Source organism: Pseudomonas sp. TH49, from assembly GCF_016650625.1.
In the GTDB taxonomy this organism is placed as follows: Bacteria; Pseudomonadota; Gammaproteobacteria; order Pseudomonadales; family Pseudomonadaceae; genus Aquipseudomonas; species Aquipseudomonas fluorescens_H.
In genome coordinates this window covers 847,221-962,563 of record NZ_JAEKFL010000002.1, presented here as the reverse complement: position 1 = coordinate 962,563, position 115,343 = coordinate 847,221, and the positions used below count along the sequence as shown (strand labels likewise).

General features: G+C 59.9%; 100 protein-coding genes and 1 pseudogene (1 of these 101 only partly in view). 50 read left to right on the top strand and 51 right to left on the bottom strand.

Annotated elements, in window-relative coordinates:
- From JFU48_RS21855 to JFU48_RS21800, 12 genes are all read right to left on the bottom strand, one after another.
- On the bottom strand, positions 1-2,473 hold the 5' portion of the coding sequence (locus JFU48_RS21855; RefSeq protein ID WP_201137628.1) for an autotransporter serine protease. It extends 614 nt beyond the left edge of the window; only the first 2,473 of its 3,087 coding nucleotides appear in the window; the start codon lies at positions 2,471-2,473; its stop codon lies off the left edge, out of view.
- A gap of 224 nt (positions 2,474-2,697) precedes the next feature.
- On the bottom strand, positions 2,698-5,649 hold the full coding sequence (gene eprS, locus JFU48_RS21850) for an autotransporter serine peptidase EprS (RefSeq protein WP_201137627.1): 2,952 nt from the start codon (positions 5,647-5,649) through the stop codon (positions 2,698-2,700).
- A 192-nt stretch (positions 5,650-5,841) separates the two neighbouring features.
- Positions 5,842-7,212, bottom strand: a complete 1,371-nt coding sequence (locus tag JFU48_RS21845; protein WP_103521425.1) for a TolC family outer membrane protein — start codon at positions 7,210-7,212, stop codon at positions 5,842-5,844.
- A 2-nt stretch (positions 7,213-7,214) separates the two neighbouring features.
- On the bottom strand, positions 7,215-8,564 hold the full coding sequence (locus JFU48_RS21840) for an HlyD family type I secretion periplasmic adaptor subunit (protein WP_003225006.1): 1,350 nt from the start codon (positions 8,562-8,564) through the stop codon (positions 7,215-7,217).
- Positions 8,561-10,336, bottom strand: a complete 1,776-nt coding sequence (locus JFU48_RS21835) for a type I secretion system permease/ATPase (protein WP_003225008.1) — start codon at positions 10,334-10,336, stop codon at positions 8,561-8,563. The genes JFU48_RS21840 and JFU48_RS21835 overlap by 4 nt, the downstream gene beginning before the upstream one ends.
- Positions 10,337-10,540: 204 nt before the next feature.
- Positions 10,541-10,969, bottom strand: coding sequence for an AprI/Inh family metalloprotease inhibitor (locus JFU48_RS21830; protein WP_201138507.1), 429 nt, complete (start codon positions 10,967-10,969; stop codon positions 10,541-10,543).
- A 93-nt stretch (positions 10,970-11,062) separates the two neighbouring features.
- Entirely contained in the window at positions 11,063-12,526 is a 1,464-nt protein-coding gene (locus JFU48_RS21825) for a serralysin family metalloprotease (protein ID WP_201137626.1), read from the bottom strand.
- A 414-nt stretch (positions 12,527-12,940) separates the two neighbouring features.
- Positions 12,941-13,399, bottom strand: a complete 459-nt coding sequence (locus tag JFU48_RS21820; protein ID WP_201137625.1) for a hypothetical protein — start codon at positions 13,397-13,399, stop codon at positions 12,941-12,943.
- Positions 13,400-13,580: 181 nt separating this feature from the next.
- Positions 13,581-14,666 carry a polyamine ABC transporter substrate-binding protein gene (locus tag JFU48_RS21815; RefSeq protein ID WP_201137624.1) on the bottom strand — a complete coding sequence of 362 codons (1,086 nt, stop codon included), beginning with the start codon at positions 14,664-14,666 and terminating at the stop codon, positions 13,581-13,583.
- A gap of 55 nt (positions 14,667-14,721) precedes the next feature.
- Positions 14,722-15,066, bottom strand: coding sequence for a cupin domain-containing protein (locus JFU48_RS21810; protein WP_201137623.1), 345 nt, complete (start codon positions 15,064-15,066; stop codon positions 14,722-14,724).
- 31 nt (positions 15,067-15,097) lie between these two features.
- A complete protein-coding gene (locus JFU48_RS21805; protein ID WP_201137622.1) occupies positions 15,098-16,504 on the bottom strand; it encodes an NAD(P)/FAD-dependent oxidoreductase in 1,407 nt (468 codons plus the stop codon).
- A 52-nt stretch (positions 16,505-16,556) separates the two neighbouring features.
- Positions 16,557-17,372, bottom strand: coding sequence for a helix-turn-helix domain-containing protein (locus JFU48_RS21800; RefSeq protein ID WP_003225022.1), 816 nt, complete (start codon positions 17,370-17,372; stop codon positions 16,557-16,559).
- A 263-nt stretch (positions 17,373-17,635) separates the two neighbouring features.
- Between JFU48_RS21800 and JFU48_RS21795 the strand changes: the two genes are divergently transcribed.
- Positions 17,636-17,908 (top strand): DUF1652 domain-containing protein, encoded by a 273-nt coding sequence (locus tag JFU48_RS21795; protein WP_045122460.1) that lies wholly within the window; start codon positions 17,636-17,638, stop codon positions 17,906-17,908.
- A gap of 59 nt (positions 17,909-17,967) precedes the next feature.
- Here the strand turns inward: JFU48_RS21795 and JFU48_RS21790 are convergent, their stop codons facing one another.
- Complete coding sequence (locus JFU48_RS21790) at positions 17,968-20,442, bottom strand: UvrD-helicase domain-containing protein (RefSeq protein WP_201137621.1); 2,475 nt, start codon at positions 20,440-20,442, stop codon at positions 17,968-17,970.
- A 279-nt stretch (positions 20,443-20,721) separates the two neighbouring features.
- Here JFU48_RS21790 and JFU48_RS21785 point away from each other — a divergent pair, with 279 nt between their 5' ends.
- A complete protein-coding gene (locus JFU48_RS21785; protein WP_003225024.1) occupies positions 20,722-21,417 on the top strand; it encodes a pirin family protein in 696 nt (231 codons plus the stop codon).
- Between the two features lie 186 nt (positions 21,418-21,603).
- Here JFU48_RS21785 and pgm read toward each other — a convergent pair whose 3' ends face one another.
- The 4 genes from pgm to JFU48_RS21765 all read right to left on the bottom strand — a co-directional run bounded on the left by pgm (position 21,604) and on the right by JFU48_RS21765 (position 27,826).
- On the bottom strand, positions 21,604-23,250 hold the full coding sequence (gene pgm, locus JFU48_RS21780) for a phosphoglucomutase (alpha-D-glucose-1,6-bisphosphate-dependent) (protein ID WP_201137620.1): 1,647 nt from the start codon (positions 23,248-23,250) through the stop codon (positions 21,604-21,606).
- Between the two features lie 96 nt (positions 23,251-23,346).
- Entirely contained in the window at positions 23,347-24,747 is a 1,401-nt protein-coding gene (locus JFU48_RS21775) for an aminotransferase-like domain-containing protein (protein ID WP_201137619.1), read from the bottom strand.
- 48 nt (positions 24,748-24,795) lie between these two features.
- Complete coding sequence (locus JFU48_RS21770) at positions 24,796-26,256, bottom strand: hypothetical protein (RefSeq protein ID WP_201137618.1); 1,461 nt, start codon at positions 26,254-26,256, stop codon at positions 24,796-24,798.
- A gap of 547 nt (positions 26,257-26,803) precedes the next feature.
- Positions 26,804-27,826, bottom strand: a complete 1,023-nt coding sequence (locus tag JFU48_RS21765; RefSeq protein ID WP_003225033.1) for a zinc-dependent alcohol dehydrogenase family protein — start codon at positions 27,824-27,826, stop codon at positions 26,804-26,806.
- A gap of 270 nt (positions 27,827-28,096) precedes the next feature.
- Here JFU48_RS21765 and JFU48_RS21760 point away from each other — a divergent pair, with 270 nt between their 5' ends.
- The gene (locus JFU48_RS21760) at positions 28,097-29,026 is read left to right on the top strand and encodes a LysR family transcriptional regulator (RefSeq protein WP_007963542.1); all 930 of its coding nucleotides are present in this window, start codon (positions 28,097-28,099) and stop codon (positions 29,024-29,026) included.
- Positions 29,027-29,078: 52 nt separating this feature from the next.
- Here JFU48_RS21760 and JFU48_RS21755 read toward each other — a convergent pair whose 3' ends face one another.
- Positions 29,079-30,257, bottom strand: coding sequence for a sugar transporter (locus JFU48_RS21755; protein ID WP_003225034.1), 1,179 nt, complete (start codon positions 30,255-30,257; stop codon positions 29,079-29,081).
- 273 nt (positions 30,258-30,530) lie between these two features.
- Between JFU48_RS21755 and JFU48_RS21750 the strand changes: the two genes are divergently transcribed.
- Positions 30,531-30,899 carry a hypothetical protein gene (locus JFU48_RS21750; RefSeq protein WP_201137617.1) on the top strand — a complete coding sequence of 123 codons (369 nt, stop codon included), beginning with the start codon at positions 30,531-30,533 and terminating at the stop codon, positions 30,897-30,899.
- Between the two features lie 32 nt (positions 30,900-30,931).
- On the opposite strand, the gene JFU48_RS21745 is transcribed toward JFU48_RS21750, so the two are convergent.
- Positions 30,932-31,216 (bottom strand): hypothetical protein, encoded by a 285-nt coding sequence (locus JFU48_RS21745; protein WP_003225039.1) that lies wholly within the window; start codon positions 31,214-31,216, stop codon positions 30,932-30,934.
- Between the two features lie 66 nt (positions 31,217-31,282).
- Positions 31,283-31,693, bottom strand: a complete 411-nt coding sequence (locus JFU48_RS21740) for a hypothetical protein (protein WP_157160366.1) — start codon at positions 31,691-31,693, stop codon at positions 31,283-31,285.
- Positions 31,694-31,792: 99 nt separating this feature from the next.
- Between JFU48_RS21740 and argP the strand changes: the two genes are divergently transcribed.
- Positions 31,793-32,719: an HTH-type transcriptional regulator ArgP gene (gene argP, locus JFU48_RS21735; protein ID WP_003225044.1), complete on the top strand. Its 927-nt coding sequence runs from the start codon at positions 31,793-31,795 to the stop codon at positions 32,717-32,719.
- Between the two features lie 77 nt (positions 32,720-32,796).
- Here the strand turns inward: argP and JFU48_RS21730 are convergent, their stop codons facing one another.
- On the bottom strand, positions 32,797-33,345 hold the full coding sequence (locus tag JFU48_RS21730) for a GNAT family N-acetyltransferase (RefSeq protein WP_103483497.1): 549 nt from the start codon (positions 33,343-33,345) through the stop codon (positions 32,797-32,799).
- The gene (locus tag JFU48_RS21725) at positions 33,342-33,899 is read right to left on the bottom strand and encodes an RNA polymerase sigma factor (protein ID WP_003225048.1); all 558 of its coding nucleotides are present in this window, start codon (positions 33,897-33,899) and stop codon (positions 33,342-33,344) included. Before JFU48_RS21725 ends, JFU48_RS21730 begins: the two co-directional genes overlap by 4 nt.
- 265 nt (positions 33,900-34,164) lie before the next feature.
- Between JFU48_RS21725 and sctW the strand changes: the two genes are divergently transcribed.
- The 13 genes from sctW (at position 34,165) to JFU48_RS21660 (ending at position 50,269) form a co-directional block, all read left to right on the top strand.
- A complete protein-coding gene (gene sctW, locus JFU48_RS21720) occupies positions 34,165-35,274 on the top strand; it encodes a type III secretion system gatekeeper subunit SctW (protein WP_003225051.1) in 1,110 nt (369 codons plus the stop codon).
- A complete protein-coding gene (gene sctV, locus JFU48_RS21715; RefSeq protein WP_003225053.1) occupies positions 35,271-37,364 on the top strand; it encodes a type III secretion system export apparatus subunit SctV in 2,094 nt (697 codons plus the stop codon). The genes sctW and sctV overlap by 4 nt, the downstream gene beginning before the upstream one ends.
- A gap of 12 nt (positions 37,365-37,376) precedes the next feature.
- Positions 37,377-38,309 carry an FHA domain-containing protein gene (locus JFU48_RS21710; protein WP_201137616.1) on the top strand — a complete coding sequence of 311 codons (933 nt, stop codon included), beginning with the start codon at positions 37,377-37,379 and terminating at the stop codon, positions 38,307-38,309.
- A complete protein-coding gene (locus JFU48_RS21705; protein WP_201137615.1) occupies positions 38,309-39,664 on the top strand; it encodes a FliI/YscN family ATPase in 1,356 nt (451 codons plus the stop codon). Before JFU48_RS21710 ends, JFU48_RS21705 begins: the two co-directional genes overlap by 1 nt.
- Positions 39,651-40,103, top strand: coding sequence for a type III secretion protein (locus JFU48_RS21700; RefSeq protein WP_201137614.1), 453 nt, complete (start codon positions 39,651-39,653; stop codon positions 40,101-40,103). Before JFU48_RS21705 ends, JFU48_RS21700 begins: the two co-directional genes overlap by 14 nt.
- A complete protein-coding gene (locus JFU48_RS21695) occupies positions 40,100-40,651 on the top strand; it encodes a type III secretion system HrpP C-terminal domain-containing protein (protein WP_201137613.1) in 552 nt (183 codons plus the stop codon). The genes JFU48_RS21700 and JFU48_RS21695 overlap by 4 nt, the downstream gene beginning before the upstream one ends.
- A 1-nt stretch (position 40,652) precedes the next feature.
- Positions 40,653-41,684 (top strand): type III secretion system cytoplasmic ring protein SctQ, encoded by a 1,032-nt coding sequence (gene sctQ / locus JFU48_RS21690; protein ID WP_201137612.1) that lies wholly within the window; start codon positions 40,653-40,655, stop codon positions 41,682-41,684.
- Complete coding sequence (gene sctR / locus JFU48_RS21685) at positions 41,681-42,334, top strand: type III secretion system export apparatus subunit SctR (RefSeq protein ID WP_003225064.1); 654 nt, start codon at positions 41,681-41,683, stop codon at positions 42,332-42,334. Before sctQ ends, sctR begins: the two co-directional genes overlap by 4 nt.
- 7 nt (positions 42,335-42,341) lie before the next feature.
- Positions 42,342-42,602, top strand: coding sequence for a type III secretion system export apparatus subunit SctS (gene sctS, locus JFU48_RS21680; RefSeq protein WP_003225065.1), 261 nt, complete (start codon positions 42,342-42,344; stop codon positions 42,600-42,602).
- Between the two features lies 1 nt (position 42,603).
- Positions 42,604-43,404, top strand: a complete 801-nt coding sequence (sctT, locus tag JFU48_RS21675; RefSeq protein ID WP_201137611.1) for a type III secretion system export apparatus subunit SctT — start codon at positions 42,604-42,606, stop codon at positions 43,402-43,404.
- Positions 43,401-44,492 carry a type III secretion system export apparatus subunit SctU gene (sctU, locus tag JFU48_RS21670; protein ID WP_201137610.1) on the top strand — a complete coding sequence of 364 codons (1,092 nt, stop codon included), beginning with the start codon at positions 43,401-43,403 and terminating at the stop codon, positions 44,490-44,492. The genes sctT and sctU overlap by 4 nt, the downstream gene beginning before the upstream one ends.
- A 125-nt stretch (positions 44,493-44,617) precedes the next feature.
- Positions 44,618-49,579: an AvrE-family type 3 secretion system effector gene (locus JFU48_RS21665; protein ID WP_201137609.1), complete on the top strand. Its 4,962-nt coding sequence runs from the start codon at positions 44,618-44,620 to the stop codon at positions 49,577-49,579.
- Between the two features lie 78 nt (positions 49,580-49,657).
- A complete protein-coding gene (locus JFU48_RS21660) occupies positions 49,658-50,269 on the top strand; it encodes an aspartyl/asparaginyl beta-hydroxylase domain-containing protein (RefSeq protein ID WP_201137608.1) in 612 nt (203 codons plus the stop codon).
- A 54-nt stretch (positions 50,270-50,323) separates the two neighbouring features.
- On the opposite strand, the gene JFU48_RS21655 is transcribed toward JFU48_RS21660, so the two are convergent.
- The 15 genes from JFU48_RS21655 to JFU48_RS21585 all read right to left on the bottom strand — a co-directional run bounded on the left by JFU48_RS21655 (position 50,324) and on the right by JFU48_RS21585 (position 60,577).
- Complete coding sequence (locus tag JFU48_RS21655) at positions 50,324-50,641, bottom strand: HrpW-specific chaperone (RefSeq protein ID WP_103520945.1); 318 nt, start codon at positions 50,639-50,641, stop codon at positions 50,324-50,326.
- A gap of 1 nt (position 50,642) precedes the next feature.
- A complete protein-coding gene (locus JFU48_RS21650; protein ID WP_201137607.1) occupies positions 50,643-51,983 on the bottom strand; it encodes a pectate lyase in 1,341 nt (446 codons plus the stop codon).
- 132 nt (positions 51,984-52,115) lie between these two features.
- On the bottom strand, positions 52,116-52,514 hold the full coding sequence (locus JFU48_RS21645; RefSeq protein ID WP_201137606.1) for a type III secretion system chaperone: 399 nt from the start codon (positions 52,512-52,514) through the stop codon (positions 52,116-52,118).
- Positions 52,515-52,612: 98 nt separating this feature from the next.
- Positions 52,613-52,963 carry a negative regulator of hrp expression HrpV gene (locus tag JFU48_RS21640; RefSeq protein ID WP_103483509.1) on the bottom strand — a complete coding sequence of 117 codons (351 nt, stop codon included), beginning with the start codon at positions 52,961-52,963 and terminating at the stop codon, positions 52,613-52,615.
- On the bottom strand, positions 52,956-53,150 hold the full coding sequence (locus JFU48_RS21635; RefSeq protein WP_146774697.1) for a hypothetical protein: 195 nt from the start codon (positions 53,148-53,150) through the stop codon (positions 52,956-52,958). The genes JFU48_RS21640 and JFU48_RS21635 overlap by 8 nt, the downstream gene beginning before the upstream one ends.
- Positions 53,151-53,250: 100 nt before the next feature.
- Positions 53,251-55,236, bottom strand: a complete 1,986-nt coding sequence (gene sctC / locus JFU48_RS21630) for a type III secretion system outer membrane ring subunit SctC (protein WP_242486694.1) — start codon at positions 55,234-55,236, stop codon at positions 53,251-53,253.
- A 13-nt stretch (positions 55,237-55,249) separates the two neighbouring features.
- Positions 55,250-55,660 carry a type III secretion system chaperone gene (locus JFU48_RS21625; RefSeq protein WP_003225083.1) on the bottom strand — a complete coding sequence of 137 codons (411 nt, stop codon included), beginning with the start codon at positions 55,658-55,660 and terminating at the stop codon, positions 55,250-55,252.
- Positions 55,647-55,868, bottom strand: coding sequence for an HPr kinase (locus JFU48_RS21620; RefSeq protein ID WP_003225084.1), 222 nt, complete (start codon positions 55,866-55,868; stop codon positions 55,647-55,649). The genes JFU48_RS21625 and JFU48_RS21620 overlap by 14 nt, the downstream gene beginning before the upstream one ends.
- Positions 55,869-55,931: 63 nt before the next feature.
- A complete protein-coding gene (sctL, locus tag JFU48_RS21615; protein ID WP_201137604.1) occupies positions 55,932-56,537 on the bottom strand; it encodes a type III secretion system stator protein SctL in 606 nt (201 codons plus the stop codon).
- Positions 56,506-57,135, bottom strand: a complete 630-nt coding sequence (locus JFU48_RS21610; RefSeq protein WP_201137603.1) for a hypothetical protein — start codon at positions 57,133-57,135, stop codon at positions 56,506-56,508. The genes sctL and JFU48_RS21610 overlap by 32 nt, the downstream gene beginning before the upstream one ends.
- Positions 57,132-57,926 carry a type III secretion system inner membrane ring lipoprotein SctJ gene (gene sctJ / locus JFU48_RS21605; RefSeq protein ID WP_103483513.1) on the bottom strand — a complete coding sequence of 265 codons (795 nt, stop codon included), beginning with the start codon at positions 57,924-57,926 and terminating at the stop codon, positions 57,132-57,134. The genes JFU48_RS21610 and sctJ overlap by 4 nt, the downstream gene beginning before the upstream one ends.
- Positions 57,927-57,935: 9 nt before the next feature.
- The gene (gene sctI, locus JFU48_RS21600; RefSeq protein ID WP_201137602.1) at positions 57,936-58,292 is read right to left on the bottom strand and encodes a type III secretion system inner rod subunit SctI; all 357 of its coding nucleotides are present in this window, start codon (positions 58,290-58,292) and stop codon (positions 57,936-57,938) included.
- A gap of 32 nt (positions 58,293-58,324) precedes the next feature.
- Positions 58,325-59,242, bottom strand: a complete 918-nt coding sequence (locus tag JFU48_RS21595; protein WP_003225093.1) for a DNA-binding protein — start codon at positions 59,240-59,242, stop codon at positions 58,325-58,327.
- A gap of 68 nt (positions 59,243-59,310) precedes the next feature.
- Positions 59,311-59,517 carry a hypothetical protein gene (locus tag JFU48_RS21590; RefSeq protein ID WP_003225095.1) on the bottom strand — a complete coding sequence of 69 codons (207 nt, stop codon included), beginning with the start codon at positions 59,515-59,517 and terminating at the stop codon, positions 59,311-59,313.
- A 118-nt stretch (positions 59,518-59,635) separates the two neighbouring features.
- On the bottom strand, positions 59,636-60,577 hold the full coding sequence (locus tag JFU48_RS21585; protein WP_003225097.1) for a sigma 54-interacting transcriptional regulator: 942 nt from the start codon (positions 60,575-60,577) through the stop codon (positions 59,636-59,638).
- Between the two features lie 583 nt (positions 60,578-61,160).
- Between JFU48_RS21585 and JFU48_RS21580 the strand changes: the two genes are divergently transcribed.
- The 8 genes from JFU48_RS21580 to JFU48_RS21545 all read left to right on the top strand — a co-directional run bounded on the left by JFU48_RS21580 (position 61,161) and on the right by JFU48_RS21545 (position 72,675).
- Entirely contained in the window at positions 61,161-61,508 is a 348-nt protein-coding gene (locus JFU48_RS21580) for a hypothetical protein (protein ID WP_003225099.1), read from the top strand.
- Between the two features lie 15 nt (positions 61,509-61,523).
- Complete coding sequence (locus tag JFU48_RS21575; RefSeq protein ID WP_103483515.1) at positions 61,524-61,976, top strand: DUF805 domain-containing protein; 453 nt, start codon at positions 61,524-61,526, stop codon at positions 61,974-61,976.
- Between the two features lie 272 nt (positions 61,977-62,248).
- Positions 62,249-63,502 (top strand): multidrug efflux RND transporter periplasmic adaptor subunit MexE, encoded by a 1,254-nt coding sequence (gene mexE / locus JFU48_RS21570; RefSeq protein ID WP_003225103.1) that lies wholly within the window; start codon positions 62,249-62,251, stop codon positions 63,500-63,502.
- A gap of 15 nt (positions 63,503-63,517) precedes the next feature.
- On the top strand, positions 63,518-66,706 hold the full coding sequence (locus JFU48_RS21565; RefSeq protein ID WP_003225105.1) for an efflux RND transporter permease subunit: 3,189 nt from the start codon (positions 63,518-63,520) through the stop codon (positions 66,704-66,706).
- On the top strand, positions 66,706-68,127 hold the full coding sequence (locus JFU48_RS21560; RefSeq protein WP_003225107.1) for an efflux transporter outer membrane subunit: 1,422 nt from the start codon (positions 66,706-66,708) through the stop codon (positions 68,125-68,127). Before JFU48_RS21565 ends, JFU48_RS21560 begins: the two co-directional genes overlap by 1 nt.
- Positions 68,128-68,309: 182 nt before the next feature.
- Complete coding sequence (locus JFU48_RS21555; protein ID WP_003225109.1) at positions 68,310-69,365, top strand: tetratricopeptide repeat protein; 1,056 nt, start codon at positions 68,310-68,312, stop codon at positions 69,363-69,365.
- 140 nt (positions 69,366-69,505) lie between these two features.
- A complete protein-coding gene (locus tag JFU48_RS21550) occupies positions 69,506-71,008 on the top strand; it encodes an ATPase domain-containing protein (protein ID WP_201137601.1) in 1,503 nt (500 codons plus the stop codon).
- Positions 71,005-72,675 carry an ATP-binding protein gene (locus JFU48_RS21545; RefSeq protein WP_201137600.1) on the top strand — a complete coding sequence of 557 codons (1,671 nt, stop codon included), beginning with the start codon at positions 71,005-71,007 and terminating at the stop codon, positions 72,673-72,675. Before JFU48_RS21550 ends, JFU48_RS21545 begins: the two co-directional genes overlap by 4 nt.
- 114 nt (positions 72,676-72,789) lie before the next feature.
- On the opposite strand, the gene JFU48_RS21540 is transcribed toward JFU48_RS21545, so the two are convergent.
- The 5 genes from JFU48_RS21540 to JFU48_RS21520 are packed head-to-tail and all read right to left on the bottom strand — an operon-like array spanning position 72,790 to position 79,340.
- The gene (locus JFU48_RS21540; protein ID WP_003225116.1) at positions 72,790-73,167 is read right to left on the bottom strand and encodes a response regulator; all 378 of its coding nucleotides are present in this window, start codon (positions 73,165-73,167) and stop codon (positions 72,790-72,792) included.
- Between the two features lie 44 nt (positions 73,168-73,211).
- Entirely contained in the window at positions 73,212-74,426 is a 1,215-nt protein-coding gene (locus JFU48_RS21535; protein ID WP_201137599.1) for a hybrid sensor histidine kinase/response regulator, read from the bottom strand.
- Positions 74,420-75,013, bottom strand: coding sequence for a chemotaxis protein CheB (locus tag JFU48_RS21530; RefSeq protein ID WP_201137598.1), 594 nt, complete (start codon positions 75,011-75,013; stop codon positions 74,420-74,422). The genes JFU48_RS21535 and JFU48_RS21530 overlap by 7 nt, the downstream gene beginning before the upstream one ends.
- Complete coding sequence (locus JFU48_RS21525; protein ID WP_201137597.1) at positions 75,010-75,843, bottom strand: CheR family methyltransferase; 834 nt, start codon at positions 75,841-75,843, stop codon at positions 75,010-75,012. Before JFU48_RS21525 ends, JFU48_RS21530 begins: the two co-directional genes overlap by 4 nt.
- Entirely contained in the window at positions 75,843-79,340 is a 3,498-nt protein-coding gene (locus tag JFU48_RS21520; protein ID WP_201137596.1) for a response regulator, read from the bottom strand. Before JFU48_RS21520 ends, JFU48_RS21525 begins: the two co-directional genes overlap by 1 nt.
- A gap of 261 nt (positions 79,341-79,601) precedes the next feature.
- Here JFU48_RS21520 and JFU48_RS21515 point away from each other — a divergent pair, with 261 nt between their 5' ends.
- Positions 79,602-79,967, top strand: a complete 366-nt coding sequence (locus JFU48_RS21515) for a response regulator (RefSeq protein ID WP_201137595.1) — start codon at positions 79,602-79,604, stop codon at positions 79,965-79,967.
- A gap of 18 nt (positions 79,968-79,985) precedes the next feature.
- On the opposite strand, the gene JFU48_RS21510 is transcribed toward JFU48_RS21515, so the two are convergent.
- Positions 79,986-82,241: a hypothetical protein gene (locus JFU48_RS21510; RefSeq protein WP_201137594.1), complete on the bottom strand. Its 2,256-nt coding sequence runs from the start codon at positions 82,239-82,241 to the stop codon at positions 79,986-79,988.
- 277 nt (positions 82,242-82,518) lie between these two features.
- Between JFU48_RS21510 and JFU48_RS21505 the strand changes: the two genes are divergently transcribed.
- The 11 genes from JFU48_RS21505 to JFU48_RS21455 all read left to right on the top strand — a co-directional run bounded on the left by JFU48_RS21505 (position 82,519) and on the right by JFU48_RS21455 (position 95,381).
- Entirely contained in the window at positions 82,519-83,811 is a 1,293-nt protein-coding gene (locus JFU48_RS21505) for a glycosyltransferase (RefSeq protein ID WP_201137593.1), read from the top strand.
- A gap of 147 nt (positions 83,812-83,958) precedes the next feature.
- Positions 83,959-84,828, top strand: a complete 870-nt coding sequence (locus JFU48_RS21500) for a phospholipase (protein ID WP_201137592.1) — start codon at positions 83,959-83,961, stop codon at positions 84,826-84,828.
- 66 nt (positions 84,829-84,894) lie between these two features.
- Positions 84,895-85,800, top strand: coding sequence for an AraC family transcriptional regulator (locus tag JFU48_RS21495; protein ID WP_003225137.1), 906 nt, complete (start codon positions 84,895-84,897; stop codon positions 85,798-85,800).
- A 341-nt stretch (positions 85,801-86,141) separates the two neighbouring features.
- The gene (locus tag JFU48_RS21490; protein ID WP_201137591.1) at positions 86,142-87,452 is read left to right on the top strand and encodes an ABC transporter substrate-binding protein; all 1,311 of its coding nucleotides are present in this window, start codon (positions 86,142-86,144) and stop codon (positions 87,450-87,452) included.
- A 156-nt stretch (positions 87,453-87,608) separates the two neighbouring features.
- A complete protein-coding gene (locus JFU48_RS21485; RefSeq protein ID WP_003225141.1) occupies positions 87,609-88,535 on the top strand; it encodes a carbohydrate ABC transporter permease in 927 nt (308 codons plus the stop codon).
- A gap of 8 nt (positions 88,536-88,543) precedes the next feature.
- Positions 88,544-89,374, top strand: coding sequence for a carbohydrate ABC transporter permease (locus JFU48_RS21480; RefSeq protein WP_003225143.1), 831 nt, complete (start codon positions 88,544-88,546; stop codon positions 89,372-89,374).
- A gap of 165 nt (positions 89,375-89,539) precedes the next feature.
- Positions 89,540-90,643, top strand: a complete 1,104-nt coding sequence (locus JFU48_RS21475; protein ID WP_201137590.1) for an ABC transporter ATP-binding protein — start codon at positions 89,540-89,542, stop codon at positions 90,641-90,643.
- 17 nt (positions 90,644-90,660) lie between these two features.
- Positions 90,661-92,133, top strand: coding sequence for a mannitol dehydrogenase family protein (locus JFU48_RS21470; RefSeq protein ID WP_201137589.1), 1,473 nt, complete (start codon positions 90,661-90,663; stop codon positions 92,131-92,133).
- 135 nt (positions 92,134-92,268) lie between these two features.
- The gene (gene xylB / locus JFU48_RS21465) at positions 92,269-93,765 is read left to right on the top strand and encodes a xylulokinase (RefSeq protein ID WP_201137588.1); all 1,497 of its coding nucleotides are present in this window, start codon (positions 92,269-92,271) and stop codon (positions 93,763-93,765) included.
- Between the two features lie 13 nt (positions 93,766-93,778).
- Positions 93,779-94,717, top strand: a complete 939-nt coding sequence (locus JFU48_RS21460; protein WP_201137587.1) for a carbohydrate kinase family protein — start codon at positions 93,779-93,781, stop codon at positions 94,715-94,717.
- A 43-nt stretch (positions 94,718-94,760) separates the two neighbouring features.
- Complete coding sequence (locus JFU48_RS21455; protein ID WP_003225153.1) at positions 94,761-95,381, top strand: transglycosylase SLT domain-containing protein; 621 nt, start codon at positions 94,761-94,763, stop codon at positions 95,379-95,381.
- Between the two features lie 143 nt (positions 95,382-95,524).
- Here JFU48_RS21455 and JFU48_RS21450 read toward each other — a convergent pair whose 3' ends face one another.
- Complete coding sequence (locus JFU48_RS21450) at positions 95,525-96,826, bottom strand: OprD family porin (protein WP_103483531.1); 1,302 nt, start codon at positions 96,824-96,826, stop codon at positions 95,525-95,527.
- Positions 96,827-97,200: 374 nt separating this feature from the next.
- Between JFU48_RS21450 and JFU48_RS21445 the strand changes: the two genes are divergently transcribed.
- From JFU48_RS21445 to JFU48_RS21425, 5 genes are read left to right on the top strand one after another with little or no spacing between them, the layout of a single operon-like run.
- On the top strand, positions 97,201-99,273 hold the full coding sequence (locus JFU48_RS21445; protein ID WP_201137586.1) for a type VI secretion system Vgr family protein: 2,073 nt from the start codon (positions 97,201-97,203) through the stop codon (positions 99,271-99,273).
- Positions 99,270-100,118, top strand: a complete 849-nt coding sequence (locus JFU48_RS21440; RefSeq protein ID WP_201137585.1) for a DUF4123 domain-containing protein — start codon at positions 99,270-99,272, stop codon at positions 100,116-100,118. Before JFU48_RS21445 ends, JFU48_RS21440 begins: the two co-directional genes overlap by 4 nt.
- Positions 100,115-100,972 carry a hypothetical protein gene (locus JFU48_RS21435; RefSeq protein WP_201137584.1) on the top strand — a complete coding sequence of 286 codons (858 nt, stop codon included), beginning with the start codon at positions 100,115-100,117 and terminating at the stop codon, positions 100,970-100,972. Before JFU48_RS21440 ends, JFU48_RS21435 begins: the two co-directional genes overlap by 4 nt.
- A complete protein-coding gene (locus JFU48_RS21430) occupies positions 100,965-101,822 on the top strand; it encodes a hypothetical protein (RefSeq protein WP_201137583.1) in 858 nt (285 codons plus the stop codon). The genes JFU48_RS21435 and JFU48_RS21430 overlap by 8 nt, the downstream gene beginning before the upstream one ends.
- 12 nt (positions 101,823-101,834) lie before the next feature.
- Positions 101,835-104,060, top strand: coding sequence for a lipase family protein (locus JFU48_RS21425; RefSeq protein WP_201137582.1), 2,226 nt, complete (start codon positions 101,835-101,837; stop codon positions 104,058-104,060).
- Between the two features lie 90 nt (positions 104,061-104,150).
- On the opposite strand, the gene JFU48_RS21420 is transcribed toward JFU48_RS21425, so the two are convergent.
- Positions 104,151-104,447, bottom strand: coding sequence for a hypothetical protein (locus JFU48_RS21420; RefSeq protein WP_201137581.1), 297 nt, complete (start codon positions 104,445-104,447; stop codon positions 104,151-104,153).
- A 491-nt stretch (positions 104,448-104,938) separates the two neighbouring features.
- Here JFU48_RS21420 and JFU48_RS21415 point away from each other — a divergent pair, with 491 nt between their 5' ends.
- The gene (locus JFU48_RS21415) at positions 104,939-105,208 is read left to right on the top strand and encodes a DUF2790 domain-containing protein (protein ID WP_003225167.1); all 270 of its coding nucleotides are present in this window, start codon (positions 104,939-104,941) and stop codon (positions 105,206-105,208) included.
- Between the two features lie 90 nt (positions 105,209-105,298).
- Positions 105,299-105,697, top strand: a complete 399-nt coding sequence (locus tag JFU48_RS21410) for a hypothetical protein (protein ID WP_003225169.1) — start codon at positions 105,299-105,301, stop codon at positions 105,695-105,697.
- Here the strand turns inward: JFU48_RS21410 and JFU48_RS21405 are convergent.
- On the bottom strand, positions 105,694-105,963 hold the full coding sequence (locus JFU48_RS21405) for a DUF1652 domain-containing protein (RefSeq protein ID WP_201137580.1): 270 nt from the start codon (positions 105,961-105,963) through the stop codon (positions 105,694-105,696). The two genes, JFU48_RS21410 and JFU48_RS21405, sit on opposite strands and share 4 nt — an antisense overlap.
- 371 nt (positions 105,964-106,334) lie before the next feature.
- Here JFU48_RS21405 and eco point away from each other — a divergent pair, with 371 nt between their 5' ends.
- The gene (gene eco / locus JFU48_RS21400) at positions 106,335-106,820 is read left to right on the top strand and encodes a serine protease inhibitor ecotin (RefSeq protein WP_103483540.1); all 486 of its coding nucleotides are present in this window, start codon (positions 106,335-106,337) and stop codon (positions 106,818-106,820) included.
- Between the two features lie 21 nt (positions 106,821-106,841).
- Complete coding sequence (locus JFU48_RS21395) at positions 106,842-107,147, top strand: NIPSNAP family protein (protein WP_201137579.1); 306 nt, start codon at positions 106,842-106,844, stop codon at positions 107,145-107,147.
- Between the two features lie 30 nt (positions 107,148-107,177).
- Here the strand turns inward: JFU48_RS21395 and ilvA are convergent.
- Positions 107,178-108,167: pseudogene (ilvA, locus tag JFU48_RS21390) on the bottom strand (threonine ammonia-lyase, biosynthetic); the annotation flags it as partial.
- 252 nt (positions 108,168-108,419) lie between these two features.
- Between ilvA and JFU48_RS21385 the strand changes: the two are divergent.
- Positions 108,420-108,755, top strand: a complete 336-nt coding sequence (locus JFU48_RS21385) for a DUF2834 domain-containing protein (RefSeq protein WP_003225178.1) — start codon at positions 108,420-108,422, stop codon at positions 108,753-108,755.
- Positions 108,756-108,875: 120 nt separating this feature from the next.
- Here the strand turns inward: JFU48_RS21385 and JFU48_RS21380 are convergent, their stop codons facing one another.
- Both JFU48_RS21380 and JFU48_RS21375 read right to left on the bottom strand, forming a co-directional pair.
- Positions 108,876-109,799, bottom strand: a complete 924-nt coding sequence (locus JFU48_RS21380) for a magnesium transporter CorA family protein (protein WP_103520895.1) — start codon at positions 109,797-109,799, stop codon at positions 108,876-108,878.
- Positions 109,800-109,806: 7 nt separating this feature from the next.
- The gene (locus tag JFU48_RS21375) at positions 109,807-111,381 is read right to left on the bottom strand and encodes a RimK family protein (protein WP_103483545.1); all 1,575 of its coding nucleotides are present in this window, start codon (positions 111,379-111,381) and stop codon (positions 109,807-109,809) included.
- 92 nt (positions 111,382-111,473) lie between these two features.
- Between JFU48_RS21375 and JFU48_RS21370 the strand changes: the two genes are divergently transcribed.
- Positions 111,474-112,592 carry a peptidase C39 family protein gene (locus JFU48_RS21370; protein ID WP_201137578.1) on the top strand — a complete coding sequence of 373 codons (1,119 nt, stop codon included), beginning with the start codon at positions 111,474-111,476 and terminating at the stop codon, positions 112,590-112,592.
- 130 nt (positions 112,593-112,722) lie between these two features.
- On the opposite strand, the gene JFU48_RS21365 is transcribed toward JFU48_RS21370, so the two are convergent.
- Positions 112,723-113,868, bottom strand: a complete 1,146-nt coding sequence (locus JFU48_RS21365) for a PQQ-dependent sugar dehydrogenase (protein WP_201137577.1) — start codon at positions 113,866-113,868, stop codon at positions 112,723-112,725.
- A 52-nt stretch (positions 113,869-113,920) separates the two neighbouring features.
- Complete coding sequence (locus JFU48_RS21360) at positions 113,921-114,262, bottom strand: hypothetical protein (RefSeq protein WP_201137576.1); 342 nt, start codon at positions 114,260-114,262, stop codon at positions 113,921-113,923.
- A gap of 190 nt (positions 114,263-114,452) precedes the next feature.
- On the opposite strand from JFU48_RS21360, the gene ku reads away from it, so the two are divergent.
- Positions 114,453-115,325 (top strand): non-homologous end joining protein Ku, encoded by an 873-nt coding sequence (gene ku / locus JFU48_RS21355; RefSeq protein WP_103483548.1) that lies wholly within the window; start codon positions 114,453-114,455, stop codon positions 115,323-115,325.
- The last annotated feature ends 18 nt before the right edge of the window (positions 115,326-115,343 follow it).

The window sequence follows — 115,343 nt, the reverse complement described above, 5'->3', positions numbered from 1 at the left end:
GGTGGTAGCTGTCGACCGAGGCCGACGAATGCGTGCCGCCGCCCATACCCAACGAGCTGTCGCTATAACCGGTAACGAAACCCAGACGCGTATCTTCAGCAATCAAGCCGTCGACGCCAGCCAGCAGCCCGCTGATGGAGCTGTTGGAGTCGGCATTTTCATGCCCACCGTCGCTCTTGCCCCACGAACCCAGGACCTTGACCCAGGCGTTGCTGCGGTCGTCGGTCGGCGCGTTGGCATTGAACAGATCACGCTCACGCAAACGCTCGCCCACGGCTTCACGCAGGTAGCGGCTGTCGTTAATCAGCATCGTGCCGATGGCTGGATGGATCTCGCCGGACAGTTGCTGGAACGCTTGTTGCGCCGACGCCGCGTTCGGCGACAACAGCAGGGTTTCGAACAGCGCATTGCCCGCGCCCAGACGCTCGGCAGCCGCGCCGACCGCACGCTGGTTCGGCGTCAGACCGACACTGGCGAACGACGCGCCATTGCGCCCCACCTCCAGTTGTACGCCGCTCGCCGAGTACGCCAGGGTGCCGCCGAGGAACGCGTAGTTCGGCAGCACTTGCCCGAACTGCCCTTGAATGCCACCGGCCGCTTGCAGGATGTTGAACTGAGTACCGAGCAGGCTCTGCACTTCAGTGGTGGTCAGCAAGGTCGGGCTGTTTTCCAGCGACAGACTGACCGTGGCGCCATCGATCACCGCTTTGCCGCCGGCAACGATCTTGTCGCTGCTGGTCGGCGAGACTTCCACCGCGTAGGTCGAACCCGGTTCAAAGGTCACGTCACCGGCGACGTTCAGCGTGCCGATCGAGTTGCCCGGCGCGACGGTACCGCCGCTTTTCGCGGTCAGTGCGCCGATGCGGCCGTTACCGCCGAGGATGCCGCTGTCGTTGACCGTGACCGCCGAAGCCAGCGAGCCGTTGATCGCCAGACGCCCCTGATTGACCAGGGTCGGGCCGCTGTAGGTGTTGTTGCCGGTCATCACCAGGGTGCCGATACCTTGCTTGGTCAGGCCCCCGTGACCGGAAATGTCGTTGCGCCAGGTGTCGAGGCCGCAGGTGATGTCGGTGCACAGGCGCTCGGTCGGTTTGCCCTTGTCGATGATCGCGCCAATGCCCGGCAAGTCCGCGACGAACTGCCCGGAACCGTAGGCCCCCTGGATGCGGAATTCCTCCGGAATGTCTTTCTCGGTGACAAACATCGCCGGGCCATCAATGCCCTTGCGCAGGTTGATCATGCCCCAGCCGTACAAGGCGTCGATGCCTGGTGCACCGAGGTCGGTGGCGGTGGTACGCAACACCGTGGCGACCTGATCGCCAGTCATGTACGGGAAGCGCTCCATCAGCACCGCCATCGAGCCGGCCACGTGTGGCGCGGCCATCGAGGTGCCGTTGTAGTTGGCGTAGCCAGTGGTCAGGTTGTCAGCGTTGGTGCCGCTGATGATCGAGCTGTAGATCTGCGTCCCCGGCGCCGAGACGCAGAAGCTCGCGGTGTAGCCGCAACGCGAAGAGAACGTGCTCATGATGTACGGATTGGCGCTGGCCAGGTCCGGGTTTTTCTGCAACGCGGCGACGGTGATCCAGTTCGGCGCGATGTCCGGCACGAAGTAACCGAGGCCGGCGATGGCGTCCGGGTTGTTCAGGTTGTAATCGTTACCGGCAGCGAAGATCGTCACGATACCGCTGCGGGCGGCGGCGATGGCGCCGTCGTAGGCACCGCCGGGCTTGGTGCCGAGCAGTGTGCGGATTTCGTTGAACTGCAATTGCGCGTCGTTGACGGTGAAGTGCGGATACGCCGGGTTGCGGCCGCCAAGGTCGAAACGGTCGGTGATGCCGATGCCCCAGCTGTTGTTGATGATCCGCGCGCCGCTGGCGATCAGCGCATCCCAACCGGCCTTGTACACCGCGCCGTCGTTGCCACGGACGATACCGTCTTCCGGGCCCGGGTCACCGTTGTCGGCACTGATGATCTGCGCACCGAACGCCACCCCGTGCATCGGCCCGCCGTCGCGGCTGCCGGCGGCAATACCGCCGACGTGGGTGCCGTGGGCGCCGAGCTTGCCGTTGGAACCGACCGAGGGCGAACCGTCATAGCGGAACGCGTCCCCGGCTTTGACCGGGATGTACGGGTCGGTGTATTCGCGGATCCCGCTGGTGACCAGGGTGATGACTTTGTTAGCCCCGGAAAACTCCGGGTGCGCGGCGTACACCGGCTGGTCGAAGATCCCCAGTTTCACGCCTTTGCCGGTGTAACCGGCGGCGTAGGCGTAATCCGCGCCGATGGCGCCCAGGCCCCAGTCAGCCTTGAACTCGGTACTGCGCCAACTGGCGGGATCGCCAGTGCGGCCGCTTTCCACATAAGGCGCCGCGTGTGCGCTGCCCCAAGTGGTCAGCGCACAAATCACGGCGCAATTGAGTGTTTTCATGGCGAAGCGACCGCCCGTTTGCGCGGGGGTTTTGTTGTTATTCATCCAGCGACCTTCCTTAGTGTTGTTGCGAAAAATCCGTGTACTTCAATCTCATGAATGCTGCTTTTTGTGGCGAGGGAGCTTGCTCCCGCTGGGGCGCGAAGCGGCCCCCTGCATTTTTCCAGTCGAACCCGGTCTGGCGAATTTGCGACTGCTGCGCAGCCGAGCGGGAGCAAGCTCCCTCGCCACAGGTATGTGCTCCTACGGGGCTACGCGTACACCGTCCGTCAGAACTGCCAATTCAGGCTCAACCCAACCCCATGGCTCTTCTCGCGATTGGCCAGTTGCCCGTTGTAATCAAGGTTCACTCGCACGTCCTTGCTCAAGGCCAGGCTGGCTTGCACACCGACCAGCGCCGCATCACGCACCAGTGGCGAACTCTCGACCGAGTACGGCGTGCTGCCGCTGGCAAAACGCAGATGTTGTTCAGAGTCGATGTCGCTGAGGCTGTGCTGCCAGCCGAGATGCCCGCTCAGGTCCAGCGCCTGCTGATTCGACAGGTTGAAGCGCTTGACCGCGCGCACACCGAGCGTACTGAGCACCGCATCACGCTGGTCGCCAGAGCTTTTCAGCGCCGCCGCGTCACCCTTTTCGGTGAAGCCGTCAGTGTCCAGATGCACGTACGCGAGATTGGCGAACGGCTCCAGTGCCAGCGGTTGCAGGTTGAGCCGGTAAGCCGCTTCACCGAAGACCTGAACAGTGGTCGCATCGACCTTGGCTTTTTGTTTGGCGCTGACGTCGCCGTATTGCAGATCGCGCTTCATATCGGCGCGATGCCAGCTGTAGGCCGCGCCGGTGCTCAGGCGCCAGGCGCCGATTTCATGACCGGCGTAAGCGCCGAGGTGATAGCTGTCGACCTTGGCCGACGAGTGCGTGTCCGAGCCCATGTTCAGCGAACTGTCGCTGTAACCGGTGACCAGACCGATGCGGGTCTGCTCGTCCAGCGCACCGTCAACACCGCCCAGCAAGCCACCGATCGAAGTGCTGTAGCGCGAGGTGTCATTAGCGGAGTTGGTTGTACCCCAGGCACCGAGTGCCTTGATCCAGCCATTGCTTTGTGAGGCGCTGGCATCGTGCAGACGTTCGCCCACCGCGTCGCGCAACTGGCGGCTGTCATTGATCAGCATCGAACCGATTGCCGGGTAGATCTCCCCACTCAGTTGCTGGAAAGCTTGCTGCGCCGAGGCGGCAGACGCTGAGAGCAGCAGGCTTTCGTACACCGAATTGCCAGCGCCCAAACCTTCGACGGCAGCCGCTACGGCGCGCTGATTCGGGGTTTGTCCGACACTGGCGAACGAGGTAGCGTTGCGCTGGATGTCGAGCTGAATCTCGTTGGCCGCGTAGTCGAGGTTGCCGCCGATGAACAGGTAGTCCGGCAGCACCGCGCCGAACCGGCCCTGAATGCCGCCAGCCGCTTGCAGAATGTCGTACGAGTGGCCGAGCAGGCTGCGAGTTTCAGTGGTGCTGAGCAGAGTCGGGCTGTTTTCCAGCGACAGGCTGACGGTCGCGCCGCTGATGCTCGCGACGCCGCCGGCGACGATGCGGTCGCTGCTGGTCGGTGACAGCTCCACCGCGTAGGTCGAGCCCGGGGCGAAGGTCACGTCACCGGCCACGTTCAAGGTGCCGATGGAGTTGCCCGGCGCCACACGGCCGCCGCTGTTGGCGAGCAACGCACCGATGCGCCCGGAGCCGCCCAGGGTGCCGCTGTCGTTGACCGTCACCGCCGACGCCAGCGAACCGTTGACGCTGAGCAAGCCGCCATTGACCGTGGTCGGGCCACGGAAGGTGTTGTCGCCGGTCAGCAGCAAACGTCCTGCTCCGGACTTGATCAAACTGCCCTGATAGACCCGGGTCGCCGCGGCGGCATCACGCGCCATACCGACCGCGTAGTCGGTCTGATCCTGCTGACTGGCGCCGGCCGCAATGCCGTTCTGCCAGCCCTTGTCCTGCAAGGTTTGCTGCCAGGCGCTGTGTTCGGCGAGGTCTTCGCGCTGACGCTGAATCAGTGCCTTGTCGGAGATGTCATTGCTCCAGACATCGCTTTGCCCGGCCGCCAGGTTGGCATCGAACGCGCCAAGCAACTGCCCAGGCCCGCGCATCGCCCGATTCAGGTTGGCCACGCCCCAGCCGACCCGCTCGGTGGGTGCATCGGTGACCGAGCCGTCGAGTTGCGTGGCGGTGGTCAGCAGCACTTCGAGCGCCTGCTGATTGTTCATGTACGGATAGCGTTCCATCACCAGCGCCAGTGCCCCGGTGGCGTGCGGCGCGGCCATCGAGGTGCCGGACTTGATCGCATAATCGCCACCCGGAATGGTGCTGTCGATCTTCGCCCCCGGTGTGGTGATGCACCAGTATTTGGCGATGCCGCACTGGTTGTACTTCTGTTGGTTGCTCTGATCCAGCCCCGAAACCGCCAGCCAGTGACCTTCGAGATCCGACTGAAAGTACGGCAACGCCGAGCGCACGCTGGCGTTCGGATAGCCGCTGTTGCCGGCGCTGAACACGTTGATCACGCCACGGCGCGAGACGTCCGCCGCTGCATCGAGCCAGGTGCCCTGATTCCAGTGTTGAGCATAAGCAGCATGCAGATCGGCCAGGGTGCGATAGCTGACATCCGGCGGCTGACTGCCCCAACTGTTGTTGATCGCGCGCACGCCGGCAGCGGCCAGCGCGTCATACGCCGCTTTGAAATAACGCGGATCGGGTTTCGGGCCGAACAGAAAGCTGTCGTTGTTGTTGGTGTTGCCGACGTAGATTTGTGCGTTGTACGCCACGCCGTGCATGCCGGTGCCGTCACGACTCGCGCCCATGGTGCCGACCACGTGAGTGCCGTGGGAATCGTTGTTGGGGTTGAGGGTGCCGTTGACGCTGAACAGCGAACCATCGACGTAACTGCCGGAGGCCAACACCGGGTGATAGCGGTCGCTGGCGAACTCGGGATGGGCGGCATCGAAGCCGGAGTCAAGAGCGCCGATCTTTACGCCTTTACCGGTGATGCCGGCGGCGTAGGCCTGATCCGCCTGCATCCGCGCCAGGCCCCAGTCGCGCTGGAATTCGGCGCTGCGCCAACTGGCGGGATCGCCGGGCTTGCCGGTTTCAAGGTACTGCGCGTTGGCTTGCGCAATGGAAACTGCGAGCAACAGAGTGCCGACCGCTGCCGGCTTGATGCGTACGTCCATGTTCACCACTCACTTTTCTTATGTTTTTGTTATGACCCGTTTCGCCGGGCGAGCATTTCCTGAACTATCGAGCGCATCTCCATTTGTGGCGAGGGAGCTTGCTCCCGCTGGCTGCGCAGCAGCGCAAAATCCGGTGAGCGCTGCGCACTCAAGCGGGAGCAAGCTCCCTCGCCACAAGTTCAGTGCCAAGCATTAACGCGGGTTGCTTTTCGGGCCTTGTCCGAAGGCCTCATCCACCCGCGCCAGATCCTGTTCGTTCAAGGTCCCCGCGTAGTAATGCAGCTTGGTCCAGGCCATCAAGTAGTCGTAGCGTGCCTGAGCCAGATCGCGGCGGGTGGTAAATAGTTGTTGTTCGGCATTCAACGCATCGAGATTGGTCCGCTCACCGCCGAGAATGCTTTGCTTGGTCGACACCACCAGCGCTTCAGCCGAGGCCAAGGCCTTCTGGTACGCGCGCAGCTTGTTGACACCCGACAGGCAAGCGCTGAACTGGCGGCGCAATTCGATCAACGTCTCGCGAGTCTTGCCGTCGAGTTCGTATTCCGCCTGCTCCATGGTGCGGCTGGCCTGACGGGTCGAAGCCGATACCCCGCCACCGGCATACAGCGGCACGTTGACTTCAAAACCGATGGTATTGGTGTCATAGCGCTGGTTATAGGTGTTGCCGCTGTCCGATTCAGTCTGGCGGATCGAAGCATAGGCACTGACTTTCGGCATGTGCCCGGCGCGGTTGCGCTCCACTTCGTACTTGGCCACTTCAACCGCCTGACGCTGCGACGCCAGGTTCGGGTTATTGCTGATCGCCAGTTCGTGCCAGGTGTCGTAGTTGGCCGGCATCAGGGCGAAGGTCTGGAAATTCTGATCCAGTGGCGCCAGCTCGCTGATGTCCACCGTCGGCACGCCGACCAGCGCACCCAGCTCACGCAGCGCCGCGTCCTGCTCGTTGCGCGCCTCGATCTCTTCGGCGGTCGCCAGTTCATAGCGCGACTCGGCTTCCAGAATGTCGGTGCGCGTGCCCTCACCCTGTTTGAACATGTGCTCGTTCTGCTGGAACTGCTGCTCGTAGGCTTTCTTCTTGGCCTGGGCGATGTCGATCTGATCCTGGGCGAACAAGGCTTTGGTGTAGTTATCCAGCACCCGCACCAACAGCTCCTGACTCTTGCCGCGAAACGCCTCGTCGGCGAACAGCGACTGGGCCACGCCTTTGCGATATGCCGCATAGGCTTCGTAGTCGAGCAACGGTTGCTGCAAGGTCAGGGTCGAGCCGTAGCTGTTGTAGTTGCGGTCTTCGGTGAGGCTGCCGCGATTGGTCAGTTGCGTGGCCTTGGAGGTGTTATGACCACGGTTGTAGTTGTAACCCAGTCTCGGCAATAGCCCGGCGCGGCCGATGATGCGGTTTTCCAGGCCCGCGTCGCGCTCCTTGATCGCGCCGAGGAACACCGGGTCGTTGCGCAATGCCTGCTCGTAGATCTCGAATGGCCCCATGGCCGCCAGCGCGCTGTTTCCTGCGAGCAGCGCGAACGCTGCTCCCAACATCGAAAGCTTATTCATACAGCCGAACATCCTTATTCTTCGGTCAACGCGGAGCCGGCCCGATCGAGCAGCGGTTTGAACAGGTAGTTGAGCAGTGAGCGTTCGCCAGTGCGCACGAACATTTCCGCCGGCATACCGGGCTTGATCACCAGGCCGTGAAGCTTCTCCATGGCCTGATCACTGACGCTGCTGCGCAAAACGTAGTACGGCACGCCGGTTTTCTCGTCGACCATCTGGTCGGCGGAAATCAGACTGACCTCACCCGGCACACGCGGGGTCTTGCTCTGGTTGAACGCGGTGAAGAGGATATCGACCGGCAGATGCGTGCCGACCTTGTCGATCAGGTTGATCGGCAAGTGCCCTTCGACTTCCAGGGTGGTGCCTTGCGGGACGATCTCCAGCAGGGTTTCGCCCTGACGCACCACGGCGCCTTCGGTGTGCACGCCGAGGTTGACCGCCACACCATCGGCGGTGGCAAGGATCTCGCTGTGTTGCAGATCGAAACCGGCAGAAGTCAGTTGTTCGGACAGGGTCACGCTTTTCAGCTGCGCGTCGGCCAGTTGCGTGCGCACTTCCTTCTGGTATTCCTCGCCATGCTGTTGCAACTTCAGGCGCGACTCGAGAATGCCCTGCTCGACCCGGCCGCTTTCACCGGTGTTTTCCGCCAGTTGCTGCTGCACTTGCGACAGCTGCCGCTGGTACTCCATCAAACGGTTGCGCGGGATGTAGCCGTTGTCCGCCAGCGGTTGCAGGTTGCTCAGTTGCTGTTGCAGCGAATCGGCCTGGGCATTGAGGTCGGTGCGCGCGCGTCGCATGCCCGCCAGTTGCGCGGTGGCGCCTTCGATGCTGGCGCGCAGCCCGGCCTGCTCGCGGTAGAACGCTTCGCGGCGGCTGCTGAACAGTTGACGCTGACCTTCCAGCACCAGTGCCAGACGCGGGTCCGGGTCGTTGCTCAGCTCGGCGGGAAAGGTGATCTCTTTGAGGTTGTCGCGTTCGGCCTGCCAGCGCGCGAGGCTGGCCCACGCCATGCGGTATTGCGCCTGCAGCGACTGCACGTCGGCGGCGACCTGGGTCTGATCGAGGCGGAACAACGGTTGCCCCTGCTTCACGATTTCGCCTTCACGTACCAGAATCCGGCTGACCACGCCGCTGCTCATCGACTGCACAGCCTTGCGCTTGCCCGACACCACCACGGTGCCCTGCACCGGAATGCCTTGGTCCAGCGGCGCCAGTGCGGCCCAGGTGAAGAAGCTGCCGGCGCCGACGATGGCCAGAATCCAGCCCATGCGCGCGAAGAATTTCGCATCGCGCTCCGGGCGCTCGGTGACGTACGCGTGTTCCATGGAGGCTTCGTTTTCAGTGTTCATGCTGGCGCTGCTCATACACCCGAATTCCTTGTCGTGGGCTGGTACTGCCGGCTCATGCTGAGCCCGCCCGGTGCCTGCGCAGATTTTTCCCGTTGTTGTTCCTGGGCGCCGGACAGCGCCTTGAGGACATCCTGACTGTTGCCGAACGCCTGCAAACGACCATCGTTGAGCACCAGCAACTTGTCGGCCTGGGCCAATACCGAAGAACGGTGCGTGACCAGCACCACGGTGGTGCCCTTGGCCTTGAGCTGGGCGATGGCGCTGGCCAGCGCGGCTTCGCCAACGGTATCGAGGTTGGAGTTCGGCTCATCGAGCACCACCAGACTCGGATCGCCATACATGGCCCGAGCCAGAGCGACGCGCTGCTTCTGGCCGCCGGACAGGCCACTGCCGTCCTCGCCCAGTTGCGTGTCGTAGCCTTGGGGCATACGCAGAATCATCTCGTGGACACCGGCCTGTTGCGCGGCGGCCACGACTTTTTCCGGGTTGGCTTCGCTGAAACGGGCGATGTTCTCGGCGATGCTGCCGCTGAACAGTTCGATGTCCTGTGGCAGGTAGCCGATGTATGGGCCGAGTTCATCGCGGTTCCAGCGATGGATGTCCGCACCGTCCAGACGCACAGTCCCGCCAAGGGTCGGCCACACGCCGACCAGCACCCGGGCCAGGGTCGACTTGCCGGAACCAGAGGCGCCGAGCACGCCCAGCACTTCGCCCGCGCCGATGCTGAAGTTGACCATCTGCAGGGTCGCCGCGCGCTGTCCCGGAGGGCCGGCACTGACTTGCTCAAAGGCAATCTGGCCTTTTGGCGCCGGCAACGCCATGGCGTCATCGCTCGGCGGGAACGCCTGCAGCAACGAATCCAGACGACGGTAGGCCAGCTTCGCCCCGCTCCACTGTTTCCACACGGCGATCAACTGATCGATCGGACTCAGCACCCGGCCCATCAGGATCGAACCGGCGATCATCATCCCGGCGGTCATGTCGCCCTTGATCACCAGCAACGCACCCAGGCCGAGCACCAGCGATTGCAGGCACAGACGCAGGGTTTTACTGATCGAGCTGATTACCGCGCCAGTGTCGCTGGCCTGATTCTGCAGGCCAAGGAAGCGCGAATGCACACCAAACCAGCGCTTGCGCAACGCGCCAAGCATGCCCATGGCCTGAATGGTTTCGGCGTTATGCAGGTGGCTGGTCGCCAGTTGGCTGGACTTCTGCGAGTAACCGGCAGCTTCGCCCAGCGGCTTCTTGGTCATGTATTCGTTGAGGCACGCCAGCGCGATCAGCAGCAGCGCCCCAGCGGTGGCGAGCACGCCCAGCCAGACGTTGAACAGGTAGATGACGAACAGATAGACCGGGAACCACGGAGCGTCAAAAAACGCAAACAGCGCCGGCCCGGTGACGAATTGGCGAATGTGGGTCAGGTCGCCCAGCGATTGCCCGGCATTTCCCTCACCCTTGAACAGGTTGCGCTCGAACGCCGCCTGATAGACCCGCAGGTTGAAGCGGCGCTCCAGTTGGCTGCCGATGCGGATCACGATGAAACTGCGCACTACCTCCAGCATGCCGATGAACGCAAAGAATCCAACGACCATCAAGGACAGCATCGCCAGGGTGGTTTCGTTCTGCGAAGACAGTACGCGGTCGTAGACCTGCAGCATATAAATCGAGGGCACCAGCATCAGCACGTTAATCAGTGCAGTAAAGCACCCGACGCTGATCAGAATGCCTTTATAGTCACCCAAAGCCTTGAATAAGGGAGCGGTGGCTGGGGCCTTCGCCATCTTCATTGAATATTCCTGAAATTATTCCCCGCCATTCTTTGACGAGGCGCTTCCATTAATTATCCGCGCACATGCCGGACTAGTTCTTGCAACTTTCACTGACACTTCAATAACAACTTCCGTCATTTAAACGGCCATTCGTTGTATTGAGCTGTTGCTTATAACTGCAACGCACAACCTTATATGCAACTGCTCAGTCGGTGGCGCTGTTCACGGCTGCGGCGTATGGCGCGTGAGCGTAATCACCAGCCCCGACTTCAAAGTGCTCAGATAAAGCCCATCACGTTGTCGGCTGAAGAACTGGATTCTTGAACCCTCCTTGCCGGTAATCGACAGGCCGTCCGGATCAGGAAACCAGCCGATCGGCGCTTGCTCAAGCCATGCCCCCAGGCATTCGGCGCCCTTGCCCAGCGTCTGGTTCGGTTCAAGATCGATCAGGCAGATATTCGACGGTTTGTCTTGCAATGCCTGCGCCTGCGGGGCGTCATCAGGCGCAGTCAATACAGCCTGCCATTGCCCGGCAAAAACCAATGGATCTTCGAGTCTGAGGCTGCTTGCCATGGTTGTTTCTCCAGAAATCATGATGAACGCCGCCGAAAGCCACGCCATTGCCTTGTAGGTAAAAGCTTTATAGATCATGAGAATATTCGCTCCGGCACGTAGCCTTGCCCAGCGGCCAGGACGATGCAAGTAAAGAAAGCGGCGCATCGAGCGCCGCTTTCCCGTTTCACATCACGCCACGATGTCGCTGGTCGCTGCCTGGCCAACGGTGCTGACCTGGAAGTCCGCCACGCCGTGCCCGGAGAAGTCCACCGACAACAGGCTGTTGCCGCCCGACGAAGTCAGGATCGCGTCGCCGGCTGCACCGGTGAAGCTGTTGACGAAGTGCAGGCCGGAACCGCCGGTGATAGCGCTCAGGTCGATTTTGTCCAGACCGCTGACGAAATCGAGGATCTGATCGATCGCACCCGGTTTGGAGTCGGAGCTGGCTGCGAACACAAAGGTGTCCGAACCGGCGCCGCCCCACAGTTTGTCCGCACCACCGGCGCCGTAGATGATGTCGTTGCCGGCACCGCCCTTCAGCTCGTTGGACGCACTGTTACCGATCAGCAGGTCGTTGCCCGAACCGCCGATGGCGTTTTCGATGGTCACGCCCTTGGCGATGGACACGTTACCCACCATGCCGCCAACGTCGGAGAACGAGGCTTCATTGAGGTTGATCTTCTGGTTCTGGGTGAAACCCGAGAAGTCGAAGGTGTCCTTGCCGCCCCCGTCCCACACCGAGAACACCAGCTTGTCGCTCGACGACGAGGCGCTGAGGAAATCGCGACCGGCGTTGGAGTTGAAGCCATAGGTGGTGTCACCGGCACGGGTGCTCATATTGGCGCCGTACAGCTTCTGGATCGCCGCAATGTCATCCATCAGCGGGCCGGAGGCATAGGCTTCCACACCGCCCTTGCTGAAGTTCTGGGCGGTGTTGCTTTCGCTCCAGTAACTCATGAGGCTGTAACCACGGGTGTCCTGACCGTAGGACGCATCCTTGTAGGTCGGGTTGCCTTCGCCGGCGTTATAGTCGCCAGGGTGAGACAGCCCCAATGTGTGACCGATTTCGTGCGTCAGGGTCTGACGCCCGTAATTGTTCACCCCCGGGGTTTTGTTGACGTCGTAGCCACTGCCGGTCAGGTACCAGGATTGACCGTCATAACCAGGCTCGGTGCCTGGCAGGAAAGCAAACGCCGCCGCACCTTCCTGGCCACCGCTGTAGTTACCGAAGGTCATGTGACCGTCGCCACCTTTGGCAGCCTCGGTAAACGTGACATTGGCGACGTCAGCCCAGGATTGCATGGCGAGCACGGCCTGAGCTTTTTGCAGGGCACTGAACTGACTGAAACCGGTGACGCCCAAGCCGCTGAAGTTGGCGGTTTTGGCGGTCAGAAAGGTGTAAGTCAGTTCGATCTTGCCGCTGTTGTCGAGATCGTGCCAGGAAGCACCGTCTCGCAACAGTTGAGTAGCGGCTTGATCCACCGAGAAGGAGGGTTTGCCATTGACCGTGAGGTTGCCGCCACGATCGTACTGATGGCTGAAGCTATTGATCTGGTTCCAGGCGGAGCTGGATGCAGCCAGAGACTGCGCTGCGCCGACAGGTACGAATGTATCTGCGGTGGTATCAATAGCGTTAGCTTTTACTTTCGACATAAACACACTTCCTTGTTTAGCAATGGAACAGTTTTTGTCAGATAGCGACAATCCCTGGCGAGATCGTCCTATCACTCGCCCAATGAAGGCGTAAGAAACCTGACACAATTTGAAATCTGTCGTCTAGCGTTTTTTTGAGATCAAATTGAACTGTTCGAGCAAGTGCCTGTAAACAATGAGTGCGGGATCGAAAGAATGTTCTACGGTGTTTGGTTTCGCCTAATTGTCTGACGATTTTCTATTTAAATATTAAATAACGGTAAGTTGTTTTTTGTTAGGTACGTCTCAATTTGGTGCAGCCCGGCGAGAGCGCTATTACATTGATATCAGATACCGTCTTCAACTGATTCGTATGAATCAAGGCGCTGGATTTCACCGGGCGTATATGAAACCGGTTCTGGATCAAACAGAACATCAGAACCGGCCGATGGCAAAGGTTACGTCAACGTCGAAACTATCGAAGCCGCGCTTCTCCGTGCGAAATTCCAGCTTGCCGTTAATGTGATTGTCGGGGTGGTGCTGCAGAATGACCCCTCCCGAGGCAGCCGGGAATTCGAGCTTTGACCCGCTATCGGTGAAAGTTATCAGATTGAGATAAACGATCCTGGGGTCTCCAAACTGGAACTCACCACTGGGCTGTGATTTGCTGCTCAAACAGAGCCCTACCAGCCAACTACTGCCATGCACCAGTGGATCAGGCATGGTGCCGTGAAACCGCAGCGTTTCGTTTAGCTCATCGCGCCAGATCCAGGTGGATAAAAAATCAAAGGTGACCTCGGTGTAACGGTTTTTCACCTTGCCCTTGATTACACCTGCTGCCTCACCTTTTTCGCCAATGTGAAACGCTTCAAGAAATTGCTGGTCGCTGGACATGACTGTCTCCTGGGTGCGCAAAGGATCGAAGACCCTTCTGCCAGCCATTGAACAGCAAAAGCACCGAGTTGAAACCTGTCAGATATGACAGGCATAAGCCACGAATTCTTATCGCCCTTTTGTATAAGTCCTGTCTGGAAGGGCATCGTGAGTATTGACGATGCCCCTCCCAGGAACCGCCTCAGCTACCCGTTCGAATCTTGTTCCACACCCGCGTACGAATCCGGTCGATGTTCAGCGGCATCGCCTCCAGCGCAAACAGCTTGCCCATCATCTCCGGGCTCGGATAGACCTTGGTGTCGCTCTTGATAGCGGGGTCGATCAGGCTGTCAGCCTGCTCGTTGCCGTTGGCGTAGTGCACGTAATTGCTGATGCCGGCCATCACGTCCGGTCGCAGCAGGTAGTTCATGAACGCGTAACCGGCCTTCTCGTCCGGCGCATCGGCCGGCATGGCCACCATGTCGAACCAGATCGCCGCGCCTTCCTTGGGAATCGCGTAACCGATGTCGATGCCGTTCTTCGCTTCCCTGGCGCGGTTTTCCGCTTGCAGGATATCGCCGGAGAAACCGACCGCCACGCAGATGTCACCGTTGGCCAGGTCACTGGTGTATTTCGAGGAATGGAAGTAGCTGACATACGGCCGCACTTTCATCAGCAGCGCTTCAGCTTTCTTGTAGTCCTCGGGGTTCTTGCTGTGGGGCGGCAGCCCCAGGTAATTGAGCGCTGCCGGCAGCAGTTCCGGGCCGTTATCGAGGATCGCCACACCGCACTTCTGCAGTTTTTCCATGTACTCGGGCTTGAAGATCAGGTCCCAGGAGTCCACTGGCGCGTTGTCACCCAGCACCGCTTTGACCTTGGCGATGTTGTAGCCGATGCCGGTGCTGCCCCACAGGTACGGAAAGCCGTGCTCGTTGTTCGGATCGTTGACCTGCAAAGCCTTGAGCAATACCGGATTGAGGTTCTTCCAGTTCGGCAACTGGCTCTTGTCGAGTTTCTTCAGCGCCCCGCCCTGGATCTGCCGGGCCATGAAGTGGTTGGACGGGAACACCACGTCATAACCGGATTTGCCGGTCATCAACTTGCCGTCGAGAGTCTCGTTGCTGTCGTAGACGTCATAGGTGACGCCGATGCCGGTGTCTTTCTGGAAGCTTTTCGTGGTGTCCGGTGCGATGTAATCGGACCAGTTGTAAACCTTGACCGTTTCGGCGGCATGGCTGATGGAGGCGGCCAGCAGCAGCGGCGCCAGAGCGAGGGTTTTCTGGATCATGAGGTGATTCCTGTAGTGGCTATTTTTGTTGGCAGGCAATCAAAGGATCAAGCAATCAGAAAATCAGCACGTAGGTCTTGCGCACGGTCTCCTGGATGTCCCAGACGCCGAGCGTGTTGGCCGGCAACATCAGTGCGTCGCCACCTTGTATGTGCAGGGTTGCGCCGCCGTCGTCCGGGGTGAACGTGCAGCGGCCAGAAATGAAATGGCAGAATTCCTGCGCGGTGATCTGCCGACGCCAGCGCCCCGGGGTGCATTCCCAGACGCCGGTTTCGACGCCGTCGTCGCGTTCGACGCTGGTGGTCGAGGCAATGGCGACCGGCTCACCGAGAGGCACGGCGACCGGGTTGGACTCGTCCAGTTGCAGAGTGGCGGTGTTCTTGAACTGCGTAATGCTCATGGGGGGACCTGTCTTTTGAAGAAAACGGCGGTTAGTGCATGAAACCTTCCATGAAACCCGCGACCTGGCTGGCAAGCTTGCGCCGCCACGGTGCAGTGGCCGGGTTGGCCAGGGTCTGGTCTTCGTGGACAAAACTTTTGATGATCGCGTTGTAGCCCAGCCAGCGGCACGGCTCCGGTTCCCAGGCGCGCAGCGCATGTATCCCGCCATCCGGCAGCACCCACGGCTGATGCACCAGTTCGGTGTCACGCTCGAGAATCAGATCGGCCAACGTTCGGCCGCCGAGGTTGCTGGCACCGACACCCTCCCCGCCATAACCGCCGGACAGCGCGATGCCATTGGCGCGATCGCAGAGCATGTGCGGCTTGAAATGCCGCGACATGCCGAGGTTGCCGCCCCAGGCGTGGGTGATCTGCACGTTTTTCAGCTGAGGGAACAGTTCGCCGAACAGATAGCGGCGCAGCTCTACTTCATCACGGGTCAGATCGAAGTTGTGGCGTAGCTTGCCGGCGAACTGGTAACCGCCGCGGGCGCCGAAGATCAGGCGGTTATCGGCACTGCGCTGGCCGTAGGTGACCTGGCGGCTGAACTCGCTGAAGGCCTGGCCACGGTTGAGGCCGATTTCATCCCAGGTCGCTGCCGACAACGGTTCGGTGGCGACAATCAGGCTTTGCACCGGCAACTGATAGCGGCCCAGCGGCGGCAACGTCACCGAATAACCTTCGACGGCTGGCACGATCCAGCGACTGCGCACACTGGCCTTGGCCGTGCGCAAACTGCCGGACTGCCAGTGCGTGACCGGGCTGTTTTCGTAGATTTTCACGCCCATGTTCTGCACGGTGCGCGCCAGACCGCGCACCAGTTTCGCCGGGTGGATGGTCGCCACATGCGGCGCATAAATCCCGCCGTAGGGTTTTGCCACACGAATCTGTTGCGCCAGTTGCTCGGGGCTGAGCCAGCGATAATCGTTGTCGGTCAGGCCTTGGGCATGCAGTTTGTCGAGGTATTCACGCAGGCTGGCTTCCTGCTCCGGATAGCGTGCGGCGCAGTACAGCACCCCGCCTTTGCGGTAATCGCAGTCGATGCCCTCACGTTCGAGCACAACTTCCACTTCATCGGGGATGCTGTGCAGCAGATCGAACGAAGCGCGGCGTTGTTGTGGCGAGAGCCCGGCAAGCAGTCGATCCTCGCCCAGCAGGTTGCCCATCAGCCAGCCGCCATTGCGCCCGGACGCCCCGAAACCGGCGGTTTGCGCCTCGACGATGGCGATATCCAGACCGGGAGCGAGTTTTTTCAGGTAGTACGCGGTCCACAGCCCGGTATAACCGGCGCCGATGATTGCCACGTCGACATCCAGATCCCGCTCCAGCGCTGGCCGCGCGGTTAGCGGCTCGTCGAGTTGATCCATCCACAAACTGATAGTGCGCCACGCCGGCATGCAAGACTCCGCCACTGAAAACCTTCGATGGCGCCGATCCTAGTGCGTGCCTTCAGCGAATGTCTTGCGCGCGTGCCCGCAAAGAAATTTGTTTGGCGTAAGCCTTGGGGGATTGGCCGGTGTGCTGGCGGAAACAGCTGTAGAACGCTGACAGCGAGTTGAAACCGGCCGCAAACGCCAGCTCGTCGATACGCAGCGGCGGCGTGGCCTGATCCAGTGACTTGAGCAAGTGCTGCAAGCGTGCCTGGTTGACGTAGCGATAGAAGCTCTGGCCCAACACCTGATTGAGCAGATAGGAAATCTGATTGCGGCTGTACCCGCACTCCTTCGCCACCCGTTGCAGGTCCAGTTCCGGATCGAGGTACGGTTGCTGGAGCTCGAAATATTGCTGCAGATCCTCGGCCATGAAACTGATCTGGCGCGGTGACAAGCCCAGACGACTCACCGCCGGGCGCTGACTGGGTGCGACGGCACCGTTGGTTTGCGCACGGACCAGTGAAGCGTATTCGTTGACCCGCCAGATCAACCCGTCCTTGACCGTAATCGCTTCGCTGGAACGGAATGACACCAGCCCGTCGCCGCCGCGCAGGGTCACTTCGTACTGAATGAACGCAGTGTTGCCATCCACGCGGATCCGGTCGCAATGCTCCAGCGCTTCGTCGGATTCTCGCGGCATGCTCACGCGCACGTACTCGCGCAGTTCGTCGAGGCCGAGGACCCGGTTCTGAAAGAAATCGTTGTACTGGACGTCCGGGTGATACAGCGCCATGACGCTGTCCAGATCGCGGTGTTTCCAGCTCAGGTGGTAGCGCATGACCGTGGCGGCCGTGGCCGGGGTCTGTTCGGGGCCGTCATCGTCGGCGTGCATAAAGGGCTCGATGCAAAAGAGTCGAGCTTGCCCAACTTCATGAAAACGATCAACGAGCAAACCGTAGTGGCCTTTTGGCGATCACTGACCAGAGCGTGACTTACATCAAAAAACGCGAAGCAATCGCAAAATGAACTGAAAAATCTCACAGAGATTTCACATCCGGATGCTACTTTTAATGTCACTGAACGGTTGAGCCAATGAAGGCTCTTCCCACCTAACATGAGCAAAAGGAAGCGCTCGATGAAGAAGGCGGGCAACACATGAATAAAGCTTCGAGCAAAGTCACCTTCCCCAACGCGTGCCAGCTGATGCGCTGGCACTTTCATCCCATGGGTTTCGAAGCAACGATGGATGCACCGGGCAGCATGATTGCCCGTCTGTTTGATCGTGCCAGCGGCGAAACCATGATCGCCATTGCCGGCATTCCTTGCGCCACGGTGATGAACGCGGCCGATGTCGAGCGCATTATCGAGGCCGTAGAGGATGAGCTGGAGGCATTTATTCCTCCGGAATCTTTCAGGAGTTACGCATAAGTTATTGTTTTAAATAAAAAAAAGCCCGCCGTAAATGCGGGCTTTTTTGTGCGCGGCGGTTACCGGGTTTTTGCTTGCGAGCGGTGATCGACAAAGTACGCCTTGCCCTGCGCAACCCGATCGGACGCCCTCGGCATGTTTACTGCCTGGTTGTCCTGCGGTTCGACGTACCAATAGCAATGGCTGACCGCCCGAGTGATGCCAACATAGGCCAGACGCAGGATCTCGTCCTTTTGCGCCGTGTCATAAGGCTCGCTGTCGCCAGCCTTGCCCAGCCCGGCCATGCGGTACACCTGATTCTTGTACGGCGAACTGGTCAGGTGCTGGCAATCACCTAGCAGGAACACGGCGTCGGCTTGCAGACCTTTGGCGCTGTGATAGGTCAGTTGCTTAAAGCGTCGAGCCTCGTACGGCAAGCTCGAATCCACATTAACTACAGACTGTATATGCTGTTCTATCAATGACTTATCACTGCTTTTTCGATAAAGCATCAAGATTGAATCGCCGCGACTGTAGTGTTCGGCCAGGCGCTGACCCAAAGCCTGATCATCGCGCTCCAGCACATTTACCGGCTGCAATGCCTTGGCTGCGCCACTGGCCTTGGCCTTCTTGCCCGGAATTGCCGGCGCGGCGCGGACGATGTGTTCGGCGGCATCGATGATGTGCTGATGGCTGCGGTAATTGTCACTGAGCATCACCCGCGTGGTGCTCGGCGACGGGAATTCCTTGTTGAACTCCATGAAGTAACTCGGCGAACTGCCCCGCCAGCCGTGGATCGACTGCCAGTCGTCACCCACGCACAGCAACGACGAACGCTGTGCGCCCCGCCCGACATGCATGGCCGGGCCACGACTGCGGATTTCCGCAAGGCTGGCGCGGATCCATGAGACGATTTGCGGCGATACGTCCTGAAACTCGTCGATCATCAAGTGCGACATGGGCCGCAGCAGCTCATCACTCAGCAGCTTGAGATTTTCCGGCGAGTGTTCGCTGAACAGCGCGAACATCCGGTTGTAGGTCATCACCGGCGGCTTCTGATCAAGCAAATGATCTTCCAGGGCACGCCAGAACAGGCTCAGCGCCTCGAAGAAAAACCGATCCGGATCATCCTTGGCAAAACTCATACGACCGACAGCGTCCGGCACATCCAGCCCGAGGTTTTCGATGAAACCGGCCGCCGCGACAAAACAGTCCAGCAGCGGCGCTGAGACCAGTTCACCTTTGACCTTGTAATCGAACCCGGGACCCGCGCTCGCATCGCCGGCCAACGTCGACAGAACTCGCTTTGACATTTCATAACTATCTAGCCAAATCAATGGCTTACGGCAGAAAGCTTGAAACAGGGTGCGCTTTACAGCCCACTCGGCGCGTACGCTGAGCTTGGCGTTGGGCCGGCAGATCTGCGGGTTTTCCCGGGGATCGAAGCCAAGCACCACCCAGGCATCGAGGCTGGGGATGTAGCCATGACAATGAAAGGTCGAACCGTTGATCTCGAACGTCTGCCGGTTGGGCTCAATGCCTTTGATCGGCCAGGCACCGGCGCGAAACCACAGGTCTTCGATGGCGTCGCACAGTTCTTCGTCGCGTTTGGATGCCAGTTCGGTCACTGCCATGCGCTTCTGCACGTCCGGGTGATCGCGCTCCAGTTCCTTGAGCTGCAAGGCAGCCTTGGCCAACGGCTGAATCAACGAGCGAAAACGCTCGTCTTCATTGAATAACCGGTGGTAGCAGGCGTTGAGCTGCTGGCGCTGGGCATCGTTGATCCGCAGATCGAACGGGTTGCTGTCGACGTCCTCGTCAGCCCCTTGTGGTCGATTGCTGAGGTTTTCAAAAGCCTGCAAGCGCTCGAAGCCCGGCAGGCTGCGAACCATCGGCAGAATGCGCGAGTGAAAGGTCCGCACCAGTTCCCGCGCCTGTTTCAGACTCAATTTCTGGCCCCAGAGCGCGAACATCTCGATCAGTTTATTGATGAAATCCTTGCGTGATTCGCGAGTGAAGGTCACCACGGTCATCGAGTCGAGTTCAAAGCCCAGATAATGCGTGAGCAACAGAATACGCAGCACCAGCGTCGTCGATTTACCCGCACCGGCCCCGGCAATCACCGAGGTTGAGGGCGTATCACTGAAAATCATCTTCCATTGCGCGGCGCTTGGCTGGGCGTGCTCGGGCAGCAGGCGTGCCACATCGGCCTTCATGCGTTTTTTCAGTTCGGCGCTGAGTGGCAGACGCCAATCATCGAACAGATGGTTGTCGACGCTCGGCGGACGATGCTCGGTGCTGCGGCTGTCACGAATCAGCAGGACCTGGCGACCTTCTTCCAGCCCTTCGAGTTTTCCTTCTTTGAAACCGTAATCCACACCCGCGGTGTGCCCGCTGCGAAACCCGTCAGCCTGACCGTGCAGCCAAGAGGCACGGTGCTGGGCGCGCAAACGCGTCAGGCCATGGCCGAAGAAACGCGCGGCCAGACGTTTGAACCAAGGCATCTCGGCCAACGGACGAAGTTCGGGAGGAAGATCGGGAGTGTGTTGCGCCACGCTGATAGGCTCCAGTGTGTGAGGCTGTTGGGGGCTATGGTGTCTTTATTTGCCCATGAGTTCTAGCGAAATGCTTACAGGTCATTGGTTTAGGCGATGAACTGAAAGTTGGGTGAGATCGTTTCGAGCCTGTTTCCCATCAATAGATTCGATGAGAATGCCGCACTTTTTACGCTTTTTCTCGATGATTGACTGAAGGATGATGCCCGTCATTAACCAACGGTCTCGCTTCGTGGCTCTGGCGTTGCGCCCCATGACGAACCTTTTGAGGAGACGATCATGCTTGAACTCAGACCTTTCAACACGCTGGGCGGCGCTCATCACGGCTGGTTGGATGCCCATCACCACTTTTCGTTCGCCGAATACTACGACCCGCAGCGCATGAACTGGGGCAATCTGCGGGTGTGGAACGATGATGTGATCGCCGCCGGCACCGGGTTCCCACAACACCCGCACCGCGACATGGAAATCATCACTTACGTTCGCGAAGGTGCGATTACCCACCAGGACAACCTTGGCAACAAGGGCCGTACCGAGGCTGGCGACGTACAGGTCATGAGCGCCGGTACGGGCATCGCTCACAGCGAGTACAACCTGGAAGACCAGGAAACGCGGATTTTCCAGATATGGATTCTTCCAACCGAAACCGGCGCGCCACCATCGTGGGGCGCCAAACCGTTCCCCAAAGGCCAGCGCGAAGGGTTCGTGACCCTGGCCAGCGGCAAGGACGGTGACGACCAGAGCCTGCGCATTCGCGCCGATGCGCGGCTGGTCGCGGCGAATATCAAGGCTGGGGAAACGGCTGAATATCGTCTGGATGCCGGACGCCGAGCCTACCTAGTGCCTGCCACCGGTTTGATTGAAGTCAATGGCTTGCGTGCGCAAGCTCGAGACGGAGTTGCTGTGGAACATGAGTCGGTGCTGACCGTGACCGCGCTCGAAGACAGCGAAATCGTGTTGGTGGATCTGGCTTGATGGCCTGAACTGCAGGCGAAAAAAAGGGGCGACCGTCATGGTCGCCCCTTTTTTGTAACCTTTGTAGCGAGGGGACTCATCCCCGATTGGCCGCGAAGCGGCCCTTCTTTACCGTTGGAGCGGACTGCTACGCAGTCCATCGGGGATGAATCCCCTCACCACAGAAAGAACTCACCTCCCTGAAGATCACTGGGTGCTGATTGCGCCATCCACCAGCGTTTGCGCTTCGGCCACCAGTTGCTTGAGGTGATCGTCGCCAATGAAGCTTTCGGCGTAGATCTTGTAGATGTCTTCAGTACCCGAAGGACGCGCGGCGAACCAGCCGTTTTCGGTCATCACCTTCAGGCCACCAATGGCCTGATCGTTGCCCGGCGCGTGGCTGAGGATGCTCTGAATCTTCTCGCCTGCCAGCTCGGTCGAAGTCACTTGCTCCGGCGACAGCTTGCTCAGCAGCGCTTTCTGCTCAGGGTTGGCCTTGGCATCGACGCGCACCGAGAACGGTTCGCCCAGTTCATCGGTCAGGGCGCGATAGGCCTGGCTTGGATCACGGCCGGTACGGGCGGTCATTTCAGCCGCCAACAACGCCGGAATCAAACCGTCCTTGTCGGTGCTCCAAACGCTGCCATCCTTGCGCAGGAACGAAGCGCCAGCACTCTCCTCGCCACCAAAACCCAACGAGCCGTCAAACAGGCCATCGGCGAACCATTTGAAACCGACCGGTACTTCGTACAGACGACGTCCCAGACGCTTGGCCACGCGATCGATCAGAGCGCTGCTGACCACGGTTTTACCCACAGCGGCATCGGCGCGCCATTGCGGACGGTTCTGGAACAGGTAGTCGATGGACACCGCCAGGTAGTTGTTCGGCGCCAGCAGACCACCCGAAGGGGTGACGATGCCATGACGGTCGTGATCCGGGTCGCAGGCGAAGGCCACGTCGTAACGTTCCTTTAGACCGATCAAACCTTGCATGGCATAGCTGGACGATGGATCCATGCGGATCTGCCCGTCCCAATCGACCGTCATGAAACGGAAAGTCGGATCGACCTGCTTGTTCACCACGTCCAGATCAAGACGGTAATGCTCGGCAATCGCCGACCAGTAGCGCACCCCTGCTCCGCCCAGCGGATCGACACCCAGACGCAGCTTGGCGTCACGAATGGCATCGAAGTCGATCACGTTGATCAGATCGGCAACGTAGGTGTTCAGATAATCGTGACGGTGAGTGGTGCTGGCCTTGAGCGCCTGCTCGTAGCTGACGCGTTTGACGCCGGCCAGTTTGTTGGCGAGCAGTTCGTTGGCCTTGGCTTCGATCCACTTGGTGATGTGGGTATCGGCCGGGCCACCGTTGGTAGGGTTGTATTTGTAGCCACCGCTTTGCGGCGGATTGTGCGACGGCGTAATCACGATGCCATCCGCCAGGCCCGAAGTGCGGCCACGGTTGTAGCAGAGAATGGCGTGCGAGATCGCCGGGGTTGGCGTGTATTCGTCACCTTCGGCGATCATCACGGTCACGCCGTTGGCCGCCAGCACTTCCAGCGCGCTGGCCCCGGCCGGGGTCGACAGAGCGTGAGTATCAATGCCCACAAACAACGGGCCATCGATGCCCTGGGCTTCGCGGTACAGGCAAATCGCCTGGCTGATTGCCAGAACGTGCCACTCATTGAAACTCAGGTCGAAGGAGCTGCCGCGGTGCCCGGAAGTACCAAACGCCACACGCTGGGTGGAAATCGAAGCGTCCGGTTGGCCGGTGTAATAAGCCGTTACCAGTCGCGGGATGTCGACCAACAATTCTGCCGGTGCCGGTTTGCCCGCAAAAGGACTGATAGTCATGCAAAACCTCTGAAATAGAGTGGTTCAGGAAATACAGCGCAGTTTACTGGCAGTTTGACCACAGCGCGACGGGATCTATCCGACAGATTTCAACGTTCATTCAAGAGGTGCCAACCGCAGTGCATCGCCCAGCAATGCAATCGCCCCTGCCAAACCGGTGTCACTATGATCCAGCAGGTTCAGGCGCAGATGACGACGGTGCAATCCCTGCAAACTGAACAGTTCGCCCGGCGCAATCAACACCTGTTGTCGGAGCAGGCGCTGAAATACATCGCGCATGTCCACCGGACGCAGTGCCCGCACCCAGACGGTCGCGCCGCCTTGCGGTTCGACGACCTGAAGTGCATCGCCCAAACGTTCGCGCAGCAAGTGAATCATCGGGGTCCGACACTCCCTGAGGAGTCTGCGAAGTACGTGCAGGTGCTGGTCGATCCGGCCGTTTCCAAACAGTCGGGCAATGGCCTTCTGACGGATCGGGGACAGTCGGAATGATCGCATCAGAAAATGCCGCAGCATTTCGTTTTTCCATTGGCGCGATAACACGAACCCGTAAGGGGCCTCGATGCCAATGATTTTCTCGAAGGAGGAGAAGATCAACAGCCGGTCAGGATCCAGCCGATCACGCAAGCGCTCGCCGTCCACTCCCTCGCCAAGCTCACCATAGCAATCATTTTCCAGCACCCAGGTGCCATGCTCGCGAAGCAGTCCGGCAATGATGTCGCGGTTATCCGCAGGAACCTGCGTGCCACGGGGCATGCTCAGGCCCGACGACAGGAGAATCAGCCGCACGCTTTCAGTCTTGAGCAGTGTTTCCAGAAGTTGCGGCTCCAGCCCGCCACAGGCCAGCAACGGCAGCTCGATCACACGCACCTCTGCCGCCTGCAGCAACCGCAGTATCAACCAGTCACACGGCGACTCGACCAGAACGGTTGCGTGTTTGAGTTGCAGAACGGCAACCAGGATTTCCAGTACCCCGCGCAGATCCGCACCGATGTAGACATCCTCGGCATGCCAGCATTGCCTCGGCGAGGTGGTGTAGCGGGCCGCCAGCGCAGCGCGCAACTCCGAGTCACCACAGGGCTGGCCGAGCAACAGTGGCTGCCGGGGGTACTGGCGCAGCAGTTCGCGCTCCATCAACAGCAGCGGGCTGTCCAGCGATTGGAGTGAAACCGGATCTTCGGCACTCAACAATCGCATCCCCGGGCGCCGCGCATTGACGTAGACCGTTTCGAGCAGATCATTGCCAAACGCTGGCTGCGTAACCTGCGCCACCGCCCGGGCGTAGTACCCGGACTTGGCGACTGAATAGATCCTGCCTTCCTTCTCCAGCAACGAATAAGCGTATTGAATGGTCGAGATCGATACGTTCAGACGATTGGCCAACTGGCGCAACGACGGCAGCCTGGCGTTGCCGTCGCCGGCCGACTCCGCTATCAGCCGCATCAGGTAGCGATAGACCGCCTGATAAGCAAAACCGGGCTCCCGCGCAGTCTTCATGAGCCCAATACCGTTGACACAGATGCGCAGAAGAATGGAGCGCTCACCTCAACGTTCCGCTGATCGCTCACCCACGCTGGCGTCGATAGCCGTTTGGTGCGCGGCGTCTGCTGCGTTCGGGGCGGCGCCACGCACCGGCAATGACTCCATGGCGTAGAGACGACTGATCAGCCTGACCGGCAAACCACTGACATCCGTCATCCATTGCAGCACTTGCTCCGGGCCGTGCAGCCCCTGCATGGCACGATGCAAATCGGGCATCGCCACCAACATGCCGGGATGACAACGGCGCAGGAACCGCTCGAGGCCGGCACCACGGTCAATGAACGGCGTGAACAACAGGCAGACCCATTGGGTTTCATTCAAGCCATAGGTCGCGTGAATGCAGTTCGCCGCGGCCTCGCGCAGTTCATCCAGCGCCGGCTGTTGCCCCAACCTGGCAATCATCTGCTCGCATACCGGTTCCGGCACCCGTTGCTGCTGCATGGTCGCCAGCATGTGCTGAACATGTTGGGAAAATCCGGTTTCATAGCTGCGGCCGTCGAGGAATTCCGCCTCCAGGCCGCGCAAATGGGCCTTGATCAACGGGTCGGCATATTCGCCCTCGCCCTGGTGGAACACCCACTCCTCTGCCTGAAACCCGAGAAACTCGCTGAGCAGCGGCCAGCGTTCTTCCAGGTTGCCCACCGCCATGTCGTGAATGTCGACAAACGTTGTGCGACGGCATGACTCGAACCCGTCTTCCGGACGCCAGCAGCGGCGCTCGGATTCGGCGTAAAAACCACGATATAAGTCCCCTCCCAATCCGTCGAGCAAGGCGAACAGCTCATCGAATGTTCCGGCATTGGGCGGCAGCGCACCGAGCCCCGCCTTTTGCACCGCCCGATCGAGGTTATCGATGAATTGCTTTTGTCGACGCGGCGACTCGCTGGCAACCCAGGCGTCGACACCATTGCCCCAGCGGGCGATCTGGCCGCAAAACTCCGCCCAGGCCAGGCATGCGTCATCCCACAACTCAAGCTTTTCGTCCGAGGCCCGTCGATGCCCCATCATCAGAAGGTTGGTGCGATTGGCTTCCGTACTGTCCTTGTCGGGTGGCGCCAGGTGATTGAATGGCAACACCTGACGATGATCCACCATCAGCAACTCGACCCGGGGATCGTCGTACAGAAACAGGGCGGCGAAGCTGCGGTGCATATTTCCGGGCGCCGCCCCCGCTCCGCTCCAGCGCAACGTGGCCACACGCAACTGAAAAGTGGCCGGCGCTCGACCAGCGATACTCAACTGCGCGGCGCGCAGCAACGCCAGGGTATAGCAACTGTCACGGGTACCGGACGGTGTCACCATGACCTTGTATTCACCCATGCGCTCCATTCCACCGGCGGCGACCACCAGCCGCTGAATCAGCAATTGCAATGCTGTGCGTTCGGCTCTGGAAAAGAAGCTCAGCAGACGCTGCAATACTTGCTGATAGACATAGTTCATTGCCTGATCATGGATCGTGCTCATCAGTACTTTACCCGGCGTAAAAAATTCATATCGCGCATCAGCAGTGAAGCTGGCGCAATAAATTCATCAATAAGTAATAGACGATCAAATACTAACACTTATGCTTTTGAAGTTATTTGAAACACTTGACGCATGGAAGTCGATATCTTCGCCACTCTAGGTGACGTAAACCCCCGTCACCATTGAGTTTTCCCTGAGTGAAAAATATCTGAGGAAACTTCTTACAGCATCCCACGAACATTGAGTACAACAAAAGCAGAACGACAATAGGAAATAACCTACAGCCATTAAACAGAAACCGGTATATCGCCCACAGGAGGAAATATTAAACACGGCAAACAAAACAGAATGCACAGACATGGCTCATTCCTTGAGATGAAAGTAATCATTCAATTATCAGGGCTTAAATGCCGATTAGAAGATACAGATAGCGGACAAAAACCGGTTCAGATGCACAACCGGCCACGCACCCTGTCCGGTATGTCTGATTATTTGCGAGGGGTACAACGCAAGAGTCCGTGGGGCCACGGACTCTGTTTGGAGGGCGTTACGCAGGTTCGACCTGAAGGGCGACCCGTTCGCGGCATGGGCATTCGTCCATGTAGCGATGTGCTTCGACGAACTCGTTGAACGGGAAGACCCGAGTCTTGAGTGGCAGCAGTACGCGGTCGGCGGTGAGCTGATTGATGTCACGCAGGGCACGCTGCAAGGCGACGTGGTCCTGGGTGATGCCCAGCTCGGGCTTGCCGGTGAAGTTACCGATGCAGTGTACGAAGAACTGAATGTTTTTCTGGAACGCCGCACACGCCGGAAATGGTGTCTGGTTACCACCCTGCAGACCGTACAGAACCAGGCTGCCACGTGGCGCGAGCACATCGCCGAGCAACGACATCTGCGGGCCGCCGAGACCATCGAATACCACGTCGACACCACGATTGTCGGTGATCTTGTTGATGCGCATCAACAGATCTTCTTCCTCGGTGACGATGACTTTCTCGGCCCCCAGCGACAGCAGGTATTCGCGCTCTTCAGCGGTTTTCGTCGCCGCGATCACCCGCACACCCAGGGCTTTGCCCAACTGGACAAAGGATGGGCCGGCGCAATGGCTGGCGTCAGTGACCAGGGCAAACTGCCCGGGTTTGACCCGTGCCAGATCGGCATAAGCGAAATAGGCGATCAACAGCGGTGTGTAATGCACGCTGGCTTCGACCGGGCTTAACACATCCGGATAGCGGGTCAGCGCGGTGCGTGGCAGTACGATCTGCTCGCCATACACCGGATAGTCGTTCGGACTTTGCGCCGGGAAACTGGCCACCTTGTCGCCAACCGACAGATCGCCGATACCATCGCCGACGGCGGTCACCACACCGGCCATTTCATGGCCGAGACCAGACGGCAGGCGCGCCTGGGACGAGGCCAGGTTCTGACGCCAGAGAATGTCGTACCAGCTGATGCCGATCGCTTCGACACGCACCTGCACTTCGCCGGGACCTGGCTGAGCGGCCGCATGCTCTTCGCATTTGAGCACCTCGGCCGGACCAAACTTGTGAAAACGGATCGTGCGGGACATCGCAAACCTCGTCAAAGTAACCTCTAATGCCCTGAACTCTATCTGGGCTTTTGACCCAAGACTATCAGTGGCTATTAATAGTCGACATGCCTGTCATTGATTCCGCAGTATGGACGGCATTGGCAAAATCGATGAAAAAAATACCGCAACCGGCTCGGTAAAGCTGAATTTAGCGGTGCAGAGTACCAGCCTTTCCCCGTAATATTCATGCCGGCCATTGTTCTCATATGGCCGCTCTCGTCAAGCTTGATGACTCTGCCAGGACTCCAGATGAATCGTAATGACCTGCGTCGTGTCGACCTGAACCTGTTGATCGTATTCGAAACTCTGATGCACGAACGCAGCGTGACCCGCGCCGCCGAGAAGCTTTTTCTTGGCCAGCCGGCAATCAGTGCGGCGCTCTCGCGCCTGCGCAGCCTGTTCGATGACCCGTTGTTCGTGCGCACCGGGCGCAGCATGGAACCCTCCGCCCGCGCGGTGGAGATCTTCGCCCTGCTCTCCCCGGCGCTCGACTCGATTTCCACCGCCGTCAGCCGTGCGGCTGAGTTCGATCCGGCCACCAGCACTTCGGTATTCCGTATCGGCCTGTCCGACGACGTCGAATTCGCCCTGCTGCCAATGCTGCTCAAACGTCTGCGCGCCGAAGCACCGGGCATCGTGCTGGTCGTGCGTCGGGTCAACTACATATTGATGCCGGGGCTGCTGGCTTCTGGCGAAATCTCCATCGGCGTCAGCTACACCACTGACCTGCCGGCCAACGCCAAACGCAAGGTGCTGCGTCGCAGCCAGCCGAAACTGCTGCGCGCCGACACCGTGCCCGGCCCGCTGAGTCTGGATGACTACTGCGCGCGCCCGCATGCGCTGGTGTCGTTCGCCGGCGACCTCAGTGGTTTTATTGATGAGGAGCTGGAGAAGCTCGGGCGCAAGCGTCATGTGGTGCTGGCCGTGCCGCAATTCAACGGTTTGAGTACGTTGCTGGCCGGCACCGACATCGTCGCCACCGTACCGGATTACACCGCCGATGCACTGACGGCCGCCGGTGGCGTGCGGGCTGAAGACCCGCCGTTGCCGACGCGCACGTTTGAGCTGCACATGGCGTGGCGCGGGTCGCAGGATAATGATCCCGGGGAGCGTTGGTTACGGTCGCGGATTCAGATGTTCTTCGGCGACCCGGACAGTCTCGAGTTGCCTGCGCATTGAGCAGGCAACGTTTTAAATGAATGCGCCCGGCGGCGGCTTGTAGTCCTTGAACTCAAGCCACGGACCGGGCCAGGCGATACAGCGACAGGCAGTAAAACGCCAACGCCGACGCCGCCAGCATTCCGCCCACCACCCCAATGTAAGCAAAGCCAAACTGACTTCCCACCCAACTCCCCACCAGTGCCCCGCCGCCGATACCGATGTTGTAGATCCCGGAAAACAACGCCATCGCCACGTCGGTAGCGTCCGGCGCCAGCACCAGGACTTTCGACTGTAACGCCAGCCCGAAGCCCATGATCGCCATCCCCCAGAACACACTCAGCACGCCGAGGTATGAGACGTTGCCGCTCAACGGCAACAGCGAAGCCAGGCACAAGGCGAGCAACGACACGCAGATGATCAGAAAGCGCTGCGGGTTATAGCTGTGCAGGTAGCTGAACAACAGCGAGCCGAAAATACCGGCGCCGCCGAATAACAACAGCAGGAGCGTCACCACATCGCCGCTCATGCCCGCTACGGTCAGAACGAACGGTTCGATGTAGCTGTAGGCGGTGAACTGTGCCGTCACGACCAGCGCCGTCAGGACATAGATGGCCACCAGTGCCGGCCGCTTCAACAACACGGGCAGACTCTTGAGCGAGCCGGAGTTCTGACTGGGCAACAACGGCAGCACCTTTGCCAGACAGAACACCAGCGCCGCCGCAAAGCCGGCGATCACGATGAACGTGGTGCGCCAGCCCATGGCCTCGCCCAACAAGCGGCCGAGGGGAATGCCCAGCACCATCGCCAGCGAAGTACCGGTCGCCAGCAAACCCAAGGCCTGAACCTGTTTGCCCGGCGGCGCGAGGCGTACGGCCAGAGACGCGGTGATCGACCAGAACAGCGCATGCGACAGCGCCACACCGATCCGGCTCACCAGCAACACACCGAAGCTGGTCGCCAGACTCGACAGAATGTGACTGGCGATAAACATTCCAAACAGCACGATCAACAGCCGTCGGCGCTCGACATTGCGTGTCAGCAGCATGATCGGCAGCGACGTCAAAGACACCACCCACGCATAGATAGTCAACATCAGGCCAACCTGCGCGGTCGACATGTCGAAGCTGCTGCCGATCGAACTCAACAGACCGACCGGTACAAACTCGGTGGTGTTGAACACAAACGCAGCCAGTGCCAGGGCAATCACTGCGTACCAGTTGCCGTTGTTTGTCGCCGTAGAATCACTCATTTAAACGTCGTATTACTCTTCGATGATCGTGCGTAATTGTACGCATGCGATCCGTGCCCATCTGTCGGTTTTTTGTACACCCATTGCCGAAAAGCCTCATACGACAGGTGGTTCGATGACGACTGTACTATAAAGATTTGGTGACTTGTCCAACGGGTTGAAGCACTCGACGTTCACTTTCGAGTGCCCCTCGATCCCTCAAGCACGGGCATCAGGCCAGCGGACCAGGACGTGCAGCCCCTGAATGTATGACCTCACTTCCTGGAAATCCCCATGAAAACGCCTCATACCTGCGCTGCACGCGTCATTCCCCTCCTTTTCCTGACATTCAGCGCTGCCGCCACGTTAAGCGGTTGCATGAGCGCTGAACAACAAGCGGCTGAAGACCGTCAGACATGCGCCGGTTACGGCTACGTACAAGGCTCTACCGCGTTTGCAAACTGCATGATGATCTCCGATCAGAAACGCAAGAAAGCCGTTGCCGATTGGCAAGCCCAGCAAGATCGGGAGTGGCAACAGAAAACCGCGAAACCCGCCATGCAGGAATGCAATACCACCGAAAGCGTCGACGTTCAGGGTGACGCATCAGCCGATGGCCAAACCACACGAACCAAGTCCAACACGGTATGCATCGGTCAATAAGGCGAGGTCTTGAATGAAACCATCTGCCCCGCTCATTGCCCTGAGTAGCCTTTGACGCGCATGCAATCATTCGTCAGGTCGATCTGTTTTTCCGCAATGACGATCCCGTCACCCACGGCACTGCCCATGCCGTGAGTTGTATCGTTTGCAGCAGGGCTTGAATGGTAGCTGGCGGTCGCGGCCTTGGCCTGGTACTGGCATTCAGCTTTGTCGTGCTGAATATCAGCGGCACTCGCGCCGGGCCTGGACCAGTCATGCACAGATGTCACACAGGCGCTCAACAGCGTCGCAAGCAACGCAATCATCAATAACTTCATGGTGTGTACCGCCGATAGATTAAAAGTTGCAATGTTTCTGGCTGGCTCGAATCGCCGAAACAGCGATCACTTGCAGACGAATGTCACGTTAGCCACGTCATTCCCGGGATCGAGCGGCAAGCGCGATTGCACGTCAAACACGTCGATCTGCTTGCCGAGCGAAGCGCACTTCTTCCCGGCGCCGCTAAGCGCCATCCGACGGGCCTCGGAATGAGTGTGGCGGGACGGCTGTGTTTTTGCCGAGACCTGATACTCATAAGGACCGAGTTTCAGGTCGTGGGATTGCCAGACATAGTTGCCGACCAATGCAATGGCGCTCACAGCGATGATCATATTGAGTTTCATGGCAAGTATCGGACGCTGCATATTTGAATGCTCATCACGCCCACCTTTCTCTGTGAATAAAGCCTCATTGCTGTCATTCGGAAAATCGGATGACACCCGGTGCAGTGTGTTGCGCGGGCTGTAACCGCTCACTGTCGCTGCCGAGCAATGATTGAGCAGCGCTATGTTTAAGTGAAGAAAAACGCAGTATCTTTCAGTAACGATTAGAAATACTTAACCAGAGCGACAGCCATGCAACTCGACGCAAAACAGATGCAGGCGTTCCTCGCCGTGGTCGACAGCGGCAGTTTCGAGAAGGCTGCGGAACGTCTTAACGTGACGCCGTCGGCGGTGTCGCAACGCATACACGCCCTTGAAGTTCGCTTGGGCAGCTCGGTGGTGGTGCGCGGACGCCCGTGCGAGCCGACGCTGGCGGGACGAAAACTGATGCTCTATCTGCGTCGTGCAACCGTGCTCGAAGAAGAACTGCTGAACGAGCTGACCGGCGATGAACAGGATCACCTGCGCGTGGTCATTGCCGTCAATGGCGACACGCTGGCGACATGGTTCTTTCCGGCACTGGCCGAGATATTCGTCAGCGAAAACATTTTGCTCGACGTCGTGGTCGACGATCAGGATCACACCTATGCCTTGCTGGAAAGCGGCCAGGTCATCGGCTGCATCGGCACGCGTTCGCAGCCTATGCGCGGTTGTTTCGCTGAGCTGCTGGGTCCGGTGCGTTACCAGTTGGTCGCATCACCAGAGTTTCAGCAGCGCTGGTTTGCCAAAGGCCTGACCCGCGCGGCGGCACGCAAGGCGCCGGTATTTGCCTATTCGCGCAAAGACACCCTGCAGTCGGAGTTCATGCAGTCACGCTTCGGCCTGCACGCAGACGCTTACCCCACGCACTACCTGTCACTGCCAGAGGCTCGTCTGAAAGCCATTCGCCGCGGACTCGGCTACGGCATGGTGCCGTATATGCAGGTCAGCGATTTGCTGAAAAGTCGCGAACTGGTGGATGTGGCGCCGGGGCATTTCACCGATGTCGAGCTGTACTGGCATGCGTGGGCGTTGCAATCACCGCGCATGGAAATGCTCTCCGACCGCGCCGTGCACGCAGCACGACGGATCTTGAGCAGCAAAGGACCGGTGAAGCGCTCCACCATCTCGAGAAAATGACCAGCGCCGCTGCCGAGGCTGCCCTCGGCAGCGGCGACGCGAGTCACCGCTGCACAGCAGCAAATGCACATCTGCCCTCAGTCCGGCCCCGCCTCAAACAACGGTAGACCAAACAGCAACACGTCCGCCCGCTCCTCGCCAAACCGGGCGATACCTGGCAAGCGGGCCCAGAGTACCGCGCCGATGGATTGCACGATGTGCTGGCTAGGCACGTTGGCGGCCATGATCCAGGCGACCAGGGTTTCCAGGCCGAACTGACGCCCGAGGATCACCGTCGCATGGCCCAGGCGCACGCCGATGCCACTGCCGTAGCGGTCGGCGCGCACATAAATGGCGGTTTCGCCGGTGTTGCGGCAGGCCTGGGTGCCCCAACTGAAGCGGTTGATCGACAGCCAGCCGACCACTTCGCCGCCGCGTTCAAGCACGTAGACGGGCAGGCCATCGCGCTTGTACAGATTGATATAGAAAGTCACTTCCTCAAGCGTCATCGGCCGGGTCACTGGCGAGTTGGCACCCGTGCCGGCGGTTTCGTTGAAGATCTCCATCATCGCCGGCAGGTCGGCATCGCAGGACTCACGCACACCGCGTGGCAGGGTCATGGGTTGGCTATGACGAAATCCGTTCATGCGCTGGCCCTCCCGGTGTAGACACTGCACTTCAACTGGCCCCGGGCCCTGGCCAGACGCGAACGCACCGTGCCGATGGGCACGCCCAGTTGCTGCGCGGCGTCCTGATAGCTGATGTCGGAATCCACCACCAGATCGATCACCGCGCGCATGTCCACCGACAAGTCGTCGATGGCCTCCAGCGTGCGCCTGAGCAGGCGCTGGTGCTCGCTGACCTGGCTCGGGTCGTGGCCATATTCCAGACTTTCGATGCCTGCCTCTTCCAGCACCGCGCACTGCGGCCGGCGATAGAAGTTCTTGAAGTGGTTGCTGACCAGGTTAGTGGCAATGCCGAACAGCCAGGTTTCCGGTTTCGACGCCCCGGTGTACTTGTGCTGGTTGCGCCAGGCTTCCAGATAAGTCATCTGCATCAGGTCATCGACATCGGCCGGGTTGAACACTCGCTTATTGATGAAACCGCGCAGCTTTTTCTCGCTGCTGTGTGCCAGTCCGCCCAGGTCCAGTTCGATGGCGGCAATGACTTTCGCTTCCGTTTGAACACTACTCGATTCCACGCTTGTTCCCTCATCACTCACGCTATGCCGACAGTGGCGGGAGGGATAGAGAGCAGCGAGCGTACCAACCTTGGTACTTTTATAACTTATTGTTTTTAAACACTTTTAAAAACCGAAAAGCGCGTTTTTTGCCATTTGTTGCACTTTCGACAAAAAGCCTGTGCCAGTTCTTGCACAGTCAACCGGGCCGCTTCGCGCCCAGGGAACCGGACGCCGGCAAACGCCACTCACTGCACACCTGAATAGCGGTGGAACGTGCGCCTCCATGAAAATTTCCAACTACAACGATGCCCTGCCACTGGACTTGCTGCCGCGTCCGCTGTTTGGCACCGAAGCCACTGCGGCCACGGCGAAGAACCCGCTGATCGACTCCATGGAAGAGGTGGCTCTGAAGTTCAGCGAAAGCATCGAGCGCCACAGCAAGAGCCTCGACGAACGCCACATCAGCGATGCTTCCCGAGGGCAGCGCGTGGAGCGCATCGAGAAGCTCGTCGAGCTCTATCGCCTGCTTGATCACGGCGACCAGCCGAGCCTCGAACAACAGGCGCGGCGCATGCAGCAGCAACTGCAACAGCAGCCCTCACTGCAGGCGGCGCTGAGCGTCGCGGACAACGATCCGGCGCGCACCGACATTCTGCTGCAACAGGCGATGCGCCTGTCATTGGCTGAAGGTCTGGACGGCGAGGCGCAGAACACGCGCGAGCTGATCGACGAATTGCGTCTGGTGCACGGTGACAAAATCCGAGCGGGCTTCAATACCGCCAGCGCCATCGCCCTGTTCAGCCGCGACCCGCAGCAACGGGCGGCGATGCGTCAGCTCTACTACAAAGCCATCGTCGGCCAGCAACCCTTGGCCAGCCTGCTCGAAGCCCTGCTCGAACACTTCAGTGAAGAGCAATTCGCCCGCGGCCTGCGCACCTTGCAACGGGCGCTGGCGGACGACATCGCCGCCCTTTCGCCCTCGTTGCCCGGTAACGTTCTCGGCTCGATGTTGCGCGGCTTGGGCTCCTGCGGGCAGCTCAACAATCTGATCAAGGCTTGCCACGACCTGTTGCAGCGTTTGAGCCAGAAACAACGCCGCGAAAGCATGACGCCGCTGGCCATGAGCAAACGGCTGCTGCGCTTTTGTGCCAACGGTTTCTTCGCCCGCGACCTGACGCTGCTCAGCGATGACACTCTGGACAACGCTCCGCACTTGCAGCCGCTGTATTTCAACGGCCTCTATCCACTGCTGCAAAACCTGCCGCTGGTGTTGTGGAAAGACCTGAAGACCCGGCAAAACGGCCTGCGCCTGTTGCATAACCTGATGGAGCAACTGGCCCGGCAAGAACGCCAGGCCATGGGGCTGGTCGAGCCGGGGCGAGGTCTGCAATGAATCGCCTGATCCACGCCCTCAACCGCCTGGCGCTGGCGGTGATGCGCCGCACCGAAATCGTCGGCGCCGTGATGGTCATGGCCATCGTGTTCATGATGATCCTGCCACTGCCCACCGCATTGGTCGACGTGCTGATTGCGCTGAACATCTGCATCTCTTCGCTGCTGATCGTGCTGGCCATGTACCTGCCGCGACCGCTGGCGTTCTCGACGTTTCCGGCGGTGCTATTGCTGACCACCATGTTTCGGCTGTCGCTGTCGATCGCCACCACCCGCCTGATCCTGCTGCAACAGGATGCGGGGCACATCGTCGAAGCCTTCGGCAGTTTCGTGGTGGGCGGCAATCTGGCGGTGGGTCTGGTGATTTTCCTGATCCTGACCATCGTCAACTTTCTGGTGATCACCAAGGGCTCGGAACGGGTGGCCGAAGTCGCCGCGCGCTTCACCCTGGATGCCATGCCCGGCAAACAGATGTCGATCGACAGCGACCTGCGCGCCAACCTGATCAACGTGCGTGAAGCCCGTCAGCGGCGCGAGCAACTGTCCAAGGAAAGTCAGTTGTTCGGCGCCATGGACGGTGCGATGAAATTCGTCAAAGGTGACGCCATCGCCGGTCTGGTGATCGTCTTTATCAACCTGATCGGCGGCTTCTCCATCGGCGTGCTGCAAAACGGCATGCAGGCCTCCGACGCCATGCACCTGTACTCGGTGCTGACCATCGGCGACGGCCTGATCGCGCAGATTCCCGCGCTGCTGATTTCCCTGACTGCCGGCATGATCATCACCCGGGTGGCGCCGGACAGTCAGGCCGGCGACGCCAACATCGGCCATGAAATCGCCGAACAATTGACCAGTCAGCCCAAGGCCTGGGTGTTTTCCTCGATCGGCATGCTCGGCTTTGCCGCGATCCCCGGCATGCCCAGTCTGGTGTTCATCAGCATCAGCCTGATTTGCCTGTTCAGTGGCCTGATTCAGCTGTGGCGCATTCGCCAGAAGCAGATTCTCCAGGATCACGACGGCGCCACCCGCAATGGCGCGCCCGAACTCAATGGCCGCGAAGACATCCGCCGCTTCAATCCGTCCCGCGCCTATTTGTTGCAGTTCCATCCCGCCCACAAAGGCAGTGCGGCGCTGGAGCGTTTGCTGCACGGCATTCGCCAGCGACGTAACACCCTGGTGCACCGTTTCGGCCTGACCTTGCCTTCGTTCGATCTGGAGTTCAGCGAGGATTGCGCCGAAGACGAATTTCGATTCTGCGTCTACGAAGTGCCGCTGATTCGCGCCACCTGGAGTGAAACCCTGCAAGCCGTGCATCTGCGCCAGTGCGGGGAGCTGCACGACGGCGAGCCGGGGCGCGCGGAGCGTGATGAGAGTGAATGGGTGTGGTTTGCCCCCGACCATGCGCTGTTGCGCATGAGCAGTGTCGAGCCGGTCAGTGCCGAGGAGCTGATCCTCGAACGCATGAGCCGCGCCTTCCAGGCCACTGGCCCGCAGTTCATTGGCCTGCAGGAAAGCAAGGCGATCCTCGGCTGGCTCGAAAGCGAACAGCCGGAGCTGGCGCAGGAGCTGCAACGTACCCTGCCCCTGGCGCGTTTCGCCGCCGTGCTGCAACGGCTGTCCGCCGAGCTGGTGTCGCTGCGCTCGGTGCGGCCGATTGCCGAGACGCTGATCGAACAAGGGCAACACGAACGCGACCTGAACGCCCTCACCGATTACGTGCGCATCGCCCTCAAGGCACAAATCTGCCACCAGCACACAGAACAAGGTGCGCTCAATGCGTGGCTGATCACCCCGGAAACCGAAGTGCTGCTGCGCGACGCCCTGCGCCAGAGCCAGAACGAAGCCTGGTTTGCCCTCGAACCGGAACTGGGCAATGCCCTGCTCGAACAACTGCGCCACGCTTTCCCGCTGCGCTCGCGACCGGCGCCGGTGCTGCTGGTGGCGCAGGACCTGCGCAGCCCGTTGCACGGTTTACTCAGGGATGAATTCAACCATGTTCCGGTGCTGTCCTTTGCCGAGTTGCTGTCCTCGGTGCAGGTACAGGTGCTGGGACGCCTCGATCTGCAAGAAGCCCATGCCTTGATGGCCTGACGGAGTGATGCGATGAAACCCGAGATGATGTATGAGCTGCGCGTGCTCACCGGTTTGCACCGGGGGGCGGCGCTGCCGTTGAGCGGTGGCGAATGGTGCATCGGTTCGGCCCAGAGCGCCGACCTGGCGTTGTACGACCCCGGCATCAAGGATCGCCACTGCCTGCTGCGGCTGGTCGACGACACCTGGTCGCTGGCCCGCAAGGACGGCCCGGTCACCGACAGCGAGGGGCACAAGGTCGATGCCATCGCCACCCTGCAACCGGGCACGCCGTTTGCCCTCAATGGTGTCTGGTTGTCGGTGGTCAGTGCCAACACCGAATGGCCCGCCGAGGACGAGCCTGAAGATCAGCCGCCGGCATCGACAGAAACCCCATTGCCGCCCATGAATGCGGAGCGCGACGCTGACATAGCCGCCCCGACACGCTCGCGTTCGCTGCTCGGCCCATTGCTGCTGCTGGGTGCGCTGTTGCTGTTTCTCGCCACATTGATCTGGGGCATCAACATCCCGGCGCAACCACCGACGCCGCTGCCAGTGCCGGGCCGAACCGCGCTCAAGGATGCCGCCGAAGTCCGTCAGGTTCTGCAAGACATGCTCAAGGAACGTGAGTTGCAGAGCCGGATCAGCCTCGTCGAGCAACCGGGCAAGATCCTGCTCAAAGGCCGTTTCGACGAGGACGATCTGCTGCAATCGACCGAACGCATGCTGCTGCGTTTCGAGCAGCAGTATCGCAGCCCGTTGCAGGTGCTCAGCGACCTGCCCGAAGCCACCCCGCTGCTGCCGTTCAGCATTGTCCAGATCAGTCTGGCGCGCTTGCCCAACGTGTTGACCAGCGATGGCCGGCGCTTGTTTCTCGGCGACGAAGTGGCTGGCGTGCGGCTGGTCGGCATCAGCGAACATCAAGTGGTGTTCGAAGGTGATCGGCGCATTGAGGTGAGCTGGTGATGCAGGATGCCATCGCACAGTTGCAGCAATGGTGCGGGCAACATCGGCAACGGATCGAACACTGCGCACCGGTAGCGATCCACGGGCGCATCACCGGGGTCAGCGGCATTTTGCTGCACAGCCGCATGCCCCGGGCGCGGATCGGCGATCTGTGCCAGATCCTGCGTGCCGACGGCAGCGAGGTGATGGCCGAAATCGTCGGGTTCGACCGTGAACACACGTTGCTGGCGGCCCTCGGCGCGCTGGACGGGATAGCCATTGGCGCGCGAGTCACACCACTGTTCCAGCCGCACAGTCTGCTGGTCGGCGATCACCTTTTAGGCTGCGTGCTCGACGGCTTTGGCCGCGCGCTCAACGGCGAAGGCCCGCAGGCGTTTGCCGAGGCCGGGGCGATTGGCGCGCTGCCGGTGATTCGCGATGCCCCCGCCGCCAGCGAGCGCCCGCGAATCGAAGCACCGCTGGCCACCGGGCTGCGCGCCATCGATGGTCTGCTGACGCTGGGTGAAGGCCAGCGGGTGGGGATATTCGCCGGCGCCGGCTGCGGCAAGACCACCCTGCTCGCCGAACTGGCACGCAATACCCCGTGTCAGGCCATCGTGTTTGGCTTGATCGGCGAGCGCGGACGCGAGCTGCGTGAGTTTCTCGACCATGAACTGGATGCCGAACTGCGCAGCCGCACCGTGCTGGTCTGCGCCACCTCCGACCGCAGCAGCATGGAGCGCGCCCGCGCTGCGTTCACCGCCACGGCGATTGCCGAGGGCTTCCGCCAGCAGGGCAAATCGACGCTGCTGATCATTGACTCGCTGACCCGCTTTGCCCGTGCCCAGCGCGAGATCGGTCTGGCCAGCGGTGAGCCGGCCGGGCGCGGTGGCTTGCCGCCGTCGGTCTACAGCCTGTTGCCGCGTCTGGTGGAACGCGCCGGGCGCACCCACGACGGCGTCATCACCGCGCTGTATTCGGTGCTGATCGAACAGGACTCGATGAACGATCCGGTCGCCGACGAGGTGCGCTCGCTGCTCGACGGCCACATCGTGCTGTCCCGGCGCCTGGCCGAACGCGGGCATTACCCGGCAGTGGACGTTCTCGCCAGCCTGAGCCGGACAATGAGCAATGTGGTGGGAACCGAACAGCAACACGGGGCCACACAGTTGCGCCGACTGATGGCTGCTTATCAGCAAGTGGAAATGCTCATCAAGCTCGGCGAGTACCAGCCTGGCAACGACCCGCTGACCGATTGCGCCGTGGACGCTCGCGCCCGCATCGAGGCCTTCCTCCAGCAATCGCTGCGCGAGCCGGTGACGCTCGATGAAACCCTGGATCACCTTCTGCAGGTAACCGCCCATGCTCCAGTCTGATTCCGATTACCAGACCCCGGCCAATGCCGACCTGACACCGACGCTCGATCTACTACTGCCGATCCGCCGCCACCGTTTGACCATGGCCGAACAAGCCTGGCAACGCCAACGCTCGGTGCTCAGCGCCTTGCACGGCCGGCTCGAACAATTGGCCGGTGAGCTGCGCGAGCTACGTGACCAACACCAGCAAGGTCGCATTGACCAACGCGACGCCCACGTCAATCGGCGTCTGCTGCTCACCGAGATGAACCAGTGGCTGGTCGGCGAACAGCAGGCTCTGCGCAAAATCGAGCGGGTCGAGCAAAGCTATCAGGCCTTGCAGGACGAACATCGGCAACAGCAGCAATGGACGGAGGACAGCGAGCAGCAATTGCGGCGGCGCCAGCGCGATGTGGAGAAACTCGACTATTTGCGCGACCTTGCAAGGGATGCCTCATGAATCCGCGCCACGCCACACTCAAACCGCCACCGCGTATGCCCGAAGCCCTGCGCCCACGTCAGGAAACCACGGCCTCGACCTGGCCCGCCAGAACCGAACGGCGCCAGGATCTGCGCGGTGAAATTCGTGACGAGAGCGAGCATTTCGAACACTTGCTGGACACCCTGGGCAACCTCGACCGAGGCCTGCTGGCCGACTTTGGCGGAGCCGGTTTTCAGGAGCCGCAGCAGCAGAATTCCGGTTCCTCCGCAGACAGTGCGGCGGCACCGGAGCAGCGCGACATCGATTGGTGGCAAGCACTGCTGGAACGTCTGGAGCAGCATCTGGATGATCCGCAACCCGGCGTACTCGAAGCGCATCTGGAGCTGCCCAACCTTGGCCCGGTCAAGGTCAATGTCATCCACCACGGCGCGGCGCTGGAAATCGCCGTGCACATGGCTCCGGATGCGTGGCGCCAGGTCGAACCGCTGCAACAGACCAGCGCGGCGTGGCTTGCCCGGCAATTGGGACGCGCGGTGCGCCTGCGGTTGCACCGGGAGGGCATTTGACATGACCGTGCAAGCGTTGCGCCTGCGCAACCTGTCGTCGGCCGAAGCCCAGGTGCGCGAGCGCCTGGGCGCGGGCCTGTGCCTGAACCTGACGCAACCGGCGCCCACGTCCCTTCATCTACGGCTGGCCCCGACCGCCTTCAATAGCGAGCCCGCCACAGCGCTCGAATCAGTTTGCGGCCGGTTCTGGCTGGACAACGCAGAACCACTGCTGAGTGCGATCTCCGCATGCCCGGCGATCCTTGCCGACCCACTGACTGCCAGCACGCAATGCTCCTGGTACTGGCCGCTGTACAACCAGTATCTGGCCCCTGAACTGCAGGCGATATGGAGCCCGTTGCAAACGGTCATTGCACCGCCCGTGCCGGGGCTGGACTGTCTGCTGGAGCTGCGCGGCGCGACGCTGGGCACCCACACCAGCCGTCTGCGAATCAGCGCCGAGACCTTGCTGCGCTGGCTCGAAAACGCGGCCTGGCAAAGCAATGCCGGCAACGATAACGAGCCGATCTGGCCCGTGCATATCCCGTTGCTGCTGGGACATTGCAGCCTGAGTCGCGGCGAATTACTCGGCCTGCAACCGGGTGATGTTCTGCTTATCCACCAGGCCCTGTTCAGCGCCGACGGCCAGGGCAGCCTGCAGATCGGCGCCTGCCGTCTGCACCTGCGTCAATTGCCGGGCACTGCCCTGCACTTCACCCTTACCGAACTGGAAGACCTGACGATGAATGCCTCTCTGGATCACTTCGCCCTCGCCGATCAACCCGTGCCCAGCGAGGTACAGCCCTCAGCGCCGGGTGCAGAATCCACGCGCTTTGACGACCTGCCGCTGGCCCTGACCTTGCGTGCCGGCAGCCTCCACTTGAGCCTCGGCCAGTTGCGTAATCTGGGGGTCGGCTCGGTGCTGCGATTCAACGGCTGCACCCCGGGGGAAGCCACGTTATGTCACGGCGAGCGGGTGCTGGCGCAGGGCGAACTGGTCGACATCGAAGGCCGTCTGGGCTTGCAGATCACCCGGCTGGAGCCGCGCCTGTGAATGTGCAGGATGTCGACCCGCTGACCCTCGCCCTGTTCCTCGGCGCCCTGTCGCTGGTGCCGCTGCTGATGATGATTTGCACCGCGTTCCTGAAGATTTCCATGGTGCTGCTGATTACCCGCAACGCCATCGGTGTGCAGCAGGCACCGCCGAACATGGCGCTGTACGGCATCGCGCTGGCGGCGACGCTGTTCATCATGGCGCCGGTGTTCAACGACATGGGCCAGCGCTTCCGGCAGTTGCCGCAACGCATGGACAACTTCAGCGCCATGCAAAGCGCCGGCACCCAGGTGCTGGAGCCGTTGCGCCTGTTCATGTCGCGCAATGTCGATCCGGACATCCAGACCCATCTGCTGGAAAACACTCAGCGCATGTGGCCGGCGCCGATGGCGGCCAAGGCCAGCCGCGACGACCTGCTGCTGATTGTCCCGGCGTTCGTGCTCTCGGAATTGCAGGCCGGGTTCCAGATCGGTTTTCTGATCTACGTGCCCTTCATCGTGATCGACCTGATCGTCTCCAACATCCTGCTCGCGCTGGGCATGCAAATGGTGGCGCCGATGACCATTTCCCTGCCGTTGAAGATCCTGCTGTTCGTGCTGGTCGATGGCTGGACACGACTGCTCGATGGCCTTTTCTACAGCTACCTGTGAGGGCGCCATGGATACATTGACGCTGTTCAAGCAGGCAATGTTGCTGGTGGTAGTGCTGTCGGCGCCGCCGTTGATCGTGGCGGTGATCGTCGGCGTGCTGACCTCGTTGCTGCAAGCGGTCATGCAGTTGCAGGACCAGACCCTGCCGTTCGCGATCAAACTGGTCGCCGTGGGCATCGCTCTGGCGTTGACCGGGCGCTGGATTGGCGTCGAGTTGATGCAATTGGCCAACCTGGCATTCAGCATGATCGCGCAGACGAGGGCCTGAAATGTTCCAGCCGGCCTTCACTGAAGTCTCCGAATCCATCCTCGCTCTGACGTTAGGCATGGCGCGCCTCTATCCCTGCCTGTTTCTGGTGCCGGCGTTCGCCTTTCGCGAGATCAAGGGCATGCTGCGCCACGCCATCGTCCTGGCGTTGGCGCTGGTGCCGATGCCAGGCATCCGCGCCAGTCTGGCCGGTCACGACCTGGGTTGGATCGACCTTGGCGGGCTGGTCTTGAAAGAGAGCCTGATCGGCCTGCTGCTGGGCCTGCTGCTGGCGATGCCGTTCTGGATGTTTGAGTCCATCGGCTGCCTGTTCGACAACCAGCGCGGTGCGCTGATCGGCGGCCAGATCAACCCGGCATTGGGCGACAACACCTCGGAACTGGGGCACATGTTCAAGCAACTGTTGATTCTGTTGCTGATCCTCGGCGGCGGTTATGCCGCGCTGACGCAGGTGATCTGGGACAGCTACGCGGTGTGGCCGGCCAATCACTGGCTGCCAATGCCCGCTACGGATGGCTGGGATCTTTACCTGAAACTGCTCGCCAGCACCTTTCGCTGCATGGTGCTGTACGCCGCGCCGCTGGTGGGCTTGTTGTTGCTGATCGAGTTCGGCATGGCGATTCTCAGCCTGTACAGCCCCCAGTTGCAGGTGTCGACGCTGGCGATGCCGGCAAAAAGCCTGGTCGGTCTGGGCTTTCTGGTGCTCTATCTGCCGATGCTGTGCTGGCTCGGCCAGGGCCAGTTGGCGCAGTTCGGCGACTTCAAACACCTGCTGCCCTTGCTGCTCAAGGTCACGCCATGAGCGAAAAAACCGAGCAGCCGACGCAGAAAAAACTCGCCGATGCCCGCAAGAAAGGTCAGGTAGGCCAAAGCCAGGACGTGCCCAAACTGCTGATCTTCGGCGCACTGCTCGAGCTGATCCTGGGGCTGGCCGACGGCGGCATCGCCAGGCTCAAGGCGCTGATGAACCTGCCCCTGCAGCAGATCGGCCGACCGTTCGGCGCCGGCGTCGGCGAGGTGTTGACCAAGGCCGGCTGGGACTTGCTGCTGTTCATGCTGCCAGTGCTGGGGATTGCCGTGGCCATGCGCCTGATCGGTGGCTGGGTGCAGTTCGGGCCGCTGTTCGCGCCCGAAGCGCTCAAGCTGGATTTCGAGCGGCTCAATCCACTGAATCAGTTCAAGCAGATGTTCTCTTCGCGCCAGTTGTTCAACCTGCTCAACAGCCTGTGCAAGGCGTTGCTGATCGGTGTGGTCCTGTACCTGGTGTTGCCGCCGGCGCTGGGCGATCTGATCGGTCTGGCCAGTGCCGACCTGGACACTTACTGGCAAGCCATGATCGCCCTGTTTCGCCGCCTCTCGCGTATCTGCCTGGGTTTGCTGCTGGTGCTGGCGGTGGTGGACTTCGCCCTGCAGAAGTACTTCTTCATCAAGGGTCAGCGCATGAGCCACGAAGACCTGCGCAAGGAATTCAAGCAAATGGAAGGCGACCCGCACATGAAGTCGCACCGCAAGTCACTGGCCCGGGAAATGCTCCAGCAGCCGGCCGGCGCGGCTGCGGCCAAGGCGCCGTTGGAAGAAGCCGATTTGCTGCTGGTCAACCCGACCCACTATGCCGTGGCGTTGTTCTACCGCCCGCAGCAAACCCCGCTGCCACGCATCATCGGCAAGGGCCACGATGCCGAGGCGCGGGAGCTGATCGAGCGCGCCCGGGCGGCCGGTGTGCCGGTGATTCGTTACGTGTGGCTGGCGCGCACGCTGTATCGCAGCGAAGTCGGCCAGTTCATCCCGCGTGAAACCCTGCAAGCGGTGGCTCAGGTCTATCGCCTGCTGCGTGAACTCGACGATCAGCTGCAGGAGCAGACCATTGAAATGCCCGGCACACCCTACTGAACCACCAAGGAACCATCAAGGAACCAGCTCTCGGCGCCGGCCACTCAGGGCAAAGGAATTTTTCCTGAACGCCCAAGGCGGACGTAACGACCCCGCCGTGTCAGTCCATGACCTGGAGCTCTCCCATGGAGTCATCGATTCAACGGACGGCGTCGCCGACGCTGGCGCCCCTCCCGCAGACCACCCACAACCCGCTGGGCCTGGAACAACAGCCGCAGGCACCGACCCAGCGCAGCAGTCACACCTTGAGAGATCTGGGTCGACGCCTGCTGAACCTGGTCGGCCATGTCAAACAGGACACCCAGGCGACGCCTCGCCTGTCGGCCCCCTCCTCCTCGGCCAGCAACGCCAATCCGTCGGCTGCACTGGAAAGCGAACCGCAGGCCTCGTCTTCGAGCGCCGGCAACACCGGGCAAACGCCGCGACTGAGCCGCAGCAACGCCGCGCACTTCAATGGTCAGGAAGAGCGCATTCAGCGCCGCACGCCGAGCGACGACAAGTCGCCGGAGATACATCTGGATGCCAAGGGCCAGCCGCAATTCAGTGATTTCAAACCGGCTGCGGTGGCCGATCTGCTGCACAGCACCTTGACCCGATCCGGGCAGCACTATCAGGCCAGCGCCAGTGACCGCAATGGCGAGGACCATCTGCTGCTGGAGCCCCAAGGCCATTTGCTGCACATCAAACAGACGCCGATCGCCGTGACAATGCTGCGCAGCAGCCAGCCGGCCGGCCCGCAGGAAACCGGCAAAGGTCAGTCACCGACACTGGTCCTGCAAGACCAGCAAGCACGCGTCAACACCGGCAACGCACTGGACACGATTGGCCGCGCGCATCTCGGCCATCTGACCGGAATCCATCAGGATCGCGACGGTCAGCCCTTGCGTCTGCACGAAGAAAAGCTTTACGAATTTGATCACGCCAGCCGCACCTGGAGCACGCCGCCGGGCAGCGAAGACATGCAATTCAGCCATCTGTCGAGTCAGGGCAACGGCAAGTTGTATGGACAGATCGGCGATCATCTGGTGGACCTCACCAGCCGCGATGTACCGCACGTTGAAATTCCGCAACTCAAGGCCTTTTCAGTCGGCGTCAATCAGCATGTCGCGACCCTGAGTGGCGAGCAGAGCCGTACCCTGCACCTGTTCGATCTGGCACAGGAAACCCCGGCCACCGGCGCCGGCAAGACGCTGATCCTCAATGGCGGCCTGGCCGAAGCCAGGCACATCGGACTGAGCCCTGAGCGCTTGTTCGTCAGCGACACTGAAGGTCGTCTGTACAGCGTCAAGCGTGCGGATATCGATGCCGAATCGTCGACCCTGCAACTGATGCCCGAGGAGCACTTCCACCCCGAAGGTGAACGCCTGGGTGGCAAACATCAGGTCAGCGGTTTGCTCCATAACAATCAGGGCGGTTTGCAGGTGTTGCTCAGCGATCGCGCCGGGCAGACCCACACCCATGCGCTGGACGAGCCCAATCTGCGCCTCAAGGATGGCTGGAATCTCAGTGACGCGCTGGTGCTGGACAACAAGCGCGGCCTGCCCGGCAGTGCCGCGCCAACGCCGGCGCAGACCTTCGACCTTGATCGGCTGGGCCGGGTGGGCCTGAGCGATCAGCGTGTACAGCGCTGGGACTCCACCAGTCAGGACTGGAAGGACACCGGCATCAAGGACGTCGAGCAGTTGCAGCGCGGTATCGACAGCAAAGCTTATTTGCTGCAGGACGGGCAGCTGAAAAAGCTCGATGTCAGCCCCCATTACAACACCGTCAACGTCGGCGGCAGCCACACTCTGAACCAGCCGCCGCGCTCAACCAAGGTTGCACTGGGCGAGCCGCTGGCCGGCCTTGAAGAGCGCCATATCACTGCATTCGCGATGCTCAACGATAAGCAGTTTGTCGCCCAGGACAGCAACCAGCGCCTGACCGCGCATCATCCCGACGGCACCAGCAGCGACCTCAGCCGCCTCGATCTGGAAGGCACCGTGGCCTCGCTGGCACTGGACGAAAATCACAACCTGCATGCGCTGACCACCGAAGGCAAACTGTTCACTCTGGCCAAGGATGACTGGCAGGCCAAGCCCGACCAGCCGCGCCCTGAGGCCAGCTGGAAACCCGTGCCGCTGCCGGCCGGGCAACGGCTGCAAAGTATCCGCACCGGCGATGACAATCGCTTGAACGTGACCGTCAGGGACAACCCCGAGCAACCACCCTTGCAGCTCAAGGGCCAGACCTGGCAGCCCGTGACACCGCGCCCGGCCGACCATAACGCCCTCAGCGACTTGTTCACGCGAGTGCGCGGCGGCGAGAAAACCGCAAGAATTCCCGGTACCGGCCTCACCGCACGCCTGAATGCCAACTTCATGGGCCGTGGCAACGTGGAAAACTCCAACCGTGCGCCCACCCGTGAATTCATCCGCGCCAACATTTTCAAACCGACGCTGGAAACCCCGCGGGTACTGAAAAATATCGGCAACCACATCCAGCATCACCACCACGGCCGCGAAGGTTTGCGTCCGCTGTACAAGTCGGAAGGCGAGCTGTTCAAGCGTCTGGAAATTCTCAATCACGATCAGCCCGCCGCGCCGCCGGGGCGCGATCTGAAGTCGCGGATCAGTCAGCTCGATCTTGGCCCGCAAGGCGCCGACCTGCTGCAGGATCTCGAATCTCTGCGCGGCGAGCTGGAGGACAACAGCCTGCGGGCCACCCGGCATCTGGGCCAGCAACACGGAAAGTCGAAACTGCTGCAGCAAAAGGAGGGTTTGCTGAACATTCACGGCGAACTGGCGCCGGCATCACGACGCACGCAACTGAGCATGAAACTGGAAAACCTCGGGCAAAAACTCAATATCGCCAGCTCGGGTCATGACCTGCTCAAGGAGGTGCAAGGCGCACTCAAGCAGGTTGCACCGTCAGCGGACAATCCCACCGGCGCCCTGCTCAAGACCCTGCAGGACAACGGCATGAAGCTCTCTCATCAGAAGGCCGATATTCCCCTCGGGCAACGCCGTGACGCCAGCGACAGCCAAGGACTGACCAAAGCCCGGCTGGCGCTGGACGTGGTGACGCTGAAGGACCTCGGCGACCTGCTGGGCAAGGTGGAAATGCTCCGCCCCGACGCCGACAACAGCCAGCAGCTGGCGCAGTTGAAAAAGCAATTCAGCGATTTGCGGGACAAGACCTACGGTGAACATCCGGTGAAGCAGATCACCGACATGGGTTTCACCGATCACGCCAACCTCGAAGCGTCCTACGACGGCATCAAGGCCTTCCTCAACGGGTTCAAGAAGGAAGACCACGCCACCAGCGTCAACCTGCGGGCCGCAACCGGCAGCAAGACCCAGGCGGAACTGGCGGACCAGCTCAAGTCGGCGCTCAAGCAACTCGAACACCCCGACGACGAAATTGCCCTGCAACGCAGCTACGGACTCAACCTCAGCACGCCGTTCGTGTCGCTGGCCAACAAGGGCATGGGCCCGTGGCCCAGCGGTGCGGTGGGTGGCGGGCGCAATTACAACCTCAACGCCGAGCGTGGCGACAAAGGCGTGACCGTGTACCTGCAACGTGAAGGCTCGGGGATGGCCAGCGGTGGCGTGGGTGGCGGCAAGGACTACTGGCCGGGGTTCTTCAAGGCCGGCGAAGTGGACAAGTTCACCAAGGTTGATATCGGCAATGATCGGCAACTGACCCCGGCGTTTCGCCTGGGCGTGGACGTCACCGGCACCGCCACCCGCACTCAGCGTGACGGCGTGGTGTTCACCGTGCCTGATGAAGGCATCGATCAGTTCGTCGACAACCTGTTCAACGGCAAGATGAGTCCGCTTGAAGTGATGAAAAAAGGCGTCGATCACGAAACCCAGAAAGGCCTGCGTTTCAACGTCGACGTCAATGCCAGCGCCAGCGCCGAGATGCGCGTCGCCCTTGGCATCAGCGACAAGGACAGCTCGCCGTTATCCGCCGCCGCACGGGTCGGTGTCGGCGGCACGGTCAACGTCAACCTGCTCAACTACACCAACTACTCCCTCGACCAGCACAGCAACAAGGGCGAGTTGCAGGAAAGCAGCCGCAACCGTCCGCGCGCGCTCAACAGCTTCGGCGGTTCACTGTTCGCCCGCGCCCAGCTCGCCGGCAGCAATGCCCAGCCGTCCGGCGCCTCGCAGGGCGTGGTCGCGCCACTGGGTGGCAGTGCGACCGTCAACGTCGACAACAAGACCAGCAAACGCGTCAAATTCACCTTCAAGGAAGCCGAACCGCTGACCAGTGCCAACCTGAGCAAACTCGGTGGCAGCCTCGGCGCCGCGTTCAAGGATCCGGCGTCACAACAGATACTGACGCGACTGGCCGATACCGTACATGCCGACTACGCAGGCCTCGGCCCCAAGGAAAAACTGCAAAAGCAACTGGACGGTCTGCAGCGACACTTCGCCGACAAACCGGCGGAAAACGACGAGCAATACGCAGCCCTGCGCGCGCTCAAGCGGGCCGGCGTGCAGCAACAGGCGGCGGAGGCCAGACACAGCCTGCTCGACGGCGGACGCTTTGAAAGCTCCTACACCAACCTCTCGCGTCTGGACGAGCAAGGCGTGGTGTCCAAGGTCATGAGTCTGGTCAGCCCGATGCACTCGCCGAGCAACGCTGAGCGCGTCTCCGCGTTGCTCGGCCAGGACCCGACGCTCAAGGCCCTGGTCAAGGATCTGCAAGGCACGCCGGGCACCCTGGCGCGAGTGCGCCTTGAACTCAAGGACTCGGTGCAGGACCGCATCGATGAAGGCAGCCGCCGAGGCGACCTGTCGCAGAAGGAACTGGCGGCGCTGCTCAGCGACCGCGACAACATGCGGATCAAGGCCATCACCGTGTTCCAGAGCGTCAACCAGCCCGAGAGCTTCACCTCGCCGCTGCCCTTGGTCAGCTACAGCAGCAGTGCTTCGCTCAACGTCAACAAGACGCTGGGCAAGATCAACTTCAGCTATGGCCAGGATCAGGACACCCCCAAGAGTTACTTCCTCGACGGCGAACTCTCAAGGCCTGGGGCTTCGCTCAAGGCTACGGTGGATGCCTTGAAGAAAGACGGCCTGCAACTCAAGAGCTGAACCTGCCTGCGTTTGCCGTGGCTCATGTGGCCACGGCTTTTTCCCCAAGCGATTATCCAGACTCTCCAAGGAGGCCACATGCGTCCTGCGTTTTATCCCCTCGACGATTTTCCGCCACTGGCCGAACTGGCCGCGCAATGGCCGTTGATGCAGCACGAGGTGCTGACGTTGCAAGCGCCGGTGCTCGACATCGACCGTACTGACAAGGCTCATGAACAGATTCACCACGAAGTCACCACGCACCTGCAACAGGGCGGCGACTATGGCTGGCTCAAAGGCTGGGGCGACGCCGGCGGTAACCGCGACTGGGTGCAATACCCGCTGCTGTTCCGCGATCAGGTACTGCCTCCCGCCCGGGCGGCATTGCCGCGCACGGTGGCGCTGCTCGAAACCCTGGCCGGGCTCAAGGTCGCCGCCCTCGCTCGACTGGAGCCTCACGCCTGGCTCAGCACTCACCGTCATCCCGAGGTCTGCGAGGAAGGCCTGCTGCAAATGCACCTGACCCTGGGCGCGGCCGCCGAACGCAACTACGCCTACCTGAACGTTGCCGGCGAGTTTTATCAGCATCGCTGCGGCACGGCGGTGATCTTCGACGGCTCGCAGGATCATTTTGTGGTCAATGCCAGCGATGCACCGCGCACGATCCTTTACCTGGAATTCGAGCAGGCACGCCTGCAGGCCCAGCACTGAAGCGCAATAAAAAACGGGCGCCTGTCACCAGGTGCCCGTTGTTTATGGTGGCCGTTAGCGGCGCGGCTGAGCGTTCGCTTCCTGCAAACGCTCAGCCAGCAAACGGACAATCCAGTAGGCCGTCAGCGCGGCTGCCTGCTGTAATTGATCCGTTGCGCCATGCGGCTGGAAATCCTGTTCCAGGCTGTCGATGTAACGCGGCAGGCTGAAGCGCTCGCTGCGGCGAATCGCCGGTTTTTCGAGGCTCGCCCGCAAGCTCTGACTGACCAGAGCGATGGCCTGTTCGAACGCCTGACGCTGACGGGCATCCAGCTCGCCATTGCCATGAACCAGCGCCTTCCAACTGCTCGGGATTGAAGGCTGGGCGCTCATGTCAGACCTCCTGGAACCGGGTCGACTCGGGCAGCTTGCTGTAAGCGTTCTGCACGTTTTTCAGGTCGATGTTGTGAGTGCTGATGTTCAAACCCTCGCTGTCGCTTTTGACAAAAGAGAACTTGCCGTTTTCGGCGCTGATGTTGCTCAGATTGAGGTTCCAGTTGCCCTGCTGACCACCGTTGGTGCGCATGAAGGTGCCAAAGTCCTTGGCCTTGAAGTTGTCGACATTGACGTTGGCATCGGCATTGAGCTGGAAGATCTTGTCCGCCGCGCCCTGGGCACTGCTGTTGGTGATGTTCAGGTGGGTGGTCTTGGCGCCGCCGTCCTTCACCGTCAGGGCATCTTCGCCGACATTGGTCCAGTGCACGTTATCCACGTTGACTGGCTCCTCGCCGTTTGCCTTGACGTGCACGCCATCAGCGCCGTTTTCGCCGATGATCACGTTTTTCAAAGTGGCGCCTTCAGCCAGTTCGAACAGCGGTTTCTGCGACTCGCCCTGACCACCGTCGCCCAGTGCGGCACCGGCAGTGAAGGTCTTGCCGCCGCCGTCGAACACTTCGCCCGGTCCGACCTTGATGGTGCTGTTGACCACGGTCGGGTTACTCGAAGCGGTCGGGAACGCCACCGGCGCTGCACCGCTGTTGTCCAGAACCGGTGCCCCAGCTTCCGGGTTCGGGCTGACACCAGCGTCCGGCACCGGCGCAGTGTTGCCGGTTACCGGTGCGCCGCCCTTGCTTGATGTGCCACCACCGTCGGCTCCCGGCGTGCCAAAGGTATCGGGGTGGCTGTCCATGAACTGGGCGATCATCTCCAGCAGTTCCTTGAGTCGATCGTCGCCGGACACTTGTCCGCCGCCCTCTGCAGTCGGACTGATCGCGCTGTTCAGGGAACCTTCGCCGAGGCTCTTCATCAGCGTATTGACCAGATCCTCGGGGCTCGAACCAGCGCCAGCCCCTTGCGTGCCCCCCACCCCCTTGGCCTGTGCGCCGTCACCGCCCTGAGCACCGTCGCCGCCGAGGATCTTCTCGAACAGTGCCATCAAGACCTGAGTCAGCAACTCTTTGGACGACTCGCCGCCATTGCCCTCGGTGGCGGTTTGCCCGTCCTTGCCCGACCCTTGCAGCTTCTGCAGCAAATCATCGCCGGCGCTCTGGTCGGAGGCGCCGGCCTCCTTGCCCGACGATGAGCCCAACAACATCTCGGCCAGCATGCTGGCCAGATCATGCAACCCGGAAGCACCGGACGGCGCGTTCTGGCCTGGCAGCGTGCTCTGATCCAGCGACAAACCGGCCACCGACCCACTCTGTGAAAGCCCTGAAAAAACACTGAAATCTGCCATCTGCATCGTACCCCGTTGCTGAGAGAGTCCGGATCGAGGCCGGGATGGCCTGCGATCCACCGTGCTCGCCGCAGCACTGTGCGGCGACACGCCCTCTGTGTGGCCGGCGCTGGCAGGCAGTTCCTTCGTCGATCAATTGAGCAGACGGGCCAGACTCACACGGGTTTCCCGTACCTGGGCAATAAAGCCCTGCACCAGCCCACCGAAGGTGTCTTCATCGAGTCGAGCCAGTTCACGGGAAGTACACAGGCGCACGTCGCCCTGATCCAGGGCCAGCCAGCAGCCGCGCAAAGTCGCGACATCGAAGTTCATGCTCAGCAGACGTTGCAGGTTCTCCGCCCCCGGTTGCGCAGTGCCCAGGCGACAATGCAAAACCACGGTTTCGCTGTGTTCCGGCAACTCGATGACAGCCGCTTGAAGATGGTCGCGGTCATATAACGCACAGACGCCGCGCTGAAAGGTAAGTGGCGTGCCCAATTGGCTGGCCAACTGGGCAATTAAACGCTGGATGATGGACTCGGAGTTCGCCATTGATTTTCCTGTAGTTGATTTCGCCGGACAGCTGCCGGTACGAAACATGAGTGGAAAAACAACGACGAGGAGTTCCGTTCAGAACAAACATTGCGAAATCAGTGTTTCAACCCGGCCAGCGACAAGAGTTGAGCAAGTAACGCCTGTAGTTGTTCTCCTTGATATTCATTGTTGAGTTCATGCCAGACCACGAAAGTGTGCTGGCTATCCAGGCAAATGTAGTAACCGTCGTAGGATTCAACATTTTCGAAACGCCGTTTAAGCGCGTCCGAAAACAAATCGGGACGTTGTGCCTGACGCTGGATATTCAGCGCCAGCCCCCAGCCCAGACTCTCCTTGCGACACACGAACTCAATGCCCGGAGCCCATTGCCAGGCACTGGCCCGCTTCTCGCCGATACGCGCAAGAAAATCCTGTTGATCGGTACTTTGCAAAATCGTTTCAGTCATTCAGAGACACCGTACTGTATTCGCCGCCGCCATCCCGTAGTGCGGGAGACCACCAGACATTCAACTCGGCATTATTGGCGCCAAGTTGCTGACAATCACCTGAACCACATGAAGCTTCTGGAATTAAAGTACAAGCGCTCAACAAAAGCAGACTCGCTGCCACAATAATGGCCTGGTACAACTTCATCTCGTCACCTTCCTTGTCGGACGCTACATCCTTTTCCGGCCACCCATTGGGCAGGACGGCGAAAAAACGATGCAGGTCTCGTTATTTTTTATAACCCCCATCACTGTGGGGGCAACATCGATATCCGTGCCGGTGTTGCCGCAGGCGTTGCAGTCGCCGTCGGTCGTAAAGCCACGAAAATCTCAGTTGATTCACCAGGTTGCAACAGGAACTTGGGCGCAACTGTTACGGCCAATGTCTGTGATCCTGAACAAGCTGCCGGGTCAATGCGCTGCGGTGTGGCACTGGTGTTTTTCACCACGCCGACCGCCACCCGATAATCCGTTGCGTTGAACCACTGCATCCGCTGCCGATCCAGCGTGAGCGTCGCTGGCACTTTACACAGGTCGCCCAAGGCCGCACCAGATGATGACTGTTTGATATCACCCGGGATAGCGCCCTTGACCAGACCGGCAAAAGTCGCGGCTATCGCTGCACGCAAAATCGCAGGTTTTCCCGGTTCACGGCCGGACGCCAGCGCCCGGTCGAGTTGCCCGCGGTTTTCGCTGGCCACATAGCGCGCCGGGTCCACCTGGTCGCCAATCAGGCGTGGCGTCAGGATGAACAAGCGCTCGCGCCGCGACGTCTGGCGCTTGTTGGAGGAAAACAGTGGCCCCAGCAACGGAATCTGTCCGAGCACCGGAACCTGTTGCTGCTGGTCGCCACGCTCATCGACGTGGAAACCACCGATCACCAGCGAACGGTTTTCGGCGATCACCGCTTGAGTGCTCACCGTGCCGCGTTTGACGGTCGGCGTCTGTTGGTCGCGAACCTGCTCCAGCTGGCCATCTTCGATATCGACGATCAACTGAAAACGATTGTCGCCACCGCCGGCAATGGTGCGCGGAATCACTTGCAGGCTGGTGCCGGCCGTAACCGGTTCAATCGTCGCTACGCGCTCGCCGGTGGCGGTGATGTACTGCGTGCGGCTGAAGTCGATCACTGCCGGCTGATTTTCCAGGGTCAGCACCGAGGGACGGGCGATCACCGAGGCCACGCCCTGCCCCTCCAGTGCCTGAATCTCGGCGAAGAATCGGTCGAAATCGCGTATGAACAAGGTCGACGAGCCACTGCCGAGCAGCGAGCTACCCGCCGTGACGCTGCCAGCACGGGCCGACCAGCGCGACTCCAAGGTGGTCAACTGGCTGCGGTCGATATCAAGGATGATCGCGTCGATCTCCACCAGTTTGCTCGGCAAATCCAGCTGCTCGATCAGTTGCTGGTATTGCCCGCGCTTGTCCGGGTTGTCGTAAATCAGCACGGCGTTGTTGCGCACATCAGCGGCAACGCGCCGCTGTCCACTGGCGTTGGACTTGACCTCGGCACGGCCGCTGACCCGCTCCGTGGCCAAACGCACGATCTTGCCCCGGGCAGTATCAGCCATGCTCTGCAGCGCATTGATATTGGCCTTGGGGTCCAGCGCTGAAGGCGTCGTGGAGCGCTGGTTTTCCAGCAGCCCTTCGAGAATCGCCGCCACGCCGGGAATGCTCACGGTTTGCTCGCGGTACTGAATCTGCCGGTCGGCGACGGCCGCAAAACGCAGAGGAAACATCATCACCTGCTGCTTCTCGTCAGGCTTGACCTTCTCCTTGCTGAAGCTGCGGATCAGCTCGACATAACGCGCCGGCCCGCTGACCAGCACCACACCTTCATCGGGCAATTCGCCCCAGCCGAAACGCTTGTCCAGCAGGCCGATATCGGTCAGCGCCTGTTTCAGATCCGGCGCGGCATCGGCCGACACTTCGAGACGCTGCGCAACCTGGGCCGATTGGGGGCTGATGTACAACTTGCCGTTGTAGACGAACCACTGAAACTGGTGTTCCAGCGCCAGTCGATCGAGAAATTCCACGGCATTGGTCGCGCGCAATTTGACGTCGAGCATACCGCTGACACCGGTCACACTCAGGCCGACCCCAAAGGCATTGGCGAAATCCCTGAGCACGGTGTCCAGCGGAGTTTGTGTGGCTTCGTAGGCGTAGGCCGATTGCCCCCAGTCAGCGGGAACCGCAGCCAGGGTCGGCAACGACAGTGCCAGTAGCAGGGACATCCCGCACAAATGCTTAAACATAACGGTGCCCCAAAGGTAGAGCGTGATGCCGAGGGCGCACCGGTGCCGGGGTATGGGCCAGCATCGCTTCCCAGACTTCACGCTGATTGGCCAAGGCTTCCAGCGCGGCGATGATCGGGCTGACTCCGTCGAATGGCAGATAGCGCACCAGACACAGACGCCGCTCCTGCGGGTCCAGCGCCAGGGCGGCGCTGAAGCGTCCGAGACTGGGGCCGGACAAACGCAGAGCCGCTTCAAGGTCGGCGTCGCCACCGCGCCAGGCGACACTCAATCCGGCACAACACAGCACTCCGGCGGGTCGCCGTTGCAGGCGCACCGATTGCTGATCGATCAGCAGCGTCAGCTCGCCCTCACCACTGTCCAGCCAGCGTTGCACGGTGACGCTCAGCTCAGCGGATTTCATTGATGATTGCCTTGGCCAGGTTGTGCTTGACGACAATTTCCTGATTGGCCGCCCAACTGGCGGTGGAGGACTGGCGGATCGCCGAGTTGAACGCGTGCCAGTCATCCGGGGAAAACGCATCCAGTGACAAAGCCGCGGAATCCAGATCCTTTTGCGTGTGTTCGAAGGTGTTGTCGAGACGGCGGCGCAGTGCATCAGAAGACAGCATGGTGAGACTCCAGGTCCGAAAACTGCCCACTGAGTGGTCAGCCTTCGAGTTTGGTTCCATGCGTTATCGCACTGATTGCGCCGGGACTTGCGGCAATGGCCAGACCTGGGCGACCAGGGCGCCCCACGACAGGCTGAAATCCCCCAGCGCCGTTCTCAGGCACAGGCTGTCCGGCGGCAGTTGCGGGTCGGCGCGGACACTCCACAGCGCTTGCGTCGTCTGCAACTGGTGGCTGACGGCATCCAGCTCTGCAGGATGACAGTGCAGCACGCCAGCTTCATCCGAGGGCTGAGCTGCGGCGAGCTGGCGCAACAGCGCCTTGATACGCTCCGGTTGCACCGTTTCGCCCAACAGACACTGCATGGCCTCGCTGACCAATGTTTCGGCACTGGCGATAATGTCCGTCCACATCTGTTGCCGCTGCTGCTGCCATTCGTTGAGCAGCGCGTCCGCCTGACGCCAGACCTCGGCCCGTGCCTGCTCACGGGCCTCGTCGGCCAGTTGCGCCGACTGCCGGCGTGCCTGAGCGAGGATGCTTTCGGCATTGCTGCGGGCAGCCTCCAGCAGCTGACTGGCCAACAGATTTTGTTCGAGGATTTCACGGCGCAGAACCGGGCCGTCGGGTAACGCCTGAGGATCACTGAACGTCAGACAGCGGCGAGTCAACATGGGGCGTTCCTTGTTCATTCGGGACAGTAAGGGCGTACCAACTGACGGCCTGCCACAGGCTCGTCAGGCGTTGCCCCGGCAGCGAAGCGAAACTCACACGTTCGGCATCGACCACGCGCGAACGGGCAAATGTCAGACGCAAGCGAGACCAGACCGACTCCCCCACCCACGCCCGCAACAGGCGCAGGCCGCGAATCTCGGCAGTGTCGGCCAACGCTGTCGGCGGCAACCAGTTTCCCGGTTGCAGCGCCTTGCCCAGACGTCGACACCAGATCAGCTCGGGCTGGCTCAAGCCCGGTGGTTGCGGGGTCTGGCTGCCCGCGCAGACCGTTGCCACCAGGTTCAACACCCGCCGCCATTGCTCACGATCCAGGCTGAGCAACGGCAACAGAACGGGGTTGGGTGTGGCGGGCCACTCGGCGCTCATGCCCAGATGCGCATCCAGCCACGGCCCCGAATGACTGCGTAAAAACGCCAGGCAGTGTGCTGCAACGTTCTGCTCGCCCAAAGCCCAATCAGCCTCGGCTTGCCGTGCGCCCTGCACCCACCAGCGCACCCAGGCCAGCGCTTGCTCCGGAGAAACCGCCGGCACACTCATCGCGGATCGGACGGCGTCGGTCTGGCCCCGCCTACCGCTTTGCCCAGGCGCTGACGCCATTGCGGGTTGAGCACCAGCAATCCGCCCGCCAGCAATAACGCCGCCAGCACACACAGCCCGGCAAGCCACTGCCAGAACTGCCAGCGTTCCTGAGTCATGCGCAGCGGGCCGATACTCACCTGTTCCTCGGCCTCCTGATAGCTCTGGGCGGGCACGAAGATCACCGCGAGTTTCTTGTCATCGGCGCCGCTGATTCCCGGAATGCTGCTGGCAACCATGCGCCGGATGCGTGGCAGTACACTGTCCGGGTCGAGTTCCGCGCGGTGTTTGATGAACACCGCTGCCGACGCCGGTTGCACCGGTTCGCCCGGCGCCACCCGTTCCGGCAGCACCACGTGAACCCGGGCCACCACCACACCGTCGATCTGCGACAGGGTCTGCTCCAGCTCCTGGGACAAGGCATAGAGGTACCGCGCGCGCTCTTCCAGCGGCGAGGAAATCACCCCTTCCTTGCGAAACACTTCACCCAGGCTGGAGCGCGAGCGGCGCGGCAACCCCACGGCTTCGAGCGCCCGCACCGCCCGGGAAATGTCACGGGTCGCCACCAGCACCGCGACACCGTTCTTGTCCAGCCGCTTCTGCGCATCGATGTGCTTGCCGGCCAGTTCCGCCAGCACTTCGTTGGCGTCCTGTTCGGAGAGGTCGCGATGCAGTTCCATACGCTCGCCACAACCGCACAGCAGCAGGATCATCAGCGCCGGCACAAGCCGCCTGAATGCCTTGAAATGCATGGTCTGGCCTTATTGAAGACTGGTGAGTTTTTCTACGCTCTGAGCAGCCTTGCTCACCAGTTTGGCGCTGAGCAGGCTCTCCAGATAAAACGAGGACAAGGACCGGTTGGCCTGCAACGCCTGCTGCGGATCGGTGGAGCGCGATGCTCGCTGCAAGTCTCGATCGGCCTTATCGGCATCCTTTTGCAGGGCCGTCGAAGCCCGGGCGATCGGCGAATCTGCCGCCTCCTCGCGCGGTGGCCGGGCAGCGGCCTGCTGCATCTGTGAGTTAAACCAGGCAATGTCCGCCTCGGCAGGCGGCCTGAGCGGCAGCCCTTCGGTAACGGATAGACCCGAGTGGTTAACTGTTACCCCTGTAATCGCCATTCACGCTCTCCTGCCGGGACGAAGGTTTACAATCAGCCGCGATAGCTGGTGGAGCTTTGCTGTACCAGCACCGACAAGACGTTGCCGGCCGCGATGCTGGCGTCGGTTTTCAGGGTGTTACCGGCACCGCCGTTAAGGAAGTTCTGCTCGGCATTGGGAAACAGTCCGCCCAGTGAATTGCCTTGAGCACTGCCCTTGACCTCACCCTTGATCATGTCGATGGCTTTCTGGAACTGCTTGCTCTCGCCCTTGGACATGAACAGATCGCCCTCGGACAACTCGCCCATCCAGTCCTTGGATTTGCCGTCCGGTTTGCCGAACTCTTCCGGGTGCATGTCCATGAAACGCGCGACTTCCTTGAGCACGTCCTTGTCGTCGTTGGAGAAAGCCATTTCGCCCTTCGCGTCACGCACGGGGTTGCCGGTTGGCTTGAGCAGGTTGTCGAGTTTTTCTTCGCCCAGATTGCCCAGCAACGACGACAGCAAGTCCTGGATACCGCCACTGCCCTGACTGTTGCCGGTATTACCGGCGCCCGGATTCCAGCCGCCATTGCTGCCACCGACGTTACCGCCGTTCTGGGTGCCGCCGCCGAGAATGTCCTTGATCAGACCTTCCAGACCTTGGGTGAAGGCCTGCTTCTCCTCTTTGTTGAGGTAGTTGTCTTCACTCAGCTCATCACGCCAGCTGCGAACCTTGCCGTTGGCATCGTCGGGTTTGCCGAATTTGTCCGGGTTCTTGTCCATGTAGTCGGCGATCATCCCCAGCAGCGGGTTTTTCGCATCACGGATGTTCGCGCCGCTGCCGTTTTTCTCGAACAGTGCCTCGCCCAGCAACGAGGCGATCTGCCCGGCGCCGCTGTCGGAGTTGCTCTGCAGATTGCCCAGGCCGGACGTATTGAAACCGCCCTGGAACGAGGTGGTCTGGGGCATGCTTATCGAAGTGGAAAACATAGATGTGCTCCTGCTTGACTGCGCAAGTCATGGCCCTCTCGACCGGAGTCGAGAGAGCCCACGACCACTTAGTAGTTGATCGCCTTGCCGGTCTGCTGGGCAGCGTTCTGCGCTTTGGTGGCAGAGTCCTGATAGGCGCTGGCGATACCGTTGACGGTATCGGTCATCATCTTGTTGGACTGAGCCTGGGCGTTCATGGTGGTGGTTGCTGCAGCAGTGGCGTCCATCTGCGTCATGGCAGCCATCGAAGCGCCAAGGGATGCGGTACCGGCCATAGTGTTACTCCTGATAATCGAAGGTTGTTTGAACACCCCAATGGTGTTCGAACAGTGAGTGGTCGATTCTCGGAAGCGGTTCCATGAGGTCGGCAAATCGATGCGCACAAACCCGAGATCAGAGCTCGGGGGAATCGATGCTCAGGCTTTTCATACGGTGGTAAAGGGTGCGTCGGGGGATCCCCAGTTCGCTGATCACCGCGTCAATGCACTTGTCGTGACGGCTGAGGCAATCCTGGATCAGGGTTTTCTCGAACAGGCGCAAATGGCTTTTGAGCGGCACGCCGGACTGGCAATCACCGAAAGGTGCATCCATCTGCAACGCAGGCATGCCCAGCACGAAACGCTCGGCAGCGCATTTGAGTTCTCGGATGTTGCCCGGCCAGCGATGGCTGAGCAGACGCTTGAGCAGGTCGGGGTCGGGTTGCGGAATCGGTTGATGGTGACGCACGGCGGCTTCATTGACGAAGCGCTGAAACAACGGCTGGATGTGTTGCAGGCCCGAGCGCAAGGTGGGGAGCTGGATCTTGATCACATTGAGGCGAAAAAACAGGTCGCGGCGAAACTTTCCCTCTTCCACCAGTTTTTCCAGGGGGGTCTGGGTGGCGACGATTACCCGCAGATCCAGCGGCACAAAGCGCGTCGAGCCCAGGCGCTCGATACCGCGCATCTCCAGCACACGCAGCAACTTGGCCTGGAGCAGCAACGGCATGCTATCGATTTCGTCGAGATACAGCGTGCCGTGGTTGGAGGCTTCGATGTAGCCCGCCCGGGACTTTGACGCGCCGGTATAGGCGCCGGCCATGACCCCGAACAATTCACTCTCGGCCAGTTGTTCGGGCACCGCTGCACAGTTGAGTGCAATCAGCGGTCCCTCGCGACAGGACAATTGATGAATACGTCGGGCCAGCGTGTCCTTGCCGGTGCCGGTTTCGCCTTCCAGCACCATATCGACCTTCAATGGCGCAGCCTTATTTATGAAAGCTTGCAGCGTCCCTGCACTGTCGAGAACTTCATGTTCCCAATGCGTAGAGTGATTATTCGAAAAACCCCCGGTCATCTTGTTCCCTCATGATGATCACTTCTGTCGGGCTCGAGGAATACAGAACGCCGCACCTTCCTCAACGCAAAACGCTGGAAGGAGAATCGACGTCGCGAACGCAATGTATGCCTGCCACACCATTCTTTTTTTTCTGGACGATAGAGATCAGCAGGTACCCGGCGTTCATTTTCACAGCCAATCCCCCACTGACTGGATCTGCCCGGCAATGCTTGCATGAACGACGGCGACTTGTATTTGCGCAAATCTGCCGCGCGACTGTCAATCGAGCAGACATCCGCTGTCAGGCAGTCTATGCAGCCCGTTCGAGCCGGCAAAATTGAAATTCAACAGCTCAATCATAGGGAATATCAATAACCCTGACATCTTGACGCTATCTGCGAAAGTACACCTCAAAAAGCGCCAGAAAACTTCAGGGATCTCAAAATGAACAGCCAATGGTAATACCCGCTTACTTTCTCTCGGATTAAACATTCAGAGGCTGTTTATACAAACGCTGCATGACAAATCTTGCAATAACTATTAACTTACCGCCGCCCCGACCGATGGAGGGTCGGGCATCCGCACTCAGTTAAGGAAAACGATGGCAATGGTCTATTGTCGTGCTTGCGCCAAGGAGCTACACGAAACGGCGCTCACCTGCCCCCAATGCGGGGCTGCCCAACAGGCCTGCGTGCCGCAAACGCAAGCTGCAATACCCTGGCTGGCCATCGTTTCGTTGATCCTCGGAATTATCAGCGCACTTACCCTGTTTGATGATTCCGAATGGGACAGGGATGCGATTGTCGGTGTGGGCATTCTCAGCCTTGCGGGCCTCACTTGCGGCATCGTCTGTATCAATCAAAAACACCCAGGAAGAAACCTCGCGATTGCCGGCATTGTTTTGTCAGGCCTTGCCGCGTTCGTTTTGTCCTGTCTATCGATTGAATAATTTTAGGGAAAAAATATGAGCTTGGTTTTCTGCCGTGGTTGCGCCAAGGAGATTAGTAGTCTGGCTGTGGCCTGCCCACAGTGCGGTGCACCTCAGGCCACTCAACAGTCCTATGCAAGCGGTCCCGCGATCACCACGGGCAACCCTTACGTGGAAGCGCTGAAGAATTACGCCGAATTCAAAGGCCGCGCCACTCGCCGCGAATACTGGATGTTCGTGCTGATCAACCTGGGTATCTGCATTGTCATGGGCGTTCTCGATGCAATGCTCAACACCAAGGGCGTGCTCTACAACCTGTACAGCCTGGCGATGTTCCTGCCGAGCATTGCCGCCGGTGCGCGCCGCATGCACGACACCGACCGTAGCGGCTGGTGGTTGCTGCTGCCGATCGTCAACCTGGTGTTCCTGGTGCAAGACAGCCAGCCGGGGCCAAACCGTTTCGGGCCGAACCGCAAAGGCAACAACTGAGTCACCCCGCAGCACGTTGAACGAGACGGCCTTCATGGCCGTCTCTTTGTTTGTACGACATGAATCTGAAACGCCGCCGGATTTTTACTCGCGGCGCAACATAGATTTGTCATCAAACAGATTGATAGCCCCCTAACGAAAGGTGCATGCTAGAGGGCTCGAATCGGTCTTATATCATTCCGAATGATAGTTACCTTTGCTTCATTCGATTCGTGCCATCACACCCCGCCGAGCATCATCCGCCCATCTTCAATACATTGGCGGATGATTCCATGGAACAGTCACTCAAACATTTGCGCTTCCCCTTGGCCCTGTTGGCCGTGCTGGTGATGAGCGCTTGCGGCAAGACTCCGGAGACTGCCGCCACCCTGCCCGCTGCCAAAGTCAGCGTGGCGAAGGTGCTGGAACAACCGGTCAACGAGTGGGACGAATTCACCGGGCGCCTCGAAGCGCCGGAAACCGTTGAAATCCGTCCCCGGGTCTCTGGCCAGATCGACGAGGTCGCCTTCACCGAAGGCGCGCTGGTCAAGAAAGGCGACCTGCTGTTCCAGATCGACCCGCGTCCTTTCCAGGCTGAGGTGCGCCGCCTCGAAGCCCTGGTAGCCCAAGCGCGTGCCAACGCCACTCGCAGTGAAAACGAAGCCGGTCGTGGCGAACGCCTGCGTGCCAGCAACGCGATCTCCGCGGAACTGGCCGACTCGCGCACCAGTGCTGCACAGGAAGCCCGCGCCGCCGTCGGCGCCCTGCAAGCGCAGCTGGATCTGGCCAAGCTGAACCTGAGCTTCACCCGCGTCACCGCGCCAATCAGTGGTCGCGTCAGCCGTGCCGAAATCACTGCGGGCAACCTGGTGACCGCCGACACCACCCCGCTGACCAGCGTGGTCTCCACCGACAAGGTCTACGCCTACTTCGACGCCGACGAGCGTGTGTTCCTCAAATACACCCAACTCGCCCGTAACGGTCAGCGCGGCGCGACCACTCCGGTGTACATGGGCCTGTCCAACGAAGACGGCAACCCGCACCTCGGTCAAATGAACTTCGTCGACAACCAGGTCAACCCGAAAACCGGCACCATCCGTGGTCGTGCGGTGTTCGACAACAGCGACGGTACCTACACCCCAGGCCTGTACGCACGGCTGAAACTGGTCGGCAGCGGCACCTACAACGCCATGCTGATCAACGACGAAGCGGTCGGCACCGATCTGGGCAAGAAGTTCGTGCTGGTGATGGATGCGGACAACAAGACCGCCTACCGTCCCGTCGAACTCGGGCCGAAGATCGAAGGCCTGCGCATCGTGCGCAGCGGCCTGAACAAGGACGACACGATCATCGTCAAGGGCTTGCAGCGGGTACGTCCGGGTTCGCCGGTTACCCCTGAAGTGATCCCGATGGCCAGCGAGCAGACCATCGCCGCTCTGGCTCAACAACGACAAGCGCTGGAAGCCAGCAACCTGCCCAAAGTCGCACCCGCCAAAGGTGCACAGGGTACGGCTGTGAAGCTCGCCGCTGCGACCCCACGCGGTTAAGGGACGACAACTCCGATGAATTTTTCCCAATTCTTCATTTCACGGCCGATCTTCGCAGCGGTGCTCTCGCTGTTGATCCTGATCGCCGGTGCGATCTCGCTGTTCCAGCTACCGATCAGCGAATACCCGGAAGTCGTGCCGCCCACCGTGGTGGTGCGTGCCAACTTCCCGGGCGCCAACCCCAAAGTCATCGGTGAAACCGTGGCCGCTCCGCTGGAGCAAGCCATCACCGGCGTCGAGAACATGCTGTACATGTCCTCGCAGTCCACCGCTGACGGCAAGATCACCCTGACCATCACCTTCGCCCTGGGCACTGACCTGGACAACGCGCAGGTGCAGGTGCAAAACCGGGTGACCCGTACCGAACCGAAACTTCCCGAGGAAGTGACGCGCATCGGTATCACCGTCGACAAGGCCTCGCCCGACCTGACCATGGTTGTGCACTTGACCTCGCCGGACAAACGCTACGACATGCTCTACCTGTCCAACTACGCGATCCTCAACATCAAGGATGAGCTGGCTCGCCTGGGCGGTGTCGGTGACGTGCAGCTGTTCGGTATGGGCGACTACTCGCTGCGGGTCTGGCTGGATCCGAACAAGACCGCTTCGCGCAATCTGACCGCCACTGATGTGGTGACGGCGATTCGTGAGCAGAACCGTCAGGTCGCTGCCGGTCAACTCGGTGCGCCCCCTGCCCCGAATGCCCAAAGCTTCCAGCTGTCGGTCAACACTCAGGGCCGTCTGGTCTCCGAAGAAGAGTTCGAGAACATCATCATTCGCGCAGGCGACAACGGTGAAATCACTCGTCTCAAGGACATCGCTCGCGTCGAGCTGGGTTCCAGCCAGTACGCCCTGCGTTCGTTGCTGAACAACCAGCCTGCTGTAGCTATCCCGATCTTCCAGCGCCCAGGCTCCAACGCCATCGAGATCTCGAACGAAGTTCGCGGCAAGATGGAAGAACTGAAGAAAAGCTTCCCGCAAGGCATGGACTACAGCATCGTCTATGACCCGACGATCTTCGTGCGCGGCTCGATCGAGGCGGTGGTTCACACCCTCTTCGAGGCACTGATCCTTGTGGTGCTGGTGGTGATCCTGTTCCTGCAGACCTGGCGCGCCTCGATCATTCCGTTGGTGGCAGTGCCGGTATCGTTGATCGGTACGTTTGCAGTGATGCACCTGTTCGGTTTCTCGCTCAACGCACTGTCGCTGTTCGGTCTGGTATTGGCGATCGGGATCGTGGTGGACGACGCCATCGTGGTGGTGGAGAACGTCGAGCGCAACATCGAACTGGGACTGACGCCGGTCGAAGCGACCAAGCGGGCGATGCGTGAAGTGACCGGTCCGATCATCGCCACGGCGCTGGTGTTGTGTGCGGTGTTCGTACCGGCCGCGTTCATCTCCGGCCTCACCGGGCAGTTCTACAAGCAGTTTGCGTTGACCATTGCGATTTCGACCGTGATCTCTGCGTTCAACTCGCTAACCCTGTCGCCGGCACTGGCTGCCGTATTGCTCAAAGGGCATGACGCGCCGAAAGACCGCTTCTCCAAAGTGCTGGACAAGATCTTCGGTGGCTGGCTGTTCCGTCCGTTCAACCGCTTCTTCGACCGCGCCAGCCATGGTTATGTCGGCACCGTGCGCCGTGTGATCCGCAGCAGCGGTATCGCCCTGCTGCTGTACGCAGGCCTGATGGTGCTGACCTTCTTCGGTTTTGCCAACACCCCGACCGGTTTCGTCCCCGGCCAGGACAAGCAATACCTGGTGGCTTTCGCGCAACTGCCGGACGCCGCGAGCCTGGATCGCACCGAAGACGTGATCAAGCGCATGTCAGACCTGGCGCTGAAACAGCCAGGCGTGGAAAGCGCCGTAGCGTTCCCCGGTCTGTCGATCAACGGCTTCACCAACAGTCCGAACGCCGGCATCGTGTTCGTGACCCTGAAACCGTTCGACGAACGTAAAGACCCAAGCATGTCCGCCGGAGCAATCGCCGGAGCCTTGAACGGTCAGTACGCGAACATTCAGGAAGCGTACATGGCGATCTTCCCGCCACCGCCGGTACAAGGCCTGGGCACCATTGGTGGTTTCCGCCTGCAAATCGAAGACCGGGGCAACCTGGGCTACGACGAGCTGTACAAGGAAACCATGAACATCATCGCCAAGAGCCACAACGTGCCTGAACTGGCCGGGCTGTTCACCAGCTACACGGTGAACGTGCCGCAGGTCGACGCTGCCATCGACCGCGAAAAAGCCAAGACCCACGGCGTGGCCGTCAGCGACATCTTCGATACCCTGCAGATCTACCTGGGTTCGCTGTATGCCAACGACTTCAACCGCTTCGGACGCACCTATCAGGTCAACGTTCAGGCTGAACAGCAGTTCCGTCTCGAATCCGACCAGATCGGTCAGCTGAAAGTGCGCAACAACAAGGGCGAAATGATCCCGCTGGCGACCTTCATCAAGGTCAGCGACACCTCGGGCCCGGATCGCGTGATGCACTACAACGGCTTCATCACCGCGGAAATCAACGGTGCCGCAGCCCCCGGCTACAGCTCCGGCCAAGCGGAAAAAGCCATCGAGAAACTGCTCAAGGATGAACTGCCGAACGGCATGACCTACGAGTGGACCGACCTGACTTACCAGCAGATTCTGTCCGGCAACACCGCGCTGTTCGTGTTCCCGCTCTGCGTCCTGCTGGCGTTCCTGGTACTCGCCGCTCAGTACGAAAGCTGGAGCCTGCCACTGGCGGTGATCCTGATCGTACCGATGACCCTGCTGTCGGCCATTACCGGTGTGATCATCTCTGGCAGCGACAACAACATCTTCACCCAGATCGGTTTGATCGTACTGGTGGGGCTTGCGTGCAAGAACGCGATTCTGATCGTCGAGTTCGCCAAGGACAAACAGCTGGAAGGTCTCGATCCGCTGGCGGCGGTTCTGGAAGCCTGCCGTCTGCGTCTGCGGCCGATCCTGATGACCTCCTTCGCGTTCATCATGGGTGTGGTGCCACTGGTGTTCTCCAGCGGTGCCGGTGCCGAGATGCGTCATGCCATGGGTGTGGCGGTGTTCTCCGGGATGCTCGGGGTGACCTTCTTCGGTCTGTTGCTGACGCCAGTGTTCTACGTTTTGATCCGTAATTTCGTCGAGCGTGGCGAAGCCCGCAAAGCGGCCAAGGCACACGCTCTGCAAAAGCCACTGGAGGCGCAATAATGAGTCTGAAAGTCTTCCTGCCGAGTCTGCTGGTGCTGGCGTTGAGCGCCTGCGCCGTCGGCCCTGACTACAAGACCCCGGCGACGGAGGCGGCCAACATCACCACCGCCACCGACGGCGCTGCCGGTCAGAAGAACTTTGACCGTTCGAAGTTCGAAGGCATCTGGTGGCAGCAATTCGACGATCCGACCCTCAACCAGTTGGTGACTCAATCGCTGCAAGGCAACCGTCAACTGCGCGTGGCGTTCGCCCGCTGGAAAGCCGCCCGGGCGATCCGCGACGACGTCAGCAACGATGCGATGCCGACCATCACCAGCCGCGCGAGCAGCGATCTGGCCAAGGGACAAATCCCCGGCCAGACCACCAAACGGGTCAACAGCGAACGCTACGACCTGGGGCTGGACATGGCCTGGGAAATCGACCTGTTCGGGCGCATCCAGCGCAATCTGGAAGCCAGCGACGCCGACCAGCAGGCAGCGGAAGCCGATCTGTACCAACTGCAAGTCACCATGATTGCCGAACTGGTGGATGCCTACGGTCAACTGCGCGGTGCACAACTGCGCGAGAAAATCGCCGTGGCCAACCTGGAAAACCAGCAGGAGTCACGCAAGATCACCATCAGCCTGCGTGACGCCGGCGTTGGCGATCAGCTCGACGTCGAACGTGCCGATGCGCGTCTGGCCTCGGTCGAAGCCAGCGTGCCGCAACTGCAGGCGGAACAGGTTCGGCAGAAAAACCGCATCGCCACCCTGCTGGGTGAGCGTCCGGACAAACTGACCGTGGATCTGAGCCCGAAAGAATTGCCGGCGATTGCCAAGGCCTTGCCGATCGGCGATCCGGGTGAGCTGCTGCAACGCCGTCCGGACATCCTCAGCGCCGAACGCAAACTGGCCTCGGCCACCGCGCGAATCGGCGTGGCGAAAGCTGATCTGTTCCCACGGGTCAGCCTCAGCGGGTTCCTTGGCTGGACGGCCGGGCGTGGTTCGCAGATCGGTTCCTCGGCGGCCAACGCCTGGGCACTGGGCCCGAGCATCACCTGGGCAGCGTTTGATCTGGGCAGCGTGCGCGCCCGTCTGCGCGGCGCCGATGCCGATGCCGAAGGCGCGCTCGCGACCTACGAGCAACAAGTGCTGCTGGCACTGGAAGAATCGGAAAACGCCTTCAGCGATTACGGCAAGCGTCAGCAACGGCTGATCTCGCTGATCCGCCAGAGTGAATCGAGCCGCAAGGCAGCCGATCTGGCGGAGATCCGCTACCGCGAAGGCACTACCGACTTCCTCGTGCTGCTCGACGCTCAGCGGGAACGTCTGAATGCCGAAGACAGCCAGGCCCAGGCTGAAGTCGATCTGTATCGCGGCATCGTCGCGATCTACAAGGCCTTGGGTGGTGGCTGGCAGCCGGAAACCGTCGCCAGCAAGTAAGCATTTCTACAGAGCTCCTTTGGTTGGCCGCAACCAACCAATTTTTTGCCCCGCGTATCATTCGGTCGCGGGGCTTTTTTGTGCCTGTTCTCACAATTGATCGATGTGGGAATTTGACTCAACGGCCATGCTGACCGAAGCTTGCCCCCTCTGCCAAAGAACGCCCGTTCACGGAATCCTGCATGCCTCAGTCCCGCCGCTACCTGTTCATCAGCCTTGGCCTTGTGCTGGTTATCGTCATCGCCTGGTTATCGCTGCGCAGCACCACGCCGGTGGTGCCAGAAGCGATCAAGCGCGGCTATAGCGAAGCCCTCACGGCGGCCCGTTCGGGGCAGCCGGGAGCAGCGCGGCAGTTGTATCAACAGTTGGGGCGCCCGGATCTGTCGCCCAAACGCAGTGCCTGGCTGCTGGCGGAGCTGCCCAACTATCCAAGCCCGCAAGCGCTGAAACTGGCCGACGCCCATCTGCAAAACGAAGCGCCCGAAGTGCGACTGGCGGCGATTCAAAGTGTGGTGGGACTGGTGCCCGGCGGGCAGCGCAGTCTGTTGCTCGGGCCAATGCTCGACGATGAAGACCAAAGTGTGCGGTTCGCTGCGATCAACGCCTTGCTGGGCCTGACGCCGGATGAACTGGGTCTGTATTTCGCGCCGCTGCAGCAAGCGATCGATGGCTGGGAGCAAGTGCTCAAGGAGCAACCGGAAAACGCCGCCACCTATGCGCAACTGGCGCGCCTGTATCTGCACAACGCCGAACTCAAACAAGCCCAGCAAGCGCTCGACAATACCCTGCGCCTGGAACCAAACAACCTGCCGGCGCTGGTCATGCAAATCGATGTTCTCGACCGTCAGGGCCAAAGCGACGCCGCCCGACAGTTGCTGGCCAGACAGCTGCAGGCCCAACCGGATTCCGCCTACCTGCAACACGCGTTGGGGCTGTGGCTGCTGCACCACGACCAGCGTGAGTTCGCCCTGCTCGGTTTGTCCAAAGCGGTGGAACTCGAGCCCGACAACAAGGATTACCGCTACGACCTCGCCACCACCCTGCACGCCGCCGAAGAGCTGGAAGCGGCGCAAAAACAGTTGCAGGAAGTGGTGCAGCGCCACCCCGCCGACCGCAAGGCGCGGGTGTTGCTGATCAACTACTGGAAGGAAAGCGGCCAACTGCAGAACGTGCAGATCCTGCTGGCACAACTGGAACAGATGAACCCCGACGACCCGGCCTTGCAGCAAGGACTTTGAGCCTTTACTCGTTAATTCAATGACATTTTGATATCGAAACCTCGGAACCGTCATGACTGGCAGCGGTCAAGTAATCAGGTAGTGCACAACGGCTGATACAGCCTGCTGCCTCGATTCCCCTAGTCATGAGAGGGCATTCTTTGTCTACGTCCAACGAGTTGATCAGTGCAAAAGCCGCCACCGGCATCGTCGGCCTGGATGACATCCTGGCCGGCGGTTTGTCCCGAGGGCATGTGTTTTTGCTCGAAGGTGAACCCGGTACAGGCAAAACCACCGTCGCGTTGCATTTCCTGATGGCGGGCGCCCGTGCCGGCGAACGCTGTCTGTACATCACGCTGTCGGAAACCGAACGTGAACTGCGCCAGGGCGCGCTGTCTCACGGTTGGGAGCTGAACGAGAACATCGAGATCTTCGAGCTGACGCCACCCGAAAGCCTGCTCAACGCCGAGCATCAGCAAAGCCTGCTGTACTCCTCCGACCTGGAACTGGGCGAAGCCACCAAGCAGATTTTCGAAGTGGTCGAGCGCTTCAAGCCGACCCGCGTCGTGCTCGACAGCCTGTCGGAGATCCGCCTGCTGGCGCAGAGCTCGCTGCGCTATCGTCGGCAGATTCTGGCGATCAAACACTACTTCGTACGCTACGACGCAACCGTCCTGCTGCTTGACGACCTGACCACCGAATCCCTCGACAAGACCGTGCACAGCGTCGCCCACGGGGTAGTCCGTCTCGAAGAATTGACCCCCAATTACGGCGCCGAGCGCCGACGCGTGCGCATCGTCAAGTATCGCGGGCAGAAGTACCGTGGCGGTTACCACGACTTCACCATCATGGGCGACGGCGTGCATGTGTTCCCACGCCTGGTCGCCGCCGAACACCGCAGCGACTACCCACGCCTGCAACTGAGCAGCGGCATCCAGGAAATGGACGCCTTGCTCGGCGGCGGGGTCGAAACCGGCTCCAGCACGCTGATCCTTGGCCCGGCCGGTACCGGCAAATCGCTGATCTCGATGATCTTCGCCGCCTCCGCCGTGTCTCGCGGCGAGAAAGCCGCCCTGTTCATCTTCGATGAAGAACTGGGTCTGCTGTTTGAGCGTATGAACAACATCGGCATCGACCTCAAGGCGCTGCAAGCCACCGGCAACCTGCTGATCGAACAAGTGGATGCTGCCGAACTGTCCCCCGGCGAGTTCTCCCACCGGGTACGTCGCTGCGTTGACGAAGGCAACATCAAGACCGTGGTGATCGACAGCATCAACGGTTACCAAGCGGCGATGCCGGAAGAGAACGCACTGGTGCTGCACATGCACGAGCTGCTGCTGTACCTCAACCGCAAAGGCGCAGCGACCTTCATGACCGTGGCCCAGCACGGTCTGGTCGGCGACATGCAGGCGCCAGTGGACATCACTTACCTGGCCGACACGGTGATCCTGCTCCGCTACTTCGAAGCCATCGGCAAGGTCCGCCGGGCGATTTCGATCATCAAGAAACGTACCGGCAGCCACGAATCGACGATCCGTGAATACCGTATTTCCACGCACGGCATGACCATCGGTGAACCGCTGGAGGCCTTCCAGGGTGTGTTGCGCGGCGTGCCGACTTACCTCGGCGCGAGCAATCCGCTGTTGCGGGAAGAAACCTTGTGACGGTTACCGTAACGCTGGCGGAACGGGCGCTGATTCTGGCGCCCATGGGTCGTGACAGCCAGGTGGCGCTGATGATCCTCAATGAGGCAGGGTTTGGTGGGGTCATCACGCCAGATCTGGGTGCACTGTGTGCGCAACTGGAACCCGGCGCCGGACTGCTGCTGATTGCCACCGAAGCCCTGCGCGGCCCCGAACTGGAAACGCTGCTGAATTTTCTCGAACAGCAACCGGCCTGGTCGGATCTGCCGATCGTCTTGCTGACCCACCACGGAGGCCCGGAACCGGGCCCCTCCTCACGCCTGAGCAAACTGCTGGGCAACGTCACGTTCCTGGAGCGCCCGTTCCATCCGGCGACCCTGGTCAGCCTGGTCTCCACCGCCCTGCGCGGACGACGACGACAGTACGACGCCCGCGATCGCCTGATCGATTTGAGTGAAAGCGAACGGCGCCTGCAATCGACCCTGGAAACCCTTGAGCAACAGGTCGAGGAGCGCACCGCGCAACTTCGCCACAACGAAGAAGCCTTGCGCCAGTCGCAGAAAATGGAAGCGGTCGGTCAGTTGACCGGCGGCATCGCTCACGACTTCAACAACATGCTCACCGGGATCATCGGCAGTCTCGAGCTGCTGCGTCGACGGCTGGCTCGCGGGCGCACCGAAGACCTCGACAGCCTGATCGATCTTGGCGTGACTTCAGCCAACCGCGCTGCCGGTCTGACTCACCGCTTGCTGGCCTTCTCACGCCGGCAATCGCTGGACTCCAAAGCCGTACAGATGAACACGCTGGTGCTATCGATGGGCGAGTTGTTGCAACGCAGCCTCAACGAAAGCATTCAGTTGGACATGCGCCTCAACGACCAGCTGTGGATTGCCGAAGCCGACCCCAATCAACTGGAAAGCGCCCTGCTCAACCTGGTGCTCAATGCCCGCGACGCCATGCCAGATGGCGGCAAACTGGTGGTCGAGACCAGCAACCAGGTGCTTGTACGGGAATTCACCGAGGCCTACCCGAATCTCGAGCCTGGCGATTACGTGATGCTCAGCGTCACCGACAATGGCAGCGGCATGCCGCAGAGCGTGATCAACCGCGCGTTCGATCCGTTTTTCACCACCAAGCCCATCGGTCAGGGTACGGGGTTGGGTCTGTCGATGATTTACGGCTTCAGCAAACAGTCCCGTGGTCACGTCACGATTGAAAGCGAAATCGATCAGGGCACCACGGTCAAACTGTACCTGCCACGCTTTCGCGGCGAAGAGCTGGAGCATCCAGTGTCCGCTGTTCAGCAGGCCCCGGAGGCGCTGGATGGCGAAACCGTGTTGATCGTCGAAGACGACCCTGCCGTGCGCGTGCTGGTCAGCGCGGTGCTCAGTGAATTGGGTTATGCGTTTGTCGAAGCCGGCGATGCCGACGGCGCCGTGCCGATCCTCAACTCGACGCAGCGCATCGATCTGCTGATCAGTGACGTCGGCCTGCCGGGCATGAATGGTCGGCAACTGGCGGAAATCGGCCGGCAGTACCGGCCCGGGTTGAAGGTGTTGTTCATCACCGGTTATGCCGAGCACGCTGCCGTGCGCGGTGGCTTCCTCGACTCGGGGATGCAGATGATCACCAAACCGTTCACCTTCGATCTGCTGACCGCCAAGGTTCGCGAGATGATCAAGAACTGACCCCCCAAAACAACTGTAGGAGCTGCCGCAGGCTGCGATCTTTTGATCTGATTTTCAGGATCAAGAGATCGCAGCCTGCGGCAGCTCCTACAGGGGTGTTTCGGTGTATTCAGATCAGGCCAGCAGTTCCTGAATTTTTTCCTGCAGCACATCCAGATCGAACGGTTTTTCCAGGATCGGCGCCTTGCGCGTGATCGGGCTGCCGGTCTCGCGGATTTCCTGCGGGTAGCCGCTGATGAAGATCACTTTCAGATCCGGGCGCAGTTTTACTGCCGGCTCGGCGATCTGCACGCCGGAGATCCCGCCCGGCAGGCGGAAGTCGGTGATCAACATGTCCAGATGCGGCTTGCTCGCGAGAATCTCGAACGCCTGCTCGCCGTTTTCGGCCTGCAACACGCGATACCCCTGCCCCGACAGATAATCTGTCAGCACCATCAAGATAACCGGTTCGTCCTCGACGACGAGTACTACATCTTGTGCATCTACGCTCATGGGAAGCCTTTGTTCGGTCAATAGCTGCTGATACGACCGTGCGGTCACTCAGAGGTTGCGTCGGATGTGCCGTTTTCCTGGATTGGCAGACAAACGCGAAACAGGGCGCCTTCGTTGATTTGACTCTCGACGGCGATGGAGCCGCCATGGGCGGCGACGATCTGCTCGGAAATGAACAGACCCAGCCCGAGACCAGCCACTACCGTCTTGGCGGAAACCCGTTCGAACTGTTGGAAAATACGCTTCTGGTTCTCTTCACTGATACCGATGCCATGGTCCTGAACCTCGATCCTCGCCTCGTCGCCCTCACGGTACACGCGCACCTGAATCGGACTGCGGCCACCGTAGCGCAAGGCATTGGTCAGCAGGTTGGACACCACCTGTTCGATACGGAACTCGTCCCAATGACCCACCACCGGCTCTGGCGCGGTGAAGCTGACTTCAGTCTCGGCGGCCTCCATCTGCTGCGCGAAATTCTGCAGCAGGTTGCCCACCAGTTGCGACAAATCGAAACGATTCGGCCGGATCGACAGCTTGCCGGTGCGGATGCGCGAAACGTCGAGCATGTCTTCGATCAGCCGGATCAGGCTTTTGATCTGGCGCTCGTCGCGATCGACCATCGCGTGCATTTTGTCGAGGGTGAACGCAGCGGCGTTGTCCCGCGCCAGATGCATCTTGCGCAATTGGGTCTCGAGTATCAGGCCATTGAGCGGCGTGCGCACTTCGTGGGCGACGATTGACATGAAGTCATCGCGCATCCGCACCGCCTGCTCCAGCTCCAGTTGCGTGCTCTGCAGTTGCTGCAGCAGCGCTTCCTGCTCGCGGCGCGCCTGCTCAAGGGCTTCGACCTGTTGCTTCATGGCCTTGCTCTGGCGGTACAGGTCGACGAATACGTTGACCTTGCTCTTCACCGCGTGGATATCCAGCGGCTTGTGCAGGAAGTCCACCGCACCGCTCTCGTAGCCCTTGAACGCGTAGTTCAATTCGCGGCCGGCGGCGCTGACGAAAATGATCGGAATGTTCTTGGTTTTCTCGGTGCCGCGCATCAACTCGGCGAGTTCGAAGCCGTTCATGCCCGGCATCTGTACGTCGAGGATGGCCATGGCGAACTCGTGTTGCAGCAGCAGCGAAAGTGCTTCATCCGCCGACAGCGCCTTGTAGACGGTGCGGTCCTCGCGCTTGATCAGCGCTTCGAGGGCCAGCAGGTTTTCCGGCAGATCGTCGACGATCAGCAATTTGGCCTGGATATTACTCAGCATGCGATTCGTTCCAGCTCGACAAGCAGACGGCCGATGCCGTGAATGGGTAGGACATGGTCGGGCTGCTGAAGCTTGAGTGCAGCCTGAGGCATGGTGGCGACCTGTGCATCTTCTGGGTCTTGAACGATGGTCAGTCCGCCGCGCTGCTTGACTTGCGTCAGGCCGCGAGCGCCATCGTGATTGGCGCCGGTCAGCAACACGGCGGCCAGTGTTTCGCCGTAAGCGTCGGCGGCGGATTCGAACAGGTAGTCAATCGACGGTCGGGAATGGTGCACGCGGTCTTCAAGGCTCAGCGACAGACTGCGATCCTGCTCGACCGACAGGTGATAACCGGGTGTAGCGAAGTAAACCGTGCCTGGGACGATATCCTGCTTGTCCGTCGCCTCCTGCACCGGCAGCATCAGCCGCCGCTCAAACACCTCGGCCAACAGGCTGCGGCGCTCTTCCGGCAGATGCAACACGACAATGATCGGCAACACGTAGCCCTTGCGCAGCGGCGCGAGCAGGGTCAGCAGTGCTTCGACACCACCGGCCGAAGCACCGACCACGATGGCCTCGACGCGAGGCAAATCAACGGCATCGTTCATAATTTGCGGTAGATCCGTTCTTGTTTGACCAGCGGTTCGAACTGATTCGAGTAGTTGGAAAAGTCCAGCGTCTCTTTGCTGCCCAGTACCAAAAAGCCACGGTGGCATAGCGATTCGTGAAACAGACCGAAGGCACGGTCCTGAAGTTTCTTGTTGAAGTAAATCAGTACGTTGCGACAGGAAATCAGCTGCGTTTCGGAGAACACGCTATCAGTCGCGAGACTGTGGTCGGCGAAGGTCACGTTCTCGCACAGGCTTTTGTCGAAGATCGCGTAGCCATAGGCCGCGGTGTAGTAATCGGCAAAGGAACGCTGGCCGCCGGCCTGCTGGTAATTGGCGGTGTAGGCGCGGACGTTCTCCATGGAGAAAATCCCCTGTTTGGCCTTGTCCAGCGAGCGCGGGTTGATGTCAGTGGCGTAGATGATCGTGCGGTCGAGCAGGCCTTCCTCGCGCAGCAGAATTGCCATCGAATAGACCTCCTCACCCGTGCTGCACCCAGCGATCCAGATCTTCAGCGACGGATAGGTGCGCAGCAGCGGCACCACTTCCTTGCGGATCGCCAGAAAGTGCGATGGATCGCGAAACATCTCGCTGACCGGGATCGTCAACAACTGCAGCAACTGCATGAACGCGGTCGGATCGTGCAGGACTTTCTCCTGCAACGCCGAAATGGTCGCGCATTCGAACTGGCTCAAGGCGTGCTGCACCCGGCGCTTGATCGAAGCGCCGGAGTAATCGCGAAAATCGTAGCTGTACTTGAGGTAGATCGCCTCGATCAACAACCGCAATTCGATTTCGCTGTTGCGCTCCAAAGAGTGACTGCTTTCCACTAAATGCGTTCCATCTTCGGTAACCACACGCGAATCAACGAGAACAGGCGATCCAGGTCAATGGGCTTGGCCAGGTAATCATTGGCGCCCGCCTGCAGGCAGCGCTCCTGATCGTCCTTCATGGCCTTGGCCGTCACCGCAATGATCGGCAGCTTGCGCCAGCGCGGGTCCTTGCGGATTTCAATGGTGGCTTCAAAACCATCCATTTCCGGCATCATCACGTCCATCAGCACCAGATCGATGTCCTCGACTTCATTCAACTTATCAATCGCCTCACGACCATTTCGGCCGATCACCACGACTGCGCCCTTATGCTCCAGCGCGCTGGTCAGGGCGAAGATGTTGCGCACATCATCGTCCACCAGCAGCACCTTGCGCCCCTCAAAAACCTTGTCGCGGCTGCGCGCAGTCTTGAGCATCTTCTGCCGCTCATGGGACAACTGCGATTCGACTTTGTGCAGAAAGAGTGTCACTTCATCGAGCAGACGTTCCGGCGAACGTGCGCCCTTGATGATGATCGAGCGCGAATACTTGCGCAGCTCGGCTTCTTCATCGCGGGTCAGGTTGCGTCCGGTGTAGACAATCACCGGCGGGAACGAGCAGATGTCCTCGGTAGACATGCGCTTGAGCAGATCGTTGCCGAGCATGTCCGGCAATTTCAGGTCGATCACCATGCAGTCGTAGATCGTAGTGCGCAGTTTCTCCAGCGCATCCTGCGCCAGACCGACGGCGGTGATCTCGATGTCATCGTCGCCGATCAGGCGGGCAATGCTTTCGCGCTGCAGATCGTCATCTTCGACCAGCAGCACGCGTTTGACCTTCTGGGTCAGCTTGGCTTCGAGACGGGCGAACACGTCCTTGAGCTCTTCGCGGGTGGTCGGCTTGACCGCATAACCGATCGCGCCCATGTGCATCGCGGCCTCAACGCGGTCTTCAACCGAGATCACGTGCACCGGGATGTGGCGGGTTTCGGCGTGTTCTTTCAGACGCTGCAACACGGTCAGACCGGAGTGGTCCGGCAGGCGCATGTCGAGCAGGATCGCGTCCGGCACGAACTCGCGGGCCAGGTCATACCCTTCGTCCGCACCGTGGGCCACCAGGCACTGGTAACCCAGTTCGTGGGCGAGGTCGTAGAGGATGTGGGCAAAATTCGGCTCGTCTTCCACCACCAGAATGCAGCGCGTAGCGAACGGCGCCTTGCCACGGTCATCGGCAAAGCGCGGGATATGCACCGGCGCCATTGGCGAAACGCTTGCCGGTGGCAGTGCAACCGGCACCGGAATCGATGCCGGCGCAGTGAAGGTCAACGGGGCCGCAGGGCTGTCACCCGGCTCGCTGTATTGCTGCGGCAACACCAGAGTGAACACACTGCCCTGCCCCGGCGCGCTGCTGACGCTGATCGAACCGCCGAGCAACGCCGCCAGATCCCGCGAGATCGACAGGCCCAGACCGGTGCCGCCGTACTTGCGGTTGGTCGTGCCGTCGGCCTGACGGAATGCTTCGAAGATGCTTTCCTGCTGATCCGCGGCAATACCGATCCCGGAATCGCGCACGATGAACGCAATGCGCTCGTCCGGCTGACTGGCGATGGTCAGGCTGACCGTGCCGTGTTCGGTGAACTTCACGGCATTGGACAGCAGGTTTTTGATCACCTGTTCCAGACGCTGGCGGTCGGTGTACAGCATGATCGGCGCATCCGCCTGCAACTCGACGCTGAAAGACAGTTGCTTCTCCGCTGCCAGCGGTTCGAACACGCTGCGCAGGCCATCGGCCAGACGCGCGACGCTGGTGTTTTCCGGGATCACTTCCAGCTTGCCGGCCTCGACCTTGGAAATGTCGAGAATGTCGTTAATCAGATTCAGCAGATCGTTGCCCGCCGAATAGATCGATTCGGCGAACTTGACCTGTTCGGCCGATAGATTGTCCTGCGGGTTCTCGGCCAGCAACTTGGCAAGAATCAGCGAACTGTTCAGCGGCGTGCGCAGTTCGTGGGACATGTTGGCGAGGAATTCGGACTTGTACTTGCTCGAGCGCTGCAGCTCTTCGGCGCGCTCTTCGAGCTGCACCTGGGCATGATTGAGTTCGGTGTTTTTCTGATCCATCGCATCGCGTTGCTCGGCCAGGGTCTTTGCCTGTTCGGCCAATTGCTCGTTGGTCTGCTCCAGCTCGACCTGCTGGGTTTCCAGATGCGCCTGCGACTCCTTGAGAATCCGCGACTGCTCTTCGAGTTCTTCGTTGGCGGTTTTCAGCTCTTCCTGCTGCACCTGCAACTCTTCGTTGAGCTGCTGGGTTTCGGCTAGCACTTCCTGCAGGCGCTGGCGATAACGCGCCGCTTCGATCGACGTGCCGATGTTGCCGGCAATCAGTTCCAGCAATTCGATATCGCGCTCGGTGAGTGGCCGTAAAAAGCCCAATTCGATCACGCCGTTGACCTGGTCATCATTATTCGTCGGCACCACCAGCACGCTGCGTGGCAGGCCTTGGCCCAGGCCCGAGCTGACTTTGAAGTAGTCGGCCGGCACCGAGTCCAGACGAATCAGTTGCCCCTGCTGGGCAACCTGACCAACGATGCCTTCGCCGCTATAGATCTGCTGATCCAGTTCTTCCTGCTCGCGGGAGAAGCCGTAGGACGCCACACGCTTGAGGCCGCCGTGTTCTTCGCGCACGTACAACGCCGCCACGGCGGTGCCCAGATATTGCGCGCAGAACTGCAGAATGTTGCGCCCCAGCAGGTTCAGCGTCAGTTGCCCCAGCACCTGCTCTGCCAGTTCGGTCTGGCCGCTGCGCATCCACGCCTGGCGCTCCAGACGCTCGGCGCTGGCCTGCTGCGCGGCGAGGTTGGCGCTGTAGCTGTCAGACAGGCGAATCAGATCGCGGCGACCGACATAGGCCAGCAAGCCGCTGATCCCGGCGATAAACAGCAGGTACAGGGTGATGCTCCAGATCGTGGTGCGGCGCACGTCTTCGTTGCGCGTGGTGCGCAACTGCTGCTCCATATCGATCACATCTTCGAATTGCTTGCGGATCTCGTCGGTCAGGCGCTTGCCGCGTCCGGCCTTGACCGCGCCCCGGTAATCACCGCTGGAGCGCTGCAGATCGATCATCGATTGCGCGTAGTTGGCCCACTCGATCTGCAATGCCTGCAGACGCCGCAGACGATCGGTCTGCACCGGGTTGTCAGCGGTCAGTTCCAGCAGGGTATTGAGCGCGACGTTGATCCGCGGCTTGGCGGTTTCATACGGGTCGAGGAAGTGTTCGTCGCCGCTGAGCAGGAAACCGCGCATACCGGTTTCCAGATCAACGGTGAGTTTCACCGCTTCGTTGGCGTTATTGATCACCCGGTCGGTGTGTTCCACCCATTGGATCACCGACAGCAGATAAGTAATCAGGGACACAAAGAACACGGCGCTGAGCGCGCCAACGCCCAGCGGCAAGCCGATGTTGCGCGTCAGGAGTTTGCGAAACCGTGTTTCATCAATCGAAGACGGAGTGGACATGGGGCGGCCTTGTCGAACTGTCGAAACCCGGGAGTTTGCCCCAAAACGGCCGCATGGATCCATGTTTCTGACTGCTTTGGCAGCAATTTCCTACATTTTGCTGCACTTCCCGAGCGACCAACCGTTATCCTTGCGCCGCGGATTGCAGCTAATCTTTTTTCCATCGAATCGGGAACTTGTGGCCATGCGCCACTTACTCATGCAAGAGCCCGGCATTTTCGACCGGTCGCCGTCCCGATTTCCTTTCTTGAGAGCACCAATATGTCCACCCCAGCGTCCACCATCCTTGTAGTAGAAGACGACAACATCGTGCGCATGCTCATCGTCGACGTGCTGGAGGAGCTGGAGTTCAATGTGCTGGAGGCGGACGACGGCGAGTCTGCGCTGAAGATTCTTGGGGATCAGAGCAACGATATCGACTTGATGATGACCGACTACGGCCTGCCGGGCATGAAAGGTAGTGAACTGGCCGGCAAAGCCCGTGAACTACGCCCCACCCTGCCCGTGTTGTTCGCCAGCGGTTACGCCGAAAACATCGACGTACCCGCTGACATGCACGTCATCGGCAAACCGTTCTCGATCGATCAGTTGCGTGACAAGGTCAAGGGCATTCTCTCTCGGAAGTAACCGTGAAGCGGGCTAAAGTCACCCTATGCTGAATTTAGCCCCTCCATATTCGGCTTCGAGCCTTAGCTCGTTGCCGTAGGTCTCGCCATCCGTTGGAATCAATGGATCCGCACCGCTACCGGCCTTTTTCGCAACATCCCGGCCGAATCCGTGACCGACACCGTCCTGACTCGCCTGGATCGCCAGTCGCAGCGCCTGCGGATTGGGGATGAATTTACCCGCACTGTCGTATGCCCCGAGGATCAACCTTGGCGAGATATCGACGGCGTAGTTGATTTCCAGCGGAGGCAGCATCTTGAGCCCGGTGTTCGGCCGAAATGCCAGCTCGGTGTTGGCGTACAAATGAAACCCCTCCAGTTGCCGGGCATCGATGAAATACGTGTGGCCGCCCTTGTCGCCGCCGTAGACAAAGGCTCCAGCACCATCCTTCTTGTAAAATGCCGACGTTGAAATGCCTGCGCCGTCCGGTGCCAACGCATCGTGCGCGCCGCCGTAGCCGCCCTTGAAACCGTTGACCTGGTTGAGGTCAGTGATGGGCGTGCGCTGGCGGAACCCCTCCTTGAAGACAATCGACGGATCACGGGTGTCGCCGCGAAAGGTGAAGCCTTGATACACAAAGCCCTTCTGCGGCCCGGCGTGGTGCACGAGCTGGGTTTGATCGGCGATCATTTGCGCAACACTCGGCCCGCCGGCCAGCTCTTGCAGTTGACCGGCAACCACCGCGCCTTTGGCCCGATCCGGTATCTCCTTGCCAGTCGTACTCGCCAAATGATGCGACAGACTTGCGCCCGGTCGACGTAACAGTGAGGGTCTGTTCGCCTGGGTCAGGGTATTGAGAATGCGCTGGCTCAAGCGTTTTTTCGCGGCGGCCGACAACGCTTTGCCGATCAGCCGCTCACCGATCGGGCCCGCGAGCTCGGCCAGTACGCCTATCGCGGCAGTGATGCGCAAGCGGTCGGTTTCGGCCGGGTCGTCGGCAATTTCCGCACGGATCAGATCGGTCGCCGCCGCACCGAGGCCCACCAGCATCGATACCAGAACCTTCACCGAGGTCGAGGCCAGCACACCGCTGCCGCCCCAGGGCATCGAAGCCGCCAGCGCCAGACATTGCAGGACATGCCCTGCGGCCTCGAGCGCCAGGTCGGTTATGCGCTCCTCCGAGGTCGACACCAGGGTGTCGATATCCGCCAGTGCGCGCTCGACCTGCAGCTCATACAAGCTGCGCCCGATGTCGTTGCTTGTCCGGAACACCAGCTCCCGATAGTGCGGCCGGGTCGCGAACAGCGGCATTTCCATGCCGCGATATTTGAAGTCCCTGACATGTGCCTGCAGCTGTGCCCGAAGCGGAACGCGCTTGAGCAACAACGTCTGCAGTTGCGCATTGTTTTCGAGAAACTTCCCGCGCGCGTCATGTCCGGACGGAAAGACAATGGCCTGCCGGTCTTCACCCAGAAAGAACAGAATGCCGTTGGACAGGTTGTCGGGACCAATAAACACCGCGTTATCCACCAGCAGGTTCGGGTCACTGTGCAGCAGCAACGTGCGCGCTGGCAGAGTCCCTCTGAGAAACGCGAAAGCGATATGACGGTCGTCGAGCGCGCGCTTCTCGTCCTTGATGAATTCGACCACCAGTTTGATCAGTTCCGTTCTCTTTAAATAGTAGCCAAACACACGGGCGCCGGCGGGCAAGAGATGGTCCTTCACGTACTGTTTGAAATCGTCCTGGTAGTTGGCCTCAGAAAAGGCCTCGATCAACGCCTTGGGATAAAACTCAGGCCAGAGGATCTCCTTGTAACCATGTTCCTTCAGCACCACCAAATGATGATCGGTGCAAATCTCGGCCAGGGTGAAGTTTTTCTGGCGCCATTTGGCCGGTGCTTTTTCGGGTTTCAGCGAATCGCTGCGATTGACCGGGTCATGGTCCAGATACTTGACTGCAATCGTCGCGTCATAGGTGATCTGTGCCAGTTCCTTGGGTGCAGTGACCCACGCATGCGCCGTGTCTTCGATGCGGGTGCGGATGAAATAAGCCGGGTGAAAACTGGCAGGATCGGTCAGGGCCGCGCAATGACTGGCAATCTTGTCGCCGAGCTCTTTGATATTCACCGAATCAATGAAATCGGCCGGATCTTCTCCGTCAGGTACCTGCGTCAGCGCCTCTACGCGAGGTTCGTTCAAGTTGCTCTGCGTGCCCCAGGGATCGAGCAGCGCCAATAACCCGCAGTTCTCGCTTGCGGCTTGACCAAGATCAAAAACATCTGCATCCATTTTCATCAGTTAACTTTCCGGTATGAGTCCAGCAATCTATGCTGACTTGAATTTATCGAGCCGCAGGCAACATACCGATATAAGAGAGAAACATTAAATGAAGTTCCGTTAGCAACTTTTGCCAACATCCCGACAACATTCAAACTTTCAGAAACAGGCTCTTGCAGTCAGGTAACTCCGCCAACGCCTCAAGTCGGAAAACTTCCTGTCTGTAAAACCCGGCATCAGATGTGGTCTAATTGCGCCCCGTTTTTCTCCGCCTGTCTGTAAGGAACACCTGTCAATGACTGCATCGCCTGCCACTAAAGTTCTGGTCATCGGCTACGTCTGGCCCGAACCCCGCTCTTCGGCGGCCAGCGGGCATGTGATGCAGATCCTCGAAACCTTCCTGCAACAAGGCTGGGACATCACCTTCAGCAGCCCGGCGGGGCCCGGCGAGCACAAGGCTGACCTGACTGGGCTGGGGATTCGGGAAGTACCGATCGAACTCAATAACAGCAGTTTTGACGCTTTCGTCAGTGAACTGGCCCCGGATATCGTCCTGTTCGACCAGTTCATGATGGAAGAACAGTTCGGCTGGCGCGTCGAGAAACATTGCCCGAACGCCCTGCGGGTGCTGGAGACTTCCGACCTGCAAAGTCTGCGACATGCCCGTCACCAGCGGCTCAAGGAGCGCTTGAAGGACGACCCGGATAATCAGGATTTCAGCGCACTGTTCGCCCCGGCGCTGGGTGAAGAGTTCGAGTTGATGGCCGACACCGACCTGGCCAAACGGGAAATCGCCGCGCTGTATCGCTGTGACCTCAACCTGATGATTTCCGAAGTGGAAATCCAGTTGCTGATCGAACAGTTCCAGGTGCCCCAGGACCTGTTGCACTGGTGCCCGTTGATGCTCGAACCACCGAGCGGCGCGTTCGTGCCCTTCGAGGATCGTGCGCACTTTCTGAGTATCGGCAATTTCCGTCACGCGCCGAACTGGGACGCCGTGCTGTGGATGAAGAACGCAGTCTGGCCGCTGATCCGCCAGCAATTGCCCGGTGCGCAGTTGCATATCTACGGTGCCTACACCCCGCCCAAGGCCACTGCACTGCACAATGCGGCGCAGGGTTTTCATGTGATGAACTGGGCCGAAGATGCGCTGCAAGTGATGTCGCAAGCCCGGGTTTGCCTGGCCCCCTTGCGGTTCGGTGCAGGAATCAAGGGCAAAATCGTCGATGCCATGCTCTGTGGCACGCCGAACGTCACCACCCCCATCGGCGCTGAGGGCATGAGCGGTGCGCTGCCGTGGCCCGGTGAGGTGGCGCTGTCGGCCCAGGCCCTGGCCGATGCGGCGGTCAGACTGCATGAAGACAAGTTGCGCTGGACCGACGCGCAACAGGCCGGCGTCACGTTGTTGCACGAGCGCTATCGGCACGCCATCCACGGTCGGGCATTGATTGAACGTCTGCAAGAATGCCGCGACAACTTGCCGGCCCTGCGCCGCGCTAACTTCACCGGCAGCATGTTGCGTCACCACTTGCACAAAAGCACCCAATACATGGCGCAATGGATCGAAGCAAAAAACCACAACAGTTAATTCTTCAGTATTAAACAAAAGCACTTCAACACTTTGAAAAGAGTGTTGACTTGTACTTTCTCCGAGCAAGCCAAAGAATGTTTTTCGAACTGAAGCAACTATCTTTCGGGTCGTAAACTCTCAACTTTGTCTGCAACGGAATGCACCATGAATAATTACCCGTACAAAAACTGGATGACGACTGCGTCCGCCATCGACGCCTTGACCCTCGGCGAAGTTCTCTGGCCTGGCGCACATAACGCCGGACTGGATTACGACTTCTCGTATCCGGCCTATCTCCAACCCGCAAAAAACTGGTTCGTCTGCCAGGATGGCCCGTTCATTCAGCAACTGAGTGAAGGTGTGCGCGCCTTCGACTTGCGCCTGCATTCGGACGAACACTGGCTGGGCATCAAGAAGTTTCACACCTTTCACGGCCTGAAACTGTTCCGCGGGCGCTCCCTGAGTGAACTGATCAAGAGCCTGGAAGTGTTCCTCGATGAGCACCCGGGCGAATTCGTCGTCCTCGACATTCATGAACTCAAGGGGGTCGACAACAAGCCTTTTGATTATCAGGGCTTCCATCAGGTCATCATGAATCATCTGGCGCCGCGACTGATTCCCCGGAGCAACAGCCACTTGACGCTGGGGCAACTTAAACAAGCCGATTCACTGCAACGAGTGGTGTTGGCCAGTGAATGGCATCCCGACTTCAATTCGCCGCTGTACTGGCCGAATATCCGTCATGAATGGAGCGGCAGTGACATCACCTCTCCCGAGCAACTCAAGCAACACATCACGAAAACCCTGGCCAACCCGCCGCGATCCGGCACCTTGTGGTCATTGTCCGCCACCAGTTACGGCGAACTGGCCGGCGTCAAACGAATTACCAACGAACTCAATCAATGGTTTGGCCCGGACTCGGGATGGGCGCCCAAGTGCAGCATCATCAATGCCGACTTCATCGGTGGCACGCCACTGATCGAGTATTGCCAGCAGATCAACCACGCCAAAGGTCTCAGGAAGGCCCGGGGCTGAGACGCTGGCACTGGCCGGAGCGTGCGTGCATGATGGACGTCAACATGACAACAGAATGCATCGGACATGACCCGGGCCACCCGAATCACTGATCCCTCCTACGAGTTGATGGACGACCATAACGGCCTGTCCATCATCTACCGCCAGCACGGTTTTCCCTGTCCGCTGGTGCGCTGGCATTTCCACAAGGAATACGAACTGCACCTGATCGTCGCCAGCTCCGGCAAAGTATTCATTGGCGACTACATCGGTAACTTTTACCCGCAGACACTGTTCCTCACCGGGCCCAATCTGCCGCACAACTGGATCAGCCAGGTGGCCGAAGACGAGGTGGTGGAAAAGCGCGACATGCTGGTGAACTTCACCGACGAGTTGTTCGAAGGCGGGCATCTGGTGTTTGCCGAACTCAAAACCCTGACACCCCTGCTGGAACGCGCGCAGTACGGTATCGAGTTTCGAGACAAGGACACGATCCGCCAGGCCATGACCCTGATGCAGCAGATCGCCGATACACGCGGCATTACCCGTCTCGGGTACTTTTTCATCCTGATGGAGCTGCTGGCAGCCACTGACGACTATCAATTGCTGTCCGGTGCCACCAACACACAACTGGCCGACGAGCACAATATCGACCGCACCAACCGCGCGGTGGATTACATCTTCAGCCACTACGCCCGCGAGCTGACCCTGGAAGAAGTCGCCGAGCATCTGGGGATGAAACCGACTTATTTCAGTCGCGTGTTCAAACAGGCCACCGGGCGCAACTTCATCGAATTCGTCAATCGTCTGCGCATCAGCAAATCCTGCGAGCTGCTGGCCGATGGCGACAAACCGGTGACCGACGTGTGCTTCGAGTCGGGGTTCAACAACATTTCCAACTTCAATCGGCGCTTCCAGCAACTCAAGGGCATGACGCCGTCGCACTATCGACGCCTCGCCGTGCAGCGCCTGACTGAACAAAACCTCGGCTGATACCACCGCCCCCTGCAGGAGTGAGCCTGCTCGCGAAAGCGCTGTATCAATCAACTGATCGGCAAACTGACACAGCGCTTTCGCGAGCAAGCCCGCTCCCACAAAAAGCATCCGACGCGATGAAACCTGTACTGATTCGATAGCCCCTCCCCGCTGAAAACCCCTTCCCTGCATTTACTGCAATAAACCCCAGTGCAAAAAAGTATTGATTCGAGTGCGACGGATGATTTGTCAGCCCGTCGATTGAGGGCTGTAATCAGTGCACATTCTTCCTGCACAGGAAGACACAAAAACAATAACTGTCCTTCTGCCTCCCAACGGACGCAGAAAAGGAGTGCACGATGCAACCCACTGCAAAAGCTCTGCTTGCCCTCACCTGCATGACCCTCAGCAGCGTCAGCCTTGGCGCCCAGACCCTGACCATCGCCACCGTCAACAACAGCGACATGATCCGCATGCAAAAGCTCTCGAAAACCTTCGAGTCCGAGCATCCGGAGATCAAGCTCAATTGGGTGGTGCTGGAAGAAAACGTCCTGCGCCAACGCCTGACCACCGACATCGCCACCCAGGGTGGCCAGTTCGATGTGTTGACCATCGGCATGTACGAAGCGGCACTCTGGGGTGCCAAGGGCTGGCTCGAACCGATGAAGGATCTGCCGGCCACTTATGCCCTCGACGACGTGTTCCCGTCGGTACGTGAAGGCCTGTCGGTCAAGGGTTCGCTTTACGCACTGCCGTTCTACGCCGAAAGCTCGATCACCTATTACCGCACCGACCTGTTCAAGGATGCCGGGCTGACCATGCCCGAGCGCCCGACCTGGGAACAGATCGCCGGCTTCGCCGAAAAACTCACCAACAAGGATAAAGAGCAGTACGGCATCTGCCTGCGCGGCAAGGCCGGCTGGGGCGAGAACATGGCGCTGATCACCACTGTCGCCAATGCTTATGGCGCGCGCTGGTTCGATGAAAAATGGCAGCCGGAATTCACCGGCCCGGAGTGGAAAAACGCGCTGAACTTCTACGTCGACACCATGAAGAAATCCGGCCCGCCGGGCGCCTCCAGTAACGGGTTCAACGAGAACCTGGCGCTGTTCAACAGCGGCAAGTGCGCAATCTGGGTGGACGCTTCCGTCGCTGGCTCGTTCGTCACCGACAAGACCCAGAGCAAGGTCGCCGATCACGTCGGCTTCACTTTCGCGCCGCATCAGGTTACCGATAAGGGTTCGGCATGGCTGTATTCGTGGGCGCTGGCAATTCCGACCAGCTCCAAAGCCAAGGACGCCGCCAAGGCGTTCAGTGCCTGGGCCACCTCCAAGGAGTACGGTGAACTGGTGGCCAAGACCGATGGCATCGCCAACGTGCCACCGGGCACCCGCGCTTCGACCTACAGCGACGCTTACATGAGCGCCGCACCGTTCGCCAAGGTCACGCTGGAGTCGCTGAAAGCGGCGGATCCGAGCAAACCGACGTTGAAACCGGTGCCCTATATCGGCATTCAACTGGTGACCATTCCTGAGTTCCAGGGTGTGGGCACCCAGGTCGGCAAACTGTTCTCGGCGGCGCTGATCGGCCAGACCACGGTGGACCAGGCCCTGGCCGCCGCGCAGCAGACTACCGAACGCGAGATGAAGCGCGCCGGTTATCCCAAGTAACCACTGAACGACTTGCTCCTGCCTCCTGTGGGAGCGGGCTTGCTCGCGAAAACGGTGGGTCAGTGTCATGTGTATTGACTGACACGGCGCCTTCGCGAGCAAGCCCGCTCCCACAGGGGATCTCCATAGGTCTTGTATGACTCGGTTGTGATCACCATGAATACTTCAACTGCCAAAGCCCACCTCGACCTGTCGCAACCCCAGCGCAAAGTCCGCGTACGCAATCCTGGCTGGTTTCTGGTCAGCCCGTCGGTGGCCCTGTTGCTGCTGTGGATGATCGTGCCGCTGGGCATGACCATTTACTTCTCGATGATTCGCTACAACCTGCTCGATCCGGGGGTGAACGAATTCGTCGGGCTGGAGAACTTCACCTACTTCCTGACCGACTCCGGTTTCCTGCCCGGCGCCACCAATACCCTGTTGCTGGTGGGCAGCGTGCTGTTGATCAGCGTGGTGTTCGGGGTGTTGATCAGCGCGTTGCTTGAGGCCAGCGAATTTCTCGGACGCGGCATCGTGCGGGTGATGCTGATTTCACCGTTCTTCATCATGCCCACCGTCGGTGCGCTGATCTGGAAGAACCTGATTTTCCATCCGGTGTCGGGAATCCTCGCCTACGTCTGGCGGCTGTTTGGCGCCGAACCGGTGGACTGGCTGGCGCACTATCCGCTGCTGTCGATCATCATCATTGTCTCGTGGCAATGGCTGCCGTTCGCGATCCTGATCCTGATGACCGCCATGCAGTCCCTCGACCAGGAACAGAAAGAAGCTGCACGCCTGGATGGCGCCGGTCCGGTGGCGATCTTCTGGCACCTGACCCTGCCACACCTGGCGCGGCCGATTGCGGTGGTGGTGATGATCGAAACGATCTTCCTGCTGTCGGTGTTCGCCGAGATTTTCACCACCACCAACGGCGGCCCCGGCTACGCCTCGACCAACCTCGCCTACCTGATCTACAACCAGGCGCTGGTGCAGTTCGACGTCGGCATGGCCTCGGCGGGCGGCTTGATTGCCGTGGTCATCGCCAACATCGCGGCGATCATTCTGGTGCGGATGATCGGCAAAAACCTGACTGACAAAGCCTGAGGCCTGCCATGACTCTTCAACAATCCCGCCGGCTGCAAAGCCTGCTGCTCGGCACCCTGGCCTGGGCCATCGCGATCGTGATTTTCTTCCCGATCTTCTGGATGGTGATGACCAGTTTCAAGACCGAAATCGACGCCTTCGCCACGCCACCGCAGTTCATCTTCACGCCGACGCTGGAGAACTATCTGCACATCAACGAGCGCAGCGACTACTTCAGTTTCGCCTGGAACTCGGTGGTGATTTCGTTCAGCGCCACCGCCCTGTGCCTGCTGATCGCGGTGCCCGCCGCCTACTCGATGGCGTTCTACGAAACCCAGCGCACCAAGGGCACGCTGCTGTGGATGCTCTCGACCAAGATGCTGCCGCCGGTGGGCGTGCTGATGCCGATCTACCTGCTGGCCAAGAGTTTCGGCCTGCTCGATACACGCATCGCACTGATCGTGATCTACACCCTGATCAACCTGCCGATCGTGGTCTGGATGATTTACACCTACTTCAAGGACATCCCCAAGGACATCCTCGAGGCCGCGCGTCTGGACGGCGCCACCCTGTGGCAGGAAATGGTCCGCGTGCTGCTGCCGATTGCCAAGGGTGGGCTCGCTTCGACCGTGCTGCTGTCGCTGATTCTGTGCTGGAACGAGGCCTTCTGGTCGCTGAACCTGACCTCGTCGAAAGCCGCGCCACTGACCGCGCTGATCGCCTCGTATTCAAGCCCTGAAGGCTTGTTCTGGGCCAAGTTGTCGGCGGTCTCGACCCTGGCTTGTGCGCCGATCCTGATCTTCGGCTGGATCAGCCAGAAACAACTGGTGCGCGGCCTGTCGTTCGGTGCCGTGAAATGAATCCCACCAAACCCACACAACCCCCTGTAGGAGTGAGCCTGCTCGCGATAGCGGAGTGTCTTTCAAGAATGATGTCGACTGACACGGCCCCATCGCGAGCAGGCTCACTCCTACAGAAAAGCCCGTCTGGCTCAAACGAATAACAACACCTGGAGGCCCATCACCATGGCCAACCTGAAAATCAAGAATCTGCAAAAAGGCTTCGAAGGTTTCTCCATCATCAAGGGCATCGACCTTGAGGTGAACGACAAGGAATTCGTGGTCTTCGTCGGCCCGTCCGGCTGCGGCAAATCGACCCTGCTGCGGCTGATCGCCGGGCTGGAAGAAGTCAGCGGCGGCACCATCGAACTCGATGGCCGCGACATCACCGAAGTCAGCCCGGCCAAGCGCGATCTGGCGATGGTGTTCCAGACCTACGCGCTGTACCCGCACATGACGGTGAAAAAGAACATGTCGTTCGCCCTCGACCTGGCCGGCGTACCGAAAGCCGAAGTCGAGAAAAAGGTCGGCGAAGCGGCGCGCATCCTCGAACTCGGGCCGATGCTGGAGCGCAAGCCAAAACAACTGTCCGGCGGCCAACGGCAACGGGTCGCCATCGGCCGGGCCATCGTGCGCAATCCGAAGATCTTCCTGTTCGACGAACCGCTGTCCAACCTCGACGCTGCGCTGCGCGTGCAGATGCGTCTGGAGCTGCTGCGTCTGCACAAAGACCTGCAAGCGACAATGATCTACGTGACCCACGATCAGGTCGAAGCGATGACCATGGCCGACAAGGTCGTGGTGCTCAATGGCGGCAAGATCGAGCAGGTCGGCTCACCGCTGGACCTCTATCACAACCCGGCCAACCTGTTCGTCGCCGGTTTTCTGGGCACGCCGAAAATGGGTTTCCTCAAGGGCAAAATCGCCCGTGTCGACAGCCAGACCTGCGAAGTCTCGCTGGATGCCGGCACGCGCATCACCCTGCCGTTCAACGCCGCCAACTTGAGTATCGGCAGCGCCGTGACCCTGGGCATTCGCCCGGAACATCTGGAACTGGCGCAACCAGGCGACTGCACCCTGCAAGTCAACGCCGACGTCAGTGAACGTCTGGGCAGCGACACCTTCTGCCACGTCACCACCAGCGCCGGCGAAGCCCTGACCATGCGCGTGCGCGGTGACCTGGCGAGCCGCTATGGCGAGCAACTGAACCTGTACCTGGACGCCAGCCATTGCCACCTGTTCGACGCCAATGGCGTGGCGCTGACCCGCCCGCTGCGTGCGGCGGCCTGAACTTCGAGACTTGCCCGATGAAACTGAATAAACAAAACCTGCATCGCCTCGCTCCCGAGGTGCAACTGCCGGCCTACAGCCTCAGCGACACCCGCCAGGGCATCGCACACATTGGCGTCGGCGGCTTTCACCGCGCGCATCAGGCGTACTACACCGATGCACTGATGAACACCGGTCAGGCACTGGACTGGGCGATCTGCGGCGTCGGCCTGCGCGCTGAAGACCGCCGCGCCCGTGACGACCTGAAGGAACAGGACTACCTGTTCACCCTGTTCGAACTCGGTGACAGCGACGACACCGAGGTGCGGGTGATTGGCGCGATCCGCGACATGCTCCTGGCCGAAGACGGCGCGCAGGCGCTGATCGACAAACTCGCCGATCCGCAGATCCGCATCGTCTCGCTGACCATCACCGAGGGCGGCTACTGCATCGACGACAGCAACGGCGAGTTCATGGCGCACCTGCCACAGATTCAGCACGATCTGACAAATCCGCAAACGCCGAAAACCGTGTTCGGTTTCCTCTGCGCCGCGCTGGAAAAACGTCGTGGCGCGGGCACGCCGGCGTTCACCCTCATGTCCTGCGATAACCTGCCGCACAACGGCGCGGTCACCCGCAAAGCCCTGCTCGCCTTCGCCACCCTGCGTGACCAGGGGCTGCGCGACTGGATCGAGCAGAACGTCAGTTTTCCCAACGCCATGGTTGATCGCATCACGCCGATGACCAGCACCGCGCATCGCCTGCAACTGGCCGACAAACACGCGGTGGACGATGCCTGGCCAGTGGTCTGCGAGCCGTTTGTGCAATGGGTGCTGGAAGACAAATTCGTCAACGGTCGCCCGGCCTGGGAACAGGTCGGCGTGCAGTTCACCGATGACGTTTCGCCCTACGAAGAAATGAAGATCAAACTGCTCAACGGCAGCCACTTGGCGCTGACGTATCTGGGTTTTCTGAAGGGCTACCGCTTCGTTCACGAAACCATGAACGACCCGCTGTTCGTGCGCTACATGCGTGCGTACATGGACCTCGACGTCACCCCACAACTGGCGCCGGTACCGGGCATCGATCTGACCGACTACAAAAATACGCTGGTCGCGCGCTTCTCTAATCAGGCGATTGCCGATCAGCTGGAGCGGGTGTGTTCGGATGGCTCGTCGAAGTTTCCCAAATTCACCGTTCCGACGATCAACCGCTTGATTGCCGATGGTCAGGAAACCAGGCGTGCGGCGCTGGTGGTGGCGGCTTGGGCGCTGTATCTGAAGGGAGTCGACGAGAACGGCGATACCTATGCGATTCCTGATCCGCGGGCGGAATTTTGTCAGGGGCTGGTGGCGGATGATGCGCTGATTACCCAGCGGTTGCTGGCGGTCGAGGAAATTTTCGGCACGGCGATTCCGCGGTCGGCGGCGTTTGTCGCGGCGTTCGAGTGGTGCTGCAACAGCTTGCGTGAGGTGGGTGTGACGCGCACTTTGGAGCGGGTTTTGGCCTGAGTTCAGCGGTGAAACCACCGACGCCTTCGCGAGCAAGCCCGCTCCCACAGGGGAACGCGTTTCACAATGTGGGAGCGGGCTTGCTCGCGAATGGCAGCCTCACCCTGGCAAACCTGACACCCTGAGGACCTCACTGTGACCACCCGACAACTCTTCCTCGGCATCGACTGCGGCACCCAGGGCACCAAGGCGATCATCCTTGATGCCGCCAGCGGTCAGGTGCTCGGCGAAGGCGCCGCTACCCACACGATGATCAGCGGCGCCAACGGCCGGCGCGAGCAGGACACTCAACAGTGGCTGGACGCCTTCGCCCTCGCCACCCGCCGCGCCTTGCTCGCCGCCAATATCGACGGTCAGGCGATTCTCGGCATCGGCGTCTCCGGTCAGCAACACGGCCTGGTGCTGCTCGACGATCAGGGCCAGGTGCTGCGTCCGGCCAAGCTGTGGTGCGACACCGAAACCACTGATGAAAACGACCGTTTGCTCAAACACTTGGGCGGTGAAAAAGGCTCACTGGAACGCCTCGGCGTGGTCATCGCGCCGGGCTACACCGTGTCGAAACTGCTCTGGACCAAAGAACAACACCCGGAGGTGTTCTCGCGTATCGCGCGCATTCTGCTGCCCCACGATTATCTGAATTACTGGCTCACCGGCCGCGCGTGCAGCGAATACGGCGACGCCTCCGGCACCGGCTATTTCAATGTCCGCAGCCGCCAGTGGGACTTGCAACTGCTGCGCGACATCGACGCCACGGGTCGCCTGCAAGCGGCGCTGCCGGAGCTGATCGACGCGCATCAGGCGGTCGGTACGCTGCTGCCTTCGATTGCCGAACAGCTCGGCCTCAACCCGAATGCACAGGTCTCCAGCGGCGGTGGCGACAACATGATGGGCGCCATCGGCACCGGCAACATTCAGCCGGGAGCGATCACCATGAGCCTCGGTTCCTCCGGCACGGTGTACGCCTACGCCGCAGCGCCAAAGGTCAGCGCGGATGCCTCGGTCGCCACGTTCTGCTCATCCAGCGGTGGCTGGCTGCCGCTGATCTGCACCATGAACCTGACCAACGCCACCGGCGCAATTCGCGAACTGTTCGACCTCGACCTGGAGCAATTCAATCAACTCGTGGCCCAGGCGCCGATCGGTGCCGAAGGCGTGAGCATGCTGCCGTTCCTCAACGGCGAACGCGTCCCCGCCCTGCCCCATGCCACCGGCAGCCTGCACGGCTTGACCCTGAACAACCTGACCCAGGCCAACCTGTGTCGCGCCGTGGTCGAGGGCACCACCTTCGGTTTGCGTTATGGACTGGATCTGTTGCGCCACAATGGTTTACAAAGCCGCAGCATTTGCCTGATCGGCGGCGGTTCGAAAAGTGCGGTGTGGCGGCAGATCGTCGCCGACATCATGAACACCCCGGTGATCTGCACCGAACACAGCGAAGCCGCAGCCCTTGGCGCGGCGATTCAGGCGGCGTGGTGCAAATCATGGTCGAACGGCCACGAGGACACTTTGGCCGATCTGTGCCAGCGCTGCGTGAAGCTCGATCTGCACAGTGAAACCCTGCCGATTGCCGCCAATGTCGCGGCGTTCCAGCAGGCCTATGAACGCTATCAACAGCATGTCGCAACCCTATAAAGAGCAAACAATTATGTATTTGGTGTGTGGCGAAGCTCTGTTCGATTTCTTCAGCGAAGACGATGCCAGCGGTCTGGCCTCGAAGGTGAATTTCAAGGCGATTGCCGGCGGCTCGCCGTTCAACGTCGCGGTCGGCTTGCGCCGTTTGGGCGTGGATTCGGCGCTGTTTGCCGGGCTGTCTACCGACTATCTCGGCCGGCGTTTGCAGCAGGTGCTGCAGGATGAAGGCGTGCGTGCGGACTACCTGATCGACTTCGCCGCGCCAACCACGCTGGCGATGGTCGCGGTCGGCGCCAACGGTTCGCCGCATTACAGCTTTCGCGGCGAGGGCTGCGCCGATCGCCAGTTGAGCCTCGCCCATTTGCCGCAGTTGAGCACCGAAGTACGCGGCTTGCACATCGGCTCGTTCTCGCTGGTGGTGCAGCCGATCGCCGACACCTTGCTGACGCTGGTGCAGCGTGAAAGCGGCAAGCGGCTGATCACCCTCGACCCCAACGTGCGCCTCAACCCGGAGCCGAACATCGACCTGTGGCGCGAGCGCGTGGCGACCCTGGTGCAACTGGCCGACATGATCAAGGTCAGCGACGAAGACCTGAGCCTGCTGTACCCGGAACAGGATCCGCAGCGCGTCATCGAAGGCTGGCTGCAGCATCGCTGCCAGTTGGTGTTCCTGACCCGTGGCGGCGAAGGCGCAACGGTATTCAGTCGCGCTCACGGCTCATGGTCGGTACCGGCGGTTTCAGTAAAAATCGCCGATACCGTCGGCGCCGGCGATACCTTTCAAGCGGCGCTGATCACCTGGTTGACTGAACAGGGGCTGGACTCGGTCGAAGGGGTTCAAGCACTCAGCCGCGAGCAGATCGACACGATGCTCAGGTTTGCCGTACAGGCGGCCGCCCTGACCTGCAGCAAAACGGGTCCGGATTTGCCCTATCGTCAGCAGTTGAGGTGAGCGCGTAAACTGTCGCCCTTTTTGCGCGCATGGGGATGACGGTTTGATTTCGGGGCGGACGGCGGGACTTTTGATACTGGCGGGATTACTCAGCGGCTGCGGCACCTCGCCGCCGCGTTCGCCGGAAGACATCTGCGCAATCTTCCGCGAAAAAAGCGACTGGTACGACGCCGCGCAAGTCACGCAAAAGCGCTGGGGCGTGCCGATCCAGGTGCCCTTCGCGATCATGTATCAGGAGTCCGGCTATCGCTACGACGCCAAGACGCCGCGCAAATACCTGCTGTGGGTGATCCCGTGGGGCCGGGTCACCACCGCGTCGGGCTACGCCCAGGCCAAGGATGAAGTCTGGTCCGACTACCAGAAAAGCACCGGCAGACACGGCGCCGATCGCGAAGACTTCGACGACGCCATCGACTTCGTCGGCTGGTACATGGACAAGACCACTTCGATCAACGGCGTGTACAAGTACGACGCCTACAACCAATACCTGAACTACCACGAAGGCTGGGGCGGTTTCCGCAACAAGACCTACGCCAGCAAGGCCTGGCTGATGCCGACTGCACGCAAGGTGCAGGCGCGTTCCGACGTGTATGCGCGGCAGTATGCCGGGTGCAAGGACGATCTGAATCGCGGCTTCTGGAGCCGGTTCTGGCATTGGTTGTAGTGGTGCCTGCAAAGACGCCTTCGCGAGCAAGCCCGCTCCCACATTGGATCAGCCATGAACACAGATTTTGTGCTCCGCGCTGATCCCCTGTGGGAGCGAGCCTGCTCGCGAAAGCAATTGATCAGGCGCCACCGCTCTATCGGTTACAACACCGAAAAGTTGTAACTCACAATCAACCGGGTCTCATCCACATCCCGCGCAAACTTTTCATAGTTGGTGCGGTACGTCGCATTGCGCAGACGCAGGCTCACATCCTTGAACGTGCCCGTCTGGATCACGTACTTCAGCTCGCTGTCGCGCTCCCACTCTTTGCCTTCCTGATCGCTGCCCGGGACCTTGATGTGGTCACCGTTCACATAGCGGGTCAGGAAGCTCAGGCCGTTGATGCCGATGGCCTTGAAGTCATAGTCATAACGCAGCTGCCAGGAACGCTCCTGCGCCGCGGCGAAGTCGTTGACCTGCACGTAGTTGACCAGATACGGGTTGCTGCCATCGAGGTACGGCATCGAGTTGTCACCGTTCATGCGCTGCCAGCCGGCACTGAAGGTGTGGCCGCTGATGCCATAGGAAAGCATGCCGCTCAAGGCGCGGTTGTCGATCGAACCGGCACGCTCAGCACCGCTGTCGGCACTCTTGATCACGCGCAGATCGGCCTTCAGCACGCCATCGCCCAGTGGCTGATTGCCGAGCAAACCGATGAAGTGCTGACGGTAGATGTCTTCCAGTTCGGCGTAGTGATACTGCGCGGTCAGGCGATCGTTGATCTTGTAGTCGAAGCCGTACATGTCGAAATGATCGGCGGTGGTGTTGCAGGCGTAGCGCTTGTTCTTGCAGTGCACGCGGATGTCTTGCGAGTCGGTGGAGTCGCGCGCGGTGTACTTGTCCAGACGCGCGGCCATGAAGGTCAGATCCTTGACCTCTTTGGAGGTCAGCATCGCACCGTTGAACAGGGTCGGCAGCAAGCGACCGTCGTTGTACTTGAGCAGCGGCAGATCCGGCAGCAACGCGCCGTACTTCAACACCGTGTCCGAGACCTTGACCTTGGCGGTCAGGCCCATTTTCGCGTACTGGCCCTTGGAGCCGCGCGGGTTGTCGCCGCTGGACGGCAGCAAGCCGCTGTTGCTGCGATCAGGGCTGGAATCGAGCTGGAAGCCGAGCATGCCCAGCGCATCGATACCGAAGCCCACCGTGCCCTCGGTGTAACCCGATTGCAGATTGAGAATAAAGCCTTGAGCCGACTCTTCACGCTTGGAAGCGCCCTGCTCGTTGGAGGTGTGCCCATCACGGAAATCGCGGTTGAAATACACCGTGCGCGATTCGATTTTCGCCGTGGTGTCTTCGAGAAAACCGCTGGCCTGAGCCTGCGCGGCAAAACCGGCGCACAGCACAACGGCGCCGAAGCCAAACGAGTGGCGCGGGGTGATGAGGGGAAATGGGGGACGCATGAAAAACTCCAACAGTACAGCGTTTGCGCCGGGGCGCAGTTAGCCAGAAAAATAGCTCCCGTCCCGGGTCAAAAACAGCCGGGAAGAAGTGGACACGCAGGGGTGAGGCGCAATGATGGCAGATGGCTTTTACGGGCTGAAGGCGACTTTAGTCTGAAACTGACTGGCTATTCTTTGTCCTGCAATTGGCTAAAACCGCGTGCTGACCAATGGCTCACGACTGCGAAGTCCCCGGTTTCATTGGGCCAAAAAGCCGATCTAAGGGTTTTCCCTATACGTCGCAGACCCCATCCCTACGGCATTTGCGCCTTGAACGGGGCGGTTTAATCCTCCATCATCCGTCACCTGCTTATTCAATGGACGGAATTCAAGGCATGCTGGACGCCAACGCTACCCACATTACCCTTACGCTCGAAGGCGCCTCCGCCGACCTGCAAGTGCTCAGCTTCACCGGTCGCGAAGCCCTCAACGAGCCTTTCCGTTTCGACCTCGAACTGGTCAGCGCCCGCCCCGACCTCAAACTCGAAGAGCTGCTGCACAAGCCCGGCGTCCTGACCTTCGGCGCCACCGGCGAAGGCAAGATCCACGGCCTGGTGTACCGCATCGAGCAAGGCGATTCCGGCAAGACGCTGACCCGTTACAGCATCAGCCTGGTGCCGCAACTGGCCTATTTGCGGCACAACCATGACCAGCAGATTTTCCAGAACCTCACGGTGCCGAAGATCATCGCCCAGGTGCTGGAAGATCGCGGCATCCTCGCCGACGCCTACAGCTTCCAGCTCAACGCCGAGTACCCGCAACGCGATTACTGCGTGCAGTACGACGAGTCCGACCTGTACTTCATCCAGCGCCTGTGCGAAGAGGAAGGCATCCACTTCCACTTCCAGCACAGCAGCAGCGGGCACAAACTGGTGTTCGGCGACGATCAGACAGTGTTCCGCAAACTCAAGGCCGTGAGCTACCAGCAAGACTCCGGCATGAGCGCCGACAAACCGGTGATCAAACGCTTCAACCTGCGCCTGGAAACCCGCACCACCCGCGTCAGCCGCCGCGACTACGACTTCGAAAAACCGAAGATCCTGCCCGAAGGTGCGGTCAAATCCGAGTTCGCCCCGGACCTCGAAGACTACGATTACCCCGGCCGCTTCACCACCCGCGAGCGCGGCAAATTCCTCTCGACCCGCGCCCTCGAACGCCATCGCAGCGACTACAAACTCGCCGAAGGCAAAGGTGACGAACCGACCCTGACCAGCGGCCACTTCCTGACCCTGGCCGAACACCCGCGCGCTGAATGGAACGACTTGTGGCTGCTGCTGGAAGTCATCCACGAAGGCAAACAACCGCAAGTGCTCGGTGAAAACGTCACCAGCGACGTCACCGACAACAAAAGCGATTTCCACCAGGGCTACCGCAACAGCTTCCTCGCCACTCCGTGGGACGCGCACTACCGCCCTGCCCTCGAACACCCGAAACCAAAAGTCCTCGGCAGCCAGACCGCGGTCGTCACCGGCCCGGCCGGCGAAGAGATCCACTGCGACCAGTACGGCCGCATCAAGGTCCAGTTCCACTGGGACCGCGACGGCCAGTCCGACGACAAAACCACCTGCTGGCTGCGCGTCGCCAGCGGCTGGGCCGGCGCCGCCTACGGCGGCATCGCCATCCCGCGCATCGGCATGGAAGTCCTCGTCACCTTCCTCGAAGGCGACCCCGACCAGCCACTCGTCACCGGCTGCCTGTACCACAAGGAAAACGTCGTCCCCTACGACCTGCCGGCAAACAAGACCCGCAGCACCTTCAAAACCCTCAGCTCCCCGGGTGGAAAGGGCTACAACGAGTTCCGCATCGAAGACAAAAAGGGTGTCGAGCAGATCTACATCCATGCTCAGCGGGATTGGGATGAAAACATCGAGCACGACCAGAAGATTCGTGTGGGCAATGAGCGGCATGACACGGTTGAGGCCAACACCCTGAGCGAATTCAAGGTTGAGGAGCACCGGATTACCCATCTGGATCGCATCAGCGAGATGCGCGCGGATGACCACCTCACGGTGGGCGTGACGCAGCATGTGAAGGTCGGTACGGCGCAGTTTGTCGAGGCTGGGACCGAGATTCACTATCACGCGGGTGAGAAAGTGGTGATCGAGGGTGGCATGGAGCTGACCGCCAAGGCTGGTGGGAGTTTTGTGAAGGTGGATGCCGGTGGTGTGACCATCAGCGGGGCTGAGGTGAAGGTGAATACCGGTGGTGCGCCTGGCGCCGGTACCGGCATCGGGATTCTGGAACCTGTCATACCGTGGGCCGCAGCGAAAGACAAAGCAGGTGCCCTGCTCATCCCGGCCGCCGCACAGATGGCCTTGGCCAAAGCCGCTCGCGCTGCCGGCGACATACGTTGCCCGATCTGCGAAGCCTGCCGCGAAGGCAAATGCGATCTTGGAGCTACAGCATGAGCGAAGCACTCAACAACTGGCTAGGCGAACAGGCCAGACTCAATCGCGTGCTGATTCTGGCACTGGACAGCCTCGCCGAACCCAATCCGGTCACCTCGCTGTACAGCGCCGGCGTCATGCAACGCTCGGTACAACTTTACCGCCGTACCGAATACGCGCAGTTCGCCGCCATCAGCCCATGGCTGACCGAATTACAGAACCCGGGCAACGATGCGTTCCGCAGCCTGCTCGATGACCCACAGCGCAACTGGGGCTGGATCGGCAGCATGGACAAGGCTGATCTCGACAGCCTTACTCAGCACTGGATTGCCCGTATGGTCATCGACGAAGACGGCGAGCGCTCGCTGTTCCGCTTTCAAGACAACCGGGTTCTGGCCCGCTGCCTGGGCAACATGAAAGAAACCGAATGGCCGCTGCTGCTCGGGCCAATCAGCAGCGTGCTGTATTGGGACCAGGATCAATGGAAAAGTGCAGATAACAGTAGGTCTGGGATGTATCTGGTACCGAATCCGGCGCCATGGCTACGCACTCCGGAGTCGGGCGAGCAAGCCAGAAGCATCCTGCGAGACAACCTCAAGCGCTGGTTACTGACCTATCACGTCGATGCGGCTGCCACACTGGCCGAAACCCGAGTTGTCAGTGAATGGCTTGAGGAGCAAATGGACCTGCTTGAGGCTTGGGACTGGCGCACACCGGAACAGCGCGAAATGATGCTGAGTCATCGTCTGTCCCCAGCTTGCATGACCGATGTCGCGTGGGAACCCCTTTCGGCGGAGACGCCCGAAGTACATTTTGCGCGTTGTCAGGGAGTGTTCAGTAATCCAAAAGCAGGCGTCCTAGCTTGAGAATCAGTCTTTGCCCTGCGATGGCAGTGCTACCGGCACTGGCCGGATGCAGCTTCGCGCAACAGATTGCCGAAAGCAGCGTGAGTTACTACTCAAGCGACCATTTCACCTTGGTCGCCAGCGTACCGGCGAACTTCGGTTTCACCTCTAAAGCACACTACTACCCAAAACCGGGCCAGACCTGCGAGGTCTACAGCTCCGGACTTGGCGGCTACGTCACCCGTCAACAGCAGAAGTCCAATACGGTTGAAGCAAAAGCGGAAGCGCAGACTGCGTCTACGGATATACCGCTGGAATATCACATTGCGGGGTGTTCGATGGCGCTTGGCAGGGTTAGTTATGAGGTGAGCGGGAGGTATGGCGCAGGATCTTCAGACCGCAATTATGATCAGGCTGGTGGCTTATCTATTAGGACGTCTACAGTAGACAGTCGCTCAGAAAAAATACCAAGCACCATAGAGCAGAGAGGCTTGTGCTCCTGGTTGTTCCAGATCAGTAAATCCAAGGCCAAGTTAGGAGAAATAGAAAAACTTTTGTCATGCCATGCAACCGATGAAAACTGGTCGTTGAAAAAAACCAGTTATGAAACGAGGAAGCCAGGTGGCTCCATCGCATTAAATAGACTTGCAAACATAACTGTAAAAGTTGAGTTTCGCCTTTCCAATGAAGAGCAGCCTTCAATTGGCGATACATGGATAAAATTTCCTGGCGGTTGGAAACCATGCCTTGGAAAGGGCCCGAATGACCCTTTCGGGTTCTGTCGTGGTGACAAAGACTTCAAAACCTTCAGAATGAATGGTCGTGTATGCACCATCTATCCCAACTGCGCAGAACAGGGAGTAGTTAATGAGTAATCGAAATTTCTCACACAGCGTCCGAACTGTGTTTTTCCTTGTTCTGCCATTGATAGGCGCATGCAGTTTTGCCGGTCAGATGGCGAAGGACTCAGTAGAAGGTGTCACGAGCCACTACAGCAGTGACCACTTCATATTAGTTGCGACCATCCCTGCGAACTTTGGTTTTACATCGAAAGCCAAGTACTCGCCTAAAAAAGGTGAGAAATGCGAAGTCTACAGTCCCGGTCTTGGTGGAAATGTGATACGCCAACAACAAAAATCTAATAACACTGACGCGAAGAACGTTGAACAGACTGTGTCTACAGACATTCCGCTGAAATATAACATCGCTGATTGCTCCATGGAACTCACCCGCGTTAGTTATGAGCTAAGCGCCTCATACGGAACAGGTGCGAGGGATCGCGACTTAGAGCTCGCAGGAGGCTTAACCGTAACAGACACTAGAGGCGCCCAAGATCAAGTTTCTGCAAATGCTTCTGAGCAGCGTGGAATTTGCAGTTGGCTTTTTCAAATCAGCACAGCGAAGGCAAAAAAAGACAATATTGAGAAGATATTGTCGTGCAGCGCCGCCGATCAAAACTGGAACGTTCCCGACGATTACTCGAAGAGAAAAAAGCCCGGAGGAGCTGTAGCCAGAGACAAACTCAACAAAAAAATAGTTACTGTTGTATTCCACTTCTCTGAGATTGAAGAACCGTCGAAAGACAACCGCTGGATCAAGACAAATCTAGGCTGGAAGCCTTGCCAAGAGACCGCTGAATCTGTTCGCTGCGGAGTTCCTCCTATCTTTAGAAGCTTCAAGATAAATGGAAGAGAATGCAGTATTTACCCGACCTGCAGTGAATAAGGACATAAGCGAATGCAGACTCAAGAAAAGCGCCTACTAAACGACCAAGCAAGATCATGCCCACTAAAAGGAGGGTGGGTTAGTTTCCGACTTGTAGATGAGTTTGGGGAAGGAAAACCATACGCAAGCTTAGAATATGAAGTTACGGATTGCGAGGGCACAAAGCAGTCTGGTTCGCTTGACGCAGATGGATACGCTAAAATTGAAGGAAACTATAGCGGCCCACTGATACTTACATTTGCTAAAAAGTATTCTGGTGGAACCCCTTGGTACGAGGAGATTAATGACCGCAAGACGTATCCTATTCCGCTGACAGATTTACAAGTTGCTGCTGAGCAAACTCTACGTCGTCCTATCGGTAGCACCAGCAAAACCGGCGCATACCGTGCCTCGGCAGAAAAAGGCGAATTTCACAACGTTGAAGTTCGTGACCTTGTTGAGCTCAGTAACCATTTGCCCCCTGCTGCAAAGCTTTCAAATCCTGTGCCTGCAGGTTGCGCCAAACTCGCCCGTGATTTCGCCGGAGACAAAGTTCCGAGTTTTGGTGTAGGCCTGCTACCAGAAAAACACTATGTCCTCGAAGTTCGCGCCTTGCGCGCGTTCAGGCCGCTTCTGTCGCTGGCGCCGGAATTCAGTGCGTTGAACCTTTATCAACTGTCTCTGCTCGCCACGCTCAGTTACGGCGCTTTCGGTCAGACACCTGAGAAAGCTGATGCGGCCCCGAAAAAAGATTTTGCGTTCACCTATCCCTCGCGCGGCACCATTGGTCATGTACTGAATACCTGCCTTGCGTGTTTCGAAGAGCCGTCGAGTTACGCGGACTCCAAGAAGCCATCGTTTCCACTCGTAGAAGATGTGCCCTACTCCAAGCGCCTGGAAATCGTCCCCTTCGATCCAGAACTTTACCCGCAGAATGACCCATCCTCTGGTGAAGAACTGGAAACCCCCTCAGATGTGCATTTTTTCAATGATTTGAGACAAGGTGCAACGGACTGGAAAAATACCGACACCCAGGCCTATGCCACCCACGATGACCGGATCATCCTTATTGGTGTCAGGGGCACAGCCGAAGGGTGGGACGGCTGGCGAGATGCCGATGCCAAACAAGTACCGATTGAGGGCGGAACCGGCAAGGCGCATCAAGGCTTTTATGAAGCATTCATGGCGTTGCGGCCATTTATAGACCGCTACATTCTTCGCTTTCGCACCAATCAAAAGATCATCGTCTGCGGCCATAGTCTGGGCGGCGCCATTTCCTTGCTGCTTTCGGAATGGCTCCATCGTGAGATCACCAGCGACGTAATCCTCTACACCTTCGGCTCACCGCGTGCCGGCGACAAAGACTTCGTCGAATCCGCCAGCGGCCTGGTTCATCACCGGATCGTCAACCAGAACGACCCTGTGCCGAGCGTACCCGCCGGCTGGATGGATACCAAAAAGCCGATCTGGATCACCGGCCTTGCGGCAACTGTCTCGGGTGTTTTGACGCCAGCCGCCGGGGGACTGGTGTTTGCGGCCGGCTTGACGCGTTTTGGCGGCAAGCCTTATTGGCATCATGGCGAGCAGCGCTACTTCATGCCACTGCGCCTGCCCGGTCGAGAGGTCTCGTCTGTCCTTTGGACACCCGGTTGCGAAGGCTACGAAGAAGCAGCCATGGCCAAGTGCGTTGCGCAGCTGAAAAACAACGACACACCGGATCGCAAGCAATTCCTGGTTCAGGCGGCCAACGGTGCCGATCACAAGATGCTCGACGGTTATATTCCGGCATGCTGGGCATCGTTACGTCGCTGGCAGGATACAGAGAAAACCGGCGGCTACATCGTCAGCAAAACCGAAGCCGACCGTTTGAAGCTGGAGGTGGAAACCTACCGCGCGCAACTGCAGCAATGGCAAAGCGAGGCGGATAAGGAATTCCCCGGCGGCACTATTGAAAGCCGCCCTCAAGATCGCGCCACCGCATTCCAGCGCCGCTCGACGATGTCCGACCTTCAAGAGCGCCAGACGGCAATCAGGCAAGCAATAAAACATAACCAAAAGGAACTGAAAGCGCTTGAAGAAACACTCCTGACGATCACGCGCTTGAGCTCTACAAAGCTGACATTGGCTGAAATCTACGGCGATTGCACGGCACTGCCGGAGCTGCAAAAGCATATCGATCGTTGGGCTGAGCATCGTGAGAATCAGGAGTCGGTACGTTTGGCACAAATTCCGCGATCCACCACTACAAGCATGGCTTGAGACAGCATCACGATAATGGTCTGATGCAAACGGCCTATGCAGTTGGAGGGAAGTCTCGTCTGACTTCCCTCCAAGCCTGATTCTAGAATTTCAAACCGGCGCCTTCCAATCCAGCATCTGCTGCTGCGCCACCTGCAGCAAATCATTGCCGTCCTGCGCCAGCAGGTACAGCGCATGGGTAATGTGTGGAATGTCCTGAACATCGCCATGCCGGAAGCACATGCAATGCAGGGTTTCGAGCAGGTCGCTGCAGGCGCGGATGCGCTGGACGGCGGACTCGAGGATGTCTTGGGGATTGGCTTGGGTGTCGATGACTATTGGTGCGCTGTCGGTGACGCCGCTGTTGAGCGGGTGATAGCGGTTTGGGAGCGGGTTTAGTATTGGCATTTTGATTACTCGATATTTTAGAAAGTAACCGCCAGTACCGTGACCAAACAGTGGGAGGCGGCCGCATGCAGGATTGGTCAACTGAGACAACACCAAAACTCAGCTCGCCCGAAGGCGCCCTGCACACAGCCGCCATAACAGCGCACTGCAAAGACATAGAAGTCCGCAGCGCAAATGATGGCACATCTGCAATGGTGTCGTGCTCAGGTGACCAAACCCGAATCGCTGATTTTGCAGCGACGCCAAACCATACCCGCACCGCTCCCGCCGCCGGAAGCAGACAAAGCATCCATCCTTGTAGGAATCGGCCCCGCATCCCCGAGAAATCACCCCTCTGCCAGACAGCCGGCGTTCAGCCAGGTTAACCATCACTTAACGCCGCAGTCCAAGACTCTACTGAACCGCACACCTCAGCCCCTGGCTGACGCCGAGTGCGGCAGGTTCGGCCGTATGGTGCCGAACGCTCATTCCGTCGCACGGGAGTCCGATTCATGAACATTCGCACGCTATTGCTCACCTCCGCCCTCGCCTGCACCGCATTCGCCGGGGTGGCTCAGGCCAATGACACCACCGCCACAACCAAGCCTGTCCCCTATCAGTACGGCATGCCGTTGCATGTGAACAAAGTGATCTCCATGACCGAGCAACCCACTCGTCAGTGCAAAGTCGTTACTGCTGACATGAAGTACATCGACAATGCCGGGAAGCCTGAGGAAATCACCTACCGGAAAATGTCCGACGCCTGCAGTGACCAGAACTGACAGAAGGCTCTGATTTGCGGGGTTGCGGTAGGCGCTGGAGGGTTCGCGGGTTATGCTCGGGGGCCCTCCTCACTGCCGCAAGGACTCGCCATGCAGTTGTCGTTTCGTACGTTGTCGATCATCACTTCTTCGTTGTGTTTTGTGCTGGCGCTGGTCTGGGGCTTTTTCCCGGAGGTGTTGCTGGCGATCTGGAGTATTGAGTATTCGTCCGCTGCCGGTTTTGTTGCGCGGCGCAGTGCGGTGCTGTTTGCGGCGTTGGGGGTGATGTTTTATCTGGTGCGCAGCGCTCCGCCATCACTGGGTCGAAATGCCCTGAGCAACGGTTTTATCGTCGGTTGTTTTGGTTTGGCAGTACTGGGTTTTGGCGAATGGCTCAACGGCCATGCCGGCCCCGGGATTCTGCTCGCGGTGCTGGTCGAGTTCGCGCTGGGCCTTGGCTTTGTGCAGGCCCGGCGCGTGACGGTCGAACTGGGTGAAACGGTGAGTTAAAGCGCTCTGGTGCGAGGACTGTAATGCTGTGGCGTGGTTTGATCCGCCAGATCCGAGCGCAGGCCGGCAATCAGTTCGTTGATCTCGCGGCAGCCATTGAGATGGCTGGCATCGATCCCGCTGACGTGCAAATCAACCTGGTCAGTCTGGTGGTCACCGAATACCTTGACGGTCATCGACAGGTCTGGCGACAGCGTGCACTGGCAGCGTTTAGGCAGAAAACTGCTTTCAATGATATTGCGTAGTTCCAAGGCAGACAGAAACATGGTGAACCTCTCCTTATTGATGAAACTGCCAATCAACTCTTCACGTTGACCGCTTTTGCTGCCCCTTCACGGGTGTTTCCCCGCTGATTCCCTGGTGCGGCAAACGGTTGTACAGCGAAATGCTTCTTGGAGTGTAGGCGCCCGAACGCGGTGCGCTGCACCAAGTAGACGCATAAACCGTGCCTTTCATCGGGTCATTTTGACCCTCGATAAATCAAGCACTTGGCGCGGTGGCCAGTCATTGGCCAGTTGCAAATTGCAAGAATGCCCCACTTGGACACTGCAATATGCACGTCGACGCCGGTTTGCATTCATCGACCATGACAGTGAGAATGCCCGTCACTCCACCCTACACCCGCCAGGAGGCTTTCATGGGTTCTTTAAGCGTTCACGCGACAATCGGTCTGCTCGTTGCCGGCCTGTCCACCTTCGCCCACGGGGCCAAACTGGAAGACGTTGCGCCTTACCCCAAGGCGGAAAACGGCTTTACCCGTCAGGTCATCTACCTGCCCAAGCAAGAGCAGGAAGAGAATTTCCAGGTTGAAGTCCTCGCCGGCAAAACCCTGGAAGTCGACTGCAATAGCCAACGTCTGGGCGGCGCCCTGGATGAGAAAAATCTCGAAGGCTGGGGTTACCCGTTCTACCGACTGGAAAAAGTCATCGGCCCGATGAGCACACTGATGGCCTGCCCGCCTGGCACTCAGAAAAAGCGCGCATTTGTGCCGGTCGTCGGTGATGGCTTCATGCTGCGTTACAACAGCAAGCTGCCGCTGGTGATCTACGCCCCGAAAGACGTCGAAGTGCGCTATCGCGTCTGGTCGGCTTCGGACAAGGTTGGCACCGCCATCGCGGAATGACCTGAACCGGGAGCGCCAAACGTGATTAGCTGCCATGTGCGATACGTGATCGATCCGTACCAACTCACCGAGTTCGAGGCCTACGCCAAAGCCTGGCTGGGCATCGTCGATCGCTTGGGCGGCACGCATCACGGCTACTTCCTGCCCTCCGAGGGCGCGAGCAACATCGCTTATTGCCTGTTCAGCTTTCCATCGCTGGCCGATTATGAAAGCTACCGGCACATCGCGCTGACCGATCCGGAAAGCACGGCGCTGGTGGAATCGCTGGTGCAGAAAAAATTCATCGTCAGCTACGAGCGCAGTTTTCTGCGCCCGCTACTGCCCTGAGCGTTATCACGCCGGGACGCCGCATACCGCGGCGCGCTCGGCGACGTGGCGCAGGCTGTCGAAATTGATGTTGGCGCCGGAGTCGATCGCGACGAAGGTCTGCTCGCGAACACCGTTGCGCGCCACGTATTGTTTGATCCCGGCCACCGCCAACGCGCCGGAAGGTTCGGTGATTGAGCGGGTATCGTCGTAGATGTTCTTGATCGCGGCGCAGAGCTCGTCATTGCTGACGGTGACCACCTCGTCCACGCAAAACCGACACACTTCGAAACCATACGCGCCGATCTGCGCCACGGCCACGCCATCGGCGAACGTCCCGACACTGGGCAACATCACACGCGCATCCGCTTGCAACGCTGCCTTCAAGCAGGCGGAGTGCTCCGATTCAACACCGATGATGCGCACCTCCGGCCGCAGGTATTTGACGTACGCCGCGATACCGGCGATCAGGCCGCCACCGCCCACCGGAACGAAGATCGCCTCCAGTGGCCCCTGATGCTGACGGAGGATTTCCATGGCAACCGTGCCTTGGCCGGCGATCACGTCCGGGTCGTCGAATGGAGAGACAAAAGTGCGCCCGGTTTGCTCGGCCAGTTGCAGCGCATGGGCAAGAGCAAACGGAAAACTTTCGCCATGCAGGAGCGCCTCAGCGCCCCGACTTCGCACCCCAAGCACCTTCAGTTCGGGCGTGGTCAACGGCATGACGATGGTCGCCGCCATCCCCAGTTCCCGTGCCGCCAGGGCCACGCCCTGGGCATGATTACCCGCTGACGCGGTGATTACGCCGCGTGCTTTCTGCGCATCACTCAGTTGCACCAGCTTGTTGTAGGCGCCACGGATCTTGAAGGAGAACGTCGGTTGCAGGTCTTCGCGCTTGAGCAGGATCCGGTTGCCCAGCGCCTCGGACAGCGCCGGCGCCGCTTGCAACGGCGTGCGCACAGCAATGTCGTAGACCGGCGCGGCAAGGATCTTTTTCACGTACTGCTCAAGCAGGGCTTGTTGGACAGGGCTGTGCGGCATGGTCGTCTCCTGACGTTTTGATCAGAACCCCGGAGACAGAAAATGAAAACCCGCCTCTAGGGCGGGTTGGGTGCAGCAGTCGTGAGCTAGCCCGCCAAATGAGGAATGGCGGTAATAATGCTTGGCTGGCAGCGCAATACGGTGGAAGTCATGGGCCTGAAATTAGCCCGGCGGCGGCCGGCGAGTCAATGGCTTATTTGGGGATGCCAAGGTAGGCTGGCGAGTCTGCTCATCACCCCAAGGAAGGAATACATGATGCCTGTCGCCCTGCCCCTCACGGCGTTGATTGCGTTTACTGGCTACACCGTGTCGGTGATGCTCCAGGCCGAACAGTCGTTGATCGACTTCGGTATCAGCCTGATGTCGCGCCCGGACACGGCGCAGGTGGTGATTGATCTGTATCTGCTGGCGACGCTGGCCGGGGTGTGGATGGTCAAGGATGCACGGTCGCGAGGGATGTCGGTCTGGTCGGTGGTGCCGTATCTGTTGCTGACGGCAGTATTTGTGTCGATTGGGCCGCTGTTGTATCTGGTGGTGCGTGGGGTTCGGGAGCGCAAGAAAGTGGCAGCGGCAGCCCCTGCGAGCTGATCCCGAGCTTCGAGTGCTGCTGAGATCGCTTTCGCGAGCAAGCCCGCTCCCACTTTTTGAAATGCATTCTCCTGTGGGAGCGGGCTTGCTCGCGAAGGTGTCAGCTCAGGCACCGATCAATCACTGGGCCAACCGCCGCAGCCCAAACAGCATTCCCCCCGCTCCGAGCAACATCACCATCAGAAACACCGGGTAGGAAATCCACCACGGCGTCCCCGCCGTCATCATGCTGAACTCCGACATCCCGCCAATACTGGCAATCAGGTTCAACGGCAGAAACACCACGTTGATTAACGTCAGCTTGCGCAGCAGATTGTTCATGCTGTTGTTCATCAGATTGCCGCGCGCATCGATCAGCCCGGAAAACACCGTTGAGTAGATCTCTGCCTGTTTGTAGCACTGGTTGTTCTCGATGATCAGGTCGTCGATCAACCCGATCGCCTCGCTGCCGAAGTGCTGTTTTTCCGCGTGATTGCGCAGCCGCGTCAGCACTGCGCCATTGCTGTGCAGGGCATTGATGTAATAGATCAGGCTTTCGCTGAGGTTGAACATCTGCACCAGATGCTGGTTCTGCATCGAGGCGTTGAACTTCTGTTGAAGCTCACGGGCGACCAGTTTGATCACCTTCAGGTGGCCGAGATAATGGTGGATGTTGTTGAACAGCAAATCGAGCAACACATCCAGCGGCGCATTGAGCGGCTGGCGCGTGCCGATGCCGTGCAATGGCGTGTCGTCGGTGGCGATCACCAGCAACTGACCGGGTGAAAACAGCAGGCCGCAGGACGACACTTCAAACGCCAGGCTGCCACCGCCGGAATAGTTTTCCGGGCGCTTCCAGATCAGGAACAAATGGTCGGGGTGAAACTCGATTCGCGAGACTTCGTCCGGATCCAGCGCCGAGGCCAGCGCGTGTTCATCGACCTTGTAGTGAGTGTGGAGCAAGTCGCGCTCGGCAGCATCGGGATTGCTGAACAGCATCACCTCGGCATCCAGCCGTTCCACCCGCTGCAACGCGCCGTGACTCAATGCGAAACTGCTGATCATCGGCGCTTCACCAGGCCTGGCCGCGACGTTTGAGTTCCAGTCGTCGCACAAACTCCTCCAGCACCAGTGAATACAGATCGTCCTGCAAATAGGCGTCTTCGATGCCGGCATCGAGGTTCGGATTGTCGTTGACCTCGATCACCACCACTTTGTCGCCAGCCTGTTTCAGATCCACGCCGTAGAGGCCGTCGCCAATCAGGTTCGCGGTCTTGACCGCCAGTTCCACCACTGCCCGCGGTGCCTCGTGAACCGCCAGGGTGCGGCACTCGCCATTGATGTCCTGGCCCTTGGCCTTGTGGTTGTAGATTTGCCAGTGGCCCTTGGACATGAAGTATTGGCAGGCGAAAATCGGTTTGCGGTTGAGCACGCCGATGCGCCAGTCGTACTCGGTGTAGAAAAACTCCTGAGCCAACAGCAATACCGAGTGTTCGAACAATTCAGCGGTAGCCTCAAGCAGCGCCTGCTGGCTTTCAACCTTGATCACCCCGCGAGAAAAACAGCCGTCGGGGATCTTCAGCACCAGCGGAAAACCGAGGCGTTCGCCGACCCGTTCGAAATCTTCCGGTCGTTCCTTGTAGAGAATTTCCGTGGCAGGCATACCCAGTTGATGGCTGTTGAGCAGGTCAGTCAGATAGACCTTGTTGGTGCAACGCAGAATCGACGTCGGGTCATCCATGACCACCAACCCTTCGCTCTCGGCTTTTTTCGCGAAGCGATAGGTGTGGTTATCGACGCTGGTAGTCTCGCGAATCAACAGGCCGTCGTACTCGGCGAGCCGCGCGTAGTCCTTGCGTTCGATCAGCTCGACATCGATGCCCATACGCTTGCCGACCCGCACGAAATTCTCCAGTGCCTTGGCGTTTGACGGCGGCAAGGCTTCTTGTGGATCATGCAGAATCGCCAAGTCATAACGCGCCACTTGCGGCGAGCGCGGCACTCGCCAGACTTTACGGCTAAAGCCGTCCAGCGCATTGGCGAACTGATCTTCCTGATCGTCGCGCAACTTGTGCAGGGCGCCGGACTTTATACCCTCGATGTGCCAGCCGTTAGTTCGGCGAAACTCAACTAGCAGAATCGGACACGGAAACACTTCAAACAATTGCCGGGCCAGATCCTGCAGCGGCTCGATATGCGTCTTGCCGAAGTAAAGTGTCAGGGTGAAACCTTCGGTATCGCTGTACAGATGATGGCTGAGGGCTTTTTCCAGGGTTTTATCGAGGTCGTCCAGCGCCAGGCCGTAAAGCGATTTTTTCGTCAGTTCGCTGATGGTGCGGACCGATGGAATCACCTTGTGGCCGCGGGCTTCTGCCAGCAGCGAGCAATAGTAACCGTGCCCCAGGTACTTGTAGCTGCGGCACAGGTTAATCACCTGCACCCGTTTGCCAGGTTCGCTGTCACGGGTTTGCTCAAGGTATTCCTGAGCCGTGACGATGTCCTCGCTGGGAAAGTACGAGGCCCAGTCTTCCTTGCGTTCGACGATGATCAACACTTGACTGGAAGTTCTGATGACTGGATTTAAAAAAGTTGCCGTCGGCAAACTTTGCTCGGATACTTCGCGCCAATGACCCTGTACCGCTGACATAGAGATTGATCCGTTGGAGAACAAGACCATTTCTATTAAGCACGAAGTTTTTCGAAAGTCCCGTTTCGTTACGCAACTTTTACGGTGGTCATATGAGTGCTGTTTTTCGTTTGGCGGTAGTTGAAGATCTGCCAGCGTTGCTGACCCTGGAAATGCAATGTTTCACCACCGACCGGCTCACCAGCCGCAGCTTTCAATGGATGATCACCCGCGCCCATGCGCAACTGCTGGTCGCCGAGCTTGACGGGCGATTGCTCGGCTATGCACTGGTGCTGTTTCATCGCGGCACATCACTGGCGCGCCTGTATTCCATCGCCATTGCCGGCGAAGCCCGTGGCACCGGTCTGGGCAAACAATTGCTGCAACGTATCGAGGCCTGTGCCGTTGAGCATGACTGCGCATACCTGCGCCTTGAAGTACGTATCGATAACCCCACCGCCATCGCGCTTTACGAGCGCAACGGCTATCGGCGTTTCGCGCTGATTCACGATTACTACGAAGACCATGCCGATGCACTGCGTCTGGAAAAGCGCATTGTTCAGCACCGTGACTCGCGCAGTATCAAGGTGCCCTACTACCCGCAAACCACCGAATTCACCTGTGGCCCGGCCTGTCTGCTGATGGCCATGGGCGCGCTGCAACCTGCGCGCCTGCTGGAGCGGCGTGAGGAATTGCAGATCTGGCGTGAAGCGACCACGGTGTTCATGACCTCCGGCCATGGTGGCTGCAGCCCCCAGGGTTTGGCACTGGCGGCCTGGCGGCGGGGTTTTCGGGTGCGTTTGCAGCTGAGTATGGCCGGGCCATTGTTTCTCGACGGTGTGCGCGATGAGCATAAAAAAGATGTCATGCGCCTGGTGCATGAGGAGTTCACCGCTCAAATGCAAGAGACCGACATCGAGCGGAAGATTGGCATCCATCTGGATTTACCGCGCCTGCTGGAGGCTGGCGGTCAGCCTCTGGTGCTGATCAGCAGCTATCGCCTGACCCGCTCCAAATCACCGCACTGGGTGGTGGTCACCGATTGCGATGAAGACTTTGTGTACCTGCACGATCCCGACGTCGATCACAGCCAGCATCGCCAGCCGATGGACTGCCAACATGTGCCGGTCAGCCATGGGGAGTTTGAGAAGATGAGCCGGTTTGGGCGGGGGAAATTGCGGGCGGCAGTGGTTTTGTATGACCGCCCTACGCCAACTATCGTTAGGCTCTAGAGACTTTTTGGTGGCGAGGGCGCTTGCTCCCGCATGAATGCGTAGCGCTCACAGGATTTTGAGGCTGCTGCGCAACCCAGCGGGAGCAAGCTCCCTCGCCACAGGAGATCTGTGAAAATTTGAAGTGAGGTTACTTCAGGCCGATCTTGTAGAGCGAACCGTCCTGCTCATCCGTCAGCACATACAAATACCCATCCGGCCCCTGCCGCACATCACGAATTCTCTGTTTCAAATCGCCCAGCAAACACTCCTCATGCACGACCTTGTCGCCATCGAACTGCAGCCGGATCAGCTCCTGACTGACCAGCGCGCCGATGAACAGGTTCTGCTGCCACGGCTTGAAACGATCAGCGTCATAGAACGCCATTCCCGTTACGCCGGGAGACTTCTCCCATACATGGTGCGGATCGACGGCGCCTTCGACACTTTTGCCCTTGGCTTCCGGGATCGGTTGCAGCGAATAGTTGATGCCGTGGGTCGCCAACGGCCAGCCGTAGTTTTTCCCGCGTTCGATGATGTTCACCTCATCGCCACCCCGGGGACCGTGTTCGTTCTCCCAGATTGTGCCGTTCCACGGATTGAGCGCAGCGCCCTGCGGATTACGATGGCCATAAGACCAGATTTCCGGCCGCACGCCGGACTGGCCCACGAAAGGGTTGTCATCCGGCACCTTGCCATCGGGGAAGATCCGCACGACCTTGCCTTGCAGCTTGTCGAGATCCTGCGCGGTGGGCCGCTCGTTGTTTTCGCCAAGCGTGACAAACAGGTAGCCGTCACGGTCGAACACCAGCCGTGAACCGAAGTGGTTGCCAGTCGAAAGCTTCGGTTCCTGACGGAAGATCACTTTGAAATCATTCAGACTGCGCAAGTCGTCCGACAGACGACCACGCCCCACCGCCGTCCCGGCCTTGTCCCCGGCACCACCGCCCTCGGCATAGGACAGGTAGACCAGCCGATCCTGTTTGAAGTCCGGCGACAGCACCACATCGAGCAATCCACCCTGGCCCTTGGCCCAGACTTTCGGTACGCCGCTGATCGGTTCAGAGCGCTTGCCATCGGCACTGATCACCCGCAGGTTGCCTGGACGCTCGGTCACCAGCATGCCCTGCCGATCCGGCAGAAACGCCAGCGCCCAAGGGTGCTCGAGTCCTTGGGTAATCGTGGTGACTTCAAGGGTGCCCTGCTCGCTTTTGAGCTCTTTGGGGGCAGCGGCGAAAGCGGGAGCGCTGATCAACGCGCCGGCACACAGCGTGGCTAGAAAGGTTTTACGCAACATGCACGATTCCTTTTGTTCGTTTGAAAGGCTGACAGGCGCTCAGTCCTGCCGTTCAACGGTTGCTGTCTCCATCGCGTGAAGGTGGGTTGGGAATGAATTTTGGTGGTGTACTCGGCACCGAACGTTGTTGCTGACCATTGCCGATGCCGCCATTACCGACGGTTGGCGAACTGGGTACCGGCACCGTGTTCGGCCCGCGAATAATCGGCGCACTGGGCTGTGTGCCCTGCATGCTGTTGGGATTGGCGCGGCGGATCGGGCTGTTGTAAGGGTTGTTGTCGGTACCGGTGGGACTCTGTGCCAGCAGCAGCGGCGCGGACGGTGGCCCGACTTCGGCATGCGCCAGCCCCGCCCCAAGGAACAGAACGATGATGCCTAACGGAATTCGGTTCATGGCGCGGCCTCTCGATGCGCAGGGGATAGAGCCTTCGAGTCCACGCTACGCCCTGGGTTCGGATTTGTTAACCCATCGCCCTTAAACAAGATGTAACACGACTTGACCGGCATTGCTGCGAGCCCATGCAAACGCTGGAAACTTTCGAGCCGGGACACGGGTCACCTGATCATCACTCGGAGAACTCACCATGGCTCGGGCAATCTGGAAAGGCGCGATCAGCTTCGGACTGGTACACATCCCTGTCGCGCTGGTGTCGGCAACGTCCTCGCAAGGCGTCGACTTCGACTGGCTCGATAGCCGCAGCATGGACCCGGTCGGTTATAAACGGGTTAACAAAGTCACGGGCAAGGAAGTCACCAAAGAGAACATCGTTAAAGGTGTGGCTTATGAAAAGGGCCGCTACGTGGTGCTCAGCGAGGAAGAAATTCGTTCGGCGCACCCCGTGTCGACCCAGACCATCGATATCTTTTCATTCGTCGATGCCGAGCAGATTCCACTACAGAACATCGACACGCCTTATTACCTGGCGCCGGACAAGCGCGGCGGCAAGGTCTATGCGCTGCTGCGTGAAACATTGAGCAAAACCAACAAGGTCGCCCTCGCCCGCGTCGTCCTGCACACTCGGCAATATCTGGCGGCACTGATGCCGCTGGAATCGGCGCTGGTGCTGGTCAAGCTGCGCTGGCCGCAGGAAGTGCGCGGCCTCGACGAATTGGAGCTGGGCAGCGAAGTGACCAAGCCACAGTTGGCCAAGGGTGAGCTGGACATGGCCAAACGTCTGGTGCAGGACATGAGCGGCGACTGGAGTCCGGAGGATTACAAGGACGAGTTTGAAGACAAGATCATGGCGCTGGTCGAGAAAAAGGCCCATGAAGGCAAGATCGAGGATGTCGAGACGGTGGGTGGCGAGGAAGAGCGCAAGTCTGCGGATGTGATCGACCTGACCGAGCTGCTTAAACGCAGTCTGGGCGGCAAGGCCACGGCCAAACCGAAGGCAAAAGCGAAGCCTGCCAGCAAGGCAGCCCCCGCGAGAAAGACCAATAAGGCCTCGGGGGCGTAATCAGATCCGGCTCCTGTC

Bases quoted from the DNA above. Each gene is read 5' to 3' on its own strand.
- JFU48_RS21825 (WP_201137626.1), bottom strand. From the start codon at position 12,526: ATGTCGAAAGTAAAAGCTAACGCTATTGATACCACCGCAGATACATTC.
- JFU48_RS21420 (WP_201137581.1), bottom strand. From the start codon at position 104,447: ATGCCAATACTAAACCCGCTCCCAAACCGCTATCACCCGCTCAACAGC.
- JFU48_RS21535 (WP_201137599.1), bottom strand. From the start codon at position 74,426: ATGCTGAGTAATATCCAGGCCAAATTGCTGATCGTCGACGATCTGCCG.
- eco (WP_103483540.1), top strand. From the start codon at position 106,335: ATGGGTTCTTTAAGCGTTCACGCGACAATCGGTCTGCTCGTTGCCGGC.
- JFU48_RS21830 (WP_201138507.1), bottom strand. From the start codon at position 10,969: ATGATCTATAAAGCTTTTACCTACAAGGCAATGGCGTGGCTTTCGGCG.
- JFU48_RS21595 (WP_003225093.1), bottom strand. From the start codon at position 59,242: ATGTTTTCCACTTCGATAAGCATGCCCCAGACCACCTCGTTCCAGGGC.
- JFU48_RS21760 (WP_007963542.1), top strand. From the start codon at position 28,097: ATGAATCGTAATGACCTGCGTCGTGTCGACCTGAACCTGTTGATCGTA.
- JFU48_RS21820 (WP_201137625.1), bottom strand. From the start codon at position 13,399: ATGTCCAGCGACCAGCAATTTCTTGAAGCGTTTCACATTGGCGAAAAA.
- JFU48_RS21490 (WP_201137591.1), top strand. From the start codon at position 86,142: ATGCAACCCACTGCAAAAGCTCTGCTTGCCCTCACCTGCATGACCCTC.
- JFU48_RS21705 (WP_201137615.1), top strand. From the start codon at position 38,309: ATGCAGGATGCCATCGCACAGTTGCAGCAATGGTGCGGGCAACATCGG.
- JFU48_RS21475 (WP_201137590.1), top strand. From the start codon at position 89,540: ATGGCCAACCTGAAAATCAAGAATCTGCAAAAAGGCTTCGAAGGTTTC.
- JFU48_RS21565 (WP_003225105.1), top strand. From the start codon at position 63,518: ATGAATTTTTCCCAATTCTTCATTTCACGGCCGATCTTCGCAGCGGTG.
- JFU48_RS21505 (WP_201137593.1), top strand. From the start codon at position 82,519: ATGACTGCATCGCCTGCCACTAAAGTTCTGGTCATCGGCTACGTCTGG.
- JFU48_RS21425 (WP_201137582.1), top strand. From the start codon at position 101,835: ATGCAGACTCAAGAAAAGCGCCTACTAAACGACCAAGCAAGATCATGC.
- JFU48_RS21585 (WP_003225097.1), bottom strand. From the start codon at position 60,577: ATGACCGGGGGTTTTTCGAATAATCACTCTACGCATTGGGAACATGAA.
- JFU48_RS21655 (WP_103520945.1), bottom strand. From the start codon at position 50,641: ATGAGCGCCCAGCCTTCAATCCCGAGCAGTTGGAAGGCGCTGGTTCAT.
- JFU48_RS21365 (WP_201137577.1), bottom strand. From the start codon at position 113,868: ATGTTGCGTAAAACCTTTCTAGCCACGCTGTGTGCCGGCGCGTTGATC.
- sctW (WP_003225051.1), top strand. From the start codon at position 34,165: ATGAAAATTTCCAACTACAACGATGCCCTGCCACTGGACTTGCTGCCG.
- JFU48_RS21470 (WP_201137589.1), top strand. From the start codon at position 90,661: ATGAAACTGAATAAACAAAACCTGCATCGCCTCGCTCCCGAGGTGCAA.
- JFU48_RS21515 (WP_201137595.1), top strand. From the start codon at position 79,602: ATGTCCACCCCAGCGTCCACCATCCTTGTAGTAGAAGACGACAACATC.
- pgm (WP_201137620.1), bottom strand. From the start codon at position 23,250: ATGACTATCAGTCCTTTTGCGGGCAAACCGGCACCGGCAGAATTGTTG.
- sctV (WP_003225053.1), top strand. From the start codon at position 35,271: ATGAATCGCCTGATCCACGCCCTCAACCGCCTGGCGCTGGCGGTGATG.
- JFU48_RS21835 (WP_003225008.1), bottom strand. From the start codon at position 10,336: ATGAAGATGGCGAAGGCCCCAGCCACCGCTCCCTTATTCAAGGCTTTG.
- JFU48_RS21840 (WP_003225006.1), bottom strand. From the start codon at position 8,564: ATGAGCAGCGCCAGCATGAACACTGAAAACGAAGCCTCCATGGAACAC.
- JFU48_RS21440 (WP_201137585.1), top strand. From the start codon at position 99,270: ATGAGCGAAGCACTCAACAACTGGCTAGGCGAACAGGCCAGACTCAAT.
- sctL (WP_201137604.1), bottom strand. From the start codon at position 56,537: ATGTTGACTCGCCGCTGTCTGACGTTCAGTGATCCTCAGGCGTTACCC.
- sctT (WP_201137611.1), top strand. From the start codon at position 42,604: ATGTTCCAGCCGGCCTTCACTGAAGTCTCCGAATCCATCCTCGCTCTG.
- JFU48_RS21590 (WP_003225095.1), bottom strand. From the start codon at position 59,517: ATGGCCGGTACCGCATCCCTTGGCGCTTCGATGGCTGCCATGACGCAG.
- JFU48_RS21635 (WP_146774697.1), bottom strand. From the start codon at position 53,150: ATGAAGTTGTACCAGGCCATTATTGTGGCAGCGAGTCTGCTTTTGTTG.
- JFU48_RS21845 (WP_103521425.1), bottom strand. From the start codon at position 7,212: ATGTTCGGCTGTATGAATAAGCTTTCGATGTTGGGAGCAGCGTTCGCG.
- JFU48_RS21460 (WP_201137587.1), top strand. From the start codon at position 93,779: ATGTATTTGGTGTGTGGCGAAGCTCTGTTCGATTTCTTCAGCGAAGAC.
- JFU48_RS21405 (WP_201137580.1), bottom strand. From the start codon at position 105,963: ATGTTTCTGTCTGCCTTGGAACTACGCAATATCATTGAAAGCAGTTTT.
- JFU48_RS21500 (WP_201137592.1), top strand. From the start codon at position 83,959: ATGAATAATTACCCGTACAAAAACTGGATGACGACTGCGTCCGCCATC.
- JFU48_RS21560 (WP_003225107.1), top strand. From the start codon at position 66,706: ATGAGTCTGAAAGTCTTCCTGCCGAGTCTGCTGGTGCTGGCGTTGAGC.
- JFU48_RS21765 (WP_003225033.1), bottom strand. From the start codon at position 27,826: ATGTCCCGCACGATCCGTTTTCACAAGTTTGGTCCGGCCGAGGTGCTC.
- JFU48_RS21370 (WP_201137578.1), top strand. From the start codon at position 111,474: ATGAGTGCTGTTTTTCGTTTGGCGGTAGTTGAAGATCTGCCAGCGTTG.
- JFU48_RS21770 (WP_201137618.1), bottom strand. From the start codon at position 26,256: ATGAGCACGATCCATGATCAGGCAATGAACTATGTCTATCAGCAAGTA.
- JFU48_RS21645 (WP_201137606.1), bottom strand. From the start codon at position 52,514: ATGGCGAACTCCGAGTCCATCATCCAGCGTTTAATTGCCCAGTTGGCC.
- JFU48_RS21495 (WP_003225137.1), top strand. From the start codon at position 84,895: ATGACCCGGGCCACCCGAATCACTGATCCCTCCTACGAGTTGATGGAC.
- JFU48_RS21430 (WP_201137583.1), top strand. From the start codon at position 100,965: ATGAGTAATCGAAATTTCTCACACAGCGTCCGAACTGTGTTTTTCCTT.
- JFU48_RS21815 (WP_201137624.1), bottom strand. From the start codon at position 14,666: ATGATCCAGAAAACCCTCGCTCTGGCGCCGCTGCTGCTGGCCGCCTCC.
- sctS (WP_003225065.1), top strand. From the start codon at position 42,342: ATGGATACATTGACGCTGTTCAAGCAGGCAATGTTGCTGGTGGTAGTG.
- JFU48_RS21755 (WP_003225034.1), bottom strand. From the start codon at position 30,257: ATGAGTGATTCTACGGCGACAAACAACGGCAACTGGTACGCAGTGATT.
- JFU48_RS21730 (WP_103483497.1), bottom strand. From the start codon at position 33,345: ATGAACGGATTTCGTCATAGCCAACCCATGACCCTGCCACGCGGTGTG.
- JFU48_RS21375 (WP_103483545.1), bottom strand. From the start codon at position 111,381: ATGTCAGCGGTACAGGGTCATTGGCGCGAAGTATCCGAGCAAAGTTTG.
- JFU48_RS21410 (WP_003225169.1), top strand. From the start codon at position 105,299: ATGCAGTTGTCGTTTCGTACGTTGTCGATCATCACTTCTTCGTTGTGT.
- sctC (WP_242486694.1), bottom strand. From the start codon at position 55,236: ATGTCCCTGCTACTGGCACTGTCGTTGCCGACCCTGGCTGCGGTTCCC.
- JFU48_RS21530 (WP_201137598.1), bottom strand. From the start codon at position 75,013: ATGAACGATGCCGTTGATTTGCCTCGCGTCGAGGCCATCGTGGTCGGT.
- JFU48_RS21620 (WP_003225084.1), bottom strand. From the start codon at position 55,868: ATGCTGTCTTCTGATGCACTGCGCCGCCGTCTCGACAACACCTTCGAA.
- JFU48_RS21695 (WP_201137613.1), top strand. From the start codon at position 40,100: ATGAATCCGCGCCACGCCACACTCAAACCGCCACCGCGTATGCCCGAA.
- JFU48_RS21810 (WP_201137623.1), bottom strand. From the start codon at position 15,066: ATGAGCATTACGCAGTTCAAGAACACCGCCACTCTGCAACTGGACGAG.
- JFU48_RS21700 (WP_201137614.1), top strand. From the start codon at position 39,651: ATGCTCCAGTCTGATTCCGATTACCAGACCCCGGCCAATGCCGACCTG.
- JFU48_RS21660 (WP_201137608.1), top strand. From the start codon at position 49,658: ATGCGTCCTGCGTTTTATCCCCTCGACGATTTTCCGCCACTGGCCGAA.
- sctI (WP_201137602.1), bottom strand. From the start codon at position 58,292: ATGGCGATTACAGGGGTAACAGTTAACCACTCGGGTCTATCCGTTACC.
- JFU48_RS21795 (WP_045122460.1), top strand. From the start codon at position 17,636: ATGAATAAAGCTTCGAGCAAAGTCACCTTCCCCAACGCGTGCCAGCTG.
- JFU48_RS21745 (WP_003225039.1), bottom strand. From the start codon at position 31,216: ATGAAGTTATTGATGATTGCGTTGCTTGCGACGCTGTTGAGCGCCTGT.
- mexE (WP_003225103.1), top strand. From the start codon at position 62,249: ATGGAACAGTCACTCAAACATTTGCGCTTCCCCTTGGCCCTGTTGGCC.
- JFU48_RS21445 (WP_201137586.1), top strand. From the start codon at position 97,201: ATGCTGGACGCCAACGCTACCCACATTACCCTTACGCTCGAAGGCGCC.
- JFU48_RS21665 (WP_201137609.1), top strand. From the start codon at position 44,618: ATGGAGTCATCGATTCAACGGACGGCGTCGCCGACGCTGGCGCCCCTC.
- JFU48_RS21610 (WP_201137603.1), bottom strand. From the start codon at position 57,135: ATGAGTGTGCCGGCGGTTTCTCCGGAGCAAGCGCTGGCCTGGGTGCGC.
- sctQ (WP_201137612.1), top strand. From the start codon at position 40,653: ATGACCGTGCAAGCGTTGCGCCTGCGCAACCTGTCGTCGGCCGAAGCC.
- argP (WP_003225044.1), top strand. From the start codon at position 31,793: ATGCAACTCGACGCAAAACAGATGCAGGCGTTCCTCGCCGTGGTCGAC.
- JFU48_RS21520 (WP_201137596.1), bottom strand. From the start codon at position 79,340: ATGTCCACTCCGTCTTCGATTGATGAAACACGGTTTCGCAAACTCCTG.
- JFU48_RS21385 (WP_003225178.1), top strand. From the start codon at position 108,420: ATGATGCCTGTCGCCCTGCCCCTCACGGCGTTGATTGCGTTTACTGGC.
- JFU48_RS21555 (WP_003225109.1), top strand. From the start codon at position 68,310: ATGCCTCAGTCCCGCCGCTACCTGTTCATCAGCCTTGGCCTTGTGCTG.
- JFU48_RS21640 (WP_103483509.1), bottom strand. From the start codon at position 52,963: ATGACTGAAACGATTTTGCAAAGTACCGATCAACAGGATTTTCTTGCG.
- JFU48_RS21750 (WP_201137617.1), top strand. From the start codon at position 30,531: ATGAAAACGCCTCATACCTGCGCTGCACGCGTCATTCCCCTCCTTTTC.
- JFU48_RS21480 (WP_003225143.1), top strand. From the start codon at position 88,544: ATGACTCTTCAACAATCCCGCCGGCTGCAAAGCCTGCTGCTCGGCACC.
- sctU (WP_201137610.1), top strand. From the start codon at position 43,401: ATGAGCGAAAAAACCGAGCAGCCGACGCAGAAAAAACTCGCCGATGCC.
- JFU48_RS21775 (WP_201137619.1), bottom strand. From the start codon at position 24,747: ATGAAGACTGCGCGGGAGCCCGGTTTTGCTTATCAGGCGGTCTATCGC.
- JFU48_RS21785 (WP_003225024.1), top strand. From the start codon at position 20,722: ATGCTTGAACTCAGACCTTTCAACACGCTGGGCGGCGCTCATCACGGC.
- ku (WP_103483548.1), top strand. From the start codon at position 114,453: ATGGCTCGGGCAATCTGGAAAGGCGCGATCAGCTTCGGACTGGTACAC.
- JFU48_RS21800 (WP_003225022.1), bottom strand. From the start codon at position 17,372: ATGCACGCCGACGATGACGGCCCCGAACAGACCCCGGCCACGGCCGCC.
- eprS (WP_201137627.1), bottom strand. From the start codon at position 5,649: ATGGACGTACGCATCAAGCCGGCAGCGGTCGGCACTCTGTTGCTCGCA.
- JFU48_RS21580 (WP_003225099.1), top strand. From the start codon at position 61,161: ATGGCAATGGTCTATTGTCGTGCTTGCGCCAAGGAGCTACACGAAACG.
- JFU48_RS21510 (WP_201137594.1), bottom strand. From the start codon at position 82,241: ATGAAAATGGATGCAGATGTTTTTGATCTTGGTCAAGCCGCAAGCGAG.
- JFU48_RS21360 (WP_201137576.1), bottom strand. From the start codon at position 114,262: ATGAACCGAATTCCGTTAGGCATCATCGTTCTGTTCCTTGGGGCGGGG.
- JFU48_RS21625 (WP_003225083.1), bottom strand. From the start codon at position 55,660: ATGAAATCCGCTGAGCTGAGCGTCACCGTGCAACGCTGGCTGGACAGT.
- JFU48_RS21485 (WP_003225141.1), top strand. From the start codon at position 87,609: ATGAATACTTCAACTGCCAAAGCCCACCTCGACCTGTCGCAACCCCAG.
- JFU48_RS21540 (WP_003225116.1), bottom strand. From the start codon at position 73,167: ATGAGCGTAGATGCACAAGATGTAGTACTCGTCGTCGAGGACGAACCG.
- JFU48_RS21415 (WP_003225167.1), top strand. From the start codon at position 104,939: ATGAACATTCGCACGCTATTGCTCACCTCCGCCCTCGCCTGCACCGCA.
- JFU48_RS21650 (WP_201137607.1), bottom strand. From the start codon at position 51,983: ATGGCAGATTTCAGTGTTTTTTCAGGGCTTTCACAGAGTGGGTCGGTG.
- JFU48_RS21805 (WP_201137622.1), bottom strand. From the start codon at position 16,504: ATGCCGGCGTGGCGCACTATCAGTTTGTGGATGGATCAACTCGACGAG.
- JFU48_RS21380 (WP_103520895.1), bottom strand. From the start codon at position 109,799: ATGATCAGCAGTTTCGCATTGAGTCACGGCGCGTTGCAGCGGGTGGAA.
- JFU48_RS21450 (WP_103483531.1), bottom strand. From the start codon at position 96,826: ATGCGTCCCCCATTTCCCCTCATCACCCCGCGCCACTCGTTTGGCTTC.
- sctJ (WP_103483513.1), bottom strand. From the start codon at position 57,926: ATGCATTTCAAGGCATTCAGGCGGCTTGTGCCGGCGCTGATGATCCTG.
- JFU48_RS21710 (WP_201137616.1), top strand. From the start codon at position 37,377: ATGAAACCCGAGATGATGTATGAGCTGCGCGTGCTCACCGGTTTGCAC.
- JFU48_RS21575 (WP_103483515.1), top strand. From the start codon at position 61,524: ATGAGCTTGGTTTTCTGCCGTGGTTGCGCCAAGGAGATTAGTAGTCTG.